The organism is Variovorax sp. H27-G14, from assembly GCF_046156345.1.
Taxonomy (GTDB): Bacteria; Pseudomonadota; Gammaproteobacteria; order Burkholderiales; family Burkholderiaceae_C; genus Variovorax.
This window is the reverse complement of record NZ_JAYLVN010000003.1, coordinates 283,600-395,133: the sequence shown is the minus strand read 5'-3', so window position 1 is coordinate 395,133 and position 111,534 is coordinate 283,600. Positions and strand designations below refer to the sequence as shown.

106 protein-coding genes, 2 tRNA genes and 1 other RNA gene (2 of these 109 cut by a window edge) are annotated in these 111,534 nt (G+C 66.6%); 39 read left to right on the top strand and 70 right to left on the bottom strand.

The genetic code is table 11. The annotated features are described in order from the left end of the window. Positions 1–1,001, top strand: the 3' portion of a protein-coding gene (locus VLK31_RS10855) for a GNAT family N-acetyltransferase (protein WP_409168404.1). 238 nt of this gene lie to the left of the window's left edge; only the last 1,001 of its 1,239 coding nucleotides appear in the window; its start codon lies off the left edge, out of view; the stop codon is at positions 999–1,001. Between the two features lie 128 nt (positions 1,002–1,129). Next, complete coding sequence (locus tag VLK31_RS10850) at positions 1,130–1,891, top strand: hypothetical protein (protein ID WP_409168403.1); 762 nt, start codon at positions 1,130–1,132, stop codon at positions 1,889–1,891. An 83-nt stretch (positions 1,892–1,974) separates the two neighbouring features. Here VLK31_RS10850 and ppa read toward each other — a convergent pair whose 3' ends face one another. Beyond that, positions 1,975–2,502 (bottom strand): inorganic diphosphatase, encoded by a 528-nt coding sequence (ppa, locus tag VLK31_RS10845; RefSeq protein ID WP_409168402.1) that lies wholly within the window; start codon positions 2,500–2,502, stop codon positions 1,975–1,977. A 254-nt stretch (positions 2,503–2,756) separates the two neighbouring features. Here ppa and VLK31_RS10840 point away from each other — a divergent pair, with 254 nt between their 5' ends. The 7 genes from VLK31_RS10840 to VLK31_RS10810 all read left to right on the top strand — a co-directional run bounded on the left by VLK31_RS10840 (position 2,757) and on the right by VLK31_RS10810 (position 12,796). After that, positions 2,757–5,273 (top strand): sodium-translocating pyrophosphatase, encoded by a 2,517-nt coding sequence (locus VLK31_RS10840; RefSeq protein WP_409168401.1) that lies wholly within the window; start codon positions 2,757–2,759, stop codon positions 5,271–5,273. Positions 5,274–5,321: 48 nt separating this feature from the next. Then, positions 5,322–7,223, top strand: a complete 1,902-nt coding sequence (locus VLK31_RS10835; protein ID WP_409168400.1) for a YhgE/Pip family protein — start codon at positions 5,322–5,324, stop codon at positions 7,221–7,223. A gap of 86 nt (positions 7,224–7,309) precedes the next feature. Beyond that, positions 7,310–8,002 (top strand): MerR family transcriptional regulator, encoded by a 693-nt coding sequence (locus tag VLK31_RS10830; RefSeq protein WP_409168399.1) that lies wholly within the window; start codon positions 7,310–7,312, stop codon positions 8,000–8,002. A gap of 10 nt (positions 8,003–8,012) precedes the next feature. Beyond that, the gene (locus VLK31_RS10825) at positions 8,013–9,458 is read left to right on the top strand and encodes a TolC family protein (protein ID WP_409168398.1); all 1,446 of its coding nucleotides are present in this window, start codon (positions 8,013–8,015) and stop codon (positions 9,456–9,458) included. Next, positions 9,458–10,444 (top strand): HlyD family secretion protein, encoded by a 987-nt coding sequence (locus VLK31_RS10820; protein ID WP_409168397.1) that lies wholly within the window; start codon positions 9,458–9,460, stop codon positions 10,442–10,444. The genes VLK31_RS10825 and VLK31_RS10820 overlap by 1 nt, the downstream gene beginning before the upstream one ends. A gap of 19 nt (positions 10,445–10,463) precedes the next feature. Then, the gene (locus VLK31_RS10815) at positions 10,464–11,648 is read left to right on the top strand and encodes an ABC transporter permease (RefSeq protein WP_409168395.1); all 1,185 of its coding nucleotides are present in this window, start codon (positions 10,464–10,466) and stop codon (positions 11,646–11,648) included. Further along, entirely contained in the window at positions 11,648–12,796 is a 1,149-nt protein-coding gene (locus tag VLK31_RS10810) for an ABC transporter permease (RefSeq protein ID WP_409168394.1), read from the top strand. The genes VLK31_RS10815 and VLK31_RS10810 overlap by 1 nt, the downstream gene beginning before the upstream one ends. A 3-nt stretch (positions 12,797–12,799) precedes the next feature. Here VLK31_RS10810 and VLK31_RS10805 read toward each other — a convergent pair whose 3' ends face one another. Further along, positions 12,800–13,429, bottom strand: coding sequence for a TetR/AcrR family transcriptional regulator (locus tag VLK31_RS10805; RefSeq protein ID WP_409168393.1), 630 nt, complete (start codon positions 13,427–13,429; stop codon positions 12,800–12,802). A gap of 130 nt (positions 13,430–13,559) precedes the next feature. Between VLK31_RS10805 and VLK31_RS10800 the strand changes: the two genes are divergently transcribed. Beyond that, on the top strand, positions 13,560–14,414 hold the full coding sequence (locus VLK31_RS10800; protein WP_409168392.1) for a metal-dependent hydrolase: 855 nt from the start codon (positions 13,560–13,562) through the stop codon (positions 14,412–14,414). Between the two features lie 8 nt (positions 14,415–14,422). Here the strand turns inward: VLK31_RS10800 and VLK31_RS10795 are convergent, their stop codons facing one another. The 8 genes from VLK31_RS10795 to VLK31_RS10760 form a co-directional block, all read right to left on the bottom strand. After that, entirely contained in the window at positions 14,423–15,013 is a 591-nt protein-coding gene (locus tag VLK31_RS10795) for a hypothetical protein (protein ID WP_409168391.1), read from the bottom strand. 257 nt (positions 15,014–15,270) lie between these two features. Further along, positions 15,271–15,507 carry a hypothetical protein gene (locus VLK31_RS10790; protein WP_409168390.1) on the bottom strand — a complete coding sequence of 79 codons (237 nt, stop codon included), beginning with the start codon at positions 15,505–15,507 and terminating at the stop codon, positions 15,271–15,273. A 4-nt stretch (positions 15,508–15,511) separates the two neighbouring features. Continuing rightward, positions 15,512–15,856, bottom strand: a complete 345-nt coding sequence (locus tag VLK31_RS10785; RefSeq protein WP_409168389.1) for a hypothetical protein — start codon at positions 15,854–15,856, stop codon at positions 15,512–15,514. Positions 15,857–15,883: 27 nt separating this feature from the next. Next, the gene (locus VLK31_RS10780) at positions 15,884–16,795 is read right to left on the bottom strand and encodes a DUF6999 family protein (RefSeq protein ID WP_409168388.1); all 912 of its coding nucleotides are present in this window, start codon (positions 16,793–16,795) and stop codon (positions 15,884–15,886) included. Between the two features lie 6 nt (positions 16,796–16,801). After that, positions 16,802–18,715: an iron-containing redox enzyme family protein gene (locus VLK31_RS10775; protein WP_409168387.1), complete on the bottom strand. Its 1,914-nt coding sequence runs from the start codon at positions 18,713–18,715 to the stop codon at positions 16,802–16,804. 4 nt (positions 18,716–18,719) lie between these two features. Continuing rightward, entirely contained in the window at positions 18,720–19,676 is a 957-nt protein-coding gene (locus VLK31_RS10770) for a fatty acid desaturase (RefSeq protein ID WP_409168386.1), read from the bottom strand. Continuing rightward, positions 19,654–20,430, bottom strand: a complete 777-nt coding sequence (locus VLK31_RS10765) for a sterol desaturase family protein (protein WP_409168385.1) — start codon at positions 20,428–20,430, stop codon at positions 19,654–19,656. The genes VLK31_RS10770 and VLK31_RS10765 overlap by 23 nt, the downstream gene beginning before the upstream one ends. Before the next feature lie 9 nt (positions 20,431–20,439). Then, positions 20,440–22,014 carry a phospholipase D family protein gene (locus tag VLK31_RS10760; RefSeq protein WP_409168384.1) on the bottom strand — a complete coding sequence of 525 codons (1,575 nt, stop codon included), beginning with the start codon at positions 22,012–22,014 and terminating at the stop codon, positions 20,440–20,442. A gap of 131 nt (positions 22,015–22,145) precedes the next feature. On the opposite strand from VLK31_RS10760, the gene VLK31_RS10755 reads away from it, so the two are divergent. Next, positions 22,146–22,700, top strand: a complete 555-nt coding sequence (locus tag VLK31_RS10755) for a peroxiredoxin (RefSeq protein ID WP_409168383.1) — start codon at positions 22,146–22,148, stop codon at positions 22,698–22,700. A gap of 77 nt (positions 22,701–22,777) precedes the next feature. Next, positions 22,778–24,211 carry an aldehyde dehydrogenase family protein gene (locus tag VLK31_RS10750; RefSeq protein ID WP_409168382.1) on the top strand — a complete coding sequence of 478 codons (1,434 nt, stop codon included), beginning with the start codon at positions 22,778–22,780 and terminating at the stop codon, positions 24,209–24,211. 124 nt (positions 24,212–24,335) lie between these two features. On the opposite strand, the gene VLK31_RS10745 is transcribed toward VLK31_RS10750, so the two are convergent. The 3 genes from VLK31_RS10745 to VLK31_RS10735 all read right to left on the bottom strand — a co-directional run bounded on the left by VLK31_RS10745 (position 24,336) and on the right by VLK31_RS10735 (position 26,131). Beyond that, entirely contained in the window at positions 24,336–25,256 is a 921-nt protein-coding gene (locus VLK31_RS10745) for a ZIP family metal transporter (protein ID WP_409168381.1), read from the bottom strand. Between the two features lie 11 nt (positions 25,257–25,267). Beyond that, the gene (locus VLK31_RS10740) at positions 25,268–25,921 is read right to left on the bottom strand and encodes a superoxide dismutase (RefSeq protein ID WP_409168380.1); all 654 of its coding nucleotides are present in this window, start codon (positions 25,919–25,921) and stop codon (positions 25,268–25,270) included. An 87-nt stretch (positions 25,922–26,008) separates the two neighbouring features. Then, positions 26,009–26,131, bottom strand: a complete 123-nt coding sequence (locus VLK31_RS10735; protein WP_409168379.1) for a hypothetical protein — start codon at positions 26,129–26,131, stop codon at positions 26,009–26,011. Positions 26,132–26,150: 19 nt separating this feature from the next. Here VLK31_RS10735 and VLK31_RS10730 point away from each other — a divergent pair, with 19 nt between their 5' ends. From VLK31_RS10730 to glp, 5 genes are all read left to right on the top strand, one after another. Then, positions 26,151–26,816, top strand: a complete 666-nt coding sequence (locus VLK31_RS10730) for a hypothetical protein (RefSeq protein ID WP_409168378.1) — start codon at positions 26,151–26,153, stop codon at positions 26,814–26,816. 86 nt (positions 26,817–26,902) lie between these two features. Then, a complete protein-coding gene (locus VLK31_RS10725; RefSeq protein WP_409168377.1) occupies positions 26,903–28,186 on the top strand; it encodes a serine hydrolase domain-containing protein in 1,284 nt (427 codons plus the stop codon). 58 nt (positions 28,187–28,244) lie between these two features. Next, on the top strand, positions 28,245–29,396 hold the full coding sequence (moaA, locus tag VLK31_RS10720; RefSeq protein WP_409168376.1) for a GTP 3',8-cyclase MoaA: 1,152 nt from the start codon (positions 28,245–28,247) through the stop codon (positions 29,394–29,396). Beyond that, positions 29,393–30,052, top strand: coding sequence for a molybdenum cofactor guanylyltransferase MobA (mobA, locus tag VLK31_RS10715; RefSeq protein ID WP_409168375.1), 660 nt, complete (start codon positions 29,393–29,395; stop codon positions 30,050–30,052). The genes moaA and mobA overlap by 4 nt, the downstream gene beginning before the upstream one ends. 4 nt (positions 30,053–30,056) lie before the next feature. Next, entirely contained in the window at positions 30,057–31,430 is a 1,374-nt protein-coding gene (glp, locus tag VLK31_RS10710; RefSeq protein ID WP_409168374.1) for a gephyrin-like molybdotransferase Glp, read from the top strand. A 45-nt stretch (positions 31,431–31,475) separates the two neighbouring features. On the opposite strand, the gene VLK31_RS10705 is transcribed toward glp, so the two are convergent. The 10 genes from VLK31_RS10705 to VLK31_RS10660 form a co-directional block, all read right to left on the bottom strand. Continuing rightward, complete coding sequence (locus tag VLK31_RS10705; RefSeq protein WP_409168373.1) at positions 31,476–31,967, bottom strand: GAF domain-containing protein; 492 nt, start codon at positions 31,965–31,967, stop codon at positions 31,476–31,478. 85 nt (positions 31,968–32,052) lie between these two features. Further along, positions 32,053–33,042, bottom strand: a complete 990-nt coding sequence (locus VLK31_RS10700) for an acetamidase/formamidase family protein (protein WP_409168372.1) — start codon at positions 33,040–33,042, stop codon at positions 32,053–32,055. Positions 33,043–33,053: 11 nt separating this feature from the next. Continuing rightward, a complete protein-coding gene (locus tag VLK31_RS10695) occupies positions 33,054–33,752 on the bottom strand; it encodes an ABC transporter ATP-binding protein (RefSeq protein WP_409168371.1) in 699 nt (232 codons plus the stop codon). Between the two features lie 362 nt (positions 33,753–34,114). Further along, entirely contained in the window at positions 34,115–34,837 is a 723-nt protein-coding gene (locus VLK31_RS10690) for an ABC transporter ATP-binding protein (protein ID WP_409168370.1), read from the bottom strand. Continuing rightward, entirely contained in the window at positions 34,834–35,946 is a 1,113-nt protein-coding gene (locus tag VLK31_RS10685) for a branched-chain amino acid ABC transporter permease (protein ID WP_409168369.1), read from the bottom strand. The genes VLK31_RS10690 and VLK31_RS10685 overlap by 4 nt, the downstream gene beginning before the upstream one ends. Positions 35,947–35,974: 28 nt before the next feature. Continuing rightward, complete coding sequence (locus VLK31_RS10680; protein ID WP_409168368.1) at positions 35,975–36,841, bottom strand: ABC transporter permease subunit; 867 nt, start codon at positions 36,839–36,841, stop codon at positions 35,975–35,977. A 24-nt stretch (positions 36,842–36,865) separates the two neighbouring features. Continuing rightward, on the bottom strand, positions 36,866–38,104 hold the full coding sequence (locus VLK31_RS10675) for an urea ABC transporter substrate-binding protein (RefSeq protein WP_409168367.1): 1,239 nt from the start codon (positions 38,102–38,104) through the stop codon (positions 36,866–36,868). Between the two features lie 43 nt (positions 38,105–38,147). Continuing rightward, positions 38,148–39,548, bottom strand: coding sequence for an amidase (locus VLK31_RS10670; protein ID WP_409168366.1), 1,401 nt, complete (start codon positions 39,546–39,548; stop codon positions 38,148–38,150). 440 nt (positions 39,549–39,988) lie between these two features. Then, positions 39,989–40,438, bottom strand: coding sequence for a ribonuclease HI (rnhA, locus tag VLK31_RS10665; protein WP_409168365.1), 450 nt, complete (start codon positions 40,436–40,438; stop codon positions 39,989–39,991). Between the two features lie 29 nt (positions 40,439–40,467). Next, positions 40,468–41,241 carry a class I SAM-dependent methyltransferase gene (locus tag VLK31_RS10660; protein ID WP_409168364.1) on the bottom strand — a complete coding sequence of 258 codons (774 nt, stop codon included), beginning with the start codon at positions 41,239–41,241 and terminating at the stop codon, positions 40,468–40,470. On the opposite strand from VLK31_RS10660, the gene gloB reads away from it, so the two are divergent. Further along, entirely contained in the window at positions 41,240–42,019 is a 780-nt protein-coding gene (gene gloB, locus VLK31_RS10655) for a hydroxyacylglutathione hydrolase (protein ID WP_409168363.1), read from the top strand. The genes VLK31_RS10660 and gloB overlap by 2 nt on opposite strands. Next, the gene (locus VLK31_RS10650) at positions 42,016–43,611 is read left to right on the top strand and encodes a transglycosylase SLT domain-containing protein (RefSeq protein WP_409168362.1); all 1,596 of its coding nucleotides are present in this window, start codon (positions 42,016–42,018) and stop codon (positions 43,609–43,611) included. Before gloB ends, VLK31_RS10650 begins: the two co-directional genes overlap by 4 nt. Before the next feature lie 52 nt (positions 43,612–43,663). Here VLK31_RS10650 and VLK31_RS10645 read toward each other — a convergent pair whose 3' ends face one another. The 8 genes from VLK31_RS10645 to dnaX all read right to left on the bottom strand — a co-directional run bounded on the left by VLK31_RS10645 (position 43,664) and on the right by dnaX (position 51,192). After that, positions 43,664–44,848, bottom strand: a complete 1,185-nt coding sequence (locus VLK31_RS10645; protein ID WP_409168361.1) for a low temperature requirement protein A — start codon at positions 44,846–44,848, stop codon at positions 43,664–43,666. Between the two features lie 67 nt (positions 44,849–44,915). Next, positions 44,916–45,770 (bottom strand): ABC transporter permease, encoded by an 855-nt coding sequence (locus tag VLK31_RS10640; protein WP_409168360.1) that lies wholly within the window; start codon positions 45,768–45,770, stop codon positions 44,916–44,918. Next, on the bottom strand, positions 45,770–46,585 hold the full coding sequence (locus tag VLK31_RS10635) for an ABC transporter ATP-binding protein (RefSeq protein ID WP_409168722.1): 816 nt from the start codon (positions 46,583–46,585) through the stop codon (positions 45,770–45,772). The genes VLK31_RS10640 and VLK31_RS10635 overlap by 1 nt, the downstream gene beginning before the upstream one ends. A 95-nt stretch (positions 46,586–46,680) precedes the next feature. Beyond that, complete coding sequence (locus VLK31_RS10630) at positions 46,681–47,718, bottom strand: ABC transporter substrate-binding protein (RefSeq protein ID WP_409168359.1); 1,038 nt, start codon at positions 47,716–47,718, stop codon at positions 46,681–46,683. Positions 47,719–47,868: 150 nt separating this feature from the next. After that, entirely contained in the window at positions 47,869–48,261 is a 393-nt protein-coding gene (locus tag VLK31_RS10625) for an MAPEG family protein (RefSeq protein WP_409168358.1), read from the bottom strand. 15 nt (positions 48,262–48,276) lie between these two features. Then, positions 48,277–48,867: a recombination mediator RecR gene (gene recR, locus VLK31_RS10620; protein ID WP_409168357.1), complete on the bottom strand. Its 591-nt coding sequence runs from the start codon at positions 48,865–48,867 to the stop codon at positions 48,277–48,279. Positions 48,868–48,898: 31 nt separating this feature from the next. Next, on the bottom strand, positions 48,899–49,231 hold the full coding sequence (locus tag VLK31_RS10615; protein WP_409168356.1) for a YbaB/EbfC family nucleoid-associated protein: 333 nt from the start codon (positions 49,229–49,231) through the stop codon (positions 48,899–48,901). Between the two features lie 62 nt (positions 49,232–49,293). Beyond that, complete coding sequence (gene dnaX / locus VLK31_RS10610) at positions 49,294–51,192, bottom strand: DNA polymerase III subunit gamma/tau (protein ID WP_409168355.1); 1,899 nt, start codon at positions 51,190–51,192, stop codon at positions 49,294–49,296. A 179-nt stretch (positions 51,193–51,371) separates the two neighbouring features. Between dnaX and ffs the strand changes: the two genes are divergently transcribed. The 4 genes from ffs to VLK31_RS10590 all read left to right on the top strand — a co-directional run bounded on the left by ffs (position 51,372) and on the right by VLK31_RS10590 (position 53,764). Further along, positions 51,372–51,468: signal recognition particle sRNA small type (gene ffs / locus VLK31_RS10605), an RNA gene on the top strand. A gap of 90 nt (positions 51,469–51,558) precedes the next feature. Next, positions 51,559–52,356, top strand: a complete 798-nt coding sequence (locus VLK31_RS10600; RefSeq protein ID WP_409168354.1) for a hypothetical protein — start codon at positions 51,559–51,561, stop codon at positions 52,354–52,356. Positions 52,357–52,417: 61 nt separating this feature from the next. Continuing rightward, entirely contained in the window at positions 52,418–53,263 is an 846-nt protein-coding gene (locus VLK31_RS10595) for a tyrosine-type recombinase/integrase (protein ID WP_409168353.1), read from the top strand. 234 nt (positions 53,264–53,497) lie between these two features. Continuing rightward, complete coding sequence (locus tag VLK31_RS10590; RefSeq protein ID WP_409168352.1) at positions 53,498–53,764, top strand: hypothetical protein; 267 nt, start codon at positions 53,498–53,500, stop codon at positions 53,762–53,764. 381 nt (positions 53,765–54,145) lie between these two features. On the opposite strand, the gene VLK31_RS10585 is transcribed toward VLK31_RS10590, so the two are convergent. Then, positions 54,146–55,084 (bottom strand): hypothetical protein, encoded by a 939-nt coding sequence (locus tag VLK31_RS10585; RefSeq protein WP_409168351.1) that lies wholly within the window; start codon positions 55,082–55,084, stop codon positions 54,146–54,148. Between the two features lie 7 nt (positions 55,085–55,091). After that, positions 55,092–55,487 (bottom strand): hypothetical protein, encoded by a 396-nt coding sequence (locus VLK31_RS10580; protein ID WP_409168350.1) that lies wholly within the window; start codon positions 55,485–55,487, stop codon positions 55,092–55,094. A gap of 696 nt (positions 55,488–56,183) precedes the next feature. Here VLK31_RS10580 and VLK31_RS10575 point away from each other — a divergent pair. Both VLK31_RS10575 and VLK31_RS10570 read left to right on the top strand, forming a co-directional pair. After that, the gene (locus VLK31_RS10575) at positions 56,184–57,617 is read left to right on the top strand and encodes a hypothetical protein (protein ID WP_409168349.1); all 1,434 of its coding nucleotides are present in this window, start codon (positions 56,184–56,186) and stop codon (positions 57,615–57,617) included. Positions 57,618–57,677: 60 nt separating this feature from the next. Then, the gene (locus VLK31_RS10570; protein ID WP_409168348.1) at positions 57,678–58,088 is read left to right on the top strand and encodes a hypothetical protein; all 411 of its coding nucleotides are present in this window, start codon (positions 57,678–57,680) and stop codon (positions 58,086–58,088) included. Between the two features lie 571 nt (positions 58,089–58,659). Here the strand turns inward: VLK31_RS10570 and VLK31_RS10565 are convergent. The 3 genes from VLK31_RS10565 to VLK31_RS10555 are packed head-to-tail and all read right to left on the bottom strand — an operon-like array spanning position 58,660 to position 65,719. Beyond that, positions 58,660–59,898, bottom strand: a complete 1,239-nt coding sequence (locus VLK31_RS10565) for a TIGR03862 family flavoprotein (protein WP_409168347.1) — start codon at positions 59,896–59,898, stop codon at positions 58,660–58,662. Beyond that, entirely contained in the window at positions 59,895–63,167 is a 3,273-nt protein-coding gene (locus VLK31_RS10560) for a UvrD-helicase domain-containing protein (RefSeq protein WP_409168346.1), read from the bottom strand. The genes VLK31_RS10565 and VLK31_RS10560 overlap by 4 nt, the downstream gene beginning before the upstream one ends. After that, the gene (locus VLK31_RS10555) at positions 63,164–65,719 is read right to left on the bottom strand and encodes a PD-(D/E)XK nuclease family protein (RefSeq protein WP_409168345.1); all 2,556 of its coding nucleotides are present in this window, start codon (positions 65,717–65,719) and stop codon (positions 63,164–63,166) included. Before VLK31_RS10555 ends, VLK31_RS10560 begins: the two co-directional genes overlap by 4 nt. Before the next feature lie 169 nt (positions 65,720–65,888). Between VLK31_RS10555 and trxA the strand changes: the two genes are divergently transcribed. Beyond that, positions 65,889–66,221, top strand: coding sequence for a thioredoxin TrxA (gene trxA, locus VLK31_RS10550; protein WP_081266260.1), 333 nt, complete (start codon positions 65,889–65,891; stop codon positions 66,219–66,221). 179 nt (positions 66,222–66,400) lie between these two features. Then, positions 66,401–67,666, top strand: coding sequence for a transcription termination factor Rho (gene rho, locus VLK31_RS10545; RefSeq protein ID WP_409168344.1), 1,266 nt, complete (start codon positions 66,401–66,403; stop codon positions 67,664–67,666). A 55-nt stretch (positions 67,667–67,721) separates the two neighbouring features. Here the strand turns inward: rho and VLK31_RS10540 are convergent, their stop codons facing one another. Beyond that, complete coding sequence (locus VLK31_RS10540) at positions 67,722–68,789, bottom strand: oxidoreductase (protein WP_409168343.1); 1,068 nt, start codon at positions 68,787–68,789, stop codon at positions 67,722–67,724. A 194-nt stretch (positions 68,790–68,983) separates the two neighbouring features. Between VLK31_RS10540 and VLK31_RS10535 the strand changes: the two genes are divergently transcribed. The 3 genes from VLK31_RS10535 (at position 68,984) to VLK31_RS10525 (ending at position 72,406) form a co-directional block, all read left to right on the top strand. Then, positions 68,984–69,253, top strand: a complete 270-nt coding sequence (locus VLK31_RS10535) for a type B 50S ribosomal protein L31 (RefSeq protein WP_409168342.1) — start codon at positions 68,984–68,986, stop codon at positions 69,251–69,253. A gap of 76 nt (positions 69,254–69,329) precedes the next feature. Next, positions 69,330–71,066, top strand: coding sequence for a hypothetical protein (locus VLK31_RS10530; protein ID WP_409168341.1), 1,737 nt, complete (start codon positions 69,330–69,332; stop codon positions 71,064–71,066). Beyond that, entirely contained in the window at positions 71,063–72,406 is a 1,344-nt protein-coding gene (locus VLK31_RS10525; RefSeq protein WP_409168340.1) for an MATE family efflux transporter, read from the top strand. The genes VLK31_RS10530 and VLK31_RS10525 overlap by 4 nt, the downstream gene beginning before the upstream one ends. Positions 72,407–72,433: 27 nt before the next feature. Here VLK31_RS10525 and phoR read toward each other — a convergent pair whose 3' ends face one another. From phoR to pstS, 7 genes are read right to left on the bottom strand one after another with little or no spacing between them, the layout of a single operon-like run. After that, a complete protein-coding gene (phoR, locus tag VLK31_RS10520; protein ID WP_409168339.1) occupies positions 72,434–73,774 on the bottom strand; it encodes a phosphate regulon sensor histidine kinase PhoR in 1,341 nt (446 codons plus the stop codon). 50 nt (positions 73,775–73,824) lie between these two features. After that, positions 73,825–74,517, bottom strand: coding sequence for a phosphate regulon transcriptional regulator PhoB (gene phoB / locus VLK31_RS10515; protein ID WP_409168338.1), 693 nt, complete (start codon positions 74,515–74,517; stop codon positions 73,825–73,827). 27 nt (positions 74,518–74,544) lie between these two features. Beyond that, a complete protein-coding gene (gene phoU, locus VLK31_RS10510; RefSeq protein ID WP_409168337.1) occupies positions 74,545–75,246 on the bottom strand; it encodes a phosphate signaling complex protein PhoU in 702 nt (233 codons plus the stop codon). A gap of 16 nt (positions 75,247–75,262) precedes the next feature. Continuing rightward, positions 75,263–76,045, bottom strand: a complete 783-nt coding sequence (gene pstB / locus VLK31_RS10505) for a phosphate ABC transporter ATP-binding protein PstB (protein ID WP_409168336.1) — start codon at positions 76,043–76,045, stop codon at positions 75,263–75,265. Between the two features lie 17 nt (positions 76,046–76,062). Next, positions 76,063–76,947, bottom strand: a complete 885-nt coding sequence (gene pstA / locus VLK31_RS10500) for a phosphate ABC transporter permease PstA (RefSeq protein WP_409168335.1) — start codon at positions 76,945–76,947, stop codon at positions 76,063–76,065. Further along, on the bottom strand, positions 76,944–78,026 hold the full coding sequence (gene pstC / locus VLK31_RS10495; protein WP_409168334.1) for a phosphate ABC transporter permease subunit PstC: 1,083 nt from the start codon (positions 78,024–78,026) through the stop codon (positions 76,944–76,946). The genes pstA and pstC overlap by 4 nt, the downstream gene beginning before the upstream one ends. A 30-nt stretch (positions 78,027–78,056) precedes the next feature. After that, positions 78,057–79,091 carry a phosphate ABC transporter substrate-binding protein PstS gene (gene pstS, locus VLK31_RS10490; protein ID WP_409168333.1) on the bottom strand — a complete coding sequence of 345 codons (1,035 nt, stop codon included), beginning with the start codon at positions 79,089–79,091 and terminating at the stop codon, positions 78,057–78,059. Between the two features lie 283 nt (positions 79,092–79,374). Between pstS and VLK31_RS10485 the strand changes: the two genes are divergently transcribed. Next, the gene (locus VLK31_RS10485) at positions 79,375–80,895 is read left to right on the top strand and encodes an exopolyphosphatase (RefSeq protein ID WP_409168332.1); all 1,521 of its coding nucleotides are present in this window, start codon (positions 79,375–79,377) and stop codon (positions 80,893–80,895) included. Positions 80,896–80,916: 21 nt separating this feature from the next. On the opposite strand, the gene VLK31_RS10480 is transcribed toward VLK31_RS10485, so the two are convergent. From VLK31_RS10480 to VLK31_RS10470, 3 genes are all read right to left on the bottom strand, one after another. Beyond that, on the bottom strand, positions 80,917–81,378 hold the full coding sequence (locus VLK31_RS10480; RefSeq protein WP_409168331.1) for a SixA phosphatase family protein: 462 nt from the start codon (positions 81,376–81,378) through the stop codon (positions 80,917–80,919). 285 nt (positions 81,379–81,663) lie between these two features. Continuing rightward, positions 81,664–83,802, bottom strand: coding sequence for a polyphosphate kinase 1 (ppk1, locus tag VLK31_RS10475; RefSeq protein WP_409168330.1), 2,139 nt, complete (start codon positions 83,800–83,802; stop codon positions 81,664–81,666). A 239-nt stretch (positions 83,803–84,041) separates the two neighbouring features. Continuing rightward, entirely contained in the window at positions 84,042–84,935 is an 894-nt protein-coding gene (locus VLK31_RS10470; protein WP_409168329.1) for a GNAT family N-acetyltransferase, read from the bottom strand. A gap of 167 nt (positions 84,936–85,102) precedes the next feature. Here VLK31_RS10470 and VLK31_RS10465 point away from each other — a divergent pair, with 167 nt between their 5' ends. The 4 genes from VLK31_RS10465 (at position 85,103) to VLK31_RS10450 (ending at position 87,972) form a co-directional block, all read left to right on the top strand. Then, positions 85,103–86,782 carry an FAD-dependent oxidoreductase gene (locus VLK31_RS10465; RefSeq protein ID WP_409168328.1) on the top strand — a complete coding sequence of 560 codons (1,680 nt, stop codon included), beginning with the start codon at positions 85,103–85,105 and terminating at the stop codon, positions 86,780–86,782. 111 nt (positions 86,783–86,893) lie between these two features. Next, entirely contained in the window at positions 86,894–87,598 is a 705-nt protein-coding gene (locus VLK31_RS10460; protein WP_409168327.1) for a glutathione binding-like protein, read from the top strand. Positions 87,599–87,630: 32 nt separating this feature from the next. Then, positions 87,631–87,707, top strand: a tRNA-Pro gene (locus VLK31_RS10455). A gap of 188 nt (positions 87,708–87,895) precedes the next feature. Continuing rightward, a tRNA-Arg gene (locus tag VLK31_RS10450) sits at positions 87,896–87,972 on the top strand. A 209-nt stretch (positions 87,973–88,181) separates the two neighbouring features. Here the strand turns inward: VLK31_RS10450 and VLK31_RS10445 are convergent. The 4 genes from VLK31_RS10445 to VLK31_RS10430 form a co-directional block, all read right to left on the bottom strand. After that, the gene (locus VLK31_RS10445; RefSeq protein WP_409168326.1) at positions 88,182–88,460 is read right to left on the bottom strand and encodes a hypothetical protein; all 279 of its coding nucleotides are present in this window, start codon (positions 88,458–88,460) and stop codon (positions 88,182–88,184) included. A gap of 151 nt (positions 88,461–88,611) precedes the next feature. Beyond that, positions 88,612–89,085 (bottom strand): hypothetical protein, encoded by a 474-nt coding sequence (locus VLK31_RS10440; RefSeq protein WP_409168325.1) that lies wholly within the window; start codon positions 89,083–89,085, stop codon positions 88,612–88,614. Positions 89,086–89,565: 480 nt separating this feature from the next. Beyond that, positions 89,566–89,865 (bottom strand): hypothetical protein, encoded by a 300-nt coding sequence (locus VLK31_RS10435; protein WP_409168324.1) that lies wholly within the window; start codon positions 89,863–89,865, stop codon positions 89,566–89,568. An 81-nt stretch (positions 89,866–89,946) separates the two neighbouring features. Next, positions 89,947–90,207, bottom strand: coding sequence for a hypothetical protein (locus VLK31_RS10430; RefSeq protein WP_409168323.1), 261 nt, complete (start codon positions 90,205–90,207; stop codon positions 89,947–89,949). 230 nt (positions 90,208–90,437) lie between these two features. Here VLK31_RS10430 and VLK31_RS10425 point away from each other — a divergent pair, with 230 nt between their 5' ends. Further along, the gene (locus VLK31_RS10425) at positions 90,438–91,124 is read left to right on the top strand and encodes a Crp/Fnr family transcriptional regulator (RefSeq protein ID WP_409168322.1); all 687 of its coding nucleotides are present in this window, start codon (positions 90,438–90,440) and stop codon (positions 91,122–91,124) included. Here the strand turns inward: VLK31_RS10425 and VLK31_RS10420 are convergent. The 13 genes from VLK31_RS10420 to VLK31_RS10360 all read right to left on the bottom strand — a co-directional run bounded on the left by VLK31_RS10420 (position 91,086) and on the right by VLK31_RS10360 (position 102,549). Further along, the gene (locus VLK31_RS10420; protein WP_409168321.1) at positions 91,086–91,394 is read right to left on the bottom strand and encodes a hypothetical protein; all 309 of its coding nucleotides are present in this window, start codon (positions 91,392–91,394) and stop codon (positions 91,086–91,088) included. The two genes, VLK31_RS10425 and VLK31_RS10420, sit on opposite strands and share 39 nt — an antisense overlap. Positions 91,395–91,447: 53 nt before the next feature. Then, positions 91,448–92,398, bottom strand: a complete 951-nt coding sequence (locus tag VLK31_RS10415) for a cupin domain-containing protein (protein ID WP_409168320.1) — start codon at positions 92,396–92,398, stop codon at positions 91,448–91,450. Then, complete coding sequence (locus VLK31_RS10410) at positions 92,395–93,687, bottom strand: Zn-dependent hydrolase (RefSeq protein WP_409168319.1); 1,293 nt, start codon at positions 93,685–93,687, stop codon at positions 92,395–92,397. Before VLK31_RS10410 ends, VLK31_RS10415 begins: the two co-directional genes overlap by 4 nt. Then, the gene (locus tag VLK31_RS10405) at positions 93,687–94,568 is read right to left on the bottom strand and encodes an alpha/beta fold hydrolase (RefSeq protein ID WP_409168318.1); all 882 of its coding nucleotides are present in this window, start codon (positions 94,566–94,568) and stop codon (positions 93,687–93,689) included. The genes VLK31_RS10410 and VLK31_RS10405 overlap by 1 nt, the downstream gene beginning before the upstream one ends. 13 nt (positions 94,569–94,581) lie before the next feature. Then, positions 94,582–95,769, bottom strand: a complete 1,188-nt coding sequence (locus VLK31_RS10400; protein WP_409168317.1) for a pyridoxal phosphate-dependent aminotransferase — start codon at positions 95,767–95,769, stop codon at positions 94,582–94,584. After that, the gene (locus VLK31_RS10395; protein ID WP_409168316.1) at positions 95,766–96,596 is read right to left on the bottom strand and encodes an SDR family oxidoreductase; all 831 of its coding nucleotides are present in this window, start codon (positions 96,594–96,596) and stop codon (positions 95,766–95,768) included. Before VLK31_RS10395 ends, VLK31_RS10400 begins: the two co-directional genes overlap by 4 nt. A gap of 91 nt (positions 96,597–96,687) precedes the next feature. Next, positions 96,688–97,440 carry a GntR family transcriptional regulator gene (locus VLK31_RS10390; RefSeq protein WP_409168315.1) on the bottom strand — a complete coding sequence of 251 codons (753 nt, stop codon included), beginning with the start codon at positions 97,438–97,440 and terminating at the stop codon, positions 96,688–96,690. Positions 97,441–97,511: 71 nt separating this feature from the next. Then, positions 97,512–98,351 carry a TauD/TfdA dioxygenase family protein gene (locus VLK31_RS10385; protein WP_409168314.1) on the bottom strand — a complete coding sequence of 280 codons (840 nt, stop codon included), beginning with the start codon at positions 98,349–98,351 and terminating at the stop codon, positions 97,512–97,514. 44 nt (positions 98,352–98,395) lie between these two features. Continuing rightward, positions 98,396–99,169, bottom strand: a complete 774-nt coding sequence (locus VLK31_RS10380) for a class II aldolase/adducin family protein (protein WP_409168313.1) — start codon at positions 99,167–99,169, stop codon at positions 98,396–98,398. After that, positions 99,169–99,927: an ABC transporter permease gene (locus tag VLK31_RS10375; RefSeq protein ID WP_409168312.1), complete on the bottom strand. Its 759-nt coding sequence runs from the start codon at positions 99,925–99,927 to the stop codon at positions 99,169–99,171. Before VLK31_RS10375 ends, VLK31_RS10380 begins: the two co-directional genes overlap by 1 nt. Beyond that, the gene (locus VLK31_RS10370) at positions 99,906–100,664 is read right to left on the bottom strand and encodes an ABC transporter permease (RefSeq protein ID WP_409168311.1); all 759 of its coding nucleotides are present in this window, start codon (positions 100,662–100,664) and stop codon (positions 99,906–99,908) included. The genes VLK31_RS10375 and VLK31_RS10370 overlap by 22 nt, the downstream gene beginning before the upstream one ends. Beyond that, the gene (locus VLK31_RS10365) at positions 100,661–101,521 is read right to left on the bottom strand and encodes an ABC transporter ATP-binding protein (protein ID WP_409168310.1); all 861 of its coding nucleotides are present in this window, start codon (positions 101,519–101,521) and stop codon (positions 100,661–100,663) included. The genes VLK31_RS10370 and VLK31_RS10365 overlap by 4 nt, the downstream gene beginning before the upstream one ends. A 20-nt stretch (positions 101,522–101,541) precedes the next feature. Continuing rightward, on the bottom strand, positions 101,542–102,549 hold the full coding sequence (locus VLK31_RS10360) for an ABC transporter substrate-binding protein (RefSeq protein WP_409168309.1): 1,008 nt from the start codon (positions 102,547–102,549) through the stop codon (positions 101,542–101,544). A gap of 151 nt (positions 102,550–102,700) precedes the next feature. Between VLK31_RS10360 and VLK31_RS10355 the strand changes: the two genes are divergently transcribed. After that, positions 102,701–104,146 (top strand): amidase family protein, encoded by a 1,446-nt coding sequence (locus tag VLK31_RS10355; protein ID WP_409168308.1) that lies wholly within the window; start codon positions 102,701–102,703, stop codon positions 104,144–104,146. A gap of 127 nt (positions 104,147–104,273) precedes the next feature. After that, positions 104,274–104,561, top strand: a complete 288-nt coding sequence (locus VLK31_RS10350) for a hypothetical protein (RefSeq protein WP_409168307.1) — start codon at positions 104,274–104,276, stop codon at positions 104,559–104,561. On the opposite strand, the gene VLK31_RS10345 is transcribed toward VLK31_RS10350, so the two are convergent. From VLK31_RS10345 to VLK31_RS10320, 6 genes are read right to left on the bottom strand one after another with little or no spacing between them, the layout of a single operon-like run. After that, positions 104,482–105,294, bottom strand: a complete 813-nt coding sequence (locus VLK31_RS10345; RefSeq protein ID WP_409168306.1) for an ABC transporter ATP-binding protein — start codon at positions 105,292–105,294, stop codon at positions 104,482–104,484. The two genes, VLK31_RS10350 and VLK31_RS10345, sit on opposite strands and share 80 nt — an antisense overlap. Further along, on the bottom strand, positions 105,287–107,125 hold the full coding sequence (locus tag VLK31_RS10340; RefSeq protein ID WP_409168305.1) for an ABC transporter permease subunit: 1,839 nt from the start codon (positions 107,123–107,125) through the stop codon (positions 105,287–105,289). Before VLK31_RS10340 ends, VLK31_RS10345 begins: the two co-directional genes overlap by 8 nt. Next, a complete protein-coding gene (locus VLK31_RS10335; RefSeq protein ID WP_409168304.1) occupies positions 107,122–107,982 on the bottom strand; it encodes a branched-chain amino acid ABC transporter permease in 861 nt (286 codons plus the stop codon). The genes VLK31_RS10340 and VLK31_RS10335 overlap by 4 nt, the downstream gene beginning before the upstream one ends. Then, positions 107,982–109,214 carry an amino acid ABC transporter substrate-binding protein gene (locus tag VLK31_RS10330; protein ID WP_409168303.1) on the bottom strand — a complete coding sequence of 411 codons (1,233 nt, stop codon included), beginning with the start codon at positions 109,212–109,214 and terminating at the stop codon, positions 107,982–107,984. The genes VLK31_RS10335 and VLK31_RS10330 overlap by 1 nt, the downstream gene beginning before the upstream one ends. 60 nt (positions 109,215–109,274) lie before the next feature. Further along, on the bottom strand, positions 109,275–110,129 hold the full coding sequence (locus VLK31_RS10325; protein ID WP_409168302.1) for a fumarylacetoacetate hydrolase family protein: 855 nt from the start codon (positions 110,127–110,129) through the stop codon (positions 109,275–109,277). Between the two features lie 51 nt (positions 110,130–110,180). After that, positions 110,181–111,263 (bottom strand): VOC family protein, encoded by a 1,083-nt coding sequence (locus VLK31_RS10320; RefSeq protein WP_409168301.1) that lies wholly within the window; start codon positions 111,261–111,263, stop codon positions 110,181–110,183. Between the two features lie 136 nt (positions 111,264–111,399). Here VLK31_RS10320 and VLK31_RS10315 point away from each other — a divergent pair, with 136 nt between their 5' ends. Beyond that, positions 111,400–111,534, top strand: the start of a protein-coding gene (locus tag VLK31_RS10315) for a GntR family transcriptional regulator (RefSeq protein ID WP_409168300.1). It continues 555 nt past the right edge of the window; only the first 135 of its 690 coding nucleotides appear in the window; its start codon is at positions 111,400–111,402; its stop codon lies beyond the right edge, outside the window.

Here is a 111,534-nt window from a genome sequence, read left to right as displayed (position 1 = left end):
ACGGCGAGTACGTGTTCGACTGGGCCTGGGCCAATGCCTATGAACAGCACGGCCTGGCCTACTACCCGAAGGCCGTGGTCGCCGTACCGTTCACACCGGTGCCCGGCGCGCGTCTGCTGGCGCGCGACGCCCCAAGCCGCACGTTGCTGGTGCAGGGCCTCATTGCTCTGTGCAAGCAGGAGAAGCTGTCGTCGCTGCACCTGCTGTTCGGCGCCGACGCCGACATTGCCGCCTGCGCTGAAGCGGGCCTCATGCTGCGCAACACCGTGCAGTTCCACTGGACGAATGTGGCCCCCACGCTCGGCAGTGACGAAGTGTCCTCGCTGCCCCCCGATGAGGCACCTTTCGTTTTGGGGCGGCCCGGCGGCGAAACCAGCTATGCGGACTTCGACGCCTTCCTTGCCAGCCTCTCGCACGACAAGCGCAAGAAGATTCGCCAGGAGCGCCGCAAGGTGGCCGACGCGGGCGTGAGCTTTCGCTGGTCGCGCGGCACCGACATCGCCAAAGCCGACTGGGACTTCTTCTACCGCTGCTACGAGCGCACCTACCGCGAGCACGGCAACCCGCCCTACCTCACGCGCGACTTCTTCCGGCGCATGGCCGACACCATGCCCGAGGCCTGGCTGCTGTTCGTGGCCGAGCGCGATGGCAAGCCGATGGCCGCGAGCCTGATTGCGTTGTCGACCCAGCCTGACGCGCCACTGGTGGCCTACGGCCGCTACTGGGGCGCGCTGGAGCGTGTCGATTGCCTGCATTTCGAGGCCTGCTACTACCAGCCGCTGGCCTGGTGCATTGCGCATGGCGCGTACCGCTTCGAAGGCGGTGCCCAGGGCGAGCACAAGATGGCGCGCGCATTGATGCCGGTGAAGACCACCAGTGCCCACTGGCTGGCGCATCCGTCGTTCGCCGATGCGGTGGAGCGCTTTCTGGAGCGCGAGGGCGCGGGCATCGAGAACTACATGGACCACCTGGGCGAACGCAGCCCGTTCAAGGCCGCCTGAGCGACTGCTGATCGCCACGAGATCGACGCCTGATCACCCCCTGATCACTGCTTGCACACGGCCCCCAACCCGCCATGCCGGGCTGCTATAAACGCGCCCGACATCCACAACAACACAAGGGGAAACCGATGCCAATCGTCGGACTGGGGCTGCACATCGTCATTGCACTGTTCTTTGCCGTGCACGCCATGCGTCATGGCAAGCAGATGTACTGGCTGATCATTCTTTTCAGCTTTCCGCTGCTCGGCAGCATCGTGTACTTCGTGGCCGAGTACCTGCCCGCCTCGCGCATGCAGCGCACCGCCGGCAAGGTGGCCAGCGCAGCCATCGGGTTCATCGACCCCGAACGAGAGTACCGCGCTGCCGCCGATGCCTACGACCTTGCGCCCACCGCGCAGAACAAGCTGCGCCTGGCCAAGGCCGCACTCGACCGGGGTCAGGCCGCCGACGCCGTGGGCCACTACCGCGACGCACTGAAAGGCCCGCTCGCTTCCGACCCCGAACTGCAGTTCGGTCTGGCGAGCGCGCTGCTGGCCGCGGGCGGGCCCGCCGCCGGCCGTGAAGCGCTGCAGGCGCTCCAGTCCCTGCGTGCCACACGCGACGACTACCGCCGCGACGAGGTCGCCGTGCTCACCGCCCGCGCGCTGGCCGCCGACGGCCGTCAGCAGGAGGCACGCGATGCCTTCGAAAGTGCATTGAGCCAATACAACACGGTCGAGACCCGCGCTCGCTACATCGCATGGCTGGCTGAACAAGGGGATACCGCTGGCGCGCAACGCCAGTGGGATGAGCTCCAGCAGGCGGCACGCCACTGGAACTCGCACGCGCGATCGGTCAATCGCGAGTGGATGCGGCTGGCCTCGGAGGCCACGAACAAGGGCCGGGCCTGAAACGATCAGTCTGAAACGATCAGTCTGAAGCCGCCAGTCCGGGAGCATTGCGCCCCCGGACGCCGCCTTGCGGCGGCAACAACTTACTTCTGGTAGGCGGCGATGCCGTCCATGATTTCCTTCTTCGCCGACTCGATACCTTCCCAGCCGATCACCTTGACCCACTTGCCGGCTTCCAGGTCCTTGTAGTGCTCGAAGAAGTGGCTGATGGCCTTCAGGCGCATCGGGTTCACGTCGTCGACCGACTTCCAGTGGCTGTAAATGGGCAGCACCTTGTCGGTGGGCACGGCCAGCACCTTGCCATCGACGCCGGCTTCGTCTTCCATCATCAGAATGCCCAGCGGACGGCAAGGCACCACCACGCCCGGCAGCAGCGGGTACGGCGCGATCACCAGCACGTCGACCGGATCGCCGTCGCCCGACAGCGTCTGCGGGACGTAGCCGTAGTTGGCGGGGTAGTACATGGCCGTGGTCATGAAACGGTCGACAAAGATCGCGCCCGATTCCTTGTCCACTTCGTACTTGATCGGGTCGGCGTTCATCGGGATTTCGATCACGACATTGAAGGCGTCGGGAACGTTCTTTCCGGGGGAGACTTTGTCGAAGGACATGACGTTTTTCGAGTAGTTGAAAAGTATGAGACGGATGGGGACAAACCCGGAGTTTACTTTCCGTGTCACCGCACGGTCGCACACGCGCTCGTTTTTGCCTGTAAATTGCAACCGTTGGCCAATCGGCTCCGCACCTAAAGTGCAGCGAGCTTCGAGGAAGCAACGCGGCGGAAATCATGCTCCCGTACGCGTTGCACGCAGGGTCCATGGTGTCCGTCTCCACAAGTCTTGAAGAACGAATGGAGATGCAAAGCATGATTGGCAACACCCCCTTGATACTGGCCATCGTCTGCGGCCTCGTGGCCGTGGGCTACGGCTTCTGGGCCCGAAGCTGGATCCTCGCGAAAGATCCCGGCAACGCCCGCATGCAGGAGATTGCGGCGGCCATCCAGGCCGGCGCCTCCGCCTACCTCGCCAAGCAGTACAGCACCATCGCCATCGTGGGCGTGGTGCTCGCGGTGCTCATCGCCCTCTTCCTCGACCTGACCACCGCGGTGGGCTTCGTGGTGGGCGCAGTGCTGTCGGGGGCGTGCGGCTTCATCGGCATGAACGTGTCGGTGCGCGCCAATGTGCGCACCGCGCAGGCGGCCACGCACGGCATTGGCCCGGCACTCGACGTCGCGTTTCGCGGCGGCGCCATCACCGGCATGCTGGTGGTGGGCCTGGGGCTGTTGGGCGTCTCGGTCTTCTACTGGTTTCTGGTGGGCAGCGGCGCGCCGCCCGCGGGCCAGAGCCTGGCGGCCATGCTCAATCCGCTGATCGGCTTTGCCTTTGGCTCCTCGCTGATTTCGATCTTCGCGCGGCTGGGCGGCGGCATCTTCACCAAGGGCGCCGACGTGGGTGCCGACCTGGTGGGCAAGGTCGAGGCCGGCATTCCGGAAGACGACCCGCGCAACCCGGCCGTGATCGCCGACAACGTGGGCGACAACGTAGGCGACTGCGCCGGCATGGCGGCCGACCTGTTCGAGACCTACGCGGTGACGCTCATTGCCACCATGGTGCTGGGCGCGCTGATGGTCACGGCCGCGCCAGTGAACGCGGTGCTGTATCCGCTGGCGCTGGGCGGCGTGTCGATCATCGCGTCGATCATCGGCTGCTTCTTCGTGAAGGCCTCGCCGGGCATGGTCAACGTGATGCCGGCGCTCTACAAGGGGCTGGCGGTGGCGGGCGTGCTGTCGCTGATCGCGTTCTGGTTCGTCACGAGTTGGCTGATGCCCGACGACGCCATTGCGCCCAGCGGCAGCCAGCTGAAGCTGTTCGGCGCCTGCTTCGTGGGCCTGGCGCTCACGGCGGCGCTGGTGTGGATCACCGAGTACTACACCGGCACGCAGTACAAGCCAGTGCAGCACATCGCGCAGGCCTCGACCACGGGCCACGGCACCAACATCATCGCGGGCCTGGGCGTGTCGATGCGTTCCACGGCCTGGCCGGTGATCTTCGTGTGCATCGCCATCCTGGCGTCGTATTCGATGGCCGGCCTCTTCGGCATTGCGGTGGCCGCCACGTCGATGCTGAGCATGGCCGGCATCGTGGTGGCGCTGGACGCTTACGGCCCCATCACCGACAACGCCGGCGGCATTGCGGAAATGAGCGACCTGCCCGCCAGCGTGCGGGCCGTGACCGACCCGCTCGACGCCGTGGGCAACACCACCAAGGCGGTGACCAAGGGCTACGCCATCGGCTCGGCCGGGCTTGCAGCGCTGGTGCTCTTTGCCGACTACACGCACAAACTCGCAGGCTACGGCCTGTCCATCGACTTCAACCTGAGCGACCCGATGGTGATCGTGGGCCTGTTCATCGGCGGGATGATTCCCTACCTCTTCGGCGCCATGGCCATGGAGGCCGTGGGCCGCGCGGCCGGTGCGGTGGTGGAAGAAGTGCGCCGCCAGTTCCGCGAGATCCCCGGCATCATGGAAGGCACCGGCAAGCCCGAGTACGGCAAGGCGGTGAGCATGCTGACCGGCGCGGCCATCAAGGAAATGATGATCCCCTCGCTGCTGCCGGTGCTGGTGCCGATCGTCGTGGGCCTGGTGCTCGGGCCGAAGGCCCTGGGCGGGCTGCTGATGGGCACCATCGTCACAGGCCTGTTCGTGGCCATCAGCATGTGCACTGGCGGCGGCGCGTGGGACAACGCCAAGAAGTACATCGAGGACGGCCACTTCGGCGGCAAGGGCAGCGAGACGCACAAGGCCGCCGTCACCGGCGACACCGTGGGCGACCCCTACAAGGACACTGCCGGCCCGGCCGTGAACCCGCTGATCAAGATCATCAACATCGTGGCGCTGCTCATCGTGCCGCTGGTGGTGAAGTTCCATGCCGGCGATGCGGCGGCCGCGGTGCCGACGAAGATCGAAACGCCGCCGGCGGCCATGGCACCTGCCGCCATGGCGCCCACCACACCCGCTGCCGTAGTGGCGGCGGGCGCCGTGTCCGCCGTCGAAGCCGCTGCGGTGAAGGTCGAGAACGGTGTCGTGAAGTTCTACTTTGCCAGCGCCAGCGCCGAGGTGGCGCCCAACGCCAAGGAGGCACTGGCCGACGTCATCAAGGCTGTGCAGAGCGGCAGCACGGTGCTGGTGAGCGGCTACCACGACGCCAGCGGCGACGCGGCCAAGAATGCCGAGCTGGCCAAGCAGCGCGCCATGGCCGTGAGCGATGCGCTCAAGGCGGCCGGTGCGCCCGAAGACAAGATCGAGCTGGCCAAGCCCGAGCAGTCGCAGGCCGACGGCCCACCCTCGGAGGCGCGCCGGGTGGAGGTCAAGGTCAAGCCCTGACGCGCACACCCGGGCGGATCGCCATGGCGCTTCGGACACACTAGCGCCATGCGATACCTCCAAGCACTGTTTGCCGGCACCTGGGCCATCGCGCGGGCCGAACTGGCCATCGTGCGGCGCTTTCCGCGCATTCTGCTGGCGGTGGTGGCGGTGGGCGTGGTGCCGGCGATCTATGCGCTGATCTACCTCACCAGCGTGTGGGACCCGGCGGGCCACACGGCCGACCTGCCGGCCGCCATCGTGAACGAGGACCAAGGCGTCACCTACATGGCGCACTCGGTGAACGTGGGCAATGAGCTCGCGCGCACCCTGCTCGAAAAGCGCGCCTTCGGCTTTCGCACCATGACCGACCCCGAGGCCGCGCGCGCCGAAGTACGCCGCGGCACGCTCGCATTTGCGCTGCTGATTCCGGCCGACTTCAGCGCCAATGCCGTGCCCGGCACCCACCGCGGCGCCGGCCAGCTGGTGGTCTACACGTCGGAGGGCAACAACTACAGCTCGGCCGGGCTGGCCCGCCGCTTTGCTGGAGAGCTGGGCCATCAGGTCAACGAGATGCTCAACGAGCAGCGCTGGGAGCTGGTGCTGAATGCCGCCTCGGGTTCGCAGCAGCGGCTCGAACAGCTCAAACAGGCGCTGCTGCAGCTGCGCGATGGCAGCCAGGCGCTGGCCAACGGCGCCATCCAGTACAGCGCCGCCGCGCAGCAAGTGGGCACCGGGTTCAAGCAGGTCAATGGCGGCATCCGCACCATCCAGTCGAAGCTGCCGGCCGACACGGACCTGCGCGCACTCAAGTCCGGCGCGCAGCAGCTCACCGCGGGCCAGCGCGAACTGGGCAGCGGGCTCGCGCAGATCGGCGACGGGCTCGATCAATTGAGCACGGGCGCCGGCCAATTGGGCGACGGCGCACGCAAGATGCAGAAGGAATCGGCCGACATCCTTTTCGTGGGCGACAGGCTCGCGCGGGGCGCGGGCGAACTCGCGGCCGGGTCCGACAAGCTGCGCGGCGGCCTCGGCCAGGCGCAGGCCGCCATGACCAAGGCGCAAGACGGCAACCAGAAGCTGGTGGCAGGCGCATCCGCGCTCGAAGGGGGCGTGGGCAAGCTCACCGACGGCATGGGTGCGCTGTCCGCGGGCATCCGCACCATGGCCGGCAAGCTGCCCGAAGACCGCAAGCTCGACGAGTTCGTGCAGGGCGGCGCACAGCTCTCGCAAGGGGCGCAGCGCCTGCTGACCGGCGTGCGCACCATCGAGGCCGCCCTGCCCGCCTCCATCACGCGCATCCAGGGCAGTGCGTCCGGCCTGGCCGATTCGGTCGAGCCCAAGGTGGAAGTGGTGGCGCCCGTGGCCAACAACGGCAGCGCCTTCGTGCCCAACATGGTGTCGGTGGCGCTGTGGATCGGCGCGGTGATGGCGGGCTACCTGTTCAACATCCGCATCGTGCTGGCGGACCACACGCACTACCCCAAGCTGGCAAAAACGATCGGCAAGATCACCATGCCGGCGCTCGTGGTGCTGCTGCAGGTGGCGCTGGTGCTGGCCACGCTGCTGGGCGTGTTGCAGGTGCAGGCGCCGCGGGTGATGGCGCTGGCACTCACCATGGTGCTGGCCTCGCTGGTGTTTCTGGTGGTGCTGTTCGCCATCCTGCATGTGTTCGGCGACTTCGGCCGCATCCTCACGGTGCTGCTGCTCACGCTGCAACTGTCGGCCGGCGGCGGCGTGCTGCCGGTCGAGCTGTCGGCCGGCTTCTTTCGCGACGTGCACAGCTGGCTGCCGTTCAGCTGGGTGGTGCAGGCCTTTCGCGCGGTGATGTTCGGCGCCTTCGACGACGGGTGGGGTTACGCCTGCGGTGTGGTGACGCTGTCGGGCGCGGTGGCCGTGGGCTTGATGGCGCTGTTCGGCAAGTGGAAGGAAGTGCTGCTGGCCGACTACAAGCCGACGATCCAGGTTTGATTGATGTGACATTGTCGATGTAACATTCGATCCGTCACATCATGAATGCCACCCCAACCCCTGCCCCCGCCCCTGCAGCCCCCGCCATGGACCTTGCCGTCGAGGAACTGGCCGCGCGCACCGGCGTCACCGTGCGCAACATCCGCGCCTACACAACGGCCGGCCTGCTGCCGCCACCCCGGCTGCGCGGGCGCCTGGGCCTGTACGACGACGTGCATGCGCAGCGCCTGGCGCTGATCCGCGAACTGCGCGCGCAGGGCTTCGGCATCGAAGCCATCCGCCGCATCTTCGCGCGCGCGCCGGCGTCGTCCTGGCCCGACCTGGTGGCCGTTGCGCGCTCGGTGTCGGGAAGCCTGTTCGCGGAGGAAACGCCGGTGGTGGTGTCGGCCAAGGCGCTCGCCGCAAAGTGGAAGGGCCAGATGACGCCCGCCCTGCTCGCACGCGCCACCAAGGCCGGCCTGATGCGCGAACTGCCCAATGGCCAGGTGCAGATGCTCAGCCCGGCGCTGGGGCAAGTCGCCGAGCAGCTGGCCGCGCTCGGCCTGCCGCTGGAGGACGTGATCGGCATGCAGGAAACCATGGCGCGCACGCTGCGCACCGTGGCGCGCCACTGGCTGCGTACGCTGGCCGACAGCCTGCTGCGCGGCGACGCCATCGACGCCGAACGCACGGCCCAGTTGCTCGAGCGCGCGCGCCCGCTCGCCACCGGCGCGGTGCAGGCCGCGTTCCCCGTGATCCTGCAGCAGGAGCTGGACGCCCTGCTGCGCAAGGCCGCCTGAAGCCATGACCATGACCCGACCCCGCAACGCCCTCCTGCCTTCATTGCTCCTGCTGCCGGCCCTGCTCGGCCTGGGCGCCACGGCCTTCGCGCAAGCCCAGGCACAGGCGCCGGCCGGCGGCAACACCCTGTCGCTGAGCTTCGACGCCGCGCGTGCCCGCATGGTGGACCGCTCCGACAAGCTGGCCGCGGCGCGCGCGGCGGTCGAGTCGAAGGAGCTGCAGGGCGAAGGCGTGAAGGGCCTGGGCGGTCCAGTGGTGAGCATCTCGGGCCTGGCCTATGCGTACAACGCCAACCTGAACCTCGACCTCGATCCACTCAACCAGAAGCTCGGGCAGATCGGCTCGGCGCTGCCTTCGTCGGTGCAGAGCTTCATCTCGCGCGTGCCCATTCCGCAACTGCCCAACAGCTACACGCTGAACCGGCACGACACCGGCACCAACACGTCGGTATCTGCCGTGTGGCCGCTCTACGTGGGCGGCGCGACCGACGCGGTGCGCGGCTTCGTGTCGGCGCAAACGCGCGAAGCCCAGGCCGATGCCGAGCAGGCCGGCCACGAGGTCGACACGCTGCTGGTGCAACGCTACTTCGGCGCCCAGCTCGCACAGCGCGCGGCCACGCTGCGCGCACAGGCCGAACGCACCATCGCGCAACACGATGCGGCCGCGCAGAAGATGCTTGCGGCCGGCGTCATCTCGCGCGTGGAGCGGCTGCAGGCCAGTGCCGCCTACGAAGAAGCGCGCCGCAATGCGCGCAAGGCCGAGGACGACGCCGCGCTGGCCGCCGTGGCGCTCGCGCGCACCGTGCGTGCCGACGGCAGCGTGGCGCCGCAAACACCGCTGTTCCTCATCAGCACGCCGGTGGAGCCGCTGGGCTATTTCATCGACTCGGCGCTCACGCGGCACCCCGGCCTGGGCAAGGTCGCGGCCAAGAAGTCGCAAGCCGAGCAACTGCACGAAGGCGAAGAGGCGCTGCGCCGCCCGCAGGTGATTGCCTTCGGCACACGCGAGCTCAAGAGCGGCAACGCCGACTGGGTGGCCGGCGTGGGCGTGCGCTGGACGCTGTACGACTCGGTCGACCGCAATGCGCTGTCGGCCTCCTCGCTCAAGCAGATCGAGCAGGCCGAGCGCACCGATGCGCAGGCGCGCAGCGACATCTCCCTGCTGGTCGAGCGCAACTGGCGCGCGCTGGAAAACGCGCGGCGCCAGTACCTGGACATGAAGGTGTCGATCGAGCTGGCGCAAGAGGTCGTCAAGCTGCGCGCCTCCGGCCTGCGCGAAGGCACGAGCACCACGCTGGACCTGATCGACGCCGAAACCAACCAGGCCAAAGTGCTGACCGAACGCGCGCAAGCCGCCAACGACTACGTGCAGGCGCTGGCGCAACTGCTCGAAAGCGCGGGCATTTCCGACAGGTTTTCCGACTACATCGCGCGCGCCGACGTGAAGGTGAATTGATGATGAGTGCCAAGACCCGCAAACTGATCGCAGTGCTCGCCGCGCTGCTCGTGCTGGGCGTGCTCGCCTGGGGCTTCTGGCGCGCGTCCCAGCCCGCGCCGGAGGTGTTCCAGGGCCAGATGGAAGCGCGCGAGACCGACGTGGCCGGCAAGGTGACGGCGCGCGTGGCCGAGGTGTTGGTGAAGGAAGGCGACCGCATCGCCGCCGGTGCCGTGCTGGTGCGCATGGACAGCCCCGAGGTGCGCGCCAAGCTCGCCCAGGCCACCGCCGCCGAGCAGGCCGCGCAGGCCGTCGCCGACAAGGCACAGAACGGTGCCCGCCCGCAAGAGTTGGAAATGGCGCGCATGCAATGGCAGCGCGCGGAAACCGCGGCGCAGCTGGCGCAGACCTCCTTCCGTCGCGTCGACGGGCTGGCACGCGAAGGCCTGGTGGCCGACCAGAAGCGCGACGAGGCCGAAGCCAACTGGAAGGCCTCGCGCGACGCTGCCATCGCGGCCCGGGCGCAGTACGACATGGCGCGCGCCGGTGCCCGCCCCGAGGACAAGGCCGCCGCCAGCGCGCAGGCCCGCCAGGTGGCCGGCGTGGTGGCCGAAGCACAAGCCGCCAAGGCCGAGACCGAACTGCGCAGCCCCGTCGGCGGCGAGGTGGCGAAGGTGCTGGCCAAGGTTGGCGAGCTGTCGCCGCAGGGGGTGGCCGTGGTGACGGTGGTCGACCTGAACGACCAGTGGCTGGTACTCAATGTGCGCGAAGACCGGCTCGCCCGCTTCGCGCTGGGCAGCGAGTTCGACGCGCGCGTGCCCGCGCTGGCCGAAGACCGGCGCACCGCGCGCTTCAAGGTCTACTACAGCGCCGTCATGCCCGACTTTGCGACCTGGCGCGCCACGCGCGGCGGCGCCGGCTTCGACGTGCGCACCTTCGAGGTTCGCGCGCGACCGCTCAAGCCCATCGACGGCGCGCGGCCCGGCATGAGCGTGCTGGTCGACTGAGCCCGCGCGGACTGCTTCGATGAGCCTGCAAGGCCGCTCCGCAGCCAGTGCCCGGCGCGAGTTCGCGCTGCTGCGCACGCGCCCGTGGGACCTTGCGATGGTCTCCTGGGTGCCGCTGCTCGCCGTGTGGCTGATCTGGTGGATCTTCTCGGCCGGCCTGCCAGAGCGCCTGCCGATCGGCGTGCTCGACCAGGACCACTCCGCGCTGTCGCGCCAGCTGGTGCGCTTTCTGGAGGCCACGCCGGGCCTGCGCGTGGTGCAGCAGTACGGCGACGAAGGCGAGATGGCGCGCGCGCTCACCAGCGGCGCGGTCGATGCCGCGGTGCAACTGCCGCGCGACCTGAGCCGCGACGTGAAGCAGGGCCGCGTCGGGCAGGTCGTGCTGCTGCACAACGCGCAACTGGGCACGCATTCGAGCCTGATCCAGCGCGACGTGCGCACCGCCGTGGCCACCGTGTCGGGCGGCGTGGAGCTGGCCGTGCGCACCAAACGCGGTGAATCGATGCAGGCCGCGCGCGTGAGCATGGAGCCGATCAAGGCCAGCATGGTGGCGCTGTTCAACACCTCGACCGACTACGAGCAGTTTCTGGGCGCCGCGCTGATTCCGGCGCTGCTGCACATCCTCGCCATGACGGCCGGCGCCTGGGCCGTGGGCCGCGAACTGCGCGACCGCAGCATCGGCGAATGGCTGGGCACCGCCCCACGCTGGCACGACGCTCTGGCTGCGCTCGCGGGCAAGCTGACGCTGTCGTTCGCGAGCCTGTCGGCGGTGGCCGTTGCCGCGATGCTGTGGATCACGGCGGGGCGCGGGTGGCATCCGGTCGGCTCGCTCGGGTGGACGCTGCTGGCGCTGGTGGTGTTCCTGGCCCTGTCGATCGCGCTCGGGGCGTTCGTGGCCAGCATCACGCGCTCGCTGCGCACGGCGCTGTCGGCCACGGGCTTCATCACGGCGCCGGCCTTCGCGTTCGGCGGCGTGGGCTTTCCGCTGGTGGCGATGCCGTTCCTTGCCAAGGCCTGGGCCAGCCTGCTGCCGTACACGCACTACATCCGCGTGCAGATGGAGCAGCTGCAGATGGGTGCGCCCTTGGCCTATTCGGTCGCCACGCCGCTGTGGATGGTGCTGGCCACCGCCCTGCTGCTGGCCGCCTCGGCCGCGGCACTGGTGCGCGCGGCAAAGGCACCCGAGAGCTGGGGCGCACGCTGATGACGAACGAAGGCACGCACTTCGGCGCCGCGTGGCGCAACACCGCACTGGCCGTGCTGCGCGACAAGGGCGTGCTGCTGATCATGCTGCTCGCGCCCATCATCTACGGCTTCTTCTACCCGTGGCCCTACGGCACGCAAGCCGTGACGCGCGTGCCGGTGGCGGTAGTCGACCAGGACCACAGTTCGCTGTCACGGCAGATCGCGCGCTTTGCGCTGGCCAACCCGCGGCTCGACGTGCGGCTGGTCACGCCCGACGTGCACGAGGCGCAGCAGGCGCTGTGGCGCGGCGAGATCGAGGGCTACGCGCTGCTGCCGGCCGACCTGAAGCGCAACGTGGTGCGGGGCACGCCGGCCGTGGTCACCATCGAAGGCAACGGTGCTTATGCCTTGCTGAACAAGGCGGTGCTGTATGGCTTTTCTGAAGCGGTGGGCACGGTGTCGGCGGGCGTGGAAATTCGCAAGCTGCAGGCTGGCGGACAGAGCGCGGTGCAGGCCGCGCGCAGCCGCAGCCCACTCAACACCCAGCTGGTCGCGCTGTTCAACCCGACGGAGGGCTATGGCAGCTATGTGGTGCCGGCGGTGGCGTTGCTGATCCTGCAGCAGACGCTGCTGATGGGGGCTGCGATGCTCGCGGGCACCTGGGCCGAAGCCGGGCGGCTGCGCGCCTCGATGGGCGCGTGGCTGGGGCGGCTGGGTGCGCTGTCGGGCTTCGGCTTTCTGAGCGGCGTTTTCTATTTCGGCTGGGTGTTCTTTTTGCAGGACTATCCGCGCGGCGGCAACCCATGGGGGGCGCTGGTGCTGCTGGCGTTCTATGTGCCGGCGATCTGCACGCTCGGCCTGTTGCTCGGCTGCTGGTTTCGCGACCGCGAACGGGCCCTGCAGGTGCTGCTGTTCACTGCCCTGCCCATGGCTTTTCTCTCGGGGTTCTCATGGCCTGTGGAGGCATTGCCGGGCCCGTTGCAAGCCCTGCGATGGGTGTTTCCGAGCACGGCCGGCATCCAGGCCTCGCTGCGGCTCAACCAGATGGGCGCGCCGCTGCACGACGTGCTGCCCCATCTGGCGGTGCTGCTGGTGCTGACGCTGGCGGGCCTGCTCACGCTGTGGCTGACGGCCACCCCGCGCGCCACTGACGCCAATCGTGCCTGACGCTCAGCGCTGGCTTTCAGCCGCCACTGCGCGCACCAGCCGCGTGGCGGGCGCCACCAGCTCGCGCAGGTCGCCCGCGCGGTCCTGCTCGATGGCCTGCAGCACCAGCTCGTTGATGCCGCCGACCACGGTCATCGCCATTTCGCTCGTCAGGTGCGCCGCGGGGCCTTCCGCGCTGGCGCTGCTGTTGATCGCCACCTGGATGAAGTTGGCAATTTCGTCGTTCACCCGGCGCCGCACCACAAGGCCCGGCATGCCCAGCCCCAGGATTTCGACGAACAGCGTGCGCAGCAGCACCGGGTCTTGCGCGAGGTAATCGAAGTACGCGGTCATGGCCTGCTCCACCTGCGCATGCCACGGCTGCACCGGGTCGAAGGCCTCGCTCACCGCCTGCAGCGCGAGCCGGCTGGCGTTTTCGTAGAGCGCGATCAGGCACTCGGTCTTGGTGCTGAAGTGCTCGTAGAAGGTGCGGCGCGACACGGCGGCCTCGCGCACGATGTCGGCAATGGTGGTCTCGGCGTAGCCCTTGGCGGCCACGGCGTGCGCCATGCCCTGCAGCAGGCGCGTGTAGTGCTCGCTTCCCAGGCCGTCCGCCGACTTGGCATTGGCTGCTTTTTCGATGGTTTCGCTCATGAAGGGCACATTTTCCTACGCCTCGGTACTTGACAGTACCAGTTCACAATTGCACGATGGCAGCATGCGGTACGAAGCTGTACCAACTTTTTCACCTCACGCATGCCGTGTTTCTTCGAGGCTTTTTTTCATGACTGAACTCGTTGTTCGCCGTCTCCTGATTGACCTGCAGTCGCCCTTTGCCCGCAACTGGTGTGGCGGCGACGCATTCTCGACCGCTTTCTTCAACGCCCTGTCGATGAGCTTCCCCTTCGGCGAACAGTTCTTCATCGACGCCGTGCGCAACACCGTGGCCACCCTGCCGCCCGAAACGCAGGACAAGCACCGCGACGACGTGCGCGGCTTCATCGGCCAGGAAGCGACGCACCGGCGCATTCACTCGCTCTTCAACCAGCACCTTGAAAGCCAGGGCCTGGTGGACGGCTGGACCGCGCGAGCCAGCAAGCGCCTGACGCTGATGGAAAACGCCGATCCGCGCCATGCGCTGGCGGTGACGGCGGCCACCGAGCATTTCACGGCCATGTTTGCCGAATGGCTGCTGGCGCACCCGCAGGTGCTCGACGGCGCCGAGCCCCGGCTGCGAACCATGTGGCTGTGGCACAGCGCGGAGGAGCTCGAGCACAAGAGCGTGGCCTTCGACATCTACCGTGCCGCAGGCGGCTCCGATGCCTGGCGCACGCGCTGGTTTCGCCGTGTCACGCTGATGTTTTTGGGCGATCTGATGCACCAGACCGTCGGCAACCTGCGCCACGAAAAGCAACTCTGGAAGTGGTCGACCTGGAAGAGCGCGGCGCGCATTCTGCTGGGCCGCGACGGCCTGCTGCGCGGCAACCTGGCGGGCTGGCGCAGCTACCTGCGCGCGGACTTCCATCCGGCGCAGCAGGACAGCACCCTGTCCCAACGTTGGCTGGCGGACAACCGCGCGCAGTACAGCCCCGTGGGGGCCGTACCTGAAGCGGCCATGGGCGCCATGGCTGTCTCCTAAAGCGAAATTCAGTAGATGCTGGCGCGGCGCGGTGCGCCGCTGCCGGCCGGCTGGTGCTCGGGGCGCAGCGACAGGTCATGCAGCGTGTCGAAGTCGGACGGTGCGTCCGACGGCACGCGCATCACAACTTCAAGTTCATGCATTGACGTCACCCAACGGCCGGCAGGCGATTCAGCCGGCTCGTCGTTGGCGAACACGCCGTCTCGGATGTACAGGGTTTCGCCTTCGGGGCGCTCGGTGTGCAGCTCGATCAGCCGCGCAATCGAAAAGTTGTACGTCACCAGCTTCTCGCGCGTCTTGCGGTCCTTGCCACCGCAATTGAACGAGCCTTCGGCGGCAATGACGATGCAAGAGCCGTCCACACCCCCGTCCACGTCGATCTCGTTGCCCGAGCGCCAGATGGCGTTGGGCAAGCGCACGCGCACCTTGTCGATGACCAGGTCGCGTTGCTTGTTGAGACTGCCCAGGGGCGGCACCAGCGAGCGCAGTTGACGCAAGCGCTCGGCAAAGTTGTCGTCCATGAGAAATTCGACGTGGTGCGTGGCGCTGCCGGAGGAGCGCTTGACCACTTGCATGATGACGTGGCGCGGTTTAGCCATGGCTGAACCCCTTTGCAAGCGTTGAAATCCATGTCCCGCGCGAAGCGGCGATGGCGTGGCTGCAATTCATTGGGAATCGACTACAAATTAGAACTTTTGAATAAATGCAATTACTTGCATCATTTGTTTCCAACTGTATAGCGATTAGCGCCGCCGTGGAAGTCGAACCGTGACTTTATGCACACGGCCGTGTCGCCAAAACGTCTCCTTTACGTGCTAGCGGGCGAGCCCGTCAGCAGCGTGACTTCGGCAACCCTTCAACCCTGTTCGAGGGATTCGTCCAGCGCCTTGCACGAGGGCGCGCAAACGGTCTGGGACTTGCCCAGCACCTGGCGGGTGCGCAACTGGGAGCGCACCCGGTGCTTGCCGCACATGAAGCACGACATGGTCGCGCCGCTGAACGACGCGGAGGCACGAAACGGGGAACCCGGTGCCTTGGTCTTGTAGCGCAGCCCGTCCGCCACCACTGCCGTCTTCACTTCACCCTTCGCCATGCATCTAGTCCTTGCTGTTCGGTTCGGCACGTCGCATGGCGCGTGCAATGGCTTCGCGGGCGCTGAATTCAGCAGCCAGCGAAGCGTCGAGCGCCGAGCGGCAAAGCCCGGCGTGCTGGTAATTGAGGTTTTCATACACCTCGGCCGCGGCCGGATAGGCATCTAGCAGGCGGCCGAGTTCGGCCCCCTGTTCGACATCTTCGAACTCGTGCACCAGGTGCTCGACGACGGAGCGGTACTGCTCCGCGCCGACGGGCACAGGGCTGTGCTCGAGTTTTTCCAGCAGTTGCGCCAGTACGTGGGTCACTGCCAGATCGGTCTTGGGAGACGGATTATCGGTGGTGTTCATGATTTTTCATCTGGGGGCAGCATACGCCTATGCAAGTGGCTGCTCGTACAGGGATGTCTCGGGCTCGCCAGCCTGCTGCGCCACCTGCATCCGTTGCAGCAGGCTGTGCAGCATTTCGGTGGACAGCCCGTGAATCACCAGCCGGTGGCCCGCCCGCAGTGTCGACAGGGGCACCAGCGGGTGCTTGTTGTTGACCAGAATCAGGTGTTCCGGCGCATTCAGGATGGTCGCCGTGTAGATGCCGATGGTTTCGTCCAGTTGCAAGGAATTGGCCGCGCGCCAGAAATCGTTGTCGGTGAGCATCAGCTGGTACAGCGGCGTGAAAAGCTCGATGGCGCTTTGCAGGTCCAGAAAGTTGAGCTTGCCCTGGGGCATGTCGGCCAGCCGCAGCGCCGGCGACTTGATCATCGAGAAGTCGACCTTGTCGGCCTTGCACAGGGTCAGGCCCTTGTCGCGCAACGCCGTGTTCAGCCGGATCACGAAGTTGAACAGGTTCAGGTCGTGCTTCAGGAACATCTCGTCCTTCAGCGCGTCGATGTCGGCCGGCTCCAGCGGGTGGGTGCCCACGGGCGCGGGCGAATTGCGCCCAATGAAGGCCAGCACCTGCGAGCCCAGGTGAAAGTGCCGCAGGATCAGCCAGTTGGCCTCCGGCGACACGAAGCGCTTGAGCCCCCACGCCAGAAACCGGTGCAGCAGCATCGAATGCGACCAGTTGCGCGGCACGAACACCTTGACGATCTGAATCAGGATGATCGTGAGCCGCGCCAACGGCCGCAGAAACGGCAGCAGGTACTGGCGCGAGCCCGAGCTCGAATCGGCCAGCCACGCCGACTTGACCTCGTCGGGCAGCGGCGTGCTCTGGTCGAGGTACAGCGCCAGCCAGGGGCTGGGGTCGCGCTCGTCGTGCGCCTGGGTCAGGAAGTCAGGGGTTCGGTCCATGCGTGCTCAGCTCGCTGTTCTTTCGGTGATGTGCTGAAACTGCATCAGGTACAGCGCGGCCGTGTGGCGCGCCGTGTCGGCAATCTGGCGGGCGGCGCGCGCATTCCCTTCCACGGCCATCACCATCTCGACCGCCGTGAGCCATCGGCTCAGGTGGTGCTCGTCGTTGTGGCCGTGGTATTCGAGGAAGCGAAAGGCGTCGGGCGGCAGCTTCAGGCTGGCCTTGAGCAACGGCAACAGTGCCGGCACGATGCGCTGGCCCGTGCCTTCGATGATGTAGATCGCGCCCAGCAGCCCGATCGGGTCGCGCGTGGCGGCCAGGCCGTGCAGGTAGGCGTTGAGCGCCTCGCCGCCCGGGTTGCGGTGCAGGTCCTCGATTTTCTCGACCGTGCCACCGGCTTTGCGGTAGTCGCTGAACAAAATGTTGAAGTCGTTCTGCTCCTCGCCCGCGTGCACGTCGATCAGCGAGGCCAGCACCTGGTACGGCTCGCTCAGCGAGGCCGCGCCTTCGCGCATCCACAAGCTGCCTTCGCGCACCTGCGGCACCCACTGCGCCATCCAGTTCAGGTAGTCGGGCACGGCAAAGCGGCGCTCGCGAATCTGGCGGACCAGCGGCGTGCGCCACACACGCGAGCGGTAGTCGTGCCAGATGGCGGCCAGCTCGGTGAGCAACGCGCCCAGGCCTTCGGGCGCGGCGGCGGGGTCGTGCGGGGGCGCGATGACCAGGTCGTCGTCGGGCGCCGCCGCAGTGTCCAGGGACCTGGGCGCAACCACCACGGGCGCGGCATCGACCGCTTCCACCTCCAGCAGCATGTAAGCCGCCATGAAGCGCCCCGACTCCGGCACGTAGCAGAAGATCTGCTCGCCGGGCTTCAGCGTCTTGGTGTGCAGAAACTCCGCCAGCATCACCAGGATTGAGGCCGCCCCGGTGTTGCCGCGCCAGGCCAGGTTGCTCCACCAGCGTTCGCGCGGAATCGACAGGTCGGCCTTGGCCATCAGGTCTTCGACCACGGGAATGAATTTTTCCGACGAGTAGTGGCACAGGAAGTGATCGACCCGCTTCGGATCGACCCAGCCGTCGCGCACCAGCCCCGCGTATTCATGAATGCCGATGTCGAACAGGTGCGGCAGCAGCCGAATGTCCTGCCGCAGCGACAACGCGCCCGCCGCTTCCGCCTCGGCCCAGGAGCCGAAGTCGAGGTGCCCGCGCGCGCGGTCTTCGGTCAGGCCCATCTGCATGCAGACCGGGTAGTCGCCCGAAAAAGCGCGCTGGTGCACCCACTTCAGCTTCAGGCGCAGCCCCGGCGCGCCGGCCAGCGCGGGTGCGCCGTCGGACAGCAGCAAGGCGCCCGCGCCATCGGACAGCATCCAGCGCAGGAAGTGCGAGTCGAAGTCGGTTTCGTAGCCACGCGCCGCGAAGCGCGAGCGCTTGAACAGGCGCGACGGCATCTCGCTGGCCACCGCCATCGCCGAGCGATGCGCGCCCAGCTCGATGCCCTGCGCCGCCGTCTGAATGGCCGACACGCCCGCCGCGCAGATGCCGTGCACCGAATGCGTTTCCATCGGCTGCGCGGCCAGCTCGCCCTGGATCATGTTGGCGAAGCCCGGCATCAGCACGTCGCCACCCGACGAGCCACTGGCCAGCAGCGACACGCGCGACAGCTCCGCCCCGCCGCGCTGCAGGCAGTCGCGGATGGCGCCGGCCGCCAGCTGGGCGTTGGTGTGCTGCGTCACGCCTTCCGCGTCGATGGCGTAGTGCCGCGTGAGGATGCCGTTCTCCGCCAGGATGCGCCGCTTGATGCGCTGCGACATGCGGTTGAGCGGCGCGATGTACGCGTCCATGCGGTCGTTGGGAACAGGCTCGCCCGGCATGAAATAGCCGGCGCTTTCGAGGTAGACGCGTTGAAATGAAACGGGCATGGGTTCAGGTGATGGATGAATCGGGAGGCATCAGCGGGCGGCTGCGAAAACGCGGCCACACGGGCCCCAGCACGAACACGCGCACCATGTAAGGCACCAGCCCGCCCTCGTTGAGCACAGGGTCCACCCGCGCACGGTAGCGCGTGCTGTGCAGGTGGGTGAGCTCGGACCAATGGGCATGCGGGTTCTCGTGGTGTGCGGTGTGCAGGCCGATGTTGAACAGCAAGGGGTTCACCAGCCCTTCGAAATTGCGGGCGTAGTTCAGGCGGCTACCCGGGGTATCGCCGCGCGCCTCCTTCTGCGCGGTCGAACGCACGGGTTTGCGGCCATCCGCGTGCGCGTGCTGCAGGTAGTTGGTGGCCAGCAGCCAGTGCAGGCCATGCAACTGCGGCACGATCACCAAGACCAGCGCCTTGCGCCAGTCGAGCGCCAGCAGCACCGTCCAGCTGCCCGCCCACAGAACGTACTGCGCCATGCAGTAGCGCCACGCGCCGCGCTGGTGCCGCCTCAGCCGCGCCAGCCACGCCACGAACACAGGCACCAGCACCCACACGGCCTGGAACGGGTGCAGCAAGTAGCCCTGCAGGTGGTTGGTGTCGCCGCCAAAGCGGTAGGTGCGTGCCACGTCGTCGGGCCCGTGCCGGTGGCGATGGTGGTTGGCCACGTGCGCGGGCCAGAACACGAAGGTCGGGTGGCCCTGCAGCAGCGTGATCCAGAAGTCGGTGAGCCGGTTCATGCGCCGCCCGCGCCACATGCGCAGGTGCACATGGTTGTGGTGGATCACGCCGATGCCCAGCGTGAGGAACAACATCAGCGCATACAGCACCGCGTTGAAGCCATGCACCCACTGCCACGCCGCCAGCGCGGGCAGCGCCGCCAGATAGGCCAGGCTCTGCCAGTCCCGCCAGTGGCGCAGCCTCGGCCAGCGAGGGCGTGCGTCAGGCGGTCGTGGTGGCGCCATGCTTCTTGTGAAAGGCTCTGAAAAGCGGCTCGGCAGCGTCGGCCGCGATGCGGGTGCGAAACAGCCGGTCCATGAACGTGAACTGAAAACCGTAGTTGCCGTTGTGCACGGCGTGGTGCAGGTGGTGCCTGCGGCTGGCCGCGAACCAGTGGCTGTACGACACGCCCGTGAAGAAGTCGTAGTTCGAATGCCCCACGCAGTTGAAGAACAGGCTGAACACCGGCACCGCCGCCAGCGCCCAGAAGCTGAAGTCGTGCACCACCATCGGCAGCAGGATCACGTTGCCCAGCATCAGCGCCTCGATCGGGTGAAAGCTGTACGTGGCCCACGGCGTGGTCACGAACGAGCGGTGGTGCGGCCCATGAAAACGCCGCAGCCAACGCGTGTGCAGCAGCCGGTGGTTGAACCAGAAATGCACGTCGTTCCAGACCGCGAGCACCACGATTTCAAGCGCCACCTGCCACCAGCCCGCCTCACCGTCGAGCCGCGCCCAACCCAGCTGCAGCAAGCCCCACGGAAACACCATGCCCAGCCCGAAGATCAGCACCGACACGCCCGACTGCCCCACTTCGCGCCGCAACTGGCCCGGCTGCAACGGCCGCGGGTCGAGCACGCGCCCGATGCCCAGCGCCGGCAGCACGCGCCGCGTCAGCAGCCAGGTGAGCCCGCCAAAACCGAGATAGATACCGCCAAAAAAAAGTACGCCCCACAGCATGACCTGCGGGGCGGACAACAAGGTGAAAGTCTGCGCCATCCCCCGAGGCTACAACAGCATCTCCGGAACGATGGGTGCAATGAGCATGTTGTAGAAGCGCTGGAAGAAACCCGACTCGGGTTCGGAGGTCAGGATCATCTCCTGCTCGCCGTCGGTGGTGAGCCACTGCAGGGTGCCCGTGCCCTTGGCCAAGCGCAGCCGGTAGGAGTTCTGCAGCTTGCTGATGTTGATGATGCGCAGCATCTCGCGCGCCAGTTGCGGGCTCTCGACCACCAGGCCCATCTCGGTGTTCTGGCTGGCCGAGCGCGGGTCGAGGTTCATCGAGCCGATGAAGATGCGCTTCTGGTCGATGGCGGCGGTCTTGGCATGCAGCCGGCCCAGCGACTTGCCGAACATGCCGAAGCGCTCGCCCTTGCTGGTGCGCTGCGGGCTCAGCTCGTACAGGTCGGCGCCGCTCTCCAGCAGCCGCTGGCGGTAGCGCGCGTAGCCGGTGTGCACCAGCGGCTCGTCGTTGGCGGCCAGCGAGTTGGTCAGCAGCGTGAGCTTGACGTTGCGGCTTCTCAGCTCTTCGAAAGCCGCCATGCCGCGCTCGCCCGGCACCAGGTACGGCGATGTCAGGTCGACCTCGGTCTTGGCGTCGAGCATCAGGGCCCACACCTTCATGGTGACGCTGGTGGCGATGGCCTCGTCGGCCGTCATGGTCGCGGGCTTGGTGGGCGGGTCGGCAATGGCGCGAGCCTCGCCCCACAACAGGCCCATGCGCCCGGCGTCCAGTTCTTCGGCGATGGGGCCGTAGCCCAGGATGTCGGACGGCGGCAGCACGATCTTTGGCGGTGGCGCGGCCATGCCGACCCATTCGTCGAAGTCGGCGGTGTTGGGCTTGCGGCCACGCTCGCCTGTCACGATGTCGGCAATGGGCCAGACCTGCACGCTGTTCCAGTAGGCGTCAAAAATTTGCTCCAGCTGCGGCACCACTTTGCCGACCACCAGCGCGTCCATGTCGATGAAGTTCTGCGCCTCGCTGAGCACGAAATACTCGTCGGCGATGTTGCGCCCGCCCACCACCGCCATCACGCCGTCGGCAATGAAGAGCTTGTTGTGCATGCGGTGGTTGAGCCGCACGATCTCGAACGGCGAGGCCGCGAAGCGCGACAGAAAACCGTTGCGCCCACAGCAGAACGGGTTGAACAGGCGCACTTCCACATTGGGCGTTTCGGACAGCGCCAGCAGCAGTTGCTGGCTCTTGACGGTGTACAGGTCGTCCACCAGCACCCGCACCTTCACGCCGCGTGCCGCGGCCTCGCGCAGCGTGCGCAGCAGCAGGCGGCCCACCGAGTCGTTCTCGAGCTGGTAGTACTGCACCACCAGCGAGCGCTGCGCCCGCTGGGCGAGCTGAATGCGGGCATCGAGCGAATACACGCCCAGCGGCATCAGCCGAAAGCCCGAATGCTCGTCGGGCGGCGTGGAGTCCGCCACGATGCGCGCGAGCCTGGTGCCCGGATCGGCCGAGCCGGAGAACTCGGCGGGCCGCTCCCGGGTGGGCGGCAGCGAGCCGCAGGCGCCCAGGGCCGCGATCAGGACGCCTGCGAGCGCAATGCGCAAAAGTGAAAACCAGGCGTTCATGAGGGTGCGTCCATTGCGATATTTTTCAGTTGTTGTGTTCAGTACGCCATTCGACCGGTGCCGGTTTCAGAAGGCCCTTTGCGCCGATGCGCCGGCCTAGAATTCGCGCCACACTGCTACGGAGTTGCATCATGGCCTGTTCGCCCCTTTCCCGCATCGCCTTGATGACTGTTCTTGCAGCCTTGGCCCACCCCGCCTGGGCCGCCCTGGACATCGGCGACACGGCGCCCAAGTTCACCGCCAACGCCGCATTGGGCGGCAAAACGTTCCGCTATTCGCTGGCCGACGCGCTGGCCAAGGGGCCGGTGGTGGTGTATTTCTTTCCGGCGGCCGACTCCGCCGACTGCTCCATCGAGGCCCACGCCTTCGCCGAGGCCGTCGACAAGTTCGCCGCCCTGGGCGCCACGGTGATCGGCGTGTCGGCGGACGACATCGACACCCTGTCCAAGTTTTCGGTCAAGTCCTGCCAGAGCCGGTTTCCGGTGGCCTCCGACGAAGGCAAGACCGTGATCCAGGGCTTCGACGCGCTGATGCAGACGCGCCCCGACTTCGCCAACCGCCTGTCCTACGTGATTGCGCCGGACGGCAAGGTGGCCTACTACTACCAGAACCTGAATCCGGACAAGCATGTGGAGCGCACGCTGAACGCGGTGCGGGCGCTGCCGAAGGCCACCGCGGCAAGGTAGCGCGGGCCGACCGCTCCACAGGGACAGCGGCCCCGCCCGGCCCCGACTTTTGCGCACTTCACGCAAAATCCTGCCCCATGCAGCTCAACTACATCGCCAACGCCGACGTTCCCTCCTCCTCCGGCCGCACCCTGCCGGTCATCGACCCCTCCGACGGCCAGGTCTTCGACGAGATCCAGCGCAGCAATGCCGCCGACATCGACTCCGCCGTGCGCGCCGCGCGCGACTGTTTCGAAGGCGTGTGGCACAAGGTCAGCGCCGCCGACCGCGGCCGCCTGCTCTACAAGCTGTCGCAAAAGATCGCCGAGCACGTCGACGAGCTCGCGCTCATCGAGCAGCGCGACTGCGGCAAGCCCGTAAAGCAGGCCCGCGCCGACGCGGTGGCGCTGGTGCGCTACTTCGAGTTCTATGCCGGCGCCTGCGACAAGCTGCACGGCGAGACCATTCCCTACCAGGACGGCTACAGCGTGTTCACCTGGCGCGAGCCGCACGGCGTTACCGGCCACGTCATTCCGTGGAACTACCCGATGCAGATCTTCGGGCGCAGCGTGGGCGGCGCCCTGGCGGCGGGCAATGTGTGCGTGGTGAAGCCGGCCGAAGACGCCTGCCTCTCGCTGATTCGCGTGGCGCAACTGGCGGCCGAAGTCGGCTTTCCGGCCGGCGCGCTCAACATCGTGACCGGCTACGGCCACGAGGTGGGCGACGCGCTGGCGCGGCACGAAGGCATCGACCACATCAGCTTCACCGGCAGCCCGACGGTCGGCACGCTGATCCAGCAGGTGGCGGCCGAGCGGCATTGCCCGGTCACGCTGGAGCTGGGCGGCAAGAGCCCGCAGATCGTGTTTGCCGATGCCGACCTGAATGCGGTGATCCCGGTGGTCATCAACGCCATCGTGCAGAACGCCGGGCAGACCTGCTCGGCCGGCTCGCGCGTGCTGATTCAGCGCGACATCTACGAGCCGCTGCTCGAGCGCCTGGGCCATGCCTTCGAGGCCCTGCGCGTGGGCCCCGCCGCAATGGACCTGGACGTGGGCCCGCTGATTCGCCAAACGCAGCAGCAGCGCGTGTGGGACTTTCTGAGCGATGCGCAGCACGCCGGCATTCCGATGGTGGCTCAGGGCGTGGTGGTCGACGAAGCGCCAGAAACCGGCTTCTACCAGGCCCCCACCCTGCTGCGCGACGTGCCCGTGGGCCATCGCCTGGCGCAGGAAGAGGTGTTTGGCCCGGTGCTGGCGGCCATGTCGTTCACCGACGAAGACGAGGCCGTGGCGCTCGCCAACGCCACCCAGTTCGGCCTGGTGGCCGGCGTGTGGACAGCAGACGGTTCGCGCCAGTTCCGCATGGCCAAGCGCGTGAAGAGCGGCCAGGTGTTCATCAACAACTACGGCGCGGGCGGCGGCGTGGAGCTGCCATTCGGCGGTGTGAAGTCTTCGGGCTACGGCCGCGAGAAGGGCTTCGAGGCGCTGTACGGCTTCACCACGCTGAAGACCGTGGCCATCAAGCACGGCTAGAGCCGAGTCAGCAAACCGTTCGGGCTGAGCTTGTCGAAGCCTTGCGCGGCGCTTCGACCCTCGACGGGCTCGGGACAGGCCGAACTCGGCGTGAACGGGTTGGTTTTTCGAACGCCATCGGGTATCACCCCAGCGCTGTATCGAGCAGCATCATCAGCACGAAGCCGATCATCAGCCCGCTGGTGGCAAAGGCTTCGTGCCCCTTGCGGTGCGACTCGGGAATGATCTCGTGGCTGATGACGAACAGCATCGCGCCTGCCGCAAAGCCCAGCCCCCAGGGCAGCAGCATCGCCGAATGCCCGACCGCGGCCGCGCCCAGCACCGCGCCCAGCGGCTCCACCAGGCCCGAGGCCATGCCGATCAGCACCGCGAACACGCGGCTGTAGCCCGCGGCCAGCAGCGCCACCGCGACGACCAGGCCTTCGGGCACGTCCTGGATCGCGATGCCGGTCGCCAGCGCATCCGCGCGCAGCCCGTTGTTGGCCGCGTAGCCCACGCCAATGGCCAGCCCCTCGGGCACGTTGTGCAGCGCAATCGCAAACACGAAGAGCCAGGTGCGGCGCAACTGCTTTGCAGTCTGCCCTTCACGGCCCTTGATGAAATGCTCGTGCGGCAGCACGCGGTCCATCAGCATCAGCACCGCGCCGCCCAGCAGAATGGCCGAGCCGATCACCCCGCCCGCGGCCCAGCTGCCGCCGCCGAACACGCCTGTGTTCTTCGCGGCCTCCAGCCCCGGAATGATGAGCGAGAAGGCACTGGCCGCCAGCATCACGCCGGCGCCGAAGCCGAACAGCGTGTCCTGCAGCCGGTCGGGCAGCTTCTGCGAGAACAGCACCGGCAAAGTGCCCAGCGCGGTGGCCAGCGCCGCCACCGAGCCGCCGAGCAAGGCGTTCCACACCAGCGGGTCGGCGCGCACGAAGCTCCAGAACTGCGACACCCCCACCAGCACGCCGGCCGCGACGATGGCAAAGCCCACGCGTTCGCGCAGCGGGCGTGCCGGCTTGGGCCGTGCGCTTGGCACGGTGCCCTGCAGCGGGTCGTTCATGGGCCTGCCCCTCAACCGCCGTTGGCAGCGGTCGCGGCGGTGGCCGCGGCGTAGCGCCGGGCCACTTCGGCCCAGTTCACCACGTTGTAGAAGGCCGCGATGTACTCGGGGCGGCGGTTCTGGTACTTGAGGTAATAGGCGTGCTCCCACACGTCCAGCCCCAGGATCGGCGTGTTGCCGGAGCCGATGCCCTGCATGAGCGGGCTGTCCTGGTTGCCGCTGCTTTCCACGGCAAGCTTGCCGCCGGCCGCGACCGACAGCCAGGCCCAGCCGCTGCCGAAGCGCGTGAGCGCGGCCTTGGTGAAGGCGTCCTTGAAGGCGTCGAGGCCGCCCAGGTCGGTGTCGATGGCCTGGGCCAGCGCGCCCGTGGGTGCGCCGCCGCCGCCTTGCCCAACCGGCGCCATCACCCGCCAGAACAGGCTGTGGTTGGCATGGCCACCGCCGTTGTTGCGCACCGGGGCGCGCAGGGCCTGGGGCAGTTGCTCCACGCCGGCGATCAGTTGCTCGACGGGCGTGTCCTCGTGCGGCGTGTCTTTCAACGCGGCGTTGAGGTTGTTCACATAGGTCTGGTGGTGCTTGCCGTGGTGGATTTCCATCGTCTGCGCATCGATGTGCGGCTCGAGCGCGTCGAAGGCATAGGGCAAGGCTGGCAAGGTGTACGGCACGGTCTGAAGCTCCTGGTTTGAAAGAGCCCTTTGCGTTGTCGACTGTGGTGCGTACTCAGGCACCCAAATGATAGGAATTCTCATTGGCTACGTCAAGACATCGGCAAGGTCGATGGTGCGAACCGGCCAGCGCAGGTAGCTTTTGGCAACGATCGATACACTGCCAGCGGCACTTTCCAGGGAAACACCAATGATGAAGTTCGCCAGCATCCATCTCCTTGCCGTTCCTTTGGCATTCCTCCTTGGCACCGGCCTGTGCGCCGCCCAGACCGCCACCCCGCCCGCCGGCGACTACATCTACGAACGCGGCAGCGGCCAGCTGCGCGTGAAGGCCGACGGGCACTTCGACATCACGACCATCGGCCCCAACGCCCACACCTGCGAGCTGGACGGCGCCATCGTGCGCGGCAAGGCCAAGATCGACGACACCGCCTGCGTGGTGAGCTTCGCGGTCAACGCCGACAAGGTGCAGGTCAGCACCAACGGCGCCGACCAATGCCGCGACAACTGCGGCGTGCGCGCCAGCTTCGAAGGCACCTACACCCGCCCCGCGCCGGGCTGCACCGACAAGGCCGTGGCCACCACGCGCCAGACCTTCAAGCGCCAGTACGACGCCAAGGACTACGCCGCCGCCCGGAGCACGCTGGCGCCGGTGCTGTCCGGCTGCGACGCCACGCTCGACTGGATCACCAAGGGTTGGCTGCGCAACGACCTTGCGCTCACGCAGTTCAAGCTCGGCGACCGTGCCGGCTGCCTGAAGACCCTGCAGCCGCTGGCCGAAGACGCCGCGCTCACCGACGACGGCGTCAAGGAAAACTACCCGCCAGCCGATGCCGATATCTATTTGCCCGTGGTGCGCGCCAGCCGCACCAACCTGAAGCTCTGCCGCGGGTAGCCAAGTGGCGCACAACGAATCAGATGCAGGCGGCGCCAAGACCGCCGGGCCGGTTTTTCCATTCACAACAAGACGGAGACAAGACCATGAGATTTTTCAAGCGCAACCTGCGCACGGCCGTGCTGGGCCTCGGCCTGGCCCTTCCCCTGCTGGCCGCGGCGCAGTTGCTGCCCACCGCCACGCCCGAGCAGGTCGGCCTGTCGAGCGAGCGCCTGCAGATGCTGACCGACGTGCTCAAGGCCGATGTGGCCGCCGGCAAGATTCCGGGCGCGGTGCTGCTGGTGGCGCGCCAGGGCAAGGTGGCGTGGTTCGAGCCGGTCGGCAAGCTCGATACCGCCACCGGCGCGCCAATGCCGCGCGACGGCATCTTCCGCATCTACTCCATGAGCAAGCCCATCACCACGGTGGCCGCCATGATGCTGGTGGAAGACGGCCGCCTGAAGCTGGACGACCCCGTTGCCGCCTACCTGCCCGAGTTCGCCAGCATGACCGTGGGCGTCGAAAAGCCCGGGCCCGACGGCAAGCCCGTGCTTGAAACAATGCCCGCGCGCCGCCCCATCACCGTGCAGGACCTGATGCGCCACACCTCCGGCCTGACCTACGGCTTCTTCGGCCCCGGCCTGGTGAAGCAGGCCTACAACGCCGCCAACCTGGGCGCGGGCAACCCGACGCTGGCCGAGTTCTCCCAGCGCCTGGCCAAGCTGCCGCTGGCCTACCAGCCCGGCACCACCTGGGAGTACAGCCAGTCGACCGACATCCTCGGTCGCGTGATCGAAGTGGCATCGGGCCAGTCGCTCTACCAGTTCGAAAAAACCCGCCTGCTCGACCCGCTGGGCATGAAGGACACCAGCTACTACGTGCCCGAGCCCGCGCGCCAGCCGCGCATTGCCGAGCCGCTGCCCAGCGACCGCAGCTTTGGCGTGGGGGCCGACTTCAACGACCCGCGCGCCGTGCGCAAGTACGAGTCGGGTGGCGGCGGGCTGGTGTCGACCGCGAACGACTACGCGCGCTTTCTGCAGATGCTGCTGAACGGCGGCTCGCTCGACGGCAAGCGCTACCTGGGGCCGCGCACCCTGGCGCTGATGACCTCCGACCACGCCAACGCGGGCGCCGGCATCGTGCCCGGCCCGCTGTATCTGCCGGGCCCGGGCTACGGCTTCGGCCTGGGCTTTGCGGTGCGCCGCAACGACGGCGAGGCGCCCTACCCCTCGGCCGGCGGTGAATACAACTGGGGCGGCGCCGGCGGCACCTACATGTGGGTCGACCCGAAGAACGAAATGTTCGTGGTGCTCATGCTGCAGTCGCCCAAGCACCGCACCCACTACCGCAGCCTGGCGCGCAACATGGTCTATGCGGCCGTGCTGAAGTAGCCTGCGGGGAGCGGGCCCATGGGCGATGGCGCAAAATCGGCCCCCTCCCCTCGATGCCATGAAGAACAGCAGCAGCACCGTCATTCCGATCTCCGCCGTCGGCCACGCGCAACCCGCCGTGGCGGTGCCGGACGTGGCCGTGCCCGCCACCGGCGAACTCATCGACCGCCTGGGCCGGCCGCTGACCGACCTGCGCATCAGCGTGACCGACCGCTGCAACTTTCGCTGCAGCTACTGCATGCCGAAGGACGTGTTCGACAAGGACTACCAGTACCTGCCGCACAGCGCGCTGCTGAGCTTCGAGGAAATGACGCGGCTGGCCCGTCTGTTCGCGGGCCACGGCGTGCGCAAGATTCGCCTCACCGGCGGCGAGCCGCTGCTGCGCAAGAACATCGAGGGGCTGATCGAACAGCTCGCGCAAATCCGCACGCCCACCGGCGAGCCGCTGGCGCTGACCCTCACCACCAACGGATCGCTGCTCGCGCGCAAGGCCGCCGCGCTCAAGGCCGCGGGCCTGCAGCGCGTGACCGTGAGCCTAGACAGCCTGGACGACGCGGTGTTCCGCCACATGAACGACGTCGACTTTCCGGTGGCCGACGTGCTGGCCGGCATCGACGCGGCGCTGGCCGCGGGCCTGGGGCCCATCAAGGTCAACATGGTGGTCAAGCGCGGCACCAACGAGCAAGAAATCTTGCCGATGGCGCGCTACTTTCGCTCGCACCACGGCGCCCAGGTGGTGCTGCGCTTCATCGAATACATGGACGTGGGCGCCACCAACGGCTGGCGCATGGACGAGGTGCTGCCTTCGGCCGACGTCATCGCCCGCATCCATGCCGAATTTCCGCTGGTGCCGCTCCAGGCCACCACGCCCGGCGAAACCGCCCAGCGGTGGGCCTACGCGGACGGCGGCGGCGAAATAGGCGTCATCAGCAGCGTGACCCAGGCCTTCTGCCACGACTGCAGCCGCGCGCGCCTGTCGACCGAAGGCAAGCTGTACCTGTGCCTGTTCGCCACATCGGGCCACGACCTGCGCCCGCTGCTGCGCGGCAGCGCCAGCGACGGCGATGTTTCCTCGGCGATCGGCCACATCTGGCAAGGCCGGGCCGACCGATATTCCGAGCTGCGCGCGCTGCTGGGGCCCGACGAAGGCAACGGGAATGGCGACGGCAAGGCACCGCGCCGCGTCGAGATGAGCTACATCGGCGGATGACGCGGGCGAGTGCCATGCCCGTGCAGCAGCAGCCCATCGCGCCTGCCGACATCACGGGCTTGCTGCTGGCCGGCGGCCGTGGTGCCCGCATGGGCGGTGTCGACAAGGGGCTGCAGTTGTTCGACGGCGAGCCGCTGGCGCTGCAAGCGGTGCGCCGGCTGGGGCCGCAGGTGGGCACCTTGCTGGTCAACGCCAACCGCAACCTCGAGGCTTATGAAGCCTTCGGCGTGCCGGTGTGGCCCGACACCCTGCCCGACCACCCCGGCCCGCTCGCCGGCTTCCTGGCCGGCCTTGCGCACTGCGCCACCCCCTGGCTGCTGACCGTGCCGTGCGACACGCCGCTGTTCCCGCTGGACCTGGCGGTGCGCCTCGCCGAGGCGGCGGCCCGCGAGAACGCGCAGATCGCCATGGTCAGCGCGCCCGAGACCAGCGCTGAAGGAACCGTCGCGCTGCGCCCCCAACCCGTGTTCTGCCTGCTGCGCGCCGACCTGCGCGACAGCCTGCAGCGCTACACAGCAGCCGGCGGCCGCAAGGTGCACGCCTGGACCGCGCAGCACCGCACGGTGCAAGTGCCCTTCGACCGCCCCGGCGACGCGCCCGACGCGTTCTTCAACGCCAACACGCTGCCCGAACTGCACGCCCTCGAAAACCGATGAGCCCATGAGCCGCATTGCAGACATCGCCTCCCTCCTGCCGGGCTACGACGCCGACGACCTGAGCGTCGAGGCGGTTCACGCCTTTCTTTTGCAGCTGACGGCACCGGCCGTGGTGACCGAGCGCGAAAGCGTCGCGCTGTTCGATGCCCTGGGCCGCGTGCTGGCCGAAGACATCGTCTCGCCCATCAGCGTGCCGCCGCACGACAACTCCGCGATGGACGGCTACGCCTTCGATGGCGCGCTGTTGCCCGTCGACGCGCCCGATAACGCCTGCATCAGCCTGCGCGTGGCGGGCACGGCGCTGGCCGGCGCGGCCTGGCGCGGCGCGCTGGGCGCGGGCGACGCGGTGCGCATCATGACCGGCGCGATGATGCCGGCCGGGCTCGACACGGTGATTCCCCAGGAGTTGTGCCAGCTCGACGGCGACCGTGTGCGCTTTTCAGCGCGCGTGCTGCGCCGCGGCGCCAACCGCCGCCTGGCCGGCGAAGACCTCATGCAGGGCCAGCCCGCGCTGCGCCAGGGCGAGCGCCTGTCGCCCGCCGCGCTGGGCATGGTCGCCAGCCTGGGCCTGCCCGGCGTGACCGCGTTGCGGCGGCTCCGGGTGGCCTATTTTTCGACCGGCGACGAAATTCTGAGCCCGGGCGAGGCACCGCGCGAAGGCGCCGTCTACGACAGCAACCGCTACACCGTGTTCGGCCTGCTGGCCAGCCTGGGCTGCGAGGTGATCGACCTGGGCCTGGTGCGCGACGACCCGGCCACGCTGGCCGCCACGCTGCGGCGCGCCGCGCGCGAGGCCGATGCCATCGTCACCAGCGGCGGCGTGAGCGCCGGCGCGGCCGATCACACGCGCGAGGTGATGCAGCAACTCGGCGACATGGCGTTCTGGCGGGTGGCGATGCGCCCGGGGCGCCCGCTGGCCGTGGGGGTCATTGCGCGGGATGCTCACGATGTGCGGGATGCGCGGGGTGCGTCAGATACGCTAGGTGCGCCGGATGCGAATGAAGGCTCGGCGCCACCCGCCCTGCTGTTCGGCCTGCCGGGCAACCCGGTCGCGGTGATGGTCACCTTCCTAGCCTTCGTGCGGCCAGCCTTGCTGCGCATGATGGGCTGCCACGCCGCCGCCTGCGCGCCGCCGCCCTTGCTGCGGGCGCGCAGCACAAGCGCCATCCGCAAGAAGCCCGGCCGCACCGAGTACCAGCGCGGCCTGGTCAGGTCCGTGGCCGGCGCGCCGCCCGAAGTGACCGTGGCCGGCAACCAGGGCTCGGGCGTGCTGAGCTCGATGGTCGAGGCCAATGGCCTCGTGGTGCTGCACCACGCCCAGGGCAATGTGGCGACGGGCGACGAGGTCGACGTGATGATGTTTGCCGGCGCGGTCTGAGCAACCCCTGGGGTGCTCCCTGGGGCGATTTAACACAGAGGCGGTTCAAGCCTCCGGCGGGTTGTCTCGCGCGCGTTCCTCGAGCTTGGTCACGACCTGCTGCGCCAGAAAGCGCAGTTGCTCCAGGGCTTCCGGGCTGATCGTGCGCGGCTCGGTGTCGATCACGCACACCGTGCCCAGTGCCTCGCCGTTGCTCATCACCAGCGGCGCACCCGCGTAGAAGCGGATGCTCGGGTCGCCGGTGACCAGCGGGTTTTGCTTGAAGCGCTCGTCCGCCAGGGCGTCGGTGACGACCATCACCTGGTCTGGCGTCTGGATCGCATGCGCGCAGAAGGCGTGCGCGCGCGGCGTTTCTGCCGCCTTCAGCCCGATGCGCGACTTGAACCATTGCCGCCGATCGTCGATCAGCGAAATGAGCGCGATGGGCGTGCCGCACATCTGGGCCGCCAATCGGGTGATTTCGTCATAAGCGGCCTCTTCGCTGGTATCGAGGATGGCCACGCGGCGCAGTTCGGCCAGGCGTGAGTGTTCGGTCATGGCCCGGATTATCGGCGGTTGGAGCGCGTCATTTGCTATTGCGCAACACTTGTCAACTGCTTCTGACCGCGATTCAGGGGCCCGGTCAGGGCGCCAGATAGGTCTTCAAAATTCCCGCGCCCACCGTGTACTTAGGGTCGACGAAATTGCCAAGCCGCACTTTCCCGCATTGGCTGAGCATCATGTACGCGTCCCAGCGCTCGTAGCCGTACTCGGCCTCCATCCACAGCACCAGCTCCTTGTAGGCGATGCGGGTGGCGTCCTCCAGCGGGCGGGCGCTGCCGATGGCCATGATCATCTCGGCCGTCTCCAGCCGCGGCCATTCGAGCTTCCAGCCCTTGATGAGGTCCACGCGGATGGTCGTCAGGCTCGGGTACTCCACCGCCGTGCCGCACACCTCGCCGTCGCCCTGGCAGGCGTGCGCGTCGCCGATGAACAGCCGTGCGCCCGGCGTGCGCACCGGCAGGTAGGTGATGCTGCCCGGCCCCATGTCGGGCAGGTCCATGTTGCCGCCGTGCTGGTCGGGCGTGAGGCTGTTGATGGAGTCGATTTCGGGCGAGCAGCTCAGCGTGCCGATGTGCGGCCTGTAGGGCAGCGTGACGCGCTTGCTCCAGTACACGCCCTGCTCGTCCACGTCGATCTTGCGCACCCGCTCTGGCAGCGGGTCGTTCAGCAGCGCGGTGAAGGCGGTGCCGCTGAGGGCGCCGAACTCCGGAATCATGCAGCAGGTGCCGCGCGGGTTGGGGCCGCGTGGCGCCATGGATTCGATGTGCACCGCCAGCGTGTCGCCGGGCTCCGCGCCCTCGACCATGATCGGGCCGTTCTGCGGGTTGACGAAGGGCATGGTGAGCACCTTCGACGGCAGGTCTTGCTCGGTCTTGACCTTGCCGTCGAAGGCGTCGCGCGTTTCCACCACGATGCGGTCGCCGGGCTTCACTGTCATCACGGGCTGGGAGTACGGGCCGATGGTGAAGTGGAAGGTGCCTTGCTTGGCCTCGGTGAGTTCGTGCGTGGCGATGCTGCGTTCGCGGCCGATGCCGCGCGTGCGCATGATGGATTGGTCGAGCCAGCTCATGTGTTTTTCCTTCAGATCATCAGGTGGTTGCGCACGTTCTGCGCGTTCATGTCGCCCGCCTCGATGCGGCCCACGACGCGGCCCTTTTCCATGACGTAGGCGCGTTCGCAGACGTGGAGGATGGTGTCCAGGTTTTGTTCGACGAACAGAATGGTCGTGCCCAGGTCGCGGCGAATGGCGCGCAGCACGTCGCAGATCAGTTGCACGATGGAGGGCTGTATGCCCTCTGACGGTTCGTCGAGCAGCATGAGCGCGGGGTTGCCCACCAGCGCGCGGCCGATGGCCAGTTGCTGTTGTTCACCGCCGGACATGGTGCCGGCCAGTTGGTTGCGGCGCTCGGCCAGGCGCGGAAAGTACTGATACACGAGGTCGGGCAGTTTCTTGCCTTGCGGCCCGCCGACGAGTTCGCCCACCATGAGGTTCTCGGCCACGGTCATGCGGGCGAACACTTCGCGGCCTTGTGGCACGTAGCCGATGCCCAGGCGGGCGCGCGCGTCGCTCGGCAGGCTTGCGATGTCTTGCCCCAGGAATCGCACGGTGCCGCCGTGTGTACGCAGCAGGCCCATGAGGCAGCGCATGGTGGTTGTCTTGCCGACGCCGTTGCGTCCGATGAGGCTCACGATTTCGCCTTTGCGCACCTGCAGGTCGACGCCTTGCAGGATCGGCGTGGCGCCGTAGCTGGCTTGCAGTGCTTGTACGTCCAGGACCATGTCAGTGTTCCTTTGCTTGTTGTTTGTGTTTGGGGCGCTGCTGTTTCGGGGCGCTCGTATTCAGGGCGCGTGCAAAGGCCGCCGGGTACTCCCCTCCGCGAATGTCCCCCGGCCTGCGGCCTCCTCCTTTATTTCGCTGCGGGGAGCACCCGACGCCCTGTGCACCTGGGCACGCTCTGGGTGATCGCACGATCAACCACCGCGGCTTACAACGCACACGCCGATGGGGTGCCTTGCGCAGCGAAATAAAGGAGGAGCGAAGCGGGGGACATTCGCGGAGCAAGGCACCCCGTCGGCGTGGGCGTCGCCCTGAACAACAGCGCTCAACACACACAAAAAGAACAAGGGAAGGCAGCGCCCGTTCAGTCATGAGCCTTCCCAAGATAGATCTCCGCCACGCGTGGATCGGCGATGACTTCGCCGATGGACCCCTCGGCGAACACCTTGCCGAAATGCAGCACCGTCACACGCTGCGCAATCTGACGAATGAACGCCATGTCATGCTCCACCACCAACACCGTCATGCCTTCTGCGTTTAGCTTCTGGATGAGTTCGCCGGTCTTGAAGGTCTCTTCGGGTGACAGGCCGGCCGTGGGCTCGTCCATCAACAGCAGCACCGGCTTGAGCGCCAGCGCCATGCCGATCTCCAGCCACTGCTGCTGTCCGTGCGCCAGTTCGCCGGCCAGCTTCTTCGCATCGGCCGACAGGTCGAGCAGCTCCAGCAGCCGGTCTTCTTCTCTCGTCAGCGCCGCATGCCCCGCCACGTGGTGCTGCAGCGCAATGTGGAGGTTCTGGCGCACCGGAAGCTCCTTGAACACGCTGGGCGCCTGCATCTTGATGCTCATGCCCCGCTGCACGCGCTGAAACGGGCGCTGGCGCGTCACGTCCGCACCCTGGAACGCGATGTGGCCCGACGTGGGCTCGTGCGTGCCCACGATCAGCTTGAACAACGTGCTCTTGCCCGCCCCGTTGGGGCCGATGAGGCAATGAATTTCGCCCTGCGTGACCGACAGGCTCACATCGGACACCGCCGCATGGCCGCCGAAGTGCTTGGTGAGCGAACGGGTTTCGAGCAAGGCGGTCATGCGCGGGCCTCATGCGCGTCTTGCACAACGGGTGGCACCGCTGGGGGCGCCGCTCCTACCGTTCCTACCGCTGCACCGGTACGCCGCGCGAACAACCGCCGCACCGCCTGCACCACGCCGATGACAAAGCCCTGCGGCGCCACCATCACCGTGCACAACAGCATCGCGCCCATCAACAGCAGTGCCGCCTGCTGGCTGTACACCGTGATCGTCTGGAACGCCCACAGCACCAGGAACGAACCCACCAGCGTGGCCGTGATGTCGCCCCGCCCCGAAAACGCCACCCACACGATGGGCATGGCCGCCGCCGGCAGGCCGATGCTGGCCGGGGTGATGAACTGACCCCACGAGGTGTAGAGCACGCCGCTCAGGCCCGCCAGCGCGGAGCCGATGACGAAGGTCGCCAGCTGGTATTTGCGCACGTCGTAGCCCAGCAGCTCGGCACGCTGCGGGTCTTCGCGCACCGCCACCACCACGTTGCCGAAGCGCGAGTTCAGCAGCATGCGCAGGCCCAGGTACACCACCAGAATGAGCCCCACCACCAGGTAGTAGAGCGCCATGCCATCGAAGTACAGCGCTTCACCACCGGGCAAAGGCAGGTTCAGCGGCGCCATGTCCTTCATGCCGTTGAAGCCGTTGAGCCGCGCACTGCCGATGTGCCATTCGGGTCCCGCCGTCTGCCCCAGAAAAAAGGCCAGCACCAGCGTGGCCGACAGCGTGACGATGCCGAAGAACACGCCGCCCACGCGGCCCCAGATCATGAAGTAGCCCAGCACTGCCGCCGCCAGCGCCGCGAGCGCCAAGGCCCCCAGCAGCGCCAGGAAGGTGGTGCCCGCCTCGCCGCCCAGGTTGATGGCGAGCACGCCGTAGCCGTAGCCCGCAATGCCGAAGAACAGCGTCTGCCCGAACGACAGCATGCCGCCGTAGCCCCACACCAGGCACAGGCCCATGGCCATGAAGACCCAGGTCAGCAGGTAGGCCATATTGCCCACGTCGTAGGCATCGGCGAACGCGGGGTACAGCAGCACCGCGGCAAGCACCGCCATGAAAGGAAGCCAGAAGACGCGTGTGCTGCCGAGCGTCTGCGGGCCGTTGATGAGTTGGAACATGCAGTGAAACTCCGTCGATTCAACAAGTTCAACGGGTGCGCCGGGCGAGCCAGCCCGACACCCCTTCGGGCAGGATGCGAATGACCACGATCACTGCGAGCAGCATGCCGATCTGCCCCACGATCTGCCCGCCCCAGCCGTTCAGCCCGGTGCGCACCACCGCCAGCAGAATGCCGGCCGGCGCGGTGCCCAGCAGCACGTTGGCACCGCCCACCACCACCGTGACGAAGCTCTCCACCAGAAAGGCCGCGCCCATGGTCGGAATCAGCGTCATGGTGGGCGCATAGAGCGCGCCGCACAGCCCGGCCAGCGCCGCGCCAATGCCAAAGCTCAGCGCATACACCCGCCCCGTGCGCACGCCGGTGGCCTGCGCGATGCTGGCGTTCTGCATGGTTGCGCGCGCATGCACACCGAAGCGGGTGCGCATGAACACCACGTAGATGCCGCCCAGCACCGCCACCGCCGCCGCGAACAGCACCATGCGGTAGACGGAGAAGGTGTAGCCGCCCACCACGAAGCTGCCTTCGGGCGTGCCGATGCCGGTGACCGACGAGCCCACCGTCAGCAGCATGCCCTGCGTGACGATCAGGCTCAGGCCCCAGGTGGCCAGCAGCGAATCGAGCGGGCGCTTGTAGAGCTTGCGCACCAGGCTCCACTCCAGCAGCACGCCGATGAGCCCGGCGGCCAGCGTGCCGCACAGTTGCGCGAGCGGCAGCGCAAAGCCCGCATGCACCAGGCCCACCGTCACATAGGCCCCGCACATGATGAACTCGCCGTGCGCCATGTTGATCACGCCCATCATTCCGAACACGATCGCCAGGCCGGCGGCCGACAGAATGAGAAACGCGAACACGTCCGCGAACTGGTAGAAGAAAGAGAAGATTTCGGCGAACACCGCAAGCTCCTGTGGGTGCGGGTGTCAGGACTTCTTCGGCAGATCGGAAGGCGTGTACTGCTTCTTGTCGTTGTTCTTCGTGAGGTCGCAACCGACCTTGCCCAGCCAGTACGGCTGGATGGTGCCGTAGTCCTTCAGCACATTGACCTTGTGCTTCTCGTCCACCGCAATCAGCCGCATCTGGTGCGATGCATGCTGGCTCTTGGGGTCGATGCAGATCTTGCCCTCGCCCGCATCGATGCAGGCCTCCCCTGCCGCGATCACCTTGCGCAGGTCGGCCAGCTTGGTCGACTTGGCCTTCTCCACCATGGTCTTGTACATGTAGAGCGTGTTGTCGGCGTTGTAGCCCATGTCGTTGATGTACGGCTCGTTGGGGAACTTGGCGTGCCAGCGCTTCTTGAAGTCGGTGGCCGCGGGCGAATCGATTTCCTCGAACCAGTTGGCCGTGGCGTGCATTCGGTTGAGCGCGGGCGGCGCAAAGCGCTTGTGCTCGAAGCCCAGCATCACCTTCACCGACGAGCCCATCGGCAGGTTGAGCTTGGCGGCTGCCGCCTGCTCGAAGAACGAGTCTTGCGCGGCGCCCACGTTGAGCATCAGCAGCCAGTCGGGCTTGGCCTTCTGGATGTTCTGGATGGTCTGCGCGAACTGCGACACACCCAGCGGAATGAACTCCTCGCCAACCACGGTGCCGCCAATGTCCTTCAGGATGGAGCGGTTCCACTCGGCGCTGATCTGGCCGAAGTTGTAGTCCGCCGCCACCACATACACCTTCTTGCCGAACTTCTCGACCATGTACGGAATGAGCGTGGAAAACTGCTGCTCGGGCACTGCGCCCATGCCGATCATGTTGGCGTCGCACACGCCGCCTTCGTACTGGTTGGTATAGAAGTACGGCGTTTGCGTGCGGTCGACGATGGGGCGCACGGCCTCGCGCGAGGCGGAGGTGATGCCGCCGATGAGCACGTCGACCTTGTCCTTGCTCAGCAGGCGGCGCGTGAACTCCTGGTAGCGCGCGTTGTCGCCCTGAGGGTCGAGGTGAATGAGCTCGATCTGCCGGCCCATGATGCCGCCGGCCTTGTTGATCTCTTCCACCGCAAGCAGCGAACCGTTGAGCTTGGGCTTGCCCATGAAGGCGAGATCGCCCGAGACGTCTTCCATCAGGCCGACCTTCAGCGGGTCGGCCGCCCAGGCGGCGGTGCCCAGCGTGGAGGTGGCCAGAGCCACCGTGCAACCCAGGGAGAAAAGCGCGCGACGTAGTTTCATGGTGATGTGCTTTCGAGGGAGGTGATGAAAAAGAAGAACGGGTTCAGAGCGCCGGGTGCTTGCGATGCCAGTCGGTCGCCTGCTGAAAGGCCGCACCGGCACGCACCAGCAGCGCCTCGTCGAAGTGACGCGCCACGAACTGAAAGGCCACCGGCATGCCGGCGGGCGTGAAGCCGCCGGGCAGCGTGATGGTCGGGCTGCCGGTCATGTCGAAGGGGCAGGTGTAGCGCAGCATCGCGGCCATCAGATCGGCGTCGACGCCCATCTGCGACATGCGCTCCATGGTGGGCGACGCGATGCCCGTGGCGGGAATCAGCAGCAGGTCGATGCCCTCGAACATCGCCCTCACCTTGCCGCTGAAGTCATGGCGGCGCAGCACGATCTTCTGGTAGTCGACGCCGCTTTGCGCCAAGCCCAGTTCGACCAGGCCGGCCACCGCGGGGCCGTACATGTTCTTGCGTGACGGGTAGGTCGTTTCGTGCACCACGGCGGCTTCGATGCCGCACAGCGGAAACCAGTCGTCGATGGCTTGGGTGGGGTCGGGAAAGCTCACTTCGTGCACCTGTGCGCCCAGCGCCTTCACGGCCGCAATGGCCGCGTCGAGCACGGCGCGCGTCGGCGCATCCACGCCTTCGGTGGTCCAGCGCGTGTCGATGCCCACGCGCACACCGGTCAGGCCCTTGCCGATGTCGGCGAGGTAATCGGGCACGGGCAGCAGGCTCGCGGTCGGGTCTTTGGCGTCAGCACCGGCAATGGCGCCGAGCATCGCGCCCGCGTCGGCCGCGCTGCGCGTCATGGGGCCGATGTGGTCGAGCGTGGCCGCCAGCTCGAAGGCGCCGTAGCGGCTCACGCGGCCCCAGGTGGGCTTCAGGCCCGTGAGGCCGTTGGCGGCTGACGGAAAGCGAATGGAGCCGCCGGTGTCGGTGCCCAGCGAGCCGTAGCACAGGCCTGCCGCCGTGGCCACGCCCGAGCCGCTGGACGACACGCCCGGCCAGTGCGCCGCGTTCCAGGGGTTGACCGGGGGCGACACCGAGGGGTGGTGATCGGCATAGGCGCTCTCGGTCAGCTGCAGCTTGCCCAGGATGACCGCGCCCGCCTCGCGCAGCTTGCGCACCACGGTGCCATCTTCGGTGGGCACGAAGTCCTGGTAGAGGGTCATGCCTGCGGCGGTGGGCACGCCCGCGGTCCAGCACAGGTCCTTCACGCCCAAGGGCACGCCCTGCAGCGGGCCGCGCAGCTCCCCCTTGGCAATTTCGGCGTCGGCGCGCGCGGCTTCGGCCAGGGCCGAGTCGGTCGTCACGCGCACATAGCTCTTCAGCGCACCGTCGACCTCGTCGATGCGCGCGAACTGCGCCTTCGTGACCTCCACCGAAGACAGCTCGCGGGACTGGATGAGTCGGCCGACTTCAAGAAGCTCGAGGTAATGCAGAGGGTTATTCGACATGGCTGGAAGACTCCGGTCGTGGTGGAAGAAGGACAGTGAAAAGGACGGTGTGAAGAACGGTTGAAAGCTGTGGCTGAAGTTATCGGCGCGAGGCCGCGCGCGCTTTGCTCACAGCGCCATTGCGATGTGCTGGTTCGGTCAGCCGGTGACTTTGGTCACGGGACCGGCACGCATCGATGGAGGGGAAAGGCGGCCGCAGGCTGGCGCGCTGCGTGAAGGGCTGGCTTCACGACAGGGAGCAGGGGCAATGAAATAGAGTGGCTGCCAGAGCCCATCCGATGGGCAGGCAGCAGGAGACGCGATACCGAACGGGCGGCGTCAGTGGCGGCGCAGCGGCGTCCGCGGGGAAAGCAATTCGACGGGCGTGCGTGGTTGCTGCCAACACGCTGGCGGCAAGCGACATTCGTGCCCCAAGCGGAGCACCTCGCCGCCGCCTCGGATCAGATGCGCCCGAGCGCCTTGTCCACGCCCTTGTTGGCCAGCATGTCGGCGCGCTCGTTGCCGGGGTCGCCCGAGTGGCCCTTCACCCAGCGCCATTCGATCGTGTGGCCGCCTTCGGCCACCAGCTTGTCCAGCCGCTGCCAAAGCTCGACGTTCTTCACGGGCTGCTTGCTGGCGGTCATCCAGCCCTTGGCCTTCCAGCCGCGGATCCACTCGGTGATGCCCTTGCGCACGTATTGGCTGTCGAGGTACAGCAGCACCTTGCACGGCCGCTTGAGCGCGGCCAGACCCTCGATGACGGCGGTCAGCTCCATGCGGTTGTTGGTGGTGTCGAGTTCACCGCCGAACAGGTCTTTTTCGGTGGTGCCCGACTTCAGCCAGGCACCCCAGCCGCCGGGGCCGGGGTTGCCCTTGCAGGCACCGTCGGTGTAGATCACTACTTCGTTCAAACTAACTTTTCCTTCTGTCTGCGTTGCTGTCATTTTCGATTGTCGGATTCAGTGCGGTGCACCTTGCCCGCGATGGGCACGGGTGCGGTGGTTCGCGCGGTGGCGCGGCGCCAGTCGGCGCTCAGCAGGCGCATGCCGCGCACCCGCTTCACCGCCACCAGAAAGTAGGCGGCGCCAAAAATCGGCCACCAGCGCTCCCCGGCGGCGTCCATCCAGCGCGCGCGCTCCAGCCAGGCCTCGCTGCGCACCGCGGGGCGGTAGATGCCGAAGCGGCCCGACTCCACCTCGAAGCTCAGCAGCCGCAACCAGTCGCGCATGCGCCAGTAGCCGATGAACTCCCCGCCCTCGGGCAGGTAAAGGTCGCCGATGCCCAGGCGGCGGTAAAGGTGCGCGCGGCGCTGCCGCATGCCCCACAGGCTGGTCGGGTTGAGCCCGCAGATCACCACGCGGCCTTCGGGCACCAGCACCCGCTCGACCTCGCGCAGGGTGGCGTGCGGGTCGGGGCTGAGCTCCAGCGCGTGCGGCAGCACCACCAGGTCGAGGCTGTTGGCCGCGAATGGCAGCGCCGCAAAGTCGGTCAGCAGGGCCGCTTTGGCGCCGCGCGCCGGGTCGTCCAACGCCAGCCAGCGGTGCGGCATTCGGTTGGTGCGCAGGGCGTCGACCTCGGCCGCGCCCAGCTGCAGCGCGTGATAGCCGAACACGTCGGCCACCGCCTGGTCGAACTGGGCCTGCTCCCAAGCCAGCAGGTAGCGCCCGGGGGGGGTCGCGAACCAATCATGCAAACCTATAATTTGACCGCTCATGACCCTCGTTCCGCTGCCCGCCTTTGCCGACAACTACATCTGGATGCTGCACGACGGATCCCACGCCATCGTGGTGGATCCGGGCGATGCTCAACCGGTGTTCGACGCGCTTGCGCGCCACAAGCTGCAACTGGCCGCGATTCTAGTCACGCACCACCATGCCGATCACACCGGTGGCGTGGCCGCGCTGCACACCGCCACCGGCGCGCCGGTATGGGGCCCCGCGCGGGAGCGCATCCCAGAGCCTTTCACCCCGCTCCTGCAAGGCGACGTGGCAGAGGTGCTGGACCTGCGCTTCCAGGTGATCGACGTGCCGGGCCACACGGCCGGGCACATCGCCTACTTTCTGCCAGCGGCGCCCCAACAGGCGCCGTTGCTTTTCTGTGGCGACACGCTGTTCTCCGGCGGGTGCGGGCGCCTGTTCGAGGGCACGCCCGCGCAGATGCTCGCCTCGCTCGACGCGCTGGCGGCGCTGCCCGGCGACACGCGTGTCTGCTGCGCCCATGAATACACACTTTCTAACCTGCGTTTTGCCCTGGCGGTGGAACCGGGCAACGCCGAACTGACTCACTACAACGCGCACTGCGAAAGCCTGCGCGCGCAGGGGCAGCCCACGCTGCCTTCGCAACTGGCCACCGAGCGCCGGATCAACCCCTTTCTTCGCAGCCGCGAAGCCTCTGTCCTTCGAGCGGTGCGTGCCCACGCCGAGCTGGCTGCCGACGCAGCCGAAGCCGACGTGTTTGCCGCGCTGCGCCAATGGAAAAACGACTTCCGATGAAATTTTTCGCTGCCACCTGCCTTGCAGGTTCACTGATGCTCGCGGGCTGCGCGGGCACGAACAACGGCTCCGCTCCCTCCTCGTCTTCATCGCAACCCGGTGGCATTGCCGGTACCGCGACGCCGGTCTATCCGCGCAACGCGCTCTCGCCGCTTTCCAACGGCCAGACGCAGAACCGGAGCGTGGTCAACCTCGCCCCGCCCACGGACATGTGGGACCGCATTCGCCGCGGCTTCAAGATGCCCAACCTCGAAAGCGACCTGGTGCGCGACCGCGAGCAGTGGTATTCGAGCCGGCCCGACTACATCCAGCGCATGACCGCGCGCTCCGACAAATACATCTTTCACATCGTCGAAGAGCTCGAGCGCCGCAACATGCCGACCGAGCTTGCGCTGCTGCCCTACATCGAGAGTGCGTTCAACCCGCAGGCCGTGTCCAGCGCGCGCGCCGCAGGCATGTGGCAGTTCATGCCGGCCACCGGCAACGACTTCGACCTGAAGCAGAACATCTTTCGCGACGACCGCCGCGACGTGCTGGCCTCCACCCGCGCCGCGCTGGACTACCTGCAAAAGCTCTACGGCATGTTCGGCGACTGGCAGCTCGCCCTGGCCGCCTACAACTGGGGCGAAGGCAGCGTGAGCCGCGCCATCGCAAAGAACCAGCGCCTGGGCCTGCCCACCACCTACAGCGACCTCACCATGCCCGCCGAAACGCGCATGTACGTGCCCAAGCTGCAGGCCGTGAAGAACATCGTGGCCAACCCGCAGGCTTTCAACACCGAGCTGCCGGTGATTGCCAACCACCCGTACTTTCAGACCGTCACGCTCACACGCGACCTCGACGTGGAACTGGCCGCCAAGCTGGCCGACGTGCGGCTGGACGACTTTCGCGCATTGAACCCGGCCGCGCACAAGCCGGTGCTGATTGCCGCCGGCACGCCGCAAATCTTGCTGCCCTGGGACAACGCGGCCGTGTTCCAGCGCAACTTCGACGCCTACTCGCAGGGCCAGTACGCCAGCTGGACGGCCTGGGTCGTGCCCACCACCATGACGGTGGCCGACGCCGCCCAGCGCTCGGGCATGAGCGAGGCCGACCTGCGCGCGCTCAACAACGTGCCCCCGCGCATGCTCATCAAGTCGGGCTCCACGCTGATCGTGCCGCGCAGTGCACGCGTGAAGGAAGACGTGGCCGCCGTGGTGGCCGACGAAGGCCACCTGAGCTTTCAGCCCGAGATCGTCACGCGTCGCACGACGGTAAAGGCCGGCCGCGCGGACAACGTCGCAAGCATTGCGCGGCGCTACAACCTCAAGCCCGCGGCCGTGGCCGAATGGAACGACGTGCAGCAGAGCCACGCGTTCAAGCGCGGCTACAGCGTGGTGGTGTACCTGCCCATTCGCGCGTCGGTGGCGGCGCGCGTGGGCACCGGCGTGCGGCCCGTGTCGCACACCGTGGCAGCGGCACCGCGGCGCGGCGGCGCGCCCAGCAAGGCTGCGGCGCCCCGTGGCGCCAACATTGCCAAGGTGCCGGCCAGCAGCAAGCAGCCGGTGGTGCGTGAGAAGCGCGGCGGTACGCCGGCCAAAAACAAACGCTGAAAACAAGCGCTGAGCCTCATGGCGTCAGCGCTTTGTCAGCTCCCTCAGGCCGTCAATGCGCCTGCGCGGCCCATGCCCTGCGGCGCACCACCGACTCCAGCGCGGCCACGCCGATCATGATGACCGTGGTCAGCGTGCCGACCGCCATCACCGTCAGGTGCGACGCAAACACCGCCAGCACTGCCAGCAAACCCAGCCCGTACAGGTGCGATTGCGGCGTGAAGCCGCGCACCACGCGCTTGAACAGCGCATTGCCGAACAGATAGAGCGCCGGCCCGCCGATCAGCGCGCCCAGGTACTTGAGCTCCGCATGGTGCGCGCCCTCGCCCAGGGTCAGCTCGTCGGCAACGGCGCACACGATGATGCCGGCCACCAGAATCACGTGCGTGTAGTGAAACTTGGCGCCAATGCGGCCCGGGTCCGGCGAATGCTCGATGACCTGGGTCGCCTCCTTGGCGCTGGTGTCGAAGTACATCCACCACATCGCCAGGCTGCCCGCAAAGCCCACGATCAGCGCGAACAGGTCGATGGCATGCCATTCGGCGTGGTGCCCGAAGGCGATGCCCGTGGCCAGCACCGACTCGCCCAGCGCCACGATCACGAAGAGCTGGCAGCGCTCGGCCAGGTGGCCGCCGTCGATGGTCCATTCCTGTTGGGTCGACGAGCGCCCCAGCCCCGGAAAGCGCAGCCCGATCATCGGCGCGATGTATTCGCACAGCACGGCGCCCAGCCACAGCGCCAGCCGCGCCGGCCCGTCGGCCAGTCCGCCGGCGATCCAGAACGCGCCCGCCACGCAGTTCCAGGCCAGCAGGCGGCGAAAGTTGGGCGTGAGCGGATCGTGGGCGCCGATGCACAGCAGCATGCAGAAGGTGCGCCCCGCCTGAATGCCCACGAAGCACAGCGCAAACACCAGCCCGCGCTCTGCAAAGGCCCCGGGCAGCGCAGAGGCCATCACCATGGCCAGCAGCATGATGGCGAACAGCACGCCGCGAATGCGCAGCGTGGTGGGGTTGAACCAGTTGGTGGTCCAGGCCGTGTACTGCCAGCCCAGCCACACGGCAAACCACATCACCAGGGTCTGGAACGCGCCCAGCAGCGTGAGGTGGTCCAGCAGGTAGTGCGACAGCTGCGTGACGGAAAACGCGTAGACCAGGTCGAAGAAAAGCTCTTCGTTCGAGACCCTGGCCGCCTCGTCGCGCGAGCGCAAGGTCGTGCCCCGCTTGTGGTCGTGGCTCATTGTTACCCCCATGAATCGTTGCGGCGCCCCCCGGCGCCGCGCGGGATCATCGCACGGCGGAAGGCGGCTACAGCTTCTCGGTTTCGCCTGTCGTGGGCTGCCACTTCATGAGGCGCTTTTCGACCAGCCCCACGATGCTGTCGAGCACCAGCGCAAAGGCCGTGAGCACCACGATGCCCGCGAACACGGTGTTGACGTCGAAGGTGCCCTCGGCCTGCAGGATGAGGTAGCCCACGCCGCGCGCCGAGCCCAGGTACTCGCCCACCACCGCACCCACGAAGGCCAGGCCCACGGAGGTGTGCAGGCTGGAGAACACCCAGCTGGTGGCGCTCGGCAGGTACACGGTACGCAGCAGCTGGCGCTGGTTGGCGCCCAGCATCTTCGCGTTGGCCAGCACCACCGGGCTGACCTCGCGCACGCCCTGGTAGACGTTGAAGAACACGATGAAGAACACCAGCGTGACCGCCAGCGCCACCTTGCTCCAGATGCCCAGCCCGAACCACAGCGCGAAGATGGGCGCCAGGATCACGCGGGGCATCGAGTTGGCCGCCTTGATGTAGGGGTCGAGAATCAGGCTGGCCGTGGGCGCAAGCGCCAGCCACAGCCCGCAGGCCAGCCCGAGCACCGTGCCAATGCCGAAGGCCAGCACCGTCTCCAGCAGCGTGGTGCCCAGGTGCAGGTAGATGTCGGCGTTGCCCTTGAGCCCGTCGGGAAAGAGCGCGTTGGCCGGCACCTCGAACGGCAGAAACCAGCTCCAGATGCGCCCCGCCACCTGAATGGGCTCGCCCACGAAGAAGGCGAACTGCTGGTTGCGCGAGGCCAGGTGCCACGCCACCAATATCACCACCAGCAGCGCCAGTTGCCAGAAGCGCGCATTGCGTTCGTTGAGCCCGATGCGTGACAAACGTGACAAACGGGCCATCAGGCAGCCTTTCTCAGTTGCTGCGCATAGCCCTTGAGCACCTCGTCGCGCAGCACCTCCCAGATCTGCCTGTGCAACTCGACGAAGCGCGGCTGCGTGCGCACCTCGGCCACGTCGCGCGGGCGGGCCAGGTCGATGGCGAATTCGCCGATCGGGTGCGTCGCCGGTCCGGCGGACAGCACCACCACGCGGTCGCTCATGGCAATGGCTTCGTCCAGGTCGTGCGTGATGAAGAGCACCGCTTTTTTCTTGGCGCTCCACAGGTCGAGCACTTCGTTTTCCATCAGCTGGCGCGTCTGGATGTCGAGCGCGCTGAAAGGCTCGTCCATGAGGATGATGTCGGGGTCGAGCACCAGCGTTTGCGCCAGCGCCACGCGCTTGCGCATGCCACCGGAGAGCTGGTGCGGGTACCGGTCGCCAAAGCCCGAAAGGCCCACGCGCGAGAGCCAGTCCTCGGCCTGCTCGCGGGCCTGTGCGTCGGGCACCCCACGGTACTGCAGGCCCACCATCACGTTGTCGATGGCGCTGCGCCAGGGCATGAGCGCCTCGGTCTGAAACATGTAGCCCGCGCGCGTGTTGATGCCCGCGAGCGTCTGGCCGAAGACCTTCACCGTGCCCGACGAAGGCGCCAGCAGGCCCGCCCCCACGTTCAGCAGCGTCGACTTGCCGCAGCCCGTGGGCCCGACCACCGACACGAACTCCCCGGCCTTGATGCGCAGCGTGGTGTCTGCCACAGCGGTGTAGCGCTGGGCGGGATCGTCCTTCGAGTGAAAGGTGCAGCTGATGGAGAGGAGCTCGAGTGCGTGGTCAGGCATGGTCTTGAAGGTGCCGGCACGGTCTTGCATGCGCGTGCATGTTCGGACAAGGCAGAAAAAACCCGGCCTGGGCCGGGTCGCGGGAACGTTCGGAATCAGGCTTTGAACCTGTCTTTCGCGCGCCGAGCAAAATCGTTGGTGTAGGTCTTGGCAAGGTCGATCTTGTCGGCCTTCACGCTGGTGTCGAAGCTGGCGATGGCGGTGAGCGCCGTCTTGGGGCCGTCGGTCGGCACGAGGCCGTCGGTGGCGATCGATTCGCGCACCTTGTCGAACGAAGCCAGATACAGCGCGCGGTCGCCGAGCAGGTAGGTCTCGGGCACGGTCTTGATGATGTCGCCGGGGCCGGCCGTCTGCAGCCACTTCAGGCCGTGCACGATGGCGTTGGCCAGCGCCTGGCAGGTGTTGGGGTTCTTCTGGATGAACTCGCTCGACGCGTACAGGCAGGCCGCCGGCATGGTGCCGCCGAACACCTGCTGCGTGCCCTTGAGCGTGCGCGTGTCGCTGATGATCTTCACGTCGCCCTTCTGCTCGAGCATGGTCATCACCGGGTCGGTGTTGCTGATGGCGTCGATCTGGCCCGAGCGCAGCGCGGTGAGCGCACCCGCGGCCACGCCCACGCCAATGAAGCTCACGTCGCTGGCCTTGAGCCCGCCGCGCGAGAGCACCAGGTTGGCCACCATGTTGGTCGACGAGCCCGGCGCCGAGACGCCGATCTTCTTGCCCTTCAGATCCTGAATGCCGGTGTAGCCCGCCATGTTCTTGGTCGACACGCCCACCGCAATCTGCGGTGCGCGGCCCTGCAGCACGAAGGCCTGAAAGAACTGGTTCTTGGCCTGCAGGTTGATGGTGTGTTCGTAGGCGCCCGAGCAGACATCGGCCGAGCCGCCGACCACCGCTTGGAGCGCACGCGCACCGCCAGCAAAGTCGGAAATTTCGACATCGAGCCCTTCGGCCTTGAAGTAGCCCAGTTGTTCGGAGATGGTGAGCGGCAGGTAGTAGAACGCCGCCTTGCCGCCCACGGCGATGGAGATCCTGGTCTTCTCCAGCTTCGCCTGCTGCGCAAAGACACGCGGCAACGCAATGGTTGCGGCTGCAATGGCGGAGGCTGTGATGAGGGTGCGGCGATGAAGCATGAAACGGTGCCTGAAGCTGTGCCTGTGGGCTCTGTGATTCTTGTGGACTGAATCCAGCTTAGGGGCCGCACCACGCCGCTGCATCGGGGTGATCCCGTGCGGGTTTTCACGTAAACACGAAGACCTCGCCGAGAAGCCTTCGCGAAAGGGTCAACGCCCCAGAAAAAGTATCGCGATATTGACCAGAAACGCGAGTGCCCAGACTGCGCTGCGCGCACCGCCAATGCCCTTGATGTACAGCCCGACGTAGATCATGCGCAGCACCACGTAGGCCACGGCCAGCAGGTCCAGGCGCGACTGCACCACACCGAGCTGGTGCGCAATGACCACCGCGCCGATGAAGAACGGCAGGCCTTCGAAGCTGTTCGCTTGCGCACTGTTGGCGCGTGCGCGCCAGCCGCTCTGCCTGGCGGCCCAGTCGCGCGGATTCACGTTGTCGCGCGGGCCGAAGCTGCCGGCCTTGGCCACCCAGGCCGAGAAGTACGGCAGCACGCATGCGATCAACACGCACCAGTAGGCGACGGTGAGCAATGAAAAAGTCATGTCTGTGGGTGTGGGTTAGCGGCGGTCCACCAGCGCATGCGCGATGGTGCCGAGGTCGACGTACTCCAGCTCGCTGCCCGCGGGCACGCCGCGCGCCAGGCGCGTGACGGTGAGACCGTGCTGCTTGAGCGCTTCACCAATCACGTACGCGGTGGCTTCGCCTTCGGCGGTGAAGTTGGTGGCAAGGATGACCTCGCTCACGGTGCCGTCGCGCGCGCGGTCGAAGAGCTTCTGCAGGCCGATGTCGTTGGGCCCGATACCGTCGAGCGGACTGAGCTTGCCCATGAGCACGAAGTAGTAGCCGCGAAACGCACCGGTGCGTTCGAGCGCGGCCTGGTCGGCGGGCGTCTCCACCACGCAGAGCTTGGAGCCGTCGCGCCGCGAGTCCATGCAGACGCTGCAGATGGGCGCCTCGGTGAAGGTGTTGCACAGCTCGCAATGCCGCACGTCGCCCGCGGCCTGTTGCAGCGCGCGTGCGAGCAGCTGCGCGCCGTCGCGGTCGTGCTGCAGCAGGTGGAACGCCATGCGCGAAGCCGACTTGACGCCGACCCCGGGCAGGCGGCGCAGCGCATCGACCAATGCGTCGAGCGAACTGGCGTCAGCCATGTCAGCCGAGCCTTTCGCGCAGGAGCACCATTTAGAACGGCAGCTTCATGCCGGGTGGCATGCCGGGCATGCCGGCCGTGAGCTTGCCCATCTTCTGTTCGCTGGTTTCCTCGGCCTTGCGCACGGCGGCGTTGAAGGCGGCGGCCACCAGGTCTTCGAGCATGTCCTTGTCGTCCGCCAGCAGGCTGGGGTCGATGGTGATGCGCTTGACGTCGTGCTTGCAGGTCATGACGACCTTGACGAGGCCGGCGCCGGATTCGCCTTCGACCTCGATGTGCGCCAGTTCTTCCTGGGCCTTCTTGAGGTTGTCCTGCATTGCCTGCGCCTGCTTCATGAGGCCGGCCAGTTGTCCTTTATTGAACATCGTGTGGTCCTAATCGGTTGAGATGGGTTGGAAAGTGAGGGAAGGATAAGAGAGACAGGCCATCAGACCGGTTTCAGCGAGCCGGGAACGATCTTCGCATCGAAGTCGCGCATCAGCGCCTGCACCTCGGGGTCGCTCAGGATGGCATCTTCAGCCACCCGCTGGCGTTCTTCGGACGCGTGCTTGTTGCGGCGCGCCGGGCTGTCGATGACGCCGCCGATCTCGATGGCCAGCTTGACGTTGTGGCCAATGTTGTTCAGCGCCGCCGTCAGCTTCTCGCGGCTGGAGGGCTGGTTGAGCGTTTCGCGCTCGATGCGCAGCATCCATTGGTCGGTGTCGCGGCCCACCAGCTGGGACTGAAGCGCGAGTTCGCGTGCCAGCGCAGCGACCGCCTCGGACGCGACCAGCTGGGTGACCGTGGCGTACCAGAAGTCGCCATCCTCGCTGGGGGGAATGGGCGTGAAGGCGCGCGGCCCTTCGGCGCGGGGCTCATCGCGCGCGCCCGGCGGGGGCTGCACGCGAATCGGCACGCCGACGACCTTGGCGGAGTTGTCCGACGGGGCTGGGTGGGGGTCGGCATGGCGGGGTTCGTCGACCACGGAGAGCCGGTGGCCTGCGGGCGTTGAATGCGTTGAAGGCGCCGAAGGAGCCGAGGGGGCCATGGGCGCCGGTGCCGCAAGTGCGGGCGCGGCTGCCAACGGGGGCTCCGCGGGTGGCCTGACCACCACCGGCGCAGGCGCTGCCACAGGGGCAGGCGCAGGAGGCGCAGGGCGCGCGGCAGGCTGCGGCACGGCGGCCGCAGCTTCATTCAGAGTTTTTTTTTCCGGGGAGGCTGTCGAGGCAGCCGCTTGGGAAGGCTTGAAGGCCAACAGCCGCAACAGCACCATGGTGAGCGCGGCGTATTCGTCGGGCGCCAGGCCCAGCTCACCGCGGCCGTGCAGGCACAGGCTGTAGAGCAACTGGGTTTCGTCCGCCGGCATGAGCGCGGCAAGGCGTGCGGTGTCGGCCGCGTCGGGGTCGGTCGCCGAATCGGCCGATTCGGCGCGCGAAGGCACGGCCTGCAATACGGCCATGGCCTGCAGCACGGCCGTCATTTCTTCCAACGTGGAGGCGGCGGACATGCCGTCGACGCGCAGCGCCTCCGACGTCTCGACCACCGTCTTGCCGTCGCCTTGCGCCAGCGCCTCGATCAACTTGAAGACATGGCCGCGGTCCACGCTGCCCAGCATCTGGCGCACGCCGGTTTCCAGCAGCTCGCCGTTGCCGAAGGCGATGGCCTGGTCGGTCAGCGAGAGCGCATCGCGCATCGAACCGCGCGCGGCACGCGCCAGCAGGCGCAGCGCCTGCTGCTCGGCCGGCACCTGCTCGGTCTGCAGCACGCCGGTCAGGTGTTCGAGGATGGTCTCGGGCGCCATCGGGCGCAGGTTGAACTGCAGGCAGCGCGACAGCACGGTGACCGGCACCTTCTGCGGATCGGTCGTGGCCAGCACGAACTTGAGGTACTCGGGCGGCTCTTCGAGCGTCTTCAGCATCGCGTTGAACGCGGTGTTGGTGAGCATGTGCACTTCGTCGATCATGAAGACCTTGAAGCGGCCCTGCACCGGCTTGTAGACGGCTTGCTCGAGCAGCGACTGCACCTCGTCCACGCCACGGTTGGAGGCCGCGTCGAGCTCGGTGTAGTCCACGAAGCGGCCGGAGTCGATGTCGCGGCAGGCCTGGCACACGCCGCACGGCGTGGCGGTGATGCCGCCCTGCCCGTCCGGCCCCTGGCAGTTGAGCGACTTGGCCAGGATGCGCGACACCGTGGTCTTGCCCACGCCGCGCGTGCCGGTGAAAAGGTAGGCATGGTGCAGGCGCTGTGTGGTCAGCGCGTTCTCCAGCGCCTGCACCACGTGCCCCTGGCCGACCATCTCAGCGAAGGTTTTCGGACGGAACTTGCGAGCGAGCACGAGATAGGACATTGCGGGCATTCTAAAAGGCACAAGGCACCGATCCGACCCGCACGACAAGAAACGCGGTGCTTCCGCGCGCCTTGCGCAGGGGCGGTGCGCAAGACCACCGAAGTGGTCACCCCGACCTCTGAAAGGACGTTGGTCGAACGGCGCGAAGTGGGCAAAGACTCGTGGTTAGAATGCAGGCTGACGGGCCTCCCTGCATGGTGAAGTGGCCAACCGGGTCAGGTGGGGAACCAAGCAGCCCTAACTGCGTAGTCAGTGCCAGGGGTAAGGCTCGTCAACTATCAACAGTGCTACAGTTTTCCCTCGGAGCCAGCATTCATGCGGCCTCCAGCGCGATAACTGTGGCACGTCGCTGTAGCACTCGGCCCGATGACAGATCGTCAATATCGTCATCGGAGAGGACATGGCATCGAAAATACCGAGTCTGTTTCAGCGTGGGGGAATGTGGTGGCTGCGCGTGGTCGCGCCGCTCGAACTGCAGACCCCTTCTACGGCGGCAAGCGCATCGCACACAGCGGCTCCTTGGGCACCAGTGACCCCCAGGAAGCCAGAGTCCGCGCCGCTGCGAAGCGAGCGGAATTGGAGGCGCAGTTTCTCCGGCAGTGCCGTGAACTAGCTCCGCCGAAATTGGCGGCCATCGCTCCCGAGGTTCGGCGCTGCATCGTTGAGGCGCTCCTGCATGCGGACATCACCGAAGATGCCGCGCAGCGCATGAATAAAGGCCGATCCTCCCGCGTTTATGGGCCGGTCATAGTGGCCTATGAGCTTGCAGACGGGGCCCTACCAGAACGGCCTACAACCCCTCCAGTGAGCCCCCTAGCGCCACTGGCGCCTGAGGTGGTCGCCGCACGCGCTGCATTCAACAAACGCAGGCGGGAGACGGTCCGCGCCGCTTTGGTCAGTGGAAACCTCGAAGTGATGATTCCCATCGTGCAGCCTATCGTGAGGCGCCTGGGCCTCGCTATCGACTACATGACGCCCGATGGCGCCCAACTGCTACAGGAATGCTTGGCCGCGTACAGCAGCACCCGTGACACCGCCGTACATCGCGACGAGGGACAGGTGGTCCAGACGCCGCCTGCACCTGTTCTGCCTGCCGAGGTGAAGCAACATGCGCAGGAGCTACAGGCGCTACCGAAGGCCCCCCCTACGGCTCAAGGACATTGAAGCCGACTGGCTCGCTCTCAAGACCCGCACCCGCCCCGCCGTCAAGATCACAGAGCGAGCCTTGCGTTTGCTGACGGAGGCTGGCGCCGACGTACCACTCCCCGAACTTGATCGAACGCATGGCGCCAAGTTGCGAGCCCACCTCGTCGCAAAGGGCATCAAAGGCCAGTCAGTCAAGAATCTGATCGGCCCGCTCCAAGCCCTTCTGAACGTTGCTGTGGACGCCGGAAAGCTCACGGTCAATCCGTGGGCTGGGTTGAAGATCGATACCAGCGACAGTACCCAGCGCTTGCCATGGCGCACGCAAGACCTGAAGAAGCTGGTGGCGACAAACAATGCCCGCGACAACGCAGGCCGGTGGTTGCTGCCGTTGGGGCTGTACTCGTCTGCCCGAATCGGCGAACTTGCGCAGTTGGAGCTAGCCGACATCAAGCAGATCGACGGTGTCTGGTGCATAGAGGTGCACGATAGGAGGACTGATGGCCACCTGAACCGCACGGTCAAAACAAAGGCCGGAGAGCGCTCTATTCCAATCCACCAGCACCTTATCGATTTGGGATTTCTGGAGTTCGTCGAGGCATCAAAGAAGGCCGCCGAACGCTTTGTTTTCCCGAGATTCATTCAAAAGGGAAAGCGGCGCCCCGGCGACCTTGCAGGTCTGGATTTCCTGAAGCTGCGTGAGAGTGCGAATGTCGCTCTGGACGAGCGTTTCACGTTCCATTCGCTGCGACACAATGGCCGGTCGATGTTGGCGGCTGCCGGGGTCAATGAGCAAATCATTGACAAGCTGGTCGGTCACGAGAGTGGCACTGTGCAAGGCCGCTACACGCATGCGGATGTGGCAACGCTGGCCGCCGCAGTGTCCAAGCTAGATTGGACAGCGCTGGACCTCAGGCGGACTCAGTAGCGACCAAACAACAGCCCGACGGAGGGCTTGACTTTTTCGTTCGAGCGGAGCCGCTTCCGCCTCGCAAGTCTGTGTCGCGTTTGAATAAGGCGCAAGTCGCTGAGAAGCAAATGCTTCGCAAGTGACTCGCGCTACACGCCGGGGAAAGCCCCTCAACTAGGCAACTCGTGCTGCTGACTTTCGCAACCGCAGCGAAGAAAGTCGGGCTTCCAGCAACAACCGAGGCCGAAAGCCATGCACGACAAGCCCATCCTCACCTTCACGCAACGCGCTGCAATCGAGTCCCTGCGCAAGAGCCTCACACGCCGGTTTCAACGCACGGTAACCGTTGACTACGGCTATACCGACGATGGGCAGATTCATGACGCCCTGTTGGGTATCGAAGTTCTGCGTGAAGGCCCATTCAACGGGGCACCCGCGCCTCTTGTGTCGCTCCTTGCCGGCCCAGGTAGAGCGCTCAAATCGGCTAGGCTTCGCGGACTCGCGAACGCGCCGCGCTGACTGGGGCTCCCGTACTGCCTCGGAGAATGAAGCAGTCGCCTATGACCTGAAAGGGCTAGAAGTGGAACTGATCGTCGAGACGTATCCGAATCCGGGTGAGCCATCTTCTCGGGCCATCCGCGTTCGTCCTGTCGACTCCCGGTACAGGGAATTCCAGGTGTCATGCTCGGTGGCGATGAGGACGGCTTGGAAGGTAGGCCAGCGCTTCAAGATTGAAGTGCAGTGGGTCTGCGCCGACAACCGCAAGCCCTACCTTCGAATGCTGGAGGAGCATGGCTGGACTCCCCTTTAGGTCCAGTGCATCCCAGTGAAACCAAGCGCCATGACCTGTCCTAGGTCATCGCGACGGACGCTAGATGAAGAGCCCCCTCGGCATAGCCATTACGGACGAAGTAACTCGCGCAGCGGCACCGTCTGAATGGCGCACTCCCCCGCGGGGGGCGGCCGTTTCTCCGTGTCCTCGTTCGGCGGCTGGGGAACCTGATCCACCATCACTGCCCTTCCAAGCCAACCGCACTTCGTGCACACGGGACGTTCCCACCAGACCTCGGGGTCATCCTCACGTAATCCCCGTTCCGGCGTCAATCTGTGCGATCCGCACGCAGGGCACTCTTCTGGTACCCCGCGAATGTGTCGGATGACTGTCGAGGTCATAAGGCCGAGCGCATTTTCCACGACCGTGAGGCATGCCTCTGCATCGTGCCATTTCGAATTCTTCGTGTGAGTGAGCCAGTTCGCGAACTTCCAGGAGCTATCCAGCAATGCCTTGAATAGATGGCGTCGATATTCATGCGTATTGCCCGGTAGCACGACGCTGCAGATGTGGTCTCCCCACGCTTTGAGGTCCGCCTTTTTCGGCGGCGCTTCAGTCGAAGTCCAAGGTACGACGATCTGTGCCGCTGCGGAGAAAGCGAGCAACGCCTCGCGGCATCTCACGCCCAACGACTGATAGTCGGCCACCTCTTGCGCCTGCCCGAGAGCGTCGTGCGCCTCGTAGATGTAGCGAAACGGCTCGGCAAAGGGCTCCGCATCGAGTTCGTCAAGCTCCTTGCGCTCCGTACGAATCATCCGCGTTCCGAGTCCGACATGACACGTCAGCGCGATATCCATGTTCGGAAACTGCTCCTGCGAATACAGGTTTGTGGGATTCGTTATGACCCACCACCGATCCTTGTTTGTATGCACATCCCAAATGTCATGCTGAGCGCCGACGACGTTCTCCGAGTACATCTTCTGCACCATCTCGACCTTCAGGTCCGGCGCTTGCCAGTTCATGTACTCAACTATGTCCCCTGACTCTTGTTCAGTTGCCTTGAGCATGTGTTACCTAGGTTGCGCCCCCGGAGTGACGAGGTGGCTCCGCGCTCTTTTCGGCCTTCGGGGGCTGACCTGTATCGATTGCGGTGATGCTTGCCGCCTTTTCAAGCACCATAACCAACTCATCATGCGTCAAGTTCTCTGCATGAATGACGGTTCGGTCATGCGACGTGATGATGACTTTGCGGCCATGCCGATGCTTAAGAAAGGCAACGACCACACCAGCCAATGGCGCGGCGATGGTCACCGTCTTGACAACGTCCACCCATTCCCCGGACGCCATGACGACCCCGGGCGTAGGCGCGTTATGCACGAACTCGACCCCATGTTCCGCAAGAAGAGACAAGACCGGCTCGCGGCTGTGCCTGAATAGGTGGATGCGGATGCTCGATGCGATAACTTTCATCCTATCTAGCATAGCGACAAGCGGGCGCATAACACCCAAGGTCGCGCGGCGAAAGATCAGCGGCCGCCCGCTTGCCCTACGAAACGGACGCGCACTAGATCACCACTGTTTTTTTTGGACGCGCCGGGGTATCTCCGGGACGGCCTTTGCAGACGCCCAGGCTGAGCGCATCCGTGGCAGCTCTCCAGCTTCGACACTCGATGCACGCCGTGTATCCTGGAGGCCTCCAAGGCCCGCAGAGAATCCGACAAGGCCAAGTACAGCGCCCTATCTTCCAAGTCGCAAAAAGCAAAACGCAGAGCAATCAAGGCCGCTGGGGGTCCTGAGGCCTACGCAGCCCAGCAAGCCGCCCTCGCGCTCGTGCCCGTAAAGAGCACTTGGCAGCCTTGAGACGCGGTCTAAGGCGCAAGTACGGGCCACGCCCTGACGGGGTCAAGCTGATGATCGCCGAGCGCAGCCGCATGTACGCCGAGCGACGGCGGAGCAGTCCCGAGGAACCCAAGGAATTTCGGAGACCTGCTCAGAGCTTTGCGGACCTAGAGGCAATCCGCGCGCGGCATCGTGCAGCACTTGGCCCACACAGGGATGCTTAGTCGGACTGCCAGTTCTGGTCGAGCTCACACAGATGGTTAACACTCATCACATACCAGCGGGATGAACGTAACCTCGAGTAACTAAATTACTAGGGGTTGGGTGATGAAAATCAGCGAGAAATTTGAACTCGGACGCAGTCAGTTTGAACTCGACTTCATCGACATTGATACTGATGTCGATACACCCTTGTTTCTCGACCCCTATTTTCTAGGTATGCGAGCGGACGATTTTTCAACACGTGCTTATCGCACTGTCCGTAGTTTCTTCACATTTTTCATCGGGCTTATAAATCAAGGAAAAAATGATGCTGCCCGCTCGCTTTTCCTGCATCTTGAGGAGCCGAATGAAACCTGCTTGGGCTTGTCCGTAGGAACACCAAAGGGGCGAGGCGTGAATTCGTCTGATGCCGATCGAATTTTCCAAAGTATTCTTGCGAGCAAAGCGGTGCAAACGGGGCTTGTAGAGCACCTTGAAGATTTTCGAGTATTTGTCTATGGCGTCGACAAAGACAAAATCTCAGATATGACAACGAACATCATTCGTTCGCACCTCATCAATTATACCCAAGCTCAATGTCGCCTTTGGCAAATTCCGCTCGCACCCAAAATTCCAACCGGTTTTTTTTGGGATGCAGCATCGAGGTCTTGGAGGACCGGCTATTCTGAAATGCTGATAGTGGATCAGCGAAAAATCCTATTAGTCCCGAAAGGCATTGTTTCTTTTGCAAAAAGATATACGCCAAGCAGATTTCACCGTCAGTACCTACTAGAGTATCTTCAACATGAACACCTTAAGATGGGCTCGGCACTTGTACAGTACAGGGTTGACGACACACCATACGTGACAAAAAAGAGCCTTGAACCTGAAGCACCTTTTGACAAAGAGCATCTAGCCACATTCGTGCAGGCGCATCCGGAGGTCTTCAAGGAATTTCGCTCAGATCAAGTGCATGATCAAAAATCCATATCCGATGAAGATTTGAGCTCAGTAGACGTGAACGACGTCATCGCTCATTTGATCGAGCAGTTAAGGGCAGGCCAGCCAGGAAATGACGGTGCATCTCGCTACCACCGCATAGTTGTTAGCATTTTAGAAATGCTATTTTATCCAAAGCTACTTTGCCCACAGGTCGAAGTTGAAATAAATGAAGGACGGCGCCGAATCGACTTGACTTTTGACAATGCAGCGGTGGACGGTGTATTTGTAAGACTACAAAATCAATTTAAGCTCAACTGCCAATGGATCATTGTAGAATGCAAAAATTACACCAAGGACGTAAAAAACCCAGAGCTTGATCAAATTTCAGGAAGATTCGCCCCAAATAGAGGTCGAGTTGGCTTTCTCATATGTCGCGATGCCGAAAAAAGAGTTATGCTATTTGCCCGGTGCAACGATATATTCAAAGAGGAGCGAGGCCTTGTTCTACCAATCTTTGACAGTGATTTATTAGGATGCTTGGAAGCCAAGCTCGCCGGAAACGGTGAAGAGGTCGAGGATATGTTAACTCGGCGAATAAGGGATGTGGCGATGGGCTAAATTCAATGCTGTTGCGTTTTTCCGTTTTAATCGTAGCTCAACAATAACTTTTTCAGACCTATGGCAGTCACCATCACTTACGACCTTAGCGATGTAAATCCAGGCCACATGCGTACATATTTGCGCAGCATGTTCGAGCGATTTCACTTTCGACGGCTTGGAGGCAGCGTCTTTCGCTATGAGGGGGTCGCCGACGCTCAAGGGAATATTCAGGAAGACTGGCTCAATCACGTGGCGCCAGCGTTGATGTTCTTCCGGTCTTACATCCTCGCTCACAACATTACGCTGACGAGATTCAGCATCGATACGTCTAGTGTCGCGCTGATTGATCACAGCGAACCTACGTTGCTCCTCGGTTCACAGCCACAAATCGGTGCAACGTTGCCGCTCAACCTCGCCCCGACAAACGCCCAAGCAGGGACCGGAGCGATGATCAATTTTGTGGATGCCGCTATTGCCGCTACACCCTGAGAGGGGAGGGATGCCCATCACTGTCAGGCTCATTCGACGACGGTGCCTCAATCCTAGACGCCGCGCCTCAGTGATCGTCGCGGATCGGCTGAGATGCTGTGACGGGCGGCTAAACTCGTGGCTCGTCGTGCGTACTGGCACTGTGTACTGTCCCGCGTTGAAGGCCTTGTTTCTCCAATGGGGGCGCATCCCGGGCGCGGGTCGATCCCCTCCGGTCTTTTCTCCATGCCCACATGGGACCTAGGAGGCCATCTAGGCCTCTCGATCCCCTCACCGCGTCGAACAGCGCTTTTGCTGCCAAGCCCCTAGCCGAGATGCCGCGTCAGCCCCGCTTTGCACGGTGTCCTGAGCCGCCTTGCGGTACCATCGGAACGTCATCGGGTGATGTAGCACTTGCCCGCTAATCTAATGGTGCAACACTCTGAATTTCTTCAATGAAATCAATGGTGTAGGCCCCATGCGGTAAGGCTCGTCAACCTCTTCAGCAGCTCCGTTTCATTCCATGCGAAATGAAACGGGGCTTGCAAATTCACTCAGTCGGTCAGCAAAAACACCCTGCGGTGCAGGGCCTTCACAGGCCCAGCCGCTGGACAGCGCCGCGCGCCGCCGCGGCACCGCTGGCCATCGACGCCGTGATCAGATAGCCGCCGGTCGGCGCCTCCCAATCCAGCATCTCCCCCGCCGCGAACACGTTGGGCAAAGCGTTGGTCATCAGGTGTGCATCGATCGCGTCGAAGCGCACACCGCCCGCGGTGCTGATGGCTTCGTCGATGGGCCGCGTCGAGACCAGTTTCAGCGGCACGGCCTTGATCGTCGCCGCCAGTTGCGCTGCGTCCTGCATCGCCTCGCGGCTCAATGTTTCGTGCAGCACGCCGGCCTTGATGCCCTCCAGCCCGAGCCGGCTCTTCAAGTGGCTGCTCAGCGAGCGAGCGCCGCGCGGATGCGTTACCGCAGCCAGCACCTGCTCAGCGCTGCGATCGGGCAGCAGGTCGAGCAACAACGTGGCGCTGCCCTTGGCTGCGATCTCGTCGCGCAGCAGTGCCGACGCCGCGTAGATCAAGCTGCCTTCGATGCCCGTGGCCGTGGCCACGAACTCGCCCTTGCGCGCAAAGTTGCGCCCCTGGCTGTCGGTGAACGAGACCGCGACCGACTTGAAAGGCTGGCCCGCGAAGCGGCTGGAGAAATGCTCGCTCCAGCCCGCGCCGTTGAAGCCGGAGTTGGCGGGCAGCAGCGGCGCCACATCCACACCCTGCGCCTGCAGCCAGGGTGCCCATGCACCGTCGGACCCCAGCCGCGCCCAGCTTGCGCCGCCCAGCGCCAGCACCAACGCATCGGCCTTCGCCGTGACATCGCCACCCGGCGTGGCAAAGCGCAACGCGCCCAGGTCCAGCGCACCCTCACCCTGCCAGCGATGCCGCATATGGAACTGCACGCCCGCCGCGCGCAAGCGCTGCAGCCAGGCACGCAGCAGCGGCGCGGCCTTCATGTCGGTGGGGAACACGCGGCCCGATGTGCCGACAAACGTTTCGACACCCAGCCCCGCCGCCCATTCACGCACCTGCTGCGGACCGAAGCTCGCGAGCATCGGCTCGAGCTGCGCGCGACGCTCGCTGAAGCGGCTTGCGAACACATCGAAAGGCTCGGAGTGCGTGAGGTTCAGGCCGCCACGGCCTGCCAGCAAGAACTTGCGGCCCACCGAGGGCATCGCGTCATACACATGCACCTGCGCGCCGGACGCGCTCAGCACTTCGGCCGCCATCAAGCCGGCGGGGCCGCCGCCGATCACGGCCACGGTAGAGAAAACAGTCATTCGAGATTCACCAGTTCGCCCTGCCCGGTGAGGAACGCGACGCGCACCGTGGCACCGGGGTAGGCATGTTGCACTGCGGCGCGGTAGCGCTGCATCTGTGCGATCAGCGCGGCGTCCCGTTCGGGGCGCGCCGCGGATTTGTAGTCGAGGATCCACCAGGCGCCGCCGTCGCGCTCGCGCACCAGACGGTCGATGCGCAAGGTCTCGCCTTCATGCACCAGCGTGACTTCGTTGCCATGCCAGTCGACCCTGCGATCGTCCCACACCCAGGCCCCCTCGCCCGCGCGGATGCGCTGGGCCAGCGCCGCGGCGCCGCGCGCCTGCTGGGCGTCGAGCATGAATTCACGTGCCGCGGCCCGCACATGCGCCGCCGGTAGCGCCTCGCCCGGCACCGCCCATTCGAGCAAGCGGTGCATGGCCTGGCCGAAGGCCGCGGCGCGTGCGTCGACGGTGGCTTCGGCGGCTTTCTTCGCAGTGGGCGCGTCGGCGGACGGGGGCACCGTGGGCATGCGTTTCATGGCGAAGGTGGCCGCGGCAGTGACAGCGCCGGTGGCCGCGGGCAATGCCACCAGGGGCTCGTCGGCCTCGGTGGGTTCGCACAGCGCCTCCAGCCGCGCCCACCAGCTGCTTTCGTTGGCACGCGCGGGGCGCACCGACGACAGCACCAGCCGCTCGCGCGCCCGCGTGGTGGCCACGTAGAGGCCGTTGAGTTCTTCGCGATGCCGCGCGCGCTGCTCTTCCTCGAGCAGCGAGGCCGCGCACGCGGGCGGCGCTTTCTCGCTCGCCAAGAACACGAAGCGCGTGGGCGCGCTGTCGCTGCCCTTCCATTCGACCAGCACGCCCATGGTCTGCGCGCGCGGCGGTGCCGCGTCGCAATCGAGCATCAGCACGGTGTCGGCCTCCAGGCCCTTGGCACCGTGCACGGTCAGCAATTGCACCGCCTCGGGGGCGGCCACGTTCGGCGCCCGCACGCCGCCTGCGCGCAGGGCACGCACCAACGCATAGGGCGTGACGAAGCGCGCGCCATCGATGTCGAGCGACGCCGTGAGCACACCGCGCAGGTTGGCCAGCGCGCCCTGGCGCAGGGTGGCAGGCACGGCGGCGCCGAATTTCGCGAGCAGGTCACCGTCGTGAAAGATGGCGTCCAGCGCATCGTGCGGCGGCAGCGTCATCAGCCAACGCTGCCATTTCTTCAGCTTCACGCCTGCGTCGATCAACACCGGCGGCAGGCTCTCGTCCTTTTGGATGAGGGCGAACCAGCTGACCGCGCCGCGTTCGCGCTGGCGCAATGCGAGCTGCACCAGCACCTCGTCGTCGACACCGAACACCGGCGACTTGAGCGCGCGCGCCAGCGACAGGTCATGCGCGGGCGACACCAGCGCGTCGATCAGCGCAACCACGTCCTGTACCTCGGGCGCGTCGTGCAGCTCGTTCTTCTCGGGCTGCTGCACGGGAATGTGGCGCTGGCGCAGCGCGTCCTGCATGGCGGACAGGCGGCTGCGACGGCGCGCCAGCACCATGATCTGCCGCGGCGGTGTGCCGTCGGCAATGCGCTGCGCGACCCATTGCGCGGCCTGCTCGCATTCTTTCTGCAGCAGTTGTTCTTCGGGCAGCACGCGCGGGGTGACCAGGCTGTCGCGCCAGTGCAGCATGCCGTCGTCGGCCGGTTGCGCGTCGACTGCATCGCCGAGCGCATCGCGGTCGATGGCCGGCAGCCTGAGCAGCTCGCCCTCGTCGGTGCGCTCGGTGGTATGGGCGCGGTAGCCGTCGAATTCGCCGGCCTCCTGTGCAGCCAGCATGGCCGCATTGACCAGCCCGACCACGCCGCGCGCATTGCGGTGCGTGTGGTCGCAGTTCAGCAACTCGCCACCCAGCCCTTCGCGCACGAACTTCTTTGCAGCGATGAACACCTGCGGCTCGGCTCGGCGAAAGCGGTAGATGCTTTGCTTGGGGTCACCCACGATGAACACGCGCGGCGCGCTGCTGCCCGCGCCCACATAGGCGCTGAGCCAGCCGTACAAGGCCTGCCACTGCAGCGGGTTGGTGTCCTGGAACTCGTCGATCAGCAGATGCGCAATGCGCGCGTCGAGCCGCTCCTGCACCCAGCCCGACAGCGCGGACTGGCCCAGCAGCAATTGCGCGGCCTGCTCGACATCGTTCATGTCGACCCAGCCGTGGGCGCGCTTCACGTCGGCGAAGGCAGCGATCAACAGGCGCGTAAGGCGTGTCATGCGCTGTTGGTAGAGCCAGGCCGCGTGCTGGGCCTGGGCACCGCACAGCACCTGCAGGTCGGCCTCGGCTTCCTGGGCTGCTGGGAATTTCTGCAGGTTCTTGTTGAGGCGGTCTTCGGTGGCAACGAAGAAGTTCTTGCGCAGGTGCGCGAGCGCGGCCGGCAGGGTTTCGGCGGTGGGCTCTCCGGTGCCGAAGATATCGATGATGGCTTCGGCAGCTTTCTGCGGTGTCTTGTTGGACTCGCGACCCAACGCGGCCGCGCGGTCGAGCCAGCGGCGGCGAACCGGCTCGCCCAGCAGCGCTTGCGTCGGCTCCTGCAGCCCGTCGAGCGACGGGTAGAACGCGCTGAAATGCTGCACCGCGTGCTCCGCATCGGACAGCGAAAACTCGACGCGTTTGGACAGTGCCTCGCCCAGCGCCTTCGCCGTCTGCGAGCGGCCGTGGGTGGCGACCACGGCGTAGTAGTCGGCCAGCGTGTCCTTGTCGGCGGTGACAGCCTCGAAGAACGGCCGCCAGGTGTGGCCGCGGGCCTCGGCATCGTCCTCGAGCAGTTCGTAGTTCGACGGCAGGCCCAGTTCACGCAGCACAGCGAGCGGCGCGTTGCGCAGCAGGCCGGCAAACCAGGCGTGGAAGGTGCGGAACTGCACCGGCCGGCCGCCTTCGAGCAGACGGCGGTACAGGCCCTTCAGCCGCGGCACGGCGGCCAGCGCAGCCGCAGGTTCGACGCCGCGAATCACGAGTTCGCGCACCAGTTCCTCGGGCGGGCGTTCGGCAAAGTCTTCTAGCCACTGGTCGAGGCGCTCGCGCATTTCGCCGGCGGCCTTCTTGGTGAAGGTGATGGCCAGAATCTCATGCGGCTCGCAGGCGGATTCGCCCTCCTCCAGCAACGCGCGCAGGATGCGCGACACCAGCATCCAGGTCTTGCCCGCGCCGGCGCAAGCCTCGACGGCGACCGAGCGGCGCGGGTCGCAGGCGACGGTATAGAAGGCCTCGCGCTCGACGTGGCGGCCGTTGTGTTCGTAAGCGGCGCCGTTCATTTCGACAGTTCCCAGAAGTCCTTGCGGCACAGGCCGCGCGCCGCGCAGAAGTCGCACACGGCGCCCTCCCCCAACGGCGGCAATGCCACGCCCTGCGCAATGCGCGTGAAGTCTTCGATGATGCCGGCCACCAGGGCGTCTCGCGCCTCCACCACGGCCGGCTGCTCGACGGTCTGCGTGCCGGAAGATTTTTCGCCCACGTTCACGTAGGCCGCGCGCAAGGTGTCGTCGGCCACCAACGCGGCGTAGAACGCGAGCTGCGTGTCTTCGGTCGGGTCCTTCACGCGCTCCTTGGTGACCGAGGACGACTCGGTCTTGTAGTCGATCACGAAGGCCTGGCCGTCGGGCATGCGGTCGATGCGGTCGAGCCGGCCGACCAGCCGCAGCGTGCCCAACGACTGCTCCTTCCAGGGCTCGGCCTCGACGAACACCGCGCCGCTCGCCTCATGGCCGGTGAGCCAGCCAAGGTAGCCGTCGCGCACGGCGGGCCAGGCGGCGGCAAAGGGCAGAAATTCGGCATCGGACAAGCCCATTTCGCGCGTGGCGCGCTGCGCCGCGGCCTCGATGAACGCCAGGCGCGCCTGAGCCTCCTGTGTCGGGGTGTCGATCAAGGCTTCGTGGAAATGGCCGAGCACGGCATGCAGCCAGTTGCCGAAGTCGCGCTTGTCGACCTCGGCATCAAGCTCGTCGGCGCTGCGCAGGCCCAACTGGCGCAGCGCGAAGAAGCGGTAGGGGCAGCGGCGCAGGTCTTCGTACACGCTGGTCGAGATGTTCTCCAGCGGCAGCAGCGCGCCCGAGGGCGTCGGGCAGCGGGTCGGCTGCACGGCCACCTCGCGCGGCAGGCGCGGGTCGGTGGTGGGCTGCAGGGCGTGGTCGAGCCGCAGCGCCTGCACCAGCGGGCTGGGGCTCACCGGCTCGCCGGTGGCGTCGGACTGGCGCCAGAGCAGCTCGCAGCACGGGTTGCGCAAGGCGTCGGCCCAGGCGGCACGCTGCGCGGCTTCGAGCACTTCGCGCAGTGGCAGGCCGAGTTCGAGGCGCTGGGCGGCGCTCCAGTTGCCGGGCGGCTCGGGGGACGCGGGCAGGCGCCGGTCGTCGCAACCCGGAATGACCACGGCCCCGAACGCGCGGCCGAGCAGCTGGTACAGCGGCAGCACGACGACGCGCGGGGCCAGGTCGCCGGCGGGCGGCACGAAGCTCGCGTCTTCGAGCACGTCCCGCGCCCAGGCAGTGAATTCGGCCAGCGTGTGGCGACCGCCAGGAAACTCGTCGTCATCGCCGTGCGCGCCGGCGTCGAGCCAGAGCGCGCCGATGACCTTGCCGCCGGCAAAGTCGTCGAGCAGCAATTGCCAATGGCCACCCGCTTCGAGCAGTTCGCGCAAGGCCAGCAGCCATTCGGCCAGTGGACGTGAGCGGGCCACGGGCATGCGGCGCGCTTCGATGGAATCGGTGAAGGGCAGCAGCGCCACGTCCTGCGGCTTCTCGCTGCGTGCCACCAGCGAGCACCAGGCGGACCAGTCGCGCAGGCCCTCGCGGCGCAGGCGCGCTTCGAGCGACTGCACGACTGCCGCGTCACCGTCGGCACCGCCCTTGAGCCATTCGAGCACCTGGTCGCTGCTGGCGTCGTGGGCGCAGGCGCGCAGCGCGCTCATCAGCGTGGCGGCGGCGCGCGTGGTGGACAGCTTCCAGCCGGTCTCGTCGTGCGTGACGACGCCCTGCGCTGCCAACTGCGCGCTGATGCGGCGGGTGAGTGCGCGGTCGGTGGCAATCAGCGCGACGGGCGCGCGTTCTTCAGCCAGGTGGCGCAGCACGCAGGCGGCGGCGATCTGGGCTTCGTCCTCGGGGTCGAGCGCCACATGCCAGGCGACAGACTGCGCGGGCGCGGCGGCGGGCACGAGCGAGAAACGAAGGGCATCGTCGCCCCACAGGTCGCACAGCGACTGGGTGAGCGGATCGGTCTGGAAGCCTTCGAGGACGATCAGTGCATCGACCTGCGCGCGCGTCGAGTCACGCATGAGCACATCGGTCGCGTAGCCCGAGGTCGACACCCACGCGACGGCAATGCGGATCAGCGCGCTTTCGGTGCGGAACCACTCCGACTCGCTGCCCGCCTCGGCCACGCCCGCAGCGCGCTGGGCCCAGTCGCCAACGCGCACCTCGGGCGTCACGGCGGCGGCAAGAGGTGCCAGCTGGTAGGCCAGTTCGACCACGCGGCCGGCGAGGGCAAAGCGCTCCGCGTTGAAACCGGACTGCGACAGCAGCGCCTGCGCGGTGACGAGGTCGCGCGCCATGTCGTGCGCAATGTCGTAGCCGGTGGGCACGAAGCCGCCCGCGCTGCGGGCCCAGTTGTGCGTGGTCTCGAAGCGCGGCACGAAGCCGGGGCTGCCGCAGCGCGCCCACATGCCGCGGGCCACCGCCATCAGCTGCGCATAGGGCACCAGCACCACGGTGCGCGCGGCGTGCAGTTGGCGTTGGGCGAGTGCGTGCACGATCCGCGCGACGACGCCGTCGGCGGGATCGCACCACAGGGCCTGGGCAGGGTGGCCTTCGTTCATGTTCTATCGAGGGGTTTGAGAGCGTGGGAGCGGGCGTGGCGACACGGTGCGCAAGGGCTTTGGCTATCGCTGCCATAGCGTCCCCGCACGGGACGCCACCCCTTGGTTTCTGTCACAATGACCCGCACTTTAGCTGCACCGAAACTCCCTGCGCACAAGGACCCATCACATGGCCAGCGAACTCATCAAACACATCTCCGATTCCTCCTTCGAGGCCGACGTGCTCAAGTCCACCCAGCCCGTGCTGGTCGACTACTGGGCCGAATGGTGCGGCCCTTGCAAGATGATCGCCCCGATCCTCGACGAAGTGTCTGCCACCTACGAAGGCAAGCTGCAGATCGCCAAGCTCAACGTGGACGAGAACCGCGACATTCCCGCCAAGTTCGGCATTCGTGGCATCCCCACGCTGATGCTGTTCAAGGACGGCCAGCTGGCCGCCACCAAGGTCGGCGCCATGAGCAAGGCGCAACTCACGGCCTTCATCGACCAGCAGCTCGCCTGAGCGAATTCAACCGGCCAGCGCGCAATGCGTTGGCCGGTGCGTTTTTCCTGTCATAATCTCCCACAGATCACCGGCCCTTCCAGGCAACCGGTTCGAGTTCCCCGGTTAGTGAAGCAGTTCTCGCTTCACATTCAACCTCCCCCCGTTTTCCGTTCGATTACCCCGCGAGGGGTCATTCCATGCACTTAAACGAACTCAAGGCACTCCACGTGTCTGAAGTCCTCAAGCAAGCTGAAGCGCTTGAGATCGAAAACGTCGGCCGCATGCGCAAGCAGGAGCTGATGTTCGCGATCATCAAGAAGCGCGCCAAGGCCGGCGAGCAGGTCTTTGCCGACGGCGTGCTCGAAATCCTGCCCGACGGCTTCGGCTTTCTGCGCAGTCCCGACACCAGCTTCACCGCCAGCACGGACGACATTTACATCTCGCCCAGCCAGGTGCGCCGCTTCAACCTGCACACCGGCGACATGATCGAAGGCGAAGTGCGCACGCCCAAGGATGGCGAGCGCTACTTCGCGCTGACCAAGCTCGACAAGGTCAACGACGGTCCGCCCGAGCAGAACAAGCACAAGGTGATGTTCGAAAACCTGACGCCGCTGTTCCCCAAGGAACAGATGAAGCTCGAGCGCGACGGCCTCAAGGGCGAAGAGAACATCACGGGCCGCGTGATCGACATCATCGCCCCCATCGGCAAGGGCCAGCGCGCCCTGCTGGTGGCGCCGCCCAAGAGCGGCAAGACGGTGATGATGCAGCACATCGCCCACGCCATCAGCGCCAACTACCCCGACGTGCACATGATGGTGCTGCTTGTGGACGAGCGCCCTGAAGAAGTGACCGAAATGCAGCGCACGGTGAAGGGCGAAGTCATTGCTTCGACCTTCGACGAGCCCGCAGCGCGCCACGTGCACGTGGCCGAAATGGTCATCGAACGCGCCAAGCGCCTGGTCGAACTGAAGAAGGACGTGGTGATCCTGCTGGACTCGATCACGCGTCTGGCCCGCGCCTACAACAACGTCGTGCCCTCGTCGGGCAAGGTGCTGACCGGCGGTGTCGACTCCAACGCCCTGCAGCGCCCCAAGCGCTTCCTGGGCGCCGCACGCAACGTGGAAGAAGGCGGCTCGCTGACCATCATCGGCACCGCGCTGATCGACACCGGCAGCCGCATGGACGAAGTGATCTTCGAAGAGTTCAAGGGCACCGGCAACTCCGAAATTCACCTGGACCGCCGCCTGTACGAAAAGCGCGTGTTCCCGTCGATTCAGCTCAACCGCAGCGGCACGCGCCGCGAAGAGTTGCTGCTGGCCCCCGAGATCCTGCAGAAGACCCGCATCCTGCGTCAGCTCATGTACAACATGGACGAGATCGAGTCGATGGAGCTGATGCTCAAGAACATGAAGGCGACCAAGACCAATGTCGAGTTCTTCGACATGATGCGTCGCGGCGGCTGAGCACCACGCTCTTCCGCAAAAAGCGCGTCGGCCCTCACGGGTCGACGCGCTTTTTTCATGGGCATCCGGTTGCGATGGCGCGGCCTTCGAGGGCACTCTGGCGGCCGATGTCGAGCAACTCCATCAATGCTACAGCCTGCTCGGGCGGCAAGGGATTGGGCCCGTGGCCCAGGATCGCGTCGCGCACCGCAGCGTAGTAGTCGACGTAGTTGCCAGCGCGCGTGGAAACGCTGCGCTTGGTGAACGCCCCGTCACTGCCGACCAGCGTGAGCTCGCCGTCCAGCGGGTCGACGCCCCACCCTTCGGCCGGTGGTCTTTGCCCCGCGCGCAATGCGTCTTCCTGTGTGTCCGTGCCGTGCTTGACGTAGCTGCCGCGCGTGCCGTGAACGATGTAGCGCGGCGCCGCATGGGCCGCCAGCGTCGTCGAATGCAGCACCACGCGCAGCGGCGCATGCGGCCCACGCTCGTAGCGCAGCACGGCGTGAAAGTAGTCCTCGACCACTGCGCCGTCGCGCAGCACGGCGGTGTCGAGCTGCAGCGTGTCAGGTCGGCCGAAAAGCTGCACCGTCTGGTCGACCAGATGGGCGCCCAGATCGACCCAGAGGCCCGCACCCGGCACCGCCTGCTCACGCCAGCGCACCTTCACCTCGGGCCGAAAGCGGTCGAAATGCGATTCCAGGTAAACCGGGCGGCCCAGTTCGCCGCTGGCCAGCAGGTCTTTGAGCGTGAGGAAATCGGCGTCGAAACGCCGGTTCTGGTACACGGCCAACACGCGATCGTTGCGCTTGGCCAACAATTCAAGCGCCCTCGCCTCGGCGACGTCGAGCGTGAACGGCTTGTCCACCACCACGTGCTTGCCAGCCTCCAGGACCGCCCTGGCGACGGGAAAATGCTGCGCGTTGGGCGTTGCGACCACCACCAGGTCGATGTCCGACCGGGCCACCAGCGCGGCCACATTCGGCACCACGTCCACGCCGGGCCAGTCCGCCAGCACCTTGTGCGGCTGCGAGCTGGCCACGGCTGCCAGCACCAACCCCGGCACCGCCGAAAGCACCGGGGCATGGAAGGTCTGGCCGGCAAAGCCGTAGCCGACGAGGCCGGCGCGCAAGGGTGTAGCAGTCATTGGAAGGGCTTGTTTGCTGGCAAAAGGGGCAGTATGCGATAATCATGGGCTCCGCGAAAAGTGCGGCTGGGCAGCGTCGCCCGGCCTCCCCAGACTCCTCCGGGATTCCCTTGGGACGGTATGCCAGTTGACTGGCAAGCTGGTGGCTCTCGCATCGACCGCGCATTGATTCCAACAGCGCAAAAGGAAACACCATGGCAAAAGAAGGCATCCACCCGAATTACCGCGACATTCTGTTCGTCGACATGTCGAACGGTTTCAAGTTCGTGACCCGTTCGTGCGCAAACACGAAGGAAATGGGCAAGACCGAAGACGGCCGCGAACTGCCGATGTACAAGCTCGACACCACGAGCGAATCGCACCCGTTCTACACCGGCACGCAAAAGTCGGTCGACAACATGGGCGGCCGCGTCGAGAGGTTCCGCAACCGCTTCGGCAAGACCACCGGCGCTGCTTCGAAGTAAGGCACGCGCTTTCGCGTCGAGGGCAGCCCGGTTTACCGCGCTGCCCTTTTTCTTTCCGACTCCAGCTTTCCGCCACTTGAACCAGCCCACCCCCGCAATCGTTGCCCAGAATGCCGTGCGCCGCCTGCCGCGCATCGCATTGCTCATGCTGTGCGCGGCCTACCTGCTGCCCGGCCTGGTCGGCCGGGGCCCCTGGAAAAGCGCGGACATCACGTCCTTCGGCTACATGGCCGAGCTGGCCCGCACCACCGAGGGCATTGCGCGCTGGTTCGACCCGATGCTGCTGGGCCTGCGCCCCGAAACGCCCGCGCTCATTCCGTACTGGATCGGCGCCCTGGCCATCAAGATCGCCCCGTCGTGGCTGAACCCCGACCTGGCCGTGCGCATCGTCTTCGCGTTCCTGCTGTGGGGCACCTTCACCGCCACCTGGTACGCCGTGTACTACCTGGCCCGCACTGCGCGCGCCCAGCCCGTGGCGTTCGCCTTTGGCGGGGAGGCCCGGCCGACCGACTACGCGCGTGCCATTGCCGACGGCGGCGTGCTCGCGCTGATCGCCTGCCTGGGCCTGGCCCAGCTTGGCCATGAAACCACGCCCGCGCTGGCGCAGCTGTTCTTTGCCTCGCACCTGTTCTACGGCGTTGCCGCCCTGCCTTACCGCCGCGCCGGCCCGGTAACGGCCCTGGTGGTCGGCACGCTGGGCATCACGCTGAGTGGCGCACCCACAGTGGGGCTGGCGCTGGCCATCGGCAGCGCGCTGTACATCGCCTACGAGCGCCGGCGCACCGCGCTCGCCCAGGCCGAAGCCCCTTACGACGAAGACACCGGCCCCGGCTACACGCGCGGCGCCCTGCTCACGATGGTGGCCGTCACCGTGCTGGCCGCAGTGCTGGTGTTCAGCCTGAAGCTGCAGCAGTGGAAGATCACCATGACCGGCGGCTCGCTGCTGGGTGACGTGCGCAGCCAGGCCAAACTGCTGCTGTGGTTCACCTGGCCGGTCTGGCCGCTCGCCCTCTGGACGCTGTGGCGCTGGCGCCGCCAGCTCACGGCGCGCCATGTGGCCCTGCCTTTCTGGTTCGCGGCGGTGCCGCTGGCCGCCACCTGGAGCACCGACTTCTCGGACCGTTCCCTGCTGCTGTCGCTGCCCGCGTTTGCCACGCTCGCCGCCTTCGCGCTGCCCACCTTCCGGCGCAGCGCGGCGGCGCTGATCGACTGGTTCAACGTGCTGTTCTTCAGCGGCCTGGCCGTGATGGGCTGGGTCTACTGGATCGCCATGCAGACCGGCGTGCCGCCCAAGCCGGCCGCCAGCGTCGCGCGACTGGTGCCCGGCTTCGTGCCCGAGTTCTCGCCCATTGCCGTCGTGCTGGCGGTGGCCGCAACCATCGCTTGGTGCTGGCTGGTGCGCTGGCGCACCGGGCGCCACCGCGCGGCGCTCTGGAAGACGCTGGTGCTGCCCGCCGGCGGTACCGCGCTGTGCTGGATGCTGCTCATGACGCTCTGGCTGCCCCCCATCGACTACGCCCGCAGCTACGTGCCGCAGGTCGATGCGGTGGTCGAGCGCGTCGGGCGAAGCAGCTGCGTGGCCGAACTGGCGCTCAGCCGCGCGCACATTGCAGCGCTGCGCCATCACGGCCAGCTCGACGTGAAGCCGCTGCTGCTCGACAACACCTGCCCCTGGCTGCTGGCCAGCCCCGAGACCATCGAGCGGCTGCACACCATCATTCCGTTCGATCAATGGCGCTTTGCCGGGACGTTGCGCCGCCCGAGCAGCGCGGCGGACGACCTCCTGCTGTACCAGAAGATCCCGCCGCAGTGAGCGGCGAACGGGGCCTGATCGCGCGGCACGCCGGCACGGTGCTGGTCGGCCAGCTGGCCGTGATGGCCTTCGGCGTGACCGACACCATCATCGCGGGCCGCTATTCGGAAAACGCACTGGCCGCGTTGTCGGTGGGCGCGGCCGTCTTCGTGAGCGTGTACGTCTCGCTGATGGGCGTGCTGCAGGCGATGCTGCCGATCTGGGCCGAGCTGCACGGTGGCGGGCGCGGCAGCGAAGTGGGCCGATCGGTACGACAGTCTCTTTACCTTGCCGGCATTGCCATCGTGATCGGCATGGCGGTGTTGCTGTCGCCCGGTGCGGTGCTGCGGCTGACGCAGGTGCCGCCCGAGATGCGCGGCGAGGTCGAGGCCTACCTGGTGGTGCTGGCCTTCGGCCTGGCGCCGGCGCTGCTGTTCCGCCTGTTCAGCACGCTGAACCAGAGCCTGGGCAAGCCCCAACTCGTCACCTGGCTGCAACTGGGTTCGCTGCTGGTGAAGTTGCCGCTGTCCGTGTGGTTCACCTTCGGCGGTGCGGGCCTGCCCGCCATGGGCCTCGTGGGCTGCGGCTGGGCCACGCTGTGCGTCAACTGGGCCATGCTCGCCTGCGCCGTGTGGCTGCTGCGCAGCAGCCCGTTCTACCGCGGCTACCGGCTGTGGCAACGCATCGAGCCGCCCGACTGGCGCGCGATCTACCAGTTCGCGCGGCTGGGCGTGCCCGGCGGACTTGCGGTGCTGGTCGAAGTGACCTCGTTCACTTTGATGGCGCTGTTCATCGCCCGCCTTGGCACCGCTGCCGCGGCGGCGCACCAGATTGCGGCCAACCTGCTGGCGGTCGCGTACATGGTGCCGCTGTCGCTGGCCATTGCCACCAGCGCCCGCGTGAGCTTCTGGCTCGGTGCGCGCGACGCCGCCAAGGCCCGCCATGCCTGCCGCCTGGGGTTCGAGCTGACCGTGCTGTGTGCCCTGCTGTTCGCGACCGCCATGCTCACGCTGCGCTTTCAGCTGGCCAACGTGTACTCCGACAACCCTGCGGTAATTGCGCTGGCGGCCACGCTGCTGCTGGTGGTGGCCGTCTATCACCTTGCGGATGCGTTGCAGACCCTGTGCGTGTTCGTGCTGCGCTGCTACCGCGTGACGCTGGCGCCGCTGGTCATCTACTGCACGATGCTGTGGGGCGTGGGCCTGGGCGGCAGCTACCTGCTGGCCTACCGCGGCCTGGGGCCATGGCCGGCCATGCAGTCGCCGCTGGCGTTCTGGCTCATGAGCGCCGGCGCGCTCGCGGTCGCGGCGGTGCTGTTCGGCGCCCTGCTGCACTGGACGATGCGCAAGCGCTCGCCCTGAGCCTTCTTCTGCTTTCTTGCGGGCGGCTTACTTCGCCAGCACGCGCGCTTCACGCACGCGGGCCGCGGGGAACAGCAGCGCGAAGCGCGAGCCCTTGCCCACCGTGCTTTCGATGCGCAGCTCGGCGCCATGCCGCTGCGCAATGTGCTTGACGATCGCAAGCCCCAGGCCCGTGCCACCCGTTTCACGCGAACGGCTGCGGTCGATGCGATAGAAGCGCTCGGTCAGCCGCGGTATGTGCTCCGCGGCAATGCCGGGGCCCGTGTCCTTCACCGCGTATTCGCCGCGCCCGTCGGGCAGCACGCGCCAGCTCACAGCCACCTCGCCGCCGCCCGGTGTGTAGCGGATGGCGTTGGTCAGCAGGTTCGACATGGCGCTTTGCAGCTCGGTCGGCGCGCCCGACACCTCCGACTGCGCATCGATGGTGAAAGACAGCTTGTGCCCCAGCGGCGCCAGCCGTTTCGAAAGCCCGCGCCCCTCGTCCTCGCAATGCGCAAGCAGCGCGCGAATTCGAATCCACTGGTTGCCCGAAGGCGCCGCGCTGCCTTCGAGCCGCGACAGCGTCAGCAGGTCGTTCACCAGCGTTTCCATGCGGTGCGACTGCTGCCCCATCAGCTGCAGGTAGCGCATGCGCTCGTCCGCGTCGAGCGGCAGGTTCTGCAGCGTCTCGACAAAACCGGCCAGCACGGTCAGCGGGGTGCGAATTTCATGCGACACGTTGGCCACGAAATCGCGCCGCATCGCCTCGGCCTGCTCCAGCGCGGTGATGTCGCGCGTGAGCAGCATGCGGCGGTTGCCCGCGTAGGGATGCACCTGCACCGACAGGCGCACCGCATGGCCGCGCTGGTGTGCGTGGTGGCCCATGCCGGGGGCGTCGATGACCACGTCGCGGCTGTAGTTCCATGAGGCCAGGTAGGCCACGAAGGCCGGGTCGCGCACCAGGTTGGCCAGGTGCTGCGCCAGGTCACGCTCCGCGTCGATGCCGAACTGGCTGGCCGCCGTCTGGTTGCACCACTCGATGCGGCCCTGCTCGTCGAGCAGCACCACGCCGTTGGGCGATGCCTGAATGGCCGCCAGAAACTCCTGCAGCCGCTCTTCGGCCTGACGGGTCTGCTGCTCGCGCTCGCGCAGCAGCTTGCGGATGCGCTCCGACAGCTCACCCCACACGCCTGGACCGCGCGTCGGCAGGCCGGCCGCGTCGTTGCGCAACACCTGCAGCAGGCGCTCGGCGCGCCAGGCGTCCAGCACCAGCCAGAGCACGGCGCCCAGCCAGGCACCCAGCCAGCCGAACTTCCAGCCGAAAGCAGCAACAACGCCCGTCGCAATTGCGAGAGACGCTATTAAAAATGTAGCAATGCGAAAAGGCATGGCGGGCGATTATCCGCGCCCGCCAGCAAGCGGCGCCGTCAGCACGGCACTCAAACCGTGACTTGGGCCGTCAGGCGATAGCCCGCACCGCGAACGGTTTCCACCATTGGCGCGGCGGCACCCAGCGATTCGCGCAGGCGTTTGACGTGCACGTCGACCGTGCGCTCCTCGATGTAGACGTGGTCGCCCCACACCTTGTCGAGCAACTGCGCGCGGCTGTGCACGCGCTCGGCGTGCTGCATCAGGTAGGCCAGCAGCTTGAACTCGGTCGGCCCGACCTTCAGCGCACCGCCCTGCCAGGTGACGCGGTGCGTGGAGGTGTCGAGTGCGAGCTCGCCGATTTCCACGCGCTCGGTCACCACCTCCGGCGCCCGGCGACGCAGCACCGCACGGATGCGGGCCAGCATTTCCTGGGTCGAAAAAGGCTTGGTGATGTAGTCGTCGGCACCGGCGTCCAGGCCGGCCACCTTGTCGGGCTCGTCGCCGCGCGCGGTCAGCATCAGGATGGGGATGGCCTTGGTGCGCGCGTCCTTGCGCCACTGGCGCGCCAGCTGCAGGCCGCTCTGGCCCGGCAGCATCCAGTCGAGCAGGATCAGGTCGGGCAAAAACGCGTCGATCTCGCGCTGGGCTGCCGCGCCGTCTTCCGACCAGATCGGCTCGAAGCCGTTGTGGCGCAGGTTGACGGCGATCAGCTCGGCGATCGAGGACTCGTCTTCGACGATCAGGACTCGGGGTTTCTTCATGCTTTTATGGGAGTCTTGCCGCCGTTGTCACTGCAGCGCGGACTCGATTTCCTGCATCGAAGTGTGCCGCACATCGGCACCCTTGACGATGTAGATGATGAACTCGGCGATGTTCTTCGCGTGGTCGCCGATGCGTTCGATCGCCTTGGCCAGGAACAGCAGGTCCAGGCTGGCGGAGATGGTGCGCGGGTCTTCCATCATGTAGGTGACCAGCTTGCGCACGAAGCCGTCGAACTCCTTGTCGATCAGGTCGTCGTCCTTCAGGATCGACAGCGCGGCGGCCGTGTCCAGGCGCGCAAAGGCGTCCAGCGCGGTGCGCAGCAGGCCCGAGGCCAGGTCGGCGGCAATGCGCAGCTCGGTGGTGGGCAGCTGGCGGGCCGAACCGCTCTCGATGATCGACTTGACCATGCGCGCGATCTTGTTGGCCTCGTCGCCCACACGCTCCAGGTTGGCGGTGGTCTTGCTGATGGCAATCAGCAGGCGCAGGTCGCGCGCGGTGGGCTGGCGGCGCGCAATGATGGAAGACAGCTCGCGGTCGATGTCGATTTCCATCGCATTGACGCGGTGCTCGGTCTCCATCACGCGGTCGGCGGCGTCGGCGTCGAACTGCAGCAGCGCGTACACCGCGGTGTGGATCTGCGACTCGACCATGCCGCCGAGCTCCATCACGCGCGACGAGACGCCATTGAGTTCGCTGTCGAACTGGCTGGAAAGGTGTTTCTCGGTCATGTTGTCTCCTTTGACTTCAACCGAAGCGGCCGGTGATGTAGTCCTCGGTCTCCTTGCGCTGCGGCTTGAAGAACATCTGTTCCGTCGCACCGAACTCGATCAGATCACCCAGGTACATGTAGGCGGTGTAGTCGCTGCAGCGCGCGGCCTGCTGCATGTTATGCGTGACGATCACCACCGTGTATTCGTTCTTCAGCTCGGCAATCAGCTCTTCGATCTTCGCGGTGGAGATCGGGTCCAGGGCCGAGCAGGGCTCGTCGAGCAGCAGCACTTCGGGCTTGATGGCAATGCCGCGTGCAATGCACAGGCGCTGCTGCTGGCCGCCGGACAGGCCGGAGCCGCTTTGCTGCAGCTTGTCGCGCACTTCGGTCCACAGCGCGGCCTTCTTCAGGGCCCATTCGACGCGGTCGTCCATGTCGCTGGCCGAGAGGCTCTCGAACAGCTTCACGCCGAAGGCGATGTTGTCGTAGATCGACATGGGAAACGGCGTGGGCTTCTGAAAGACCATGCCGATCTTGGCGCGGATCAACGCCACGTCCTGCTTGGACGTGAGCAGGTTCTCGCCGTCCAGGGCAATCGTGCCTTCGGCGCGCTGCTCCGGGTACAGCTCGAACATGCGGTTGAAGGTGCGCAGCAGGGTCGACTTGCCGCAGCCCGACGGGCCGATGAAGGCGGTGACCTTGTTCTCGGGAATCTCGAGGTTGATGCCCTTGAGCGCGTGGAATTTGCCGTAGTAGAAGTTCAGGTCCTTGACCGAGAGCTTCGAGCGCGAGGGTTGGGGTGCAACGGTGGTTGGCATGTTGGCGCCTTGTTGAATTAGTGTTTGTTGCGCGTCAGCACACGCGCCAGGATGTTGAGTGCCAGCACGGCCACGGTGATCAGGAACACGCCGGCCCATGCCAGCTGTTGCCAGTTCTCGTACGGGCTCATTGCAAACTTGAAGATCGTCACCGGCAGGCTGGCCATCGGCTGGCTCACGTCGGCGGTCCAGAACTGGTTGTTCAGCGCAGTGAACAGCAGCGGCGCGGTTTCGCCCGCAATGCGTGCCACGGCCAGCAGAATGCCCGTGACCACACCGGCGCGCGCAGCCCGCAGCGTGATGCTCAGAATGACCTTCCACTTCGGCGCACCCAGTGCGTAGGCCGCTTCGCGCAGGCCCGGCGGCACCAGCTGCAGCATGTTCTCGGTGGTGCGAATGACCACCGGAATCACGATCAGCGCGAGCGCCAGCGCACCGGCAAGGCCAGAGAACGACTTGAAGTAGGCCACCACCACCGCGTAGACGAACAGGCCGATGACGATCGACGGCGCCGACAACAGAATGTCGTTGACGAAGCGCGTGACCGAAGCGAGCCAGCCCTTGGGGTTGTATTCGGCCAGGTAGATGCCGGCCATGATGCCGATGGGCGTGCCCACGAAGGTGGCCATGCCCACCATCACGAAAGAACCGAAGATCGCGTTGGCGATGCCGCCCTCCTCGTTCGGCGGCGGCGTCATTTCAGTGAAGGTGGCAAGCGCGAGGCCGCCGATGCCCTGGCGCAGCGTTTCCCACAGGATCCACACCAGCCAGAACACGCCGAAGGCCATGGCAGCCAGGGACAGCGCCAGCGCGATCTTGTTCACGCGGTTGCGCGAGGCGAACCGGGCCTGGCGGGTTTCGGCCAGCGCTTGCGCGGCCATCAGGTTTTGAGCCGTGCTCATGACTTGGTTCCTTCGCTCTTCTTCATCTGGGCCAACAGCATCTTCGAGAGCGACAGCACCACGAAGGTGATGAAGAACAAGACGAGGCCGAGGTACATCAGCGCGGCCTGGTGCAGGCCGGCGCCGGCTTCGGCGAATTCATTGGCCAGTGCCGAGGTGATGCTGTTGGCAGCCTCGAACACCGACAGCGAGTTGAGCTGGTTCATGTTGCCGATCACGAACGTGACCGCCATCGTTTCACCCAGCGCCCGGCCCAGGCCGAGCATGATGCCGCCGACCACGCCAGCTTTGGTGTAAGGCAGCACCACCTTGGAAACGACTTCCCAGGTGGTCGAGCCCAAACCGTAGGCCGACTCCTTCAGCAGCGGCGGCGTCACCTCGAACACGTCGCGCATCACCGAGGCGATGAACGGAATGATCATGATCGCCAGGATGATGCCGGCCGACAGAATGCCGATGCCCACCGGCGGGCCTGAGACCAGCGCGCCAAGGTACGGAATGCCGCCCAGCAGCTTTTGCAGCGGCTGCTGCACCCAGCTGGAGAGGATCGGGCCGAACACCAGCAGGCCCCACATGCCATAGACGATGGACGGCACGGCCGCCAGCAGTTCAATGGCCGTACCCAACGGGCGCTTGAGCCAGTTGGGCGAAAGTTCGGTAAGAAAGAGCGCAATGCCGAAGCTCACCGGCACGGCGATCACCAGTGCGATGAACGAGGTGGCCAGCGTGCCGTAGATCATGACCAGGCCGCCGTACTCCTCCTTCACAGGGTCCCACGTGCTGTTGGTGAGAAAGCTGAGGCCGTACTTGGAAATGGCAGGCCAGGCACCGACGATGAGCGACAGCAGGATGCCGATGAGCATCGCCAGCGTCAGCAGCGCTGCGCCCTTGGCGGCCCAACCGAACAGGCGGTCGGCCATGGGGCCGGAGCGGGGCGCCTTTGCAGGCGGCGGAGAGGTGGCGGCACGACCGCGCTCGGCCGCGAGGTCGAGGGAGGTGGCAGCAGCAGGGAAGGTGGATGACACAGGTCGCTCCGGCAAAGACGAAAGCGGCGCGTCCTTGAGCGAGGAGTTGCTCATGGGCGCGCCGGTCTGGACTGATGGTTGGATTTACTTGAACGCGACGGCCTTGCCCGACGCGTCCTTCACATCACCCCAGGACTTGGCGATGGTGGCCTTCACGGCGTCAGGCATCGGCACGTAGTCGAGGTCGTCAGCCGTCTTGTCGCCGCTCTTGTAGGCCCAGTCGAAGAACTTCAGCACGGTGGTGGCATTGGCCGGCTTGTCCTGCACCTTGTGCAGCAGGATGAAGGTGGCGCCGGTGATGGGCCATGCGCCCTTGTCGGCCTGGTTGGTCAGCACCTGGTAGAAGCTCTTGTTCCAGTCGGCACCGGCGGCAGCGGCCTTGAAGGCGGTGTCGTCGGGCGAGACGAACGTGCCGGCGGCGTTCTGCAGCTGGGCGTAGGTCATCTTGTTCTGCTTGACGTAGGCGTACTCGACGTAGCCGATCGAGTTGGGCAGGCGGTTCACGAAAGCGGCGACGCCTTCATTGCCCTTGCCACCCGCGCCGGTGGGCCAGTTCACGGCCGTGCCTTCGCCGACCTTGGTCTTCCACTCGGGGTTGACCTTGCTCAGGTAGTTGGTGAACAGAAAGCTGGTGCCCGAACCGTCGGCGCGGCGAACCGGGGCAATGGCGGCGTCAGGCAGGGCCAGCGAACCGTTCAGTGCCTTGATGGCGGGGTCGTTCCACTTGGTGATCTTGCCCAGGTAGATGTCGCCCAGCACCTGGCCGTTGAGCTTCAGCTCGCCCGGCTTGATGCCCTGGATGTTGACCACGGGAATCACGCCGCCGATGACGGTGGGGAACTGCATCAGGCCCTTGGCTTGCAGTTCTTCGTCCTTCAGGGGAGCGTCGGAAGCGCCGAAATCGACGGTCTTGGCTTCGATCTGCTTCAGGCCGGCACCCGAACCCACCGATTGGTAGTTGATCTTGACGCCGGTGGCCTTGTTGAAATCGGAAGCCCACTTGGCATACAGCGGTGCCGGGAAGCTGGCGCCAGCGCCGGTCACGTCTTGTGCGAAAGCGGGAATGGTGAACATCGCGGCCAACAGGCCGGCGGTTGCAAATTTGAACGTCGTTTTCATGAAGCTTCCTTTAGAAGTAAGAAGTAGTCCCTTTCGGGCTTGGGACGGACTCTAAAAAGCTTGTGTGACATCGGTGTGACACCCCCTCTGTCGAGGGAAAATGCCTTTCTTTCCGCGCTGGTGCATGTGACGCTGTCACATAACCGTCATGCGCCGCGCCTAGCCTTGCGAGCCTCGCAGCGGTGCGAATCGGGAGGCGGCGCGCACGGACTGAGCCCATCAAGGTCCGTCCCGGCGCTACGATCAAACACAACAAAGACATCCCGCTTCTTCTCGGAACTCCATGCAAAACGGCACCCGCCTCGCAGCAGTCGATCTCGGCTCCAACAGCTTTCGCCTCGAAATCGGTCAGGTCGACCACGGCCAGATCCATCGCACTGAATACCTCAAGGAAACCGTGCGCCAGGGCAACGGCCTGGACAGCGCACGCAACCTGACCCCCGAAGCCATGCAGCGCGGCTGGGACGCCCTCGCCCGCTTCGGCGAACGGCTGGCAGGCTTCAAGCGGTCGCAGGTGCGCGCCGTGGCCACGCAAACACTGCGCGAAGCGCGCAACCGCGAAGAGTTTTTGTTGCGCGCGCGCACCATCCTGGGCTTTGGCATCGACGTGATCCCGGGCCGGGAAGAAGCCCGACTGATCTACCAGGGCGTGGCGCACATGCTGCCGCACACCGATGCATCCGACACCGAACGCCGGCTGGTGATCGACATTGGCGGGCGTTCCACCGAAATGATCATCGGCCAGGCATTGGTGGCCGACCGCATGGAGTCGTACCGCGTGGGCAGCGTCGCCTGGTCGATGAAGCATTTCAGCGAAGGCCAGTTCACCCCCGCCGCCTTCCGCGCCGCCGAGGTGGCCGCCAAGGCCGTGCTGGACGACGCGCTCGCGAGCTACACCCGCGACCAGTGGGACGTGGCGTACGGCGCCTCCGGCACCATCGGCGCTGTGGGCGACGTGCTGGCCGCGTCCGGCGCCGAACCCGGCATGGTCACCCGCGAAGGCCTCGACTGGCTGCTCGACCGGCTGCTGAAGGCCGGCAGCGCCGACAAGCTGCGCATCGACGGCATGCGCGAGGACCGCAAGGCGGTCATCGGCGGCGGCGTGAGCGTGCTGCGCGCGGTGTTCGAGCTGCTCGGCATCGAGGAAATGAAGGTCGCCCAGGGTGCGCTGCGCCATGGCGTGCTGTATGAACTGCTGGAACGCGACGACAGCGTGGCCGACATGCGCACCGCCACGGTCGCACGGCTGGCCAATCGTTTCGCGGTTGACACGGCGCAGGCCAAGCGGGTCGGCGACACGGCCGCCTCGCTGTTCGTGCAGCTCGCGCCCGCCGCGCGCGGCGGCAGCACGGCCAACCGCGCCGGCCGCGCATTGCGCAAGCTGGGTTGGGCAGCGCAGTTGCATGAAATTGGCACACAGATTTCGCACAGCGACTATCACAAGCACGGCGCCTACATCCTGGACAACACCGACGCGCCGGGCTTTGCCGTCAATGAAATGCATGCGCTCGGCCAGCTGGTGCTGGGCCAACGCGGCAAGCTGCGCAAGCTCGAGGCGGCGCTGGACGACGAGACCTTCGTGATGCAGCTGCTCGCGCTGCGCCTGGCGCTCATTCTTTGCCATGCGCGCCGCGACCCTGACCCGCAAGCGCTGCACGTTGCGGCGCTGGGCGCACGGGCGTTCACGATCGTGTGCGACCCCGACTGGGCCGAGGCCTACCCGCAGTCGGCGCACCTGCTGCGTGAGGAAGTGCTGGCCTGGCAGAAGACGAGCAGCTGGCGAGTCGAGCTCACCGGCTGCTGAGCACCCTCCAGCTCAGAGCAATCAGAGCAATTCGGGCGACTGAACCGTCACCACGACGGTCTGCACGTCGCCGTCGCGCTCGCGCGTGCGGATCCACCACAGCGCGCCCTTGCGCACCGGGCAGCTGTCCTGCTTGAGGCCCAGCAGCAGCGAAATGGCCTGACCCACCGAAGGCTGGTGGCCAATCATCAGCACCACCGACTTGCCGTTGGGCCAGCCGGCCGCGCCCAGCAGTGCTTCGGGCGTGGTGTCGGGCGCCAGTTCAGGACGCACCTTGTACTTGCGGCCGAGTGCCACAGCGGTCTGCTCGCAGCGCCGCGCGGGGCTGCAGATGATGCGCGTGCCGTCGGGCAACTGGCGGTCGAGCCAGCTGGCCATTCGCTTGGCTTGCTTTTCGCCGCGTGCGGTGAGCGAGCGTTGCATGTCGTCGCAACCCTCGGTCCAGTCCTCGGCTTCGGCGTGGCGCCAGAAGATCAAGTCCATGGTCATCATCTTTCGGTCTGTAGGGTCTGTCATCGATCAAACGCCCGCGCGAGACCCTGCTGCGCGGTGCAGTGCAAGGCGCCCTGAACGCCGCGTAGCACCGCTACGCAAGTGAAGGGCAACGCCGCAATGCGCCGCGCAGCAGGGTCTCCCTCCGGGCTGGCCCCGCCATACGGCGTCTGCTTTGTCGGCCGGCTTGCCCATGGATGACCATGGGCTGTGCCGCCCTCCGCACATCCACCGCATGGCGGGGCCAGCGCGCGGGCGTTTGATCGATGACAGACCCTAGTTGCTGGATGCATCGCGCAGATGCCCTCTGGAAGCGTAGCGGTTCATGAGCGCAGCCTGTGCACCATGGGCTTCGATGGCGCGCGATGCGCCCTCCTCGCCCGGGTGCGTGTCGTGGTCGATGCGGGTGTAGATGCCGTCGGCGCCCAGGTCCCAGGCGTCGCGCCCGTCGTGCAGGTAGGCCACCAGACATTCGTCGATCAGCCGCTGGCGCAGGCCGGGGTCGGTCACCGGCCAGGCGAGCTCGATGCGCCGCATCATGTTGCGGTTCATCCAGTCGGCGCTGGACAGGTACAGCGACTCGTCCTCGCCGCTGCGGAAATAGAACACGCGCGAATGCTCCAGGAAACGACCGATCACCGAGCGCACGCGAATGTTGTCGGTCAGCCCCGGCACCTGCGCGGGCAGCGTGCAGGCGCCGCGCACGATCAGGTCGATCTTCACGCCCTTCTGCCCCGCGCGGATCAGCGCACCGATGATTTCCTCGTCGGTCAGCGCGTTCATCTTGGCGACGATGCGCGTGGTGTTGCCCGCTGCGGCCGCCACGCCCAGCGCATCGATTTGCGCCACGATGTTCTTGTGCAGGTCGAACGGCGCCAGCCACATGCGGTTGAGCTTGGGCAGCCGGCTCTGGCTGGCCAGGTGCACGAACACAGCTTCCATGTCGGCGGTGAGCAGCGGGTCGGCGGTGAGGTGGCTGATGTCTGTGTACAGCCGCGCGGTGCGCGGGTTGTAGTTGCCGGTGGAGAGATGGCCGTAGCGGCGCATCTGCTTGCCCTCGCGGCGCGTCACCAGCAGCATCTTGGCGTGGGTCTTCAGGCCCACCACGCCGTACACAACTTGCGCACCGATCGACTCGAGCATTTCCGCCCAGTTGATGTTGGCCTCTTCGTCGAAGCGGGCCTTCAGCTCCACCACGACAGTGACTTCCTTGCCACGGCGCACGGCTTCGCGCAGCAGGTCCATCAACTCTGAATCGGCGCCCGTGCGGTAGATGGTCTGCTTGATGGCCAGCACCTGCGGGTCGAGCACCGCCTCACGCAGGAACGCCAGCACGCCTTCGAAGCTTTCGAACGGCTGGTGAATGAGCACGTCGCTGCGCTGCAGCCGCTCGAAGAACGACTGCGACGGCGACAGCGTGATCGGGTACGAGGCCGGGTATGGCGCAAAGCGCAGTTGCGGCTCGTCGAGCAGGTCGGCCAGTTGCGTGAGGCGGGCCAGGTTGACCGGGCCGTGAACGCGGTACAGCGCCTCGGGCGGCAGGTTGAACTGCGCCAGCAGAAAGCTCGCAAGCGACTCGGCGCAGCTGGACGACACCTCCAGCCGCACGGCCTGCCCGTAGTGGCGGTGCTGCAGGCCCTGGCGCAACGCGGTGCGCAGGTTTTTCACGTCTTCCTCGTCCACCGCCAGGTCGGAATGCCGCGTGACGCGGAACTGCGAAAAGTCGCCCACCTCGCGCCCCACGAACATGCTGGCCAGGTGCGCGCGCACCACGCTCGACAGCGCCACGAACAGCGTCTTGCCATCCGACACCTTGGCCGGCATTTTGATGAGGCGCGGCAGCACGCGCGGCACCTTGACGATCTGAATCGGGTTTTCGCGCCCGAACGCATCCTTGCCGCCCAGCCGCACGATGAAGTTGAGCGACTTGTTGGCCACCTGCGGGAACGGGTGCGCGGGGTCGAGGCCGACCGGAATCAGCAGCGGGCGCACCTCGCGCTCGAAATACTCGCTGACCCATTTGCGCTGCGCCGGGTTGCGCTCGCCGTGCGAAATGATGTGGATGCCGTGCGTGGCAAAGGTCGGCATCAGCTCGTCGTTGTACAGCGCGTACTGCCGCGCCACGAGCTTGTGGGCCGCCTCGGCCAGGCGCTCGAACGACTCGACCGTGTAGGTGCCCTTGTGGTCGCCGGCGCTGCCCGCGATCAGGTGGGGCGCGGCACGAACCTCGAAGAATTCGTCAAGGTTGGACGACACGATGCACAGATAGCGCAGCCGCTCGATCAGCGGCACCTCGCGCCGGTGCGCCCAGTCGAGCACCCGTTCATTGAACGAGAGGATGCTGTGGTCGCGGTCGAGCAGCGTGAAGGTGGGCGCCGCAACGGCGAGCGACCGGTCTGCGGAGGCGGATGGCATGGGGACTGATTCTGGAGCAAGCGGCACGGCAGCACACGTAGGCGGAAATATGACAGTGTCGACGTCGTTTGTGACGTTCTCATGACATGGCCGTGACGCTCCTGAAGCTGCCGTCACACTGACCTTGTGCGGCGCCATCATCCCCGGCATCAAAGAGGCTTCGGCCTTGTGTGACGGCGCGATGTCCCCTGTGTGTGACACGGCGGCCGCCCCGTTGTGTGACAGGGCGGCCTCGGGCTTCATGCGCCCAGGAAGTGCTTGCGGTAGCGCGCCGGCAGATCGTCGATGCGCATCAGCATCGGCAGGTCGGCGGCGTTGAAGTCCGGGTCCCAGGCCGGCGCGCCCAGCACCTTGGCGCCCAGGCGCAGGTAGCCCTTGATGAGCGCGGGCGGCTCCACGTCGAGCGTGCTGTCCAGCCGCTCGACCGGCAGCGGCAGGCGCGGCTGCACCTGGTACTGGATGGGGGCCATGTGCTTGGCCGACACCTGGCGCCAGATGCTGGCGGCCGCGTCCCCGTTGGTCACGCCGTTGTGCGACATCGGGATGCTGGCGCAGCCGATCATCGTGTCGAGCTTGTTGCGGTGCATGAAGCCGGCCAGCGCACCCCACAGCGCAAGGATGACCCCGCCCTGGCGGTGCTCGTGGTGCACGCAGCTGCGGCCCAGCTCGACCATGCGCTCGCGCAGGTCGCGCAGGCGCGTCAGGTCGAACTCGGTGTCGCTGTAGGTGCTGCCAACGCGGCGCGCCTGCGCCGGCGTGAGCACGCGGTAGGTGCCGATGACCTGCTGGGTGGCTTCGTCGCGCACCAGCAGGTGCTCGCAGAAATCGTCGAACAAGTCGATGTCGTGGCCGGCGACTGGCGACGACACCCGCGCGCCCATCTCGCCGACGAACACGTCGTAGCGCAGGCGCTGGGCGGCGCGCACGTCGTCCAGGTGGCGGGCCCAGCCCACCGTGATGCCTTGCTTCGGCTCGACGGCAGGCGGCAATATGACGACCGGTGCCGGCGTCGGGACGACCGAGGGCATCGCGCTGGCGACCACCGTCGACACACCGGTTGCGGGCGCTGGCCACAAGGCCGCGCGCAGGCCGAGCTGCGAGAGCGGAAACGTCGGGTTGGGCAGTTCTTTCATGGGGAACCCTTTCTGCGGGGGGAGTCTGCGCACCAGCCATGAAGCGTGCATGTCAGGCAGATGGCAGGCGCATGACGGTGTTACAGGCGCCACGGAAGGCCCGCCGCGCGGCTTTTTTGCCGGCTTCGTCGTCTAATGCGCTCACACGCGACATGGAGCTTTTCAGCATGGCCACCGAAGCAAACGGCACCGACACCGGCCGCCTCCACCAGACCTTTCCCGTTCTCAGCGACACCGAGATTGCGCGCATTGCACGCTTCGGCAGCGTGCAGCAGTTCGCGCGCGGCACCCGCCTCTTTACCGCCGGCGAAACCGGACCCGGCATGTTCGTGCTGCTGAAGGGCGTGGTGAGCGTCACGCAACGCGACGGCCTGGGCCATGTGGTGCCGATCGTGCGGCAAGGGCCGGGCGAGTTTCTGGCCGAAGTCGGCCAACTGAGCGGCCGCCCTGCCCTGGTCGACGGCCATGCAGACGAAGACGTGGAAGCCCTGCTCGTGTCGCCCGCGCAACTGCGCGCGCTGCTGGTGGCCGAAGCCGACCTGGGCGAGCGCATCACCCGCGCGCTGATCCTGCGGCGGGTGGCGCTGATCGAGTCCGGTGCCAGCGGCCCGGTGCTGATCGGCCAGCCGCAGTCGCCCGACATGGCGCGGCTGGAGAACTTTCTGCGCCGCAACGGCTATCCGTATCACCTGGTCGACGCCAACGAAGACCCCGACGCCGCCGCGCTGCTCGCGCAGTACGGCGCCGGCCACCTGCTGGCCGTGTGCCCCGACGGCTCGGTGCTGGTGAACCCGACGGACGACGCGCTTGCGCGGTGCCTGGGCATGGTCGACACCGCCGTGCGCGACGAACTGTTCGACGTGGCCGTGGTCGGCGCCGGCCCGGCCGGGCTTGCGACCGCGGTGTATGCCGCCTCGGAAGGCCTGAGAGTGATCGTGCTCGACTGCCGTGCCTTCGGCGGCCAGGCGGGTGCCAGTGCGCGCATCGAGAACTACCTGGGCTTTCCGACCGGCATCTCAGGACAGGCGCTGGCGGGCCGGGCGTTCGTGCAGGCGCAGAAGTTCGGTGTAGAGATGCTGATTCCGGCGAAGGTGGGCGCACTCGACTGCACGCGAAACAACGCGCTGCAATGCCTGCGCATCGCACTGGCCGACGGCCGCACGATCAACGCGCGCACCGTGGTCGTTGCCAGCGGCGCGCGCTACCGGCGCCCCGAGGTGCCGCGCCTGGCCGAATTCGAAGGCCGCGGCATCTGGTACTGGGCCTCGGCCATCGAGGCCAAGATCTGCTCGCAGCAAGAAGTGGCGCTGGTCGGCGGCGGCAATTCGGCCGGACAGGCCGCGGTGTTTCTGGCGCGCCATGCGGCCAAGGTGAACGTGCTGGTGCGCGGGCCGTCGCTGGCGGCCAGCATGTCGCGCTACCTGATCGACCGCATCGAGGCCACGCCCAACATCGAGCTGCATCCGCACACAGAGCTTGTGCGCCTGAACGGCGGCCCCGACGAAGGCCTGACCGGCGCCACGTGGCGCTGCCACACGAGCGGCGCCGAGCATGACTGCCCGGCGCGCAACATCTTCCTGTTCGTGGGCGCGGAGCCCGAGACCACGTGGCTAGAAGGCTGCGGCGTGTCGGTAGACAAGCACGGCTTCGTGCTGACCGGCGAGGCCGCGAGCAGCGGCTTTCCGGCGCGGGCAGCCACGGCGCTGGAGTCCAGCGTGTCGGGCGTGTTTGCGGTGGGCGACGTGCGCTCGGGCTCGGTCAAGCGCGTGGGCGGCGCCATCGGCGAAGGCGCGGCTGCGGTCGCGCTGATTCACCAGCACCTGTCGCAGACCTCCGCCGTGGCCTGAACGTGGCGCTGCCGCGTCGGTGGTTACGCGGCCGAATTCCCGCGCCTGCGCGCGTTTGAATCTGCACGTATATGCTGCCCAGCCCGCATCACATCCACCGGAGTCCGAGACATGTCCGCATCGCCCATCGAGGTCTATTCCTGGCCCACGCCGAACGGCCACAAGGTTCACGTCATGCTGGAGGAATGCGGGCTGCCGTACCACGCGCACCCGGTGAACATTGGCAAGGGCGACCAGTTCGCGCCCGACTTTTTGCAGATCAGCCCCAACAACAAGATCCCCGCCATCACCGACCCCGACGGGCCGGACGGCAAGCCCATCTCGCTGTTCGAATCGGGCGCCATCCTCGTCTACCTCGCGGGCAAGACCGGCAAGTTCATGCCGGACACCGACCGCGAGCGTTACGACGTGCTGCAGTGGCTCATGTTCCAGATGGGGGGCGTGGGCCCCATGCTCGGCCAGGCGCATCACTTTCGCCTGTACGCGCCCGAGAAGATAGCCTATGCCATCGAGCGCTACAGCAACGAGGCCAAGCGCATCTATGGCGTGATCGACAGGCAGCTGTCCAGGAACAGGTTCATTGCCGGCAAGACCTACTCGATTGCCGACATCGCCATCTTCCCGTGGCTGCGCAGCTGGGAGAACCAGGGCATCACCCTCACCGACTACCCGCACCTGAAGGCCTGGTTCGACGGCATTGCCGCGCGCCCGGCCGTGCAACGCGGTGTGAAAGTGCTTGCAGACCTGCGCCAACCGATCACCGGTGACAAGGAACGCGAAATTCTTTTTGGCAAGACACAGTACGAGAAGCGTTAAGGCCGATATTCGGGTTATAGTAGAAGGCTTGTCGGGGTGTAGCGCAGCCTGGTAGCGCATCTGGTTTGGGACCAGAGGGTCGAAGGTTCGAATCCTTTCGCCCCGACCATAGAAAATCGAAATGCACACAGTCACTCAACCGGCTGTGTGCATTTTTCGTTTCAGGCCTTGAGTGGTGTGAAGCGGGCGCTTCGCACACCGATCGCCAGAGCGGAACTGGGTAGAATCCGCCGCGGCCAAGCTGGAAGCAAAGACGTCTAAGTCGTTGATTTTCCCGGCTTCTTTCAGGCCTCATATCTGCCCGTAGCTCAGTTGGATAGAGCACCTGCCTTCTAAGCAGGTTGTCGGGGGTTCGATCCCCTCCGGGCAGGCCAATTCGGTCTCTAACCAATGCGAAAGTCTCTGACTTTCAAGAGACTGGCTTCGCAGTGGCCTTCCCGACGGGTGCCAGCTTCAGCAGCTGCTTCGCCTTTTTTATCAAGCGCCGGCTCGCGTCAACCCTGGCGCGATTTGTTTGCAGCGAGCGCTGAACTGACTGTCTCTGCCAACACCCCGGGGCGATTCATTCAGCCTTGTTCTTCCCTCACCGAAAACCCGCAGCAGCCCCCTGGCGAGCACCCTCGCCCGTCGCAAAGAACCTGCAGAACCCGTTGCCCACGTCGAAGTGCCCTGCGTGCGTGCGGTTCACAAGGCGCCCATCGCGCAGCTTGTAGGCAACGCCCTCGACCTTGGGGCTGTATTCCTTGTGCAGGCTCACGCGCAGCAGGAAGGTCGTGTACTCGATGACGGTGTCCTCGCAGTCGTCGGCGTCCACCACGTTGTACCTGCCGGTTTCGCGAATCACTTTCTCGTAGGTGGCCATGGCTCGTCTCCAGCGTCGGGTGGAAGAAACAACCGTCCGGGGCCCGTGCATCGCTCGAGGCAACGCCGTTCTCGGCAGGTTCAACCTGCTTTACGCACTCGGCTGGAAAATGGATTCGCCTTCCGTTTGAAACCCACCGCAAAGCGTCGGCTCAAACGGGCCGCACGTCGAAGAACGCCTCGTCGGTGTCCCCCAGGTCGCGAAAGCCCGCAGTGCGCGCTGCGTCGTAGGCCTTGGCCCATCGCTTGGCCAGCGCGATCTCGGACCTCGACAGGTCGCTCTCGCTCGATTCGCTCGCGTTCTGGAACGCCCTCAACGCCGCGACGGCATCGGCGCCCAACTGGCGGTCGATCTCGCGGCGAAAGCGTTGCTCGGCCACCTTGGCCGCATCGGCGCCCGGATGCGCATAGTCCGCGAGCCGCACGGTGTAGGTCACACGCGGCTCGACCTCGACATCCTCGAAGCGGAAAGGCACGTCGCGAGTGGCCCTTGCCGGGGCCGGCGCGTGCCAGGGCGCAGGCGCTGGCGCGGCCACCGCTGGCGACACTGCCGCCGCATGACGCGGCACGGCCATGGGCATCACCGTGGCGGTGACACGCGGAAAGAAAAGCTCAAACTGGTTCATGGTTCATCGCCCCCGGCGCGTTGCGCGCTCATTACAGGCCTGCTGCCAAAAAGACTGGATGAATATACAGTCTTTAACTGCAGTAAACCAGCCCTGGGCTGATCGATGCCTGGATGCGATGACGAACGGGGCAAGCACAAGCCGCTTCAGCGGCCAGCAAGGCTGCTGCTGCTGCGCGCTCGCTGCCTGCCTTCTGTCTTTGCGCTGCGGCTGTCAGCGCCCGTCGTAGATCATTCGCCAGACGTTGCAGCCGCTCGGGCACGGGGGGCTGCTCTGGCTGCTGTTCAACTCCGCGGCTGCGACGGGGCCAGCAGCAAGAGCCTGATCGGCCGGGTCGCTACCGGGCGCTGGGGTGCCGCCCATTGCAATGGCCGTCACACCGACCGCTATCACTTTTGTAACCATCAGCATGCTTGTCTCCAACAGTGGGTCACAAATGCAACTTAGACCTGCGGGAGACAAAAATCGCCGGGATTTACCCTAGCTCTTGGAAGCGGGCTCGCCGGGCTTGGGTGGCAGGTCGCCCTCGCGCAGCTTGCGGCCCACCCACATCATTCCGGCCGCGTGGTCGGCAGCACCCACCTGCACGCCGCCCACGGTGCGCAGCGCACCGGTGCCATCGTCGGTGGCGGGGCCCTCGCCCGTGTACTCACCAGGCACCAGCAACCGGCCCTCCTTCAGAAAATCGGCGATGCGCAGCTCACGCATTGCGCGGCCCCAATGCCATTGCTTCTTGAGGTCGTAGGTGCCCGGCTTGGCCGAGGGTTTGGATTTCTTCATGGGATTCAGGTGGCGCAAAAAACTTGCACGAGCATAGCCGCGCCCCGTCGACCCCTTCAGGTTCCTGCCGACCCCTGCGCGCTATTCCACGCAGGGCCGAGCGTCATCCTCGCGCACAGGCGGCGCCGGCTCCGTGGCCTCGCCCGTCTCCACGTAGTTCGGCTCCACCGGGTGCACGATGACCGCAGCGGGCTCGCCGTCGAACTTGACCAGCAGGTACTCCCCGCTGGCCCCGGTGATGACCCCGAACCGCCCTTGCAGCTCCACGCGCCCGCCGCGGCGCGCGGGCACCTTGAAACGCAATCGGATGTAGGGCAGACCCACCCTGAAATACTCGACCATCTGAACTCCCCGGAGCTTTTGTCGGTTCGGCCGATGCATCAATCCACCGGCCTGCAATGCACGCCGAAGGGCGCCCATCACCGCAAACCACCACTGTCCTCGTTCGACCACCGGGGACGCTGTCGGCCAGAGCCTACGCTTGCCGACAGGCATTGGACATCCGCCAAGTGGCCAGCGCACCCCATGTTTGTGGGTTCCGCCCATCGGCCTGGGGCGGGCACGATCGCGCCATGTACCTGCACCCCTTGATGGCAGGCCTGCCGCCCGCGGAGCGCGCCGCGCTCGCGCGCAGCAGCCGGCCGCGCTCCTACAAGCGCAACGAACCCATCCTCCTCACGGGCGAATCCACCGACCAGATCTACTGCGTGGCCAGCGGCCTGCTGCGCGTGGTCACGCCCGCGCGCGACCACGGCGCGGATGTCACCACCGAGTTCATCCGCCGCGACGATTTCTTCTTCGACCTTTCGCTGCACGAGGATCGCTACAGCGCCACCCAGACGCTGATTGCCGCCCTGCCCTCGTCGGTGTACCTGTTGCCCATCGCAACGATGCGCGGGCTTTGCACCCGGCACCCCGAAGTGGCGCTGGGGCTGCTCCGGCTGGCCATGAAGCGCACGGACATGCTGCGCGTGCAGCTCAAGCGCGTGTCGGGCCTGTCGTCCGAAGATCTGGTGCGCCGCGTGCTGCACCAGCTGACGCACCTCGCACCTGCCGGTGCGGGCGGCTACGACAAGCGCATCACGCAGGCGGTGATTGCCTCGTACTCGGGGCTCTCGCGCGAGGTGGTGAACAAGACCATGCGCGACTTCGAAAGCCGTGGCCTCGTGCGCCGCGAAGAAGACGGCGTGCACGTGAGCGCCGACAACAGCGCGCCGCTACTAGAGTTCGCCGACAGCACCGTCTTCGACCAGGGCTGAATCGTCAGGACCATCGGCGGCATCGGCGGCATCGCCCTGGTCTGCGTCAGGCAGCTCTTCGCGCGGCCCCACGCTCAGGTCTTCCGACAGCCCCCGCAACACGGCGTAGCCCGCCTGCAGCGCATCGGCATAGGTGGGAAAGCCCTTGGCGGCCTCCATCAGCGACTCGAACTCCATCGAATTGTCGAAGGACTCGAGCAGCACCCAGAAATAGTCGCCGCCGTCGTGTTGGTCCACGGTCAGCGCGATAGAGATTAGTTGGCCAGCCATGGGCGCATGGTGGCTGGCTCAAATTACAGATCGAAGTAAGGCGTGTGACCCCTTTATTCAACTGCCTCCAGAAACTCGAACCCCATGGTGCGTGCGTGGTAGTGAAGCCCGCCGTCCTGCACGATCAGAAAGCGCGCGCCCTGCGCGCCCGCGTTGTGGTGCGAGTGCGGCGCGCCCGGTGGCGTGACCAGCGTGGCCCAGGGCTCCCACGGGCAATGCGCCTCGCCCACCACCGAATGGCAGCCCGCCCCCTGCACCACCAGCGTGACCGCAGCCGAGTTGTGGCGGTGGGTGCGCTGGTGCGTGTGCGGCGCCAGCGTGTTGAAGCTCAGCGTGAGCGTGGGTGTGAGGTTGCGCGCGGCGGCTTGCCGGTCCGACGAAAAGATCAGCGCGCGGCCCGAGGTGTCGTCGTGCGTGGCGCTGGCAAATATCAACGCGAACTGGCGTTCGATTTCCGCGGCCGTGTAGTGCACCGCGTCGATGGTCGCCTTGGCAACGGGCGCGGGCTGTGCGCGCTCGAAGGCCAGTTGCGGCTCGTTGCCCACGGTCCACAACAACGCGCCTTCGGCCCCTGCCTCCAGCCGGTAGCCGGTGGCGCCGGGCAGCAGAAACACGTCGCCGGTGCCAAAGGCAAAGCTGTCGGCGCCGCCCGCCAGTCGGCCGCTGCCGGCAATCACGTACCAGACCGCGCCGGTGGCGTTCAGGTCCAGCGGCAGCAAGGCGTCGCGCGCGGCAATGCGCACATAGCGCGCGAGCATCAACGGCGTGGTGGCCGCAAAGGCACAGCCCAGCGCACGCGACTGGTCGCAGTCGAACACGCCGAAGCGCCCTTCCTGCGGCGCGGAAAAAAGCCGCGCGGGCACGGCGGGCAGCTTCACATTGAAGGCATTGCCGGAGTTGAAGAAGCGCGCCCTGGCCTGCGCCGCGCTGGCCGGCGAGCGCGGGTGCTGCATCGGCAGGTCGGCCATGTCGAGGACGTTGGCAACGGCAGCGGCGTCGTTCATGGCGCGTCGCCCTCCCCGGCTGCCGTGCCGGGCATCGCATACGGCAGCAGCACCCGCAACAGCACGTTGGCACCCGCGGCCACGTGCGCGGGCTCGGCCCACTCGTGCTCCGCATGGCTCACGCCGCCGCGGCAGGGAATGAAGATCATCGCGCTCGGGCACAGCGGCGCCATGTGCCTCGCGTCGTGTCCGGCCGCTGAAAGAATGGCCATGTGCGGCTGGCCGATGCGCTCGGCGGCATCCGCAATGGCTTGCTGCAATGCGGGGTCGAAGTCGTTCGAAGGCGCATCGACCAGCGGCGTTACCGTGACCCGGCACGGCAGCGAAAACAGCTCGCACGAGGCCACGATGCGCTGGCCCAGCAGTTCCAGCACCGCGTTGTCGGGGTGACGCAGGTCGATGCGCAGCGTCACGCGCTCGGGCACCACCGACGGCGCATTGGGCTCGACCTGCAGCCGCCCGATGGTGAACTTCACAGCCTCGTCGTACCCACCGACCTGCGCATACAGCACCATCGCCATGCGCGAGAACGCTTCCAGTGCATCGCGCCGGTCGGCCATGGCCAGCGTGCCGGCATGGCCGCGCTCGCCCTCGATGACGATGTCGAATGTCTTCTTGCCCTGGATGCCGGTGACCACGCCAATCACGTGCGCCTGCGCCTCCAGGATCGGGCCCTGCTCGATGTGCGCCTCCACATACGCCGCCAGCGCAAAGCCCAGCGGCCGCCGTCGCAACGTGGGAAACGCCGCATGCAAGGCATCGAGCGCATCGGCCACCTGCACACCCTTGGCATCGCGCACCGCGCGCACCGCTTCCAGACTGCGCACGCCGGCAAAGGCTTCCGAGCCCATCATGCCGGGCGCAAAGCGCGAGCCCTCTTCGTTCATCCATGCCACGCAGACGATGTCCACGGGCGGGCGCGCGCCGCGCTGCGCCAGAGTCGTCAGCACCTCCAGCGCGGCCACCACGCCGTACACGCCGTCGAAGCGCCCGCCCCCGGGCTGGCTGTCGAGATGGCTGCCGGCCAGCACGGGCGGCGCTTCGCGGTCGGCACCAGGCAACGCGATGAAGAGGTTGCCGGCCGCGTCGGTCGAAGGCTCCAGCCCCGCCTGCAGCGCCCAGTCGATCATCGTGTGCCACGAGGCGATTTCTTCCGCGCTCAGCGCCTGCCGGTCGACACCGCCGCCGGGCGTGGCGCCGATGCAGGCCAGCGCCATGAGGCGCTCCCAGAGCCGGTCGGCGTCGATGCGCCAGATGCCCTGCTGCACGGTGGCTGCTTGGGCGTTCATCAGTCGGTCTTCATGATCTGGCTGGGCAGCGCGCGCGCATCGCGCGGCTTCCACTGGCCGGCCTCGACCTGCGCGAAGAACTCGGCCAGCAAGGCGTTGAACGCGGCCGGCTCTTCCAGGTTGAGCGTGTGGCCGGTCTTGGGCATCACCGCCAGGCCACAGGCGGGCACCGTCTTCTTCAGGAAGATGCCGGGCTGCAGGCAATGGTCGTCCTCGTCGCCAACCACCACGAGCGCGGGCACGGCCATTTCGCGCAGCTCGCTCTCCAGGTCGTAGATCGACGGGCGGCGCGCCTGCACGCCGCGCATGGTATTAGCCGCGCCCACGGCGTCGTGTTCGCCAAGCCAGGTCGCAAACTCCTGCCAGCCGCGCGGGTCCTTGTTCTGGAACTGCACGCGGCTTGCGCCCAGCGAATAGGTGCGCGCGAATTTCTCGGCGCCCTGCGCCTCGAACTGTTTGGCCACTTCGAGCGAGACACCGCGAAAGTAAGCCTCGTGCTCTTTCTCGGCGCCGTAGCCCGCGCCGGCAATCACCAGCGAGGCCGCGCGCTTCGCATGGCGCAGGCCGAAGTGCAGCGTGGCAAAGCCGCCCATCGACAGGCCCACGATGTGCGCGCGCTCCAGCTTCAGCGCGTCCATCACCGCGACGATGTCGTCGGCCGCGGCGGCTTGCGAATAGCGCTCCACGTCCTGCGGCACGTCGGAAGGCGGATAGCCGCGCGCACCGAAGGTCACGCACTGGTGGCGCCGCGCAAAGTAGCGCATCTGCGGCTCCCAACTGCGGTGGTCGCCGCCGAACTCGTGCACGAACACGATGGGCGTGCCGCTGCCGGCGCTTTCGTAGTACAGGCGGATGCCGTCGGGGGTGGTGGCGAAGCTCATCGTTCGTCCTTCCTCAGAACAGCGCCGCCGTGGCCGGCAGGCTGCGCGCGCGCTCCACCGCTTGCGGCAGCACGTCGCACAGGGCCTGCGCCCAGGCCTTGGGCACGGTGGTCGAAATCTTGATGAAGCGGTGGCCGAAGCGCGGCGTGTGGTACGTGCCCTGGCGCACCATGATGTCGTGCTCGCCCAGCGCGGTGACCAGCGCCTCGGGCGTCACGCCCGCCTTGCTGCACTCGACCACGATGAAGTTGGCCTGCGACGGAAACACCGGCACCTCGAAGCCCGGCAGCTTGGCAAAGGCGTCGACGATCATCTGCTGGTTGCCGCGCTGCTGCGTGATGACTTCGGCCATCCATTCGTCTTTGACGGCCAGGCCCGCGATGGCCGCGCGCTGCGCCAGCACGCTGGCGCCCAGCGGTGCCTGCGAGTGCGGCAGGATGCGCGCGAGCAGCTCGGGCGAGGCCACCAGCGCACCCAGGCGCAGGCCCGCAAGGCCCAGCCACTTGGAGAAGCTCACGATGGTCACCGTGCCTTCAGGGTAGAAGCGCGAGGCCAGCGTGTGGCTGTCGGCAAAGTCGCGGTAGGTGCAGTCGTGCACCAGCACGGCACCAATCTCGCGGGCGCGCTCGGCAAAGGCGCGAATCTCGTCTTCCGTGTAGGTGGTGCCCAGCGGGTTGTTCGGGTCGACCAGGTAGATGACGGCGGTGTTCTCGTCGGTCGATGCGGCCAGCGCCTCGGCCGAGAGCTTGAAGCCGTACTCGGGCCCGTAGATCGGAATCTCGGTGATCACCGAGCCGGCCTTGGCCGCGAACTGCAGCGGCCACTTCCAGCCCGGGTCGGTCGTCACGAAGCCCTTGCCCGCCACGCAGAAGGCACGGCAGGCCAGGGCCAGCGCGGCCACTGCGCCGTCGGTCACCACGGCCGACTGGCCGGCCACGCCCAGGTCTTCCACGATGGCCGCGCGCAGCGCTTCCATGCCCAGCGGCGGCGCGTAGGCATGAAAGCTCTCGTCGTCGATGGCGTCGTGCAGCGCCTTCTTCACGGCCGGGTGCAGCGGGTAGTGGTTGGTGTTCTGGCCCAGCCACATCAGGCCGGGGTTGGTGAACAGGCGGTCGAAGTACTGGTTGCGGGTTTCCGCGTCGGTGGTCACCGACGGTGCTGGGGCCTCGGGTGCCGCCACGGGTTTCAGTACCGCGCTCATGCCGCAAGCCTTTGCTGTTCGGCGGCCATGGCCTTCTTGCTGGTCTTGATGATCGAGCCACGCGACGCAATGCCGCCGTCGATGGTCACCACCGTGCCGGTGATGTAGCCCGCGCGCGGCGAGGCCAGGAACACCATCAGCTCGGCCACTTCTTCCGGCGTGGCCGGGCGGCCGCCCGGGTAGTTGTCGAACAGCTCTTCCCAGCGGCCTTCGTCGCCGTGGGTGTCGAACGCGCGGCGCTTCATGAGCTTGACCATGCGGTCGGTGGCCACCGGGCCGGGGTTGACGCCCACCACGCGAATGCCGTCGTCCAGGCTCACGCCGCCCAGCGCACGCGTGAAGGCCATCACGGCCGCATTGCCGGTGGAGCCTGCGATGTAGTTGGCGTCCCAGTTCTCGCCGGAGTTGCCGATGTCGTTCACGATCACGCCACCGCCCGCGGCCTTCATGCGCGCATAGTAGATCTGCGTGAGCTCCATGTAGCCCAGCACCTTCAGCTGAAAGCCGCGGCGCACCACGGCAAAGTCGAGCGACTCGATCGGGCCGGCCGGAATGTCGCCCGCGTTGTTCACCAGAATGTCGACATGCCCCACCGCCTCGGCCAGCTGTTGCATGGCGCCGGGTGCGGCCAGGTCCATCGGGTGAATGCGCACGTTGATGGGGTAGATCTTCTCGATCTCTTCCTTGGCCGCGGCCAGCGCCACGCCGTCGCGCGCGGCCAGCTGCAGGTGGCAGCCTTCGGCCGCGAACGAATGGGCGGCTGCAAGGCCGATGCCTTTGGACGCGCCGGTGATGAGTACGGTCTTGCCTTCGAGTTCGAGTTTCATGATGAGGTGATGTCCTGGGGTACGGTCAGGGAGACGGTCAGAGAGACGGTCAGGGGTGCGGTCTGAAAAGGGCTGTTGAAAAAAAGGGCGCTCAGGGCGCGCCGCCGTCCTGGTCGGACAGCGCCGCGATCAGGTCGACGATGTCGTCCTCGAGCAGGCTCACGTGGTCGATGGCGGAAGAAAACGCGGCACCCGGGTCGTTGCGCCGAATGGCGTCCAGAATGGCGCCGTGCTCGCCGATGGTGGCCGTCATGCGCCCGGGCTGGAAGGTGACGTAGCGGCGATACACGCGCACACGCTTGCGCAGCGCGCGCGTCTGCTCGGCCAGGTAGTGGGTGTTGGAGGCCTCGTACAGCGCGTCGTGAAAGTCCTGGTTCACGTCGTAGAAGCGCGAGTGGTCGCCCGAGGCCAGGATGCTGGTCAGCTCATCGTGCAGCGCGCTCATGCGCAGCTTTTGCGCCTCGGTGGCACGGCGCGCGGCAAACTTGGCGCACAGGCCTTCCATGACGGCCATCATCTGGAACATCTCGATGAGCATGGGCAGCGAGATGCGCGCCACGCACACGCCGCCCTGGCGGCTGCGCAGGTCGACCAGGCCGGTGGCGGCCAGCGCCTTCAGCGCCTCGCGCACCGGTGTGCGCGACACCTTGAAGCGCTCGGCCAGCTCGGCCTCGTCGAGCCGCGCGCCGGGCTTCATCACGCCGCTGACGATCAGGTCTTCCAGCGTGTCCTTCAGCTCGTCGGACAGCGTGGCGCCCTTGCCGCGCTGGCGCTCGCGTCCACGCAGCATGGCGGGCTCCGCCAGATCGGCCGTCTCGCTCGTTGGGGATTCGTTCGGTTCCATGTGCTTGCCTTCCTTGTCGTGTTTGTCTTTGTGGGTCTGCTGTCGCGTGCCTGCGCGGCCAATGCCGGGCGTCAGAACGGCCGGTCGCCGGCCACGGTGGTGCGGTGCATCACGCGGCGGTACACGTTGTCGTCGTACGGCGTGGCGCGGTGCATGGTGCAGCGGTTGTCCCACACCAGCAGGTCGCCCGCGAGCCACTTGTGGCGGTAGCTGAACGCGGGCGAAATCGCATGCGCGTTCAGCTCGGCCAGCAGGGCCACGCTGTCTTCGGCGGGCAGGCCGTCGATGTGCTTGACCACGTCTTCGCCCACGTAGAGCGAGAGGCGGCCGGTTTCGGGGTGCGTGCGCACCAGCGGGTGCACCACGTCGGGCGTGGCGGCCAGTTGCTCGGGCGTGAGCGGGTTGCGGTCGGCGAAGGCCTTGCCGTAGTAGTTGGCGTAGCTGTGCGTGGCGGTCATGGGGCGAATGCGCGCCTTCGTTTCGTCGTCCAGCGCGTCGTAGGCAGCGTGCATCGATGCGAAGAAGGTGTCGCCTTCCACCGGCGGCACTTCCAGCGCGTAGAGCAGCGCGCCCATCGAGGGCTCGGCCTTGTACGACAGGTCGGAGTGCCAGTTCCAGCCCTCCTTGTGGTTGCCGATGGGCTTGCCGTTTTCCGACACGTTCGACAGCACGTAGACCTCGGGGTGCTCCTTCTTCAGGAACTGCGTGAGCACATGGCCCAGCAGCGTGCCGAAGCGGCGCGAGAACGCCACGTGCTGCGACTCGTCGATGTGCTGGCCGCGAAACAGCAGCACCGAGCGCTGGTTAAGCGTGTCGCGCAGCACCGCAAAGTCGGCGTCGCTCACGGGTTCGCGCAGGTCGATGCCCTTGACTTCGGTGCCGATGAAAGAGGTGAGGTTCTCGAGTTGCATGGTCGAAAGATGTCGCTTGAATGAGGGAAAAAAACGAACGGGCGTCAAAGCCGGTAGTCGGGCTGCGTGCGCTCCAGCATGCGCAAAAACGCAGGCCATTCGCGCGTGCCGGGCGGCAGAATGTCGCCGGCAAATTCAGTGAACTGGCGCGCGGCCAGCGTGCTCACTTCGGGCTGCGGGTACACCAGCGCTTGCCCCGGCGCAATGCCGCCTTGCGCCAGCAGTTGCACCTTGGCGGCCTTCTCGAAGTAGTACATGAGGATGAAGGCCTCCGGAATGGTGCGCCCCACCGTCAGGATGCCGTGGTTGCGCAGCACCAGCGTGTGGTGCGGCCCCAGGTCGCGCACCAGCCGCTCGCGCTCGCCGGTTTCCAGCGCCACGCCTTCGTAGTCGTGGAACGCGGTGTGGCCCTGGTAGCGCATGGCGAACTGGCTCAGCGGCGCAAGGCCGTGGGGCATGGCCGCAATGGCCGTACCGGCCTCGGAGTGCGTGTGCAGCACGCACAGCGCATCGGGCCGGCCCGCATGAATGGCGCTGTGAATCACGAAGCCGGCGCGGTTCACTTCCGCGTCGGTGTGGTCCACCTTGTGGCCTTCGAGGTCGATCTTCACCAGCGAAGAAGCCGTGACTTCGGAGAACAGCAGCCCGTAAGGGTTGATCAGAAAGTGATGGTCCGGCCCCGGCACGCGCGCCGAGATGTGGTTGTAGATGAGGTCGTCCATGCCGAAGTGCGCCACCAGCCGGTAGCAGGCGGCAAGCTGCTCGCGCAGCGCGGCTTCGGTCCGCGGATAAGCCGCGGGGTTGGCTGTTGTCGTCATCAGCGCCACCACACCAGCTTCTGGTCGATCCAGATCAGCAGGCCGTAGAAGACCATGCTCGCGAGCGACGCGACTAGCACCGCCGACCACACGCTCAGCAGATCGACCTGCTGCGTCGATTCATAGATCATTCGCCCGAGCCCCGCATAGGCGCCCAGCATCTCGCCGACGATGGCCACGATCATGCTGCGCGGCACGCCGATGCGCAGCGCCGTCACCACCGACGGCATGGCCACCGGCAGGCGCAGGCGCCACACGATCTTCATCTGCCCGGCGCCAAAGCTGCGCATGAGGTTCACCGCGGCCAGGTCGGCCTGCTTCAGGCCGTGCAGCGCGTTCACCAGCATCGTGAAGCCCACCGCCAATGCCACCAACGCAATCTTCGATGCGGCGCCCAGGCCGAACCAGATGAGGAACAGCGGCGCATAAGCCACGGTGGGCACGGCGTTCACCGCCACGGCCAGCGGCATCACGATGCGCTCCAGCGGCGGTGCCAGCAACAGCACCACGGCCAGCAGCAAACCGAGCACGCTGCCCAGCGCATAACCGCCGAGCGCTTCGCCCAGCGTGGCCAGCAACGCGCCCATCAGGCGGCCGGTGTCGGTGAACGCGTGCTGCACGATCGCGCCCAGGCTGGGCAGCACGAAGGGCGGAATCTTGAAGAGAAGAATTGCGCCTTCCCACACCACGAGCAGCACGATGACGCTGAGCACCACCGGAACCACGCGCGAGTCCATCAACTTTCGCTGCGCCACCATACAAGCCTCCTTTCCAAGAAGGTGAGCAGCCCGTAGAGCAGCGCACCCATCAGCCCGCAGGCAAACATCACCACCCACAGGCGCACGACCAAGTCGGCGTTCATCGCCTCCATCAGCATCACGCCCAGGCCCACGGTTTCGCCGAACCACTCGCCCACCACCGAGCCGATGAGGCTCAGGCCGATGGCCACGCGCAGACCCACCATGATCTGCGGCAGCGCCGACGGCACGGCCAGCTTGAAGAACATCACGAAGTGGTTGGCGCCAAAGCTGCGCATCAGGGCCATGCGCTGCGGGTCGCACGACTTCAGCCCGCGCAGCGTGTTCACCGTGACCGGAAAGAAGGTCAGGAAGAACGCGGTCATCACCTTGGCCAGCAGCGAGTTGCCGAACCAGATGACGATGAGCGCGCCGAAGGCCACGACCGGCACCGTCTGCGAGACCACGAACAGCGGAAACACCGAACGCTCCATCCAGCGCGAATAGGTGAACACCGTGCCGCACAGGCAGCCGAACAGCGCGCCCATGGCAAAGCCGAGCACGGTCTCCAGCAGCGTGCGGCCGAAGCCGCGCGCCAGTTGCGGCCACACCGACCAGGCGTCCTGCGCAATGGCGCTGAGCGCCGGCAGGTAGCGCGGCGACGGCGCGAAGGCGTGCACGCACAGCTCCCACACCAGCGCCAGCCCGATGAAGGCCAACGCGGGCGAGCGCACGGCGCGCTGCAGGAAGGTGTTCACGAGGCGGTGCCCTCCTGCGCAAAGGTCTTCTGGCTTTCTTCCTCGATCTCGGCCAGCAGGCGCTGCTTGAGGCCGATGAACTCCGGCGTGAGCACCACCGACGGGTCGCGCGGGCGCGGCAGGTCGATCACGGTTTCGCTCTTCACTGTGCCGGGGCGCGCCGTCATCACCAGCACCTTGTCGCCCAGCAGGATGGCTTCGTCGATGTCGTGCGTGATGAACAGCACCGTGCGGCGGTGTTTGGCCCAAAGCTCCAGCAGCCAGTGCTGCATGCGGGTGCGGGTGAGCGCGTCGAGTGCGCCGAAGGGTTCGTCGAGCAGCATCAGGTCGCGCTCGAACAAAAAAGTGCGCATCAGCGCCACGCGCTGGCGCATGCCACCGGAGAGCTGGTGCGGGTAGTGGTTGGCAAAGCCGGCCAGGCCGAACTCCGGCAGCATGCCGCGGGCACGCTCGCGCGCCTCCTTGCGCGGCACGCCCTCCACCTCCAGCGCGAGGATGGCGTTGTCCAGCACGGTGCGCCACGGAAACAGCAGGTCGCGCTGCGGCATGAACGACACCTTGCCCAGCAACTGGCCGTCGCGCTGCGGCGCACCGCCGAACAGCAGCGCGCCGTCGTCGTCGGGCGGCAGCAGGCCCGCAATCATGTTGAAGAGCGTCGACTTGCCGCAACCCGAAGGGCCCACGAGCGTGACGAACTCGCTCTTGGCGATGCGCAGGTTGACGCCCGACACCGCCACGGTCTGTGCCTGCGCGTCACCAAAGCGCTTCCACACATTGACCAGCTCGAGCATGGGCGGCGCCGTGTCGCCCGCTTCGGCTACGGCCGGCGGCATCACTTCGTGAGGCATGAATTTCATGGTCTTGGCAGTGATGCGGCTCAGAACTTCTTGTCGGCGGCGGGCACCTGCGTCCAGAAGCTCGCGTCGTAGGCCTTCGACAGGTCGGCCGGTGCCTTCAGCGCCTTGTAGCCCACCAGCTGGGTCTGCATCTTCTCGACCGTGGGCAGGTCGATGGCCAGAATGCCGTCGGTGCCGCCCTTGCCGGCCTTCACGAGCTTTTCGAACTCTTCGAGCATGGCTTCCTGGTGCGGGCGGTTCAGGCTGGGCGAGGCGGCCATGACGATGTCGATGGCCTCCTTCTTGTTCTGCAGCGCGTACTTCCAGCCCTTGATGGTGGCGTTCATGAAGGCCTGCACCTGCTGCGGCTTCTCGTTGCGGTACTTCTCGGACACGAGCACCGTGTCTTGCTGCACCACCACGCCGTAGTCGTCGGGCTTGATGAGCACCAGCTTGTCGCCCAGGCCCTGCTCTTTGAGCGTGTTGAGCTCGTTGTAGTAGGTGGCGGCGGCCACGTCGAACTGCTTCTCCACGAAGGGCGCCATGGAGCCCGACTGCGGAACGATGGTCAGGTCGGTCTGCTTCACGCCGGCGGAGGCCAGCATGGAGTACAGCGTGTACTGCGTGCCGGTGAACCAGGTGGCGACCTTCTTGCCCGCGAAGTCCTGCACCTTGGTGATGCCGGAGTCCTTGTAGGCGACATAGGTGAACGGCGTCTTCTGCACCGTCACGCCGATGCACACCAGCGGCAGGCCTTTTTCGCGGGCGAGCAGCACGGTCTCGGTGCCGCCGGCCAGGCCGAAGGTGTCGTTGCCGGAAGCCACGAGCGTTTCGACGTTCAGGTTGGGGCCGCCGGGGTTGATGGTGAGGTCGAGGCCGGCCTGGTCGTAGAAGCCCTTGGCCTTGGCCACGTAGAAGCCGGCGAACTGCGCCTGCGCCAGCCACTTCAGCCGCAAGGACACCTTTTCGGCAGCGGAGGCCGGCAGCGCCGACAGAAGGGCCATCGACGCGGCGACGGAGGCCAAAAGACGCAAGGACTTGAAAGACATGTTGAAAGCCTCTTGAATACAAAAAACTCTTTAAGCAGTATCCATGCCATGTCTTTTTGGCGTCATTTCACAGTTGCAACGCGCGAATTGGCCCGAAACATGCACCCGAGTGCAGCTTCTGCCCCAATTTCGAACCTCCTCGAGCCCCTTCATGAACCGAATGCATGCGCTGACCGATCTTTCCGCCAGAGACGCCGCCGAGCAGATGGCCGTGGGCGAACTGCGCGCGACGGACTACGCGCAGGCGCTGCTGGCGCGGGCCGAGGCCATCGCGCCCTTCGGCGCCCTGCGCCACCTGGACCCCGCACCGCTCCTTTCAGCGGCCGCCGCGCTCGACGCCGGGCCCAAGGCGGCGGCCGGCAAGCTCCCTCTGTATGGCGTGCCCCTGGCCTTCAAGGACAACATCGATGTCGCCGGCATGCCGACCACCGCCGGCAGCCCCTGGATGGCCGACCACATGCCGCGCATGCATGCCGGCGTGACGCAGCGCCTGCTGGACGCGGGCGCGCTGGTGCTCGGCAAGACCAACCTGCACGAGTGGTCGCAGGGCGTCACGGGCCACAACCACGGCTTCGGCCCGTCGCGCAACCCGTTCGATGCCGCGCGCATCACGGGCGGCTCCAGCGGCGGCAATGCGGCGCTGCTGGGCCTGCGCGCCGGGCCGGTGGCCATCGGCACCGACACGGGCGGCTCGGTGCGCGTGCCGGCCGCGCTGTGCGCGCTGGTGGGCTTCAGGCCCACGGTGCAGCGCTGGCCGCACGACGGGCTGGTGCCCATCTCGCCGACCTTCGACACCGCGGGTGTGATGGCCCGCTGCGTGGACGACTGCGTGCTGGTCGACCACGCCGTGGCCGGCGGACCGTTGCGCCTCAGCCCCACGCCGCTGGCGGGTGTGCGGCTGGGCGTGCCCGAAGCCTATTTCTGGGAAGAAGTCGATCCGCCCGTAGCCGAGCTGACGCGCGCCAGCGTCGAACGGCTGCGCGCGGCGGGTGCCGTGCTGGTGCCTTGCGACCTGGCCGAAGCCGGCGCGCTGTTCCAGGAGGGGTCGATGTCGATCTCGCTGCACGAGATCCTGCCCGCGCTTGCCGCCTACTTCGCGCGCCACGGGCGCCCTTTCGATGCCCGCGCGCTCACCGACGCCGTGGTCAGCCCCGACGTGCGTCCGCTGTTCGAGCGCCTGTTCGGCGACACCGCCATCACGCCCGAGGCCTACACCCACGCGCTGCACACGCTGCGCCCGCGCATGCAGGCGGCGTACCGAGATTGCTTTGCGCGCCACGGGCTCGCTGCGCTCGTCTTTCCGACCAGCCCGCTGACCGCCGCGCGCCTGGGCGAAGACGTGCAGGTCACGCTGTGCGGGCGGCCCGTTTCCGCTTTTTCCGCCTACATCCGCAACACCGGCCCGGCCGGCATGGCGGGGCTGCCGGCCGTGAGCTTGCCGATGGGCCTCACATCGAACGGCTTGCCGGCCGGGCTGGAGTTGACGGGCGCGGAAGGCACGGACACCGCCTTGCTCGCACTGGCGCTGGGCGTTGAAAAGGCACTGCCGACAGCGCCCGTTGCGCCCTTCGTGCACAAGTTGGCAAAACGTGGATGACAGCGTCGCCAAAACACTACGCTGCAGCGCGTAACAGGCCTTCACGGGGCGGGGTTGGATCGGCGATGCTCTGTGCATGCCCGGTGCAAATTCACAATTGCAAAAACCTTCAGGATCCCGCCCTGGGTTGCGCTCCGGGTGGCGCACCGCCGCGCTGATCTACACGATCGTCGGCGTGCTGTGCATCCTGGGCAGTGCAGTTGTGCCCGACAGCGAGGCCGGCATGCTGTTCGCCATTGCGGGCGGGCTGCCCTGGTCGCTCAGCCTGCTCACGCTGGGCCTCTCGCCGGGCGTTGCGACCACCGCCCTGCTGATGCTGGCGGGCAGTTGGGCGGTCAATGCGGCGCTGCTGTGGTGGCTGGCGCTGCGGCGGCCACGGCGCCTTGAGCAGCCCGAGCCGTCGCACCTGACGTAGCACTGCTGCCCTCCCCGCCACCTTCGTCCTCCAGCCCCAGATAGGCGCGCCGCAGTTCTGGCCGCGCCATCAGCTCCTCCGGCCGGCCCAGCGCCACGATGCGCCCTTCTTCCAGCACCGCCGCGCGCTCGGCCACGTCCAGCGCCATGCCCACGTTCTGCTCCACCAGCAGCACCGCAATGCCTTCGGCATGGATGCGGCGGATGGCGGTGAACATGTCGAGCACGATGCTCGGCGCCAGGCCCAGCGAAGGCTCGTCGAGCAGCAGCAGCTTGGGGCGCGCCATGAGCGCGCGGCCAATGGCCACCATCTGCTGCTGCCCGCCCGACAGTGAGCCGGCCGGCTGCGCCAGCTTTTCCTCCAGCGCGGGGAACAGCGTGCAGACGTAGTCCATCGAGCGCGCGCGTTCGACGCGGGCCGCGCGCAGGTAGCTGCCCAGCTCCAGGTTCTCGCGCACCGTCATCTCGGTGAACAGCCTGCGCCCCTCGGGCACCAGCGCAATGCCCTGCGCGCAGAAGCGGTGCGGTGCAAGACGCGAGATGTCTTGCCCCTCGAAGCGCATGCGCCCCGCGCTGATGCGGTGCAGCCCCGCCACCGCATTGATGAGCGTGCTCTTGCCCGCGCTGTTCGGCCCGACGATGCACAGCAGCTCGCCCATGCCGATGGAGAGCGACACATCCCACAGGGCGGTCGCCTGCCCGTAGGCGACGCGAATGGCTTCGAGTTCAAGCATGGGTCAGCTCCTTTTCAATGCCAGGGACACCCGGCACGAGCGACGTGTGCGCGGGCGCGGCAGGCGCTTGCGGTTCCATCGCCTGCCCCAGGTAGGCCGACACCACCTCGGGCCGCTGCATCACGTCGTGCGGTGCGCCTTCGGCCAGCACCTCGCCGCGGTTGAACACCACGATGCGGTCGCACAGCGCCATCACCGCGCGCATCACATGCTCGACGAAGACGATGGTGGCGCCCTGGTCGCGAATGCGGCGAATCAGCGCCACGGCCTCGTCGATTTCCGACGGCGTGAGGCCCGACAGCACCTCGTCGAGCATCAGCACCTGCGGGCGCGACGCCAACGCGCGCGCAAACTCCAGAAACTTGCGCTGGTGCAGGTTCAGGTCGGCCGGCAAGGCATGCGCGCGCTCCGTGAGGCCCGTGAAGGCCAGCCACTGCCAGGCCTGCGCCTCGGCGGTCTGGCGGTCGAGCGCGGCGGCGCCGAACATGGCGGGCAGCGCCACGTTCTCCAGCACCGTGAGGTGCGCGAAGGGCCGCGGGATCTGGTACGTGCGCGCAATACCGCCCTGCGCAATGCGGTGCGCCGGAATGCCCGAGATGCGGCGGCCCTCGAACTCGATCAGCCCCGCGGTCACCGCGTAGTGCCCGCTAGCCACGTTGATGAAGGTCGACTTGCCCGAGCCGTTGGGGCCGAGCAGCCCGAGGATTTCGCCACGCCGCACTTCCAGGCTCACGCCGCGCAGCGCATGCACGCCCTTGAAGGACTTGCGCACGCCTTGCGCACGCAGCAGCACTTCGCCTGTGATGGCGGCGGGCTTGCGGGCTTCGGCAGCAGTGGCCAGGTGCGCAGATGCAGTCGGAGCTGCAGGCGCAGTGGCCGCTGCGGGCGCCCCCCGCCGCGCGCTCCACCACTTCAGCGCCTGCCCCAGCAGCCCTTCAGGCATGAACAGGATCACCACGATCAGCACCAGCCCCGTCATGCCCTTGCCGATGATCGCGCTGTCGCCGCCTGTGAAGGCATACAGCAGCAGCGTGATGGCGATCGCCCCGACGATCGGCCCCGCCCAGTGCCGCGTGCCGCCCAGCACCGCCATCAGCACCACGGTGAGCGGCATCGCAATGGTGAAGGTGTCGCCCGTGGTCACGTACGAGATGAAGAGCGCATGCACCCCGCCCACCACGCCCGCCAGCCCGCACGAGAGCGCGAAGGCGCCGAGCTTGTAGCGGTAGGTGGGCACGCCCATTACCTCGGCCACGTCCTCGTCGTCATGGATGGCGAACAGCCCCGTGCCGAAGCGCGAGTGGTACACGGCCAGCGAGGCCAGTACCGTGAGCACCGCCACGCCCAGCGCCAGCAGGTAGAAGGTGCCCGAGGCCGAAGGCCCGATCTGCGGCACCGCCACCGCGCTCATGTACACGCCCGGCCCGCCGTCGATGGGCGTGTTGAGGATGATGGTCGCCACCACGAAGGTGGCCGCCAGCGTGAGCAGCGAGAACAGCTCCGCGCGCACCGCCTGCACCCGAAACGCCACCGCGCCCAGCAGCATGCCGACCGCCGCGGCCACCACGGCGGCGGCCGGCAGCGTCCACAGAAACGGAACATCGAAGCGCGTTGCCAGCGTGGCCGTGGTGTACATGCCGATGCCGAAGAACGCACCGTGCCCGAACGAGAAATACCCCGAGTACCCCGACAGCAGGTTCCACGAGGTGGCCAGCGCCACCCAGTGCAGCACCAGGTACAGAATGGATTCGTAGAACGCCGGCAGGCCCAACCACGGCACCACGGCCAGGCCCGCGCCGGCCGCCAGAATGAGCAAGAACGAACGCTTCATGCCACCCTCCCTGGGCGCACTAGCAGCACCAGCATCAGCAGCGAGAAAGACACCAGCGGTGCCCACGAAGGCGCGGTGACGGTCATGGTCACGGCCTCGGTCACGCCGATGATGCAGCCCGCGATGAGCGGGCCCAGCGGGCGGCCCAGCCCACCCAGCATCACGGCCGCGAACACCACGCCGATCCACGCGTAGATCTGCGAGGGAGACAGCGTGTAGGCCAGCGCAATGCACACGCCCGCCACGCCGGCCAGCGCCGCGTTGACGCCAGAGAGCATCAGCCCCAACGCGTTCTGGTTCACGCCGAAGGCCGCGGCAATGGGCGCATCCTGCGCCGCGGCGCGCATCGCCTTGCCCAGGTCGGTGCTGCGCAGCGCGAGCCACACGGCCAGCGAAATGCCCACGCCCAGCCCCAGCGTGATGAGCTCGGGCACCGGCAGGTACAGCGTGCCGATCTGCAGCTTGTGCTGCGCGTAGCTCGACTCCAGCTTGCGGTAGTCGGCCGTCCAGGTCCACTGCAGCAGCGCCTCGATGATCACGGTGATGCCGAAGGTGACCAGCAGCGAGTTGAACGGGCTCACCCGAAAACGCGTGAGCACCCAGTGCAGCGCCGCCCCCAGCACGAAGAACAGCGGCACGATGACCAGCAGCGTAAGCAGCGGGTCGACACCGTGGTGGCTCGACAGTTCGTAGGTGAGGTAGGCGCCCAGGAAGGCGAGCGCGAAATGCGCAAGGTTGATCTGCCGCAGCATTCCCCACGACAGGCTGAGGCCGAGCCCCAGCAGGCCGTAGAGCGCCCCGGTGAACAGGCCCGCCAGAATGGACTGGGCCAGCAGCGTGGCACTGGGAAAGCTCATCAGCTGGCCACTCCGCGCGTTTGCAGCCTGGCGCCGGGGGCGGCCCACTCCCTGGGCCACACCACCACCCACTTGCCGTTCTGCACCTGCTTGACCTTGCCCAGGTCGTCACCGAAGTTGCCGCGCTCGTTGAAGCGCAGCTTGCCCTGGATGGTGTCGACCTTGTTGGCGCGCAGCCACGTGGCCATGGCCTTGTCGTCGAGCCCCTTGGTGGCGACCACGGCGGCTTCCATGATCTGCCAGGCCGAATAAGAAGCCGCGGCCTGCGTCTCCACCGCGGTGTCGGGCAAGCCGGCCTTGGCCGCGCGCTCGCGGTAGACCTTCACAAACTCGGCGGCCGTGGCGTTGTCGGTGAACGGCGGGTGGTCCTCGAAGATGGTGGTGGCCAGCGCACCGTTGGCCTCGGGCGCCTTGAGCATCGGCGCGGGCGCGGGCACGTGATAGAAGTGGTGCAGCGGCGCGTAGTCGATCTTCTTCATCGCGTCCAACAGCTGGTTGCCTTCGAGGCCGATGGCACCGTTCCAGATGAAGTCGGGGTTGGCCTCTTTCAGGCGGCCCGCAATGGGGCCGAAGTCGCGGTTGCCGAAGTCCCATTCGAGGAACAGCACTTCCTTCAGGCCCCGCTGTTTGGCCACCTCGCGCGCGCCCAGCGCCACGAAGTGCACCGACGGAAACTTGCTGGTGACGACGGCAATGGTCTTGGGTGGCTTGGGCGACGTGGCCAGCGCGTCGAGCACCATGGCGGGCATGGTCTTCTCGGGGTCGGGGCCGAGCGACCACGCCGGAAACTGCTGCTCGTACTTGGCCAGGCTCGGAATGCCGAAGGTGTGGTGCACCAGCGTCTTGTTGTAGCGCTGGGCCACGCCCATGGCAGACAAAATGTTGCCCGTGGCATACGGGCCGATGAGCAGGTCGACCTTGTCGGCCGTGACCAGTTGCTCGTACAGCGTGCGCGCAAGGTCGGGCTTGGACTGGTCGTCTTTCAGCACCCACTCCACCGGCCGGCCCAGCAGGCCACCGCGCTGGTTGAGCTGCTCCACATAGATCTCGCCCGTGAGCTTGTGCACCAGGCCCGTGGCCGACAGCGGCCCTGTGAGCGCCAGCGTGCCGCCCACGCGAATGGGCTTGCCCGCGGGCTGCTGCGCGAATGCGGAGCGGCTGAACAGCGTGCCGGTGCCCAGGGCACCGACGGCTGCAGCAATCGTGACGAAGGAACGGCGATCGATGCTCATTTTTTGTCTCCGAAATTGTTGTTTGATGGAACGCAGTGCGCGTGGTGCGCGTGGCGCCGTTCAGTCCCCGTCGACCACCGGGTTCGAGAGCAGGCCCACGCCTTCGATCTCCACTTCGCACACATCACCGGCCTTCATGAACAGCGGCGGCTTGCGCGCCAGGCCCACGCCCGAGGGGGTGCCCGCGATGATGAGGTCGCCCGGCTGCAGCGCAAAAGGCTCCGAGCACACCGACACCAGCGTGGCCACGTCGAAGATCATGTCGCGCGTGTTGGCGTCCTGCAGCACGGTGCCGTTCAGGCGCGTCTGCAGCTTCAGGCCGGTGGCGCCCGGGGGCAGTTCGTCGGCGGTGACGAACTCGGGGCCGAAAGAGCCCGAGCGGTCGAAGTTCTTGCCCATCATCCATTGCGCGGACTTGAACTGGTAGTCGCGAATGGAGCCGTCGTTGAACACCGAGTAGCCCGCCACATGGTTCAGCGCGTCGCCCTTCCTGATGTAGCGCCCGGCCGTGCCGATGACCACCAGCAGCTCGCCTTCGTAGTCGAACTGCGTGGACACATGCGGGCGCACGATCGGCTGGTTGTGGCCGACCCACGACGACGGAAAGCGATGGAACAGCACCGGGTAGGTGGGCGGGTCGAACTTGCTTTCGGCCGCATGGTCGATGTAGTTGAGGCCCACCGCAATGGCCTTGGAGGGCGACTGCACGGGTGCCAGCCACTCGATGCCGGACAGCGGCAGGCGCGTGCGCGCGCTGTCGCCGGCCTTCTTTGCGGCGGCCATGGCCTCGGGGCCGCCGCGCAGCAGTTCGTCGAGCGTGGCGGGCAGGCCTTCGGCCGTGAGGTTGACCACTTCCTGGTCGAGGCGCAGGCCGAGGGCGGGCTTGCCGTGGTGTTGAAAGGCGAGGAGACGCATGGGGAGTTCCTTGTGATGCGGTTGCGTGAGGAAGAGAAAGAAAAAGCGGTGTCAGCCCTTGGCTGGCGTCTGAGCTTGGGCTTGGGCCTGGGCCGGGATTTCGGCCTGGACTTCGGCCTGGACTTCGAAGTTGGTGACGAAGTCCTCCGGCACCTTGGGGCCCCAGGCGTAGAAGGAGTCTTCGGGCGGGTGGTCGGCGCTGGGCCAGTCGAAGTCGCCGGGCACGAAGTCCATGTCGCAGGAGTACTCCGAGTAGCTGCCCCACGGGTCGCGCACATAGTTGAAGTAGTTGGAGCCCAGCACGTGCCGCCCCACGCCCCAGCCGCGCACATGGCCCGCGGCGTACATCTGCTCCATGCCGCGGCCGACCTCGTCCAGGTTGGCCACGTCCCAGCTCAGGTGGTGCAGGCCCGGGCCGTTCGAGCGCGCCATGGCGACCAGGTGGTGGTCGCTGCCGTGCACGCCGTGCATGAACACGATGAGGTCGCCCGAACGGTCGGTCACGCGCAGGCCCAAAGCGTCTTCGAAGAAGCGCACCGCCTCGGGCACCTTGGCACTGAACAGCAGGATGTGCGACAGCCGGCGCGGGTGCACCTTCGGAATGCGCGCGCGGTTCGGCGAGGCGCCCATGCCCACGGGCGGGCGCGGCGCCACCACGGGCGCGCTGCCCGCGTCCGGCGCGCTCTTGGCGGCCACCACGATCTGCACCGGAAAGCCGTCGGGGTGCACGACCCACAGGCTGTGGCCTTTGCTGCTGTCGTTGTCGCTCTCGTGCGCCAGCGGATGCGGCGCGCAACGCGGCACGCCCAGGCGCACGATGCGCGCGGCAATGGCGTCGAAGTCTTCCGCGAAGCAGGCAAAGCGCAGGTACTGCAACTGCTTCACGCCGCCCGCCGGCGCCTGGTAGAGCGAGCCCCAGGCATGGGGATGGCCCACGGTGTACAGGTCGAGCCGGTCGCCCTCGCGCTTCGGTTCCAGCCCGAAGGCCTCGTAGAAGCGCGCGGCCTCGTCGAGGTCTGGCACGGTGAAGACGAAGGCATCGAGCGAATGGATGCTCTGCACGGCCGCGCGATGGGGGCTCTTCTGCGTTCGAAGCGGGTGAGGAAGGTCGCGAGGAAGCTGGGTCTCTGCCATGTCGGTGTCTCCGTTCGGCTGTCCACGTTGCAATAAATAATATATTCTTTTGTCGTTAGTCTATTGTTCGTAGGTTTATCCATCATTAGGGTTAACAAGTAACATCGACCGTTTTTCGCGGTGAGACGGGAGTGCAATGAATGAAAAAACCAAGGGCATGAGCCAGACGCGCCAGGTGTTCACAGAGCTGCGCACGGCCATCGTGGGCGGCCGGCTGTTGCCGGGTTCCAAGCTCAACATCGCCGCGCTGGCCGAGGAACTGGACGTGAGC

Bases quoted from the DNA above. Each gene is read 5' to 3' on its own strand.
- VLK31_RS10850 (WP_409168403.1), top strand. From the start codon at position 1,130: ATGCCAATCGTCGGACTGGGGCTGCACATCGTCATTGCACTGTTCTTT.
- ppa (WP_409168402.1), bottom strand. From the start codon at position 2,502: ATGTCCTTCGACAAAGTCTCCCCCGGAAAGAACGTTCCCGACGCCTTC.
- VLK31_RS10840 (WP_409168401.1), top strand. From the start codon at position 2,757: ATGATTGGCAACACCCCCTTGATACTGGCCATCGTCTGCGGCCTCGTG.
- VLK31_RS10835 (WP_409168400.1), top strand. From the start codon at position 5,322: ATGCGATACCTCCAAGCACTGTTTGCCGGCACCTGGGCCATCGCGCGG.
- VLK31_RS10830 (WP_409168399.1), top strand. From the start codon at position 7,310: ATGGACCTTGCCGTCGAGGAACTGGCCGCGCGCACCGGCGTCACCGTG.
- VLK31_RS10825 (WP_409168398.1), top strand. From the start codon at position 8,013: ATGACCCGACCCCGCAACGCCCTCCTGCCTTCATTGCTCCTGCTGCCG.
- VLK31_RS10820 (WP_409168397.1), top strand. From the start codon at position 9,458: ATGATGAGTGCCAAGACCCGCAAACTGATCGCAGTGCTCGCCGCGCTG.
- VLK31_RS10815 (WP_409168395.1), top strand. From the start codon at position 10,464: ATGAGCCTGCAAGGCCGCTCCGCAGCCAGTGCCCGGCGCGAGTTCGCG.
- VLK31_RS10810 (WP_409168394.1), top strand. From the start codon at position 11,648: ATGACGAACGAAGGCACGCACTTCGGCGCCGCGTGGCGCAACACCGCA.
- VLK31_RS10805 (WP_409168393.1), bottom strand. From the start codon at position 13,429: ATGAGCGAAACCATCGAAAAAGCAGCCAATGCCAAGTCGGCGGACGGC.
- VLK31_RS10800 (WP_409168392.1), top strand. From the start codon at position 13,560: ATGACTGAACTCGTTGTTCGCCGTCTCCTGATTGACCTGCAGTCGCCC.
- VLK31_RS10795 (WP_409168391.1), bottom strand. From the start codon at position 15,013: ATGGCTAAACCGCGCCACGTCATCATGCAAGTGGTCAAGCGCTCCTCC.
- VLK31_RS10790 (WP_409168390.1), bottom strand. From the start codon at position 15,507: ATGGCGAAGGGTGAAGTGAAGACGGCAGTGGTGGCGGACGGGCTGCGC.
- VLK31_RS10785 (WP_409168389.1), bottom strand. From the start codon at position 15,856: ATGAACACCACCGATAATCCGTCTCCCAAGACCGATCTGGCAGTGACC.
- VLK31_RS10780 (WP_409168388.1), bottom strand. From the start codon at position 16,795: ATGGACCGAACCCCTGACTTCCTGACCCAGGCGCACGACGAGCGCGAC.
- VLK31_RS10775 (WP_409168387.1), bottom strand. From the start codon at position 18,715: ATGCCCGTTTCATTTCAACGCGTCTACCTCGAAAGCGCCGGCTATTTC.
- VLK31_RS10770 (WP_409168386.1), bottom strand. From the start codon at position 19,676: ATGGCGCCACCACGACCGCCTGACGCACGCCCTCGCTGGCCGAGGCTG.
- VLK31_RS10765 (WP_409168385.1), bottom strand. From the start codon at position 20,430: ATGGCGCAGACTTTCACCTTGTTGTCCGCCCCGCAGGTCATGCTGTGG.
- VLK31_RS10760 (WP_409168384.1), bottom strand. From the start codon at position 22,014: ATGAACGCCTGGTTTTCACTTTTGCGCATTGCGCTCGCAGGCGTCCTG.
- VLK31_RS10755 (WP_409168383.1), top strand. From the start codon at position 22,146: ATGGCCTGTTCGCCCCTTTCCCGCATCGCCTTGATGACTGTTCTTGCA.
- VLK31_RS10750 (WP_409168382.1), top strand. From the start codon at position 22,778: ATGCAGCTCAACTACATCGCCAACGCCGACGTTCCCTCCTCCTCCGGC.
- VLK31_RS10745 (WP_409168381.1), bottom strand. From the start codon at position 25,256: ATGAACGACCCGCTGCAGGGCACCGTGCCAAGCGCACGGCCCAAGCCG.
- VLK31_RS10735 (WP_409168379.1), bottom strand. From the start codon at position 26,131: ATGCTGGCGAACTTCATCATTGGTGTTTCCCTGGAAAGTGCCGCTGGC.
- VLK31_RS10725 (WP_409168377.1), top strand. From the start codon at position 26,903: ATGAGATTTTTCAAGCGCAACCTGCGCACGGCCGTGCTGGGCCTCGGC.
- moaA (WP_409168376.1), top strand. From the start codon at position 28,245: ATGAAGAACAGCAGCAGCACCGTCATTCCGATCTCCGCCGTCGGCCAC.
- mobA (WP_409168375.1), top strand. From the start codon at position 29,393: ATGACGCGGGCGAGTGCCATGCCCGTGCAGCAGCAGCCCATCGCGCCT.
- glp (WP_409168374.1), top strand. From the start codon at position 30,057: ATGAGCCGCATTGCAGACATCGCCTCCCTCCTGCCGGGCTACGACGCC.
- VLK31_RS10705 (WP_409168373.1), bottom strand. From the start codon at position 31,967: ATGACCGAACACTCACGCCTGGCCGAACTGCGCCGCGTGGCCATCCTC.
- VLK31_RS10700 (WP_409168372.1), bottom strand. From the start codon at position 33,042: ATGAGCTGGCTCGACCAATCCATCATGCGCACGCGCGGCATCGGCCGC.
- VLK31_RS10695 (WP_409168371.1), bottom strand. From the start codon at position 33,752: ATGGTCCTGGACGTACAAGCACTGCAAGCCAGCTACGGCGCCACGCCG.
- VLK31_RS10690 (WP_409168370.1), bottom strand. From the start codon at position 34,837: ATGACCGCCTTGCTCGAAACCCGTTCGCTCACCAAGCACTTCGGCGGC.
- VLK31_RS10685 (WP_409168369.1), bottom strand. From the start codon at position 35,946: ATGTTCCAACTCATCAACGGCCCGCAGACGCTCGGCAGCACACGCGTC.
- VLK31_RS10675 (WP_409168367.1), bottom strand. From the start codon at position 38,104: ATGAAACTACGTCGCGCGCTTTTCTCCCTGGGTTGCACGGTGGCTCTG.
- VLK31_RS10670 (WP_409168366.1), bottom strand. From the start codon at position 39,548: ATGTCGAATAACCCTCTGCATTACCTCGAGCTTCTTGAAGTCGGCCGA.
- gloB (WP_409168363.1), top strand. From the start codon at position 41,240: ATGACCCTCGTTCCGCTGCCCGCCTTTGCCGACAACTACATCTGGATG.
- VLK31_RS10660 (WP_409168364.1), bottom strand. From the start codon at position 41,241: ATGAGCGGTCAAATTATAGGTTTGCATGATTGGTTCGCGACCCCCCCC.
- VLK31_RS10650 (WP_409168362.1), top strand. From the start codon at position 42,016: ATGAAATTTTTCGCTGCCACCTGCCTTGCAGGTTCACTGATGCTCGCG.
- VLK31_RS10645 (WP_409168361.1), bottom strand. From the start codon at position 44,848: ATGAGCCACGACCACAAGCGGGGCACGACCTTGCGCTCGCGCGACGAG.
- VLK31_RS10640 (WP_409168360.1), bottom strand. From the start codon at position 45,770: ATGGCCCGTTTGTCACGTTTGTCACGCATCGGGCTCAACGAACGCAAT.
- VLK31_RS10635 (WP_409168722.1), bottom strand. From the start codon at position 46,585: ATGCCTGACCACGCACTCGAGCTCCTCTCCATCAGCTGCACCTTTCAC.
- VLK31_RS10630 (WP_409168359.1), bottom strand. From the start codon at position 47,718: ATGCTTCATCGCCGCACCCTCATCACAGCCTCCGCCATTGCAGCCGCA.
- VLK31_RS10625 (WP_409168358.1), bottom strand. From the start codon at position 48,261: ATGACTTTTTCATTGCTCACCGTCGCCTACTGGTGCGTGTTGATCGCA.
- recR (WP_409168357.1), bottom strand. From the start codon at position 48,867: ATGGCTGACGCCAGTTCGCTCGACGCATTGGTCGATGCGCTGCGCCGC.
- VLK31_RS10615 (WP_409168356.1), bottom strand. From the start codon at position 49,231: ATGTTCAATAAAGGACAACTGGCCGGCCTCATGAAGCAGGCGCAGGCA.
- dnaX (WP_409168355.1), bottom strand. From the start codon at position 51,192: ATGTCCTATCTCGTGCTCGCTCGCAAGTTCCGTCCGAAAACCTTCGCT.
- VLK31_RS10600 (WP_409168354.1), top strand. From the start codon at position 51,559: ATGACAGATCGTCAATATCGTCATCGGAGAGGACATGGCATCGAAAAT.
- VLK31_RS10590 (WP_409168352.1), top strand. From the start codon at position 53,498: ATGCACGACAAGCCCATCCTCACCTTCACGCAACGCGCTGCAATCGAG.
- VLK31_RS10585 (WP_409168351.1), bottom strand. From the start codon at position 55,084: ATGCTCAAGGCAACTGAACAAGAGTCAGGGGACATAGTTGAGTACATG.
- VLK31_RS10580 (WP_409168350.1), bottom strand. From the start codon at position 55,487: ATGAAAGTTATCGCATCGAGCATCCGCATCCACCTATTCAGGCACAGC.
- VLK31_RS10575 (WP_409168349.1), top strand. From the start codon at position 56,184: ATGAAAATCAGCGAGAAATTTGAACTCGGACGCAGTCAGTTTGAACTC.
- VLK31_RS10570 (WP_409168348.1), top strand. From the start codon at position 57,678: ATGGCAGTCACCATCACTTACGACCTTAGCGATGTAAATCCAGGCCAC.
- VLK31_RS10565 (WP_409168347.1), bottom strand. From the start codon at position 59,898: ATGACTGTTTTCTCTACCGTGGCCGTGATCGGCGGCGGCCCCGCCGGC.
- VLK31_RS10560 (WP_409168346.1), bottom strand. From the start codon at position 63,167: ATGAACGGCGCCGCTTACGAACACAACGGCCGCCACGTCGAGCGCGAG.
- VLK31_RS10555 (WP_409168345.1), bottom strand. From the start codon at position 65,719: ATGAACGAAGGCCACCCTGCCCAGGCCCTGTGGTGCGATCCCGCCGAC.
- trxA (WP_081266260.1), top strand. From the start codon at position 65,889: ATGGCCAGCGAACTCATCAAACACATCTCCGATTCCTCCTTCGAGGCC.
- rho (WP_409168344.1), top strand. From the start codon at position 66,401: ATGCACTTAAACGAACTCAAGGCACTCCACGTGTCTGAAGTCCTCAAG.
- VLK31_RS10540 (WP_409168343.1), bottom strand. From the start codon at position 68,789: ATGACTGCTACACCCTTGCGCGCCGGCCTCGTCGGCTACGGCTTTGCC.
- VLK31_RS10535 (WP_409168342.1), top strand. From the start codon at position 68,984: ATGGCAAAAGAAGGCATCCACCCGAATTACCGCGACATTCTGTTCGTC.
- phoR (WP_409168339.1), bottom strand. From the start codon at position 73,774: ATGCCTTTTCGCATTGCTACATTTTTAATAGCGTCTCTCGCAATTGCG.
- phoB (WP_409168338.1), bottom strand. From the start codon at position 74,517: ATGAAGAAACCCCGAGTCCTGATCGTCGAAGACGAGTCCTCGATCGCC.
- phoU (WP_409168337.1), bottom strand. From the start codon at position 75,246: ATGACCGAGAAACACCTTTCCAGCCAGTTCGACAGCGAACTCAATGGC.
- pstB (WP_409168336.1), bottom strand. From the start codon at position 76,045: ATGCCAACCACCGTTGCACCCCAACCCTCGCGCTCGAAGCTCTCGGTC.
- pstA (WP_409168335.1), bottom strand. From the start codon at position 76,947: ATGAGCACGGCTCAAAACCTGATGGCCGCGCAAGCGCTGGCCGAAACC.
- pstC (WP_409168334.1), bottom strand. From the start codon at position 78,026: ATGAGCAACTCCTCGCTCAAGGACGCGCCGCTTTCGTCTTTGCCGGAG.
- pstS (WP_409168333.1), bottom strand. From the start codon at position 79,091: ATGAAAACGACGTTCAAATTTGCAACCGCCGGCCTGTTGGCCGCGATG.
- VLK31_RS10485 (WP_409168332.1), top strand. From the start codon at position 79,375: ATGCAAAACGGCACCCGCCTCGCAGCAGTCGATCTCGGCTCCAACAGC.
- VLK31_RS10480 (WP_409168331.1), bottom strand. From the start codon at position 81,378: ATGGACTTGATCTTCTGGCGCCACGCCGAAGCCGAGGACTGGACCGAG.
- ppk1 (WP_409168330.1), bottom strand. From the start codon at position 83,802: ATGCCATCCGCCTCCGCAGACCGGTCGCTCGCCGTTGCGGCGCCCACC.
- VLK31_RS10470 (WP_409168329.1), bottom strand. From the start codon at position 84,935: ATGAAAGAACTGCCCAACCCGACGTTTCCGCTCTCGCAGCTCGGCCTG.
- VLK31_RS10465 (WP_409168328.1), top strand. From the start codon at position 85,103: ATGGCCACCGAAGCAAACGGCACCGACACCGGCCGCCTCCACCAGACC.
- VLK31_RS10460 (WP_409168327.1), top strand. From the start codon at position 86,894: ATGTCCGCATCGCCCATCGAGGTCTATTCCTGGCCCACGCCGAACGGC.
- VLK31_RS10445 (WP_409168326.1), bottom strand. From the start codon at position 88,460: ATGGCCACCTACGAGAAAGTGATTCGCGAAACCGGCAGGTACAACGTG.
- VLK31_RS10440 (WP_409168325.1), bottom strand. From the start codon at position 89,085: ATGAACCAGTTTGAGCTTTTCTTTCCGCGTGTCACCGCCACGGTGATG.
- VLK31_RS10435 (WP_409168324.1), bottom strand. From the start codon at position 89,865: ATGAAGAAATCCAAACCCTCGGCCAAGCCGGGCACCTACGACCTCAAG.
- VLK31_RS10430 (WP_409168323.1), bottom strand. From the start codon at position 90,207: ATGGTCGAGTATTTCAGGGTGGGTCTGCCCTACATCCGATTGCGTTTC.
- VLK31_RS10425 (WP_409168322.1), top strand. From the start codon at position 90,438: ATGTACCTGCACCCCTTGATGGCAGGCCTGCCGCCCGCGGAGCGCGCC.
- VLK31_RS10420 (WP_409168321.1), bottom strand. From the start codon at position 91,394: ATGGCTGGCCAACTAATCTCTATCGCGCTGACCGTGGACCAACACGAC.
- VLK31_RS10415 (WP_409168320.1), bottom strand. From the start codon at position 92,398: ATGAACGACGCCGCTGCCGTTGCCAACGTCCTCGACATGGCCGACCTG.
- VLK31_RS10410 (WP_409168319.1), bottom strand. From the start codon at position 93,687: ATGAACGCCCAAGCAGCCACCGTGCAGCAGGGCATCTGGCGCATCGAC.
- VLK31_RS10405 (WP_409168318.1), bottom strand. From the start codon at position 94,568: ATGAGCTTCGCCACCACCCCCGACGGCATCCGCCTGTACTACGAAAGC.
- VLK31_RS10400 (WP_409168317.1), bottom strand. From the start codon at position 95,769: ATGAGCGCGGTACTGAAACCCGTGGCGGCACCCGAGGCCCCAGCACCG.
- VLK31_RS10395 (WP_409168316.1), bottom strand. From the start codon at position 96,596: ATGAAACTCGAACTCGAAGGCAAGACCGTACTCATCACCGGCGCGTCC.
- VLK31_RS10390 (WP_409168315.1), bottom strand. From the start codon at position 97,440: ATGGAACCGAACGAATCCCCAACGAGCGAGACGGCCGATCTGGCGGAG.
- VLK31_RS10385 (WP_409168314.1), bottom strand. From the start codon at position 98,351: ATGCAACTCGAGAACCTCACCTCTTTCATCGGCACCGAAGTCAAGGGC.
- VLK31_RS10380 (WP_409168313.1), bottom strand. From the start codon at position 99,169: ATGACGACAACAGCCAACCCCGCGGCTTATCCGCGGACCGAAGCCGCG.
- VLK31_RS10375 (WP_409168312.1), bottom strand. From the start codon at position 99,927: ATGGTGGCGCAGCGAAAGTTGATGGACTCGCGCGTGGTTCCGGTGGTG.
- VLK31_RS10365 (WP_409168310.1), bottom strand. From the start codon at position 101,521: ATGAAATTCATGCCTCACGAAGTGATGCCGCCGGCCGTAGCCGAAGCG.
- VLK31_RS10360 (WP_409168309.1), bottom strand. From the start codon at position 102,549: ATGTCTTTCAAGTCCTTGCGTCTTTTGGCCTCCGTCGCCGCGTCGATG.
- VLK31_RS10355 (WP_409168308.1), top strand. From the start codon at position 102,701: ATGAACCGAATGCATGCGCTGACCGATCTTTCCGCCAGAGACGCCGCC.
- VLK31_RS10345 (WP_409168306.1), bottom strand. From the start codon at position 105,294: ATGCTTGAACTCGAAGCCATTCGCGTCGCCTACGGGCAGGCGACCGCC.
- VLK31_RS10340 (WP_409168305.1), bottom strand. From the start codon at position 107,125: ATGAAGCGTTCGTTCTTGCTCATTCTGGCGGCCGGCGCGGGCCTGGCC.
- VLK31_RS10335 (WP_409168304.1), bottom strand. From the start codon at position 107,982: ATGAGCTTTCCCAGTGCCACGCTGCTGGCCCAGTCCATTCTGGCGGGC.
- VLK31_RS10330 (WP_409168303.1), bottom strand. From the start codon at position 109,214: ATGAGCATCGATCGCCGTTCCTTCGTCACGATTGCTGCAGCCGTCGGT.
- VLK31_RS10325 (WP_409168302.1), bottom strand. From the start codon at position 110,129: ATGCGTCTCCTCGCCTTTCAACACCACGGCAAGCCCGCCCTCGGCCTG.
- VLK31_RS10320 (WP_409168301.1), bottom strand. From the start codon at position 111,263: ATGGCAGAGACCCAGCTTCCTCGCGACCTTCCTCACCCGCTTCGAACG.